Origin of the sequence: Paenibacillus humicus NBRC 102415, assembly GCF_004000905.1 — a bacterium.
Lineage (GTDB): Bacteria > Bacillota > Bacilli > Paenibacillales > Paenibacillaceae > Paenibacillus_O > Paenibacillus_O humicus.
The window spans coordinates 1-113,384 of sequence record NZ_BIMD01000005.1; the positions used below are offsets into that span (position 1 = coordinate 1).

The window sequence follows — 113,384 nt, forward strand, 5'->3', positions numbered from 1 at the left end:
CAGGCGGCGAGCGCTTCGGCCGCCTCGACGGCGGCGCGGCGCAGCCTGCCCTTGATTTCCGCGGCCGCTTCGCGCGTATAAACCAGCGTATACTCGCCGCCGAATACGGCTCCCGTATTCACGCGCCCGGCCAGCCAATCGATGTCCGGCCGCCAGCTGAGCCCTTCCTCGAGCGCATGCTCCCATGCTTCGCGCTCCGTCCCTGCAAGGCCGGCTTCGTCGGCTGCCTTGCGGAGCAAATCCCCCAGATGCCATACGGCAGCCGCCTGGATCTGGCGGTTCAGGTCATCGCGGAACGCTTCTGCGCGCCGCTGCTGCTCCGCAGCCGTCTTGGCGCCCGCGAACAGCAAGCCGGTCTTGAAGCCCGGCTTGCGGCTGTCCAGAAACTCGGCCGCGAGATCGCGCGTGGCGGCCGGCGTCAGGCTGGCGTTGTCCAGCAGCTTGACGATATCGGCCTTCAAGGAGGCTTCCAGGGCAGCCGGCCTGTTGTCCGCTTCCTCCGCCTCGGCCTCGAGGCTCGCGATCCTCTCCGCAAGCACGGCCCTTTCCTCCTCGCTGCCGGCTTCATCCTGAAGCTTCTGCCGCAGCGCCTCCTCCTCTTCGGCGGCCGAGCGCAGCGAAGCCCGGACCAAATGGCGCAGCGAGGCGTCCACGCTCCATTGCGACAGCTCCTCGCGCTCCTCCGCCAATTCCTTCAGCAGCCCTTCGAGGGAAGCGAACTCGCTGCCGGGATGCTCAGGCTCCCTCAGAGACAAGTAAAGTATGCCGGCCGGCTCCAGATGCCAGCTGCGGAAAGCCTCCTCGACGCTGTTCCGGTACTCCTCGAACGGCAGCTCCTCTTCGCGGTGCTTGTCGATCTGGTTGACGATCAGATAGAGCGGCTTGCCCCAATCCTTCAATCCCTTGGCGAACTCGAAGTTGATTTCCGACTGGACATGGTTGTAGTCCATGACGTAGAACACCGCATCGGCCAAATGCAAGGCCGACTCCGTCGCCATCCGGTGCGCATCGTCCGTCGAGTCGATGCCCGGCGTATCCAGAAGAACGGTCGAAGAGCCCAGACGGGGAATCGGATAAACGATATCGACGGAGATGAACTCCTCGCCGTTTTTGCAGTAGTCGTCCAGACGCAGCGGATCCGCCTCGAAGGTCGTCTCCTTGCCGTCTGCAAGCGCCCGGATGATCGCGCGTGCCGGCTTGCCGCTGCGGATGGACACGACATTGGCGCTCGTCGGGATCGGACTGGACGGCAGCAGCTGCTTCCCGCACAGCGCATTCACAAGCGTCGATTTTCCCGCGGAGAAGTGGCCGCAAAAAGCGACCGTAAGCAGCCCGCTCTCCAGCTTGGCGGACAGCTGCTCCGCCCGCTGCGCGTTGCCATCGTCTCCTGCGGAGTCGAATCCGGCCTGCAGGCTGGCCGCAGCCCGGGCCAATGCCGCCTCGCGGTCCGCCGCCGCGGTCCTGTTGCTCTCTTGTAGTCCGTTCATGCTTCTCTCTCCCTGTCTTCCTCTGATCGGAGCGGCCCAAGCTTCGGGCGATCTCCCTATTCGCTATCCGTTGCACAGCCGCGAAGGCAGCTCTTCTGCCCTCATAATGGAGACGAGCACCTCTGCGAGCCTAGGCCGGATACGTCAAACAGCCGCCCTTGAACGCAAGGACGGCTGCTTGTTCACTTGATTCGGAGCATCTCCCTGCTTATACCGCCGGAGCCTCGTCGTCCTCATCCGTCGGAATGCAGATTTCGAACACGTTGCCGTGCTGAAGGATCGTAATGTTGCGCTGCTTCTCGCGCATCACGACAACTTCAGGCTTCTGGCGCATGCGCTCCAGGTATTGGGCAGGCAGATCGCCGGAGCCGCTCACCGTTACGCCTTCGATGACGAGATCCTCGTTCTCTCCCGGAGGAGATTCCATGACCTGCTCGTAAATATCGGAGAACAGGCCAAAATCATTCGTGAATACGCTGATGCATTTCATCGTTTCATCATCCTTTGCTCAGGGGGTTGGAAGCGGCGGCTCGCTTGTTCGAAGCCGCTGCGGATTTCGTTGTCGTGCACGCAGCTTTCATTCGGCGCTGGCCTTCCTTGCACATGTCGAGCAGCGGGCAGATGTCGCATTTCGGCTGCTGCGCCTTGCAGTGGTACCGGCCGAAGAAGATGAACCGATGATGCGTTAGCGTCCATTCCTCCCGGGGAACTTTGCGCATCAGCTTCTTCTCGACTTCAAGGACGCTATCCTCTTGCTTGGCCAAGCCGAGACGCTTTGATACCCGTTCGACATGAGTATCGACCGCGATGGCGGGAACGCCGAATGCATTGGAGACGACGACATTGGCCGTCTTCCTCCCGACGCCGGGAAGCTCGGTCAGCTGGTCATGCTGCTCGGGGATTTCCCCTCCGTAGCGCTCCAGCACGATCCGGCACAGCTTCTGGATGTTGGCCGCCTTGTTGCGGAACAGTCCGATGCGCCGGATATCCTGCTGCAGCTCCTCCAGATCGACGGCCAGGTAATCCTCGGGCGTGCGGTATTTCTGGAACAAGTCTGCCGTCACCCGGTTCACGGTCTCGTCCGTGCACTGGGCCGACAGCAGGACGGCAATCGTCAACTCGAACGGATTGGCATGGTTCAACTCGCAATGGGCATCCGGGAACATCTCGGCCATCGTGTCCAGAATGCGCCGCATCTTATCCGAAGCCTTCATGGTCATTAACTCTCCCTAGTTGCACTATCGTTCAAAGTTTAGCGAATATCCACGCTCCATGCAACCGGAAATCACCCCTATGGACGAAAAAAAGACCCCGCGAGGGGTCTTTTTTTCAATAATTCATCAAACCGCCATGAGCGTCATGCCTTGGCAGCCTCGAGCAGCTTGCCTTCGAACAGATACAGAACGATGCTGTCCCCGTCCTTGAGCGACTCGGCTGCAACCGGCTGGCCGCCCGCCGTAATCAGCGTGGACGACGTATATGCAAAGCGGTAATCGTTGTCGTTGACGCCCGATTTCCTCATCAGAAGCTGGCCGGCTGCGGCATCCACCTTCCAGAATGTTTTGGCCACTCCGGCATTGACCGTGACGACGACCGCACCGTCGGCATTTTTCTTCACTTCAACGCGGTCTCCTGCAGCCAGAGCCGCAGCGCTCGATCCCGCGCTTCCTCCTTTGACGATGGAGAAGCCGCTTCCGAGCGGAAGCGTCTGGCTTGAGCCGCCGTATTCCTGCAGCGTGATGGAGTCGGCAGAGGCCGCAGCGATTTTGCCGTACGTCACTTTGACGAGCGAGATGGCTGTCGGCGTGCTGCCTGCATAAGTCACGTTGACCGTCTGTCCCGCCGCGAAGCCTGTGAATGCCAGAGCGCTTCCGTCCGTTCCTTTGAGGACAAGGCTGCCGGCAGCGACCGTCGTCCGGCTTCCGTCGGCTGCTTGCAGCGAGAGCGCTTTGGCTGCCGGGTCGACCGTCGTGATCTTATACTGGACATTCTGGTTGACGCGCAGCGCAGCCGCCTTGGTCTGGCTGGCGTCGAGGAGCGCCGTCACCCGCATGCCGTTCTTGATGTCGGCTATGCCGGTTCCGCTGCGGCCGTACCACTCCACTCCGAGAGAATCGAATGGAAGCGTCACCGACGAGCCGTCATCCAGCGACAAGGCAAGCGTCTTGGTGGCCGTATTCAACAGAACGACGGAGCCGGTATATTGGTAGACGACCCGCACGAGCATCGCATCGCTGCCGGAATAACCGACCGTAACCCGTTGTCCTTGACGGAGCAGAGGCGCGGCCGAGGCCAGATTGAGCGTCGTTCCGTTCATTTCGAACTTGGTCTTGTCCGACAACTGCAAGGCGGCCAGCTTGCCGTTCGTTCCCTTGACCGTCAATGCCTTCTGATCGCTGCTGTAGCTGAGGATCTCCGCTCCCGTCAGCGTGCTGAGCGAGCGGTTCGTCACCTTGATGCTCGTCACCTTGCCTCCGGCATCGAGGGCAAGCTCAAGCTGGTCGTCCTTGTACAGATCGCCCAGCACCGGCTGCTCCACACCCGGAATGACCAGAGTGACCGATTCGGACAAATAGTTGGACTGCAGCGAATTGCCTGCCAGCACCGTCAGGATGCCGTCGCTGATGTTGCTGAACTTTCCTTGGACGGATGCGCTTCCTGCCGTCGTCACCTTGACGGATACGAGCACGCTGTCCTTCACTGTATAGGTGACGGCATCGCCCGCCTTCAATCCGGAGAGGCCCCCTTCGAGCACTCTGCCGTCCCAGCCGATGACGGCAAGGCTGGAAGAAGCCGTCCATGTCTCGTCGGCTCCGGCGGCCGTCTTGAGGCTCAGCGCGCCGTTGCCGGCCGCAGCCACGGTTCCGGAGCCGTCCTTCGATACCGGCGCCGACTTCACGATGACTTCAAGCGCCAGCGGCTTGTCCCGGAAGGCATCCTCCTTCACCTGAACCTGGCTGTCCACCGTCAGATCGGCCAGTCCCAGCTTCGTTCCGTCCATTTTTTTGACGACCAGAGAAGAATCGTACTGGACTTCGACCGGATTGTCGCCGACCCACAGCCAGATCTTGTTCTGCGCCGCCACGACTCTCGACACGGCGCCTTCGATCGTCTTGACCTGCTGGTCCGGATCGGTCTGTTCAACGTAGAGCGCATCCATCCCTCCGCCCAAAATGCGGACATGCGTATACAGCGTCAGCTCCGAGGACGATTTGAGCGAAGCATCCGAATCGAAGCGGTAGAAGCGGGAATCCGCCGCCAGATTGAACGTTTGTAATCCTTGATCGGTATACACCGATACGCTGGCCCCGTTGATCGCCGTGAGGATGCCGCCGGTTTCGCCCGGGTAAGCGACAGGAGCGACCTGCTGCGACCTGCTGAACAGCGTGGCCGCCTGCGCCCGGTTGACGGCTGCCGCCGGCTGGAACTGCGTCGGCGTGACGCCCGTGACCATGCCGAGCGAGCCTGCTGCATTGATGTATCCGACATAACCGGCGCCGATCGAAGCTCCGTCCTGGAAAGCGGATGCTCGGGAAGCAAGCTCCTGCGCCAGGCTTGTCTTGCCTGCGGCCCTCACGATGAGCTTCGTCAGCCACTCGCGCGATGCGGGAGAGCTTCCCCATTCGCCTTTGGCGGATTCCGCCGTTTTGAACTCCGCCGTTTCCTCGAGCAGGCCAAGCTTGATGGCCAGCGCTATGTAAGGCTTATAGTAATTGTTCACCTTGAACGATTCCGGGAAGATGACCGCCTGCTGCAGGTCGGCTTCCTTTTCCTTGCCCATGAACCGCAGAGCCATCACGACCGCTTCTTGGCGGCTTACGTTGGCTGCAGGTCTGAAATTGCCGTTTTCTCCCACGATGATTCCCTGCAGGGCAAGCTTGACGATGCTCTTTTCCGCCCAATGGCCTGGTTTGACATCGGCAAAAAACGATGATTGCGCGGTTGCAGATACTGCCGTCCCCCCTGAAGCAGAAGAAGCCGCTGCAGCTGCAGCGGCCGGTCCTCCTGCTAGGAGGGAGAGGGCGATCATGCCCGTAGCGATATGATAGGATGGCGAACGATGCATTTCCCGTCTCTCCCTTAGCATCAAGTATGGATGATCGATTATGGATTGCTTTTCTTCATCGGATGTTCAAGCTCCATATGCCCCATGAGCGTTTCGGCAGCCTTGCCGTCCACCAGAAGATCGAAGGTTTGAACCTCATCGAACTGGAATACGGTTTTGCGGATCGCCTCAAGCGCGAATTCCTCGCCGGCTCCTCCGAGACGCGACTCGTCCGGAATGTGGATATCGGCGGTTGCCGCACCTTCTTTGAGCGTCACCTTTTTGAACTGAACTCCCTTCCACAGGGAGATCGTTCCTTCGCGGTCGTCTCCGGCCAGCGCTTCCAGAGCGGCTTCAAGCTTCTCCTCGGCGCTGCCGTAGCTGATCTCGGCCTTGACGGCCTTCAGCTCCAGCAGCTGATCGTCGGTCTGATAGACCGAGATTTCCTTCTTCACCTTGTCGGACTCCTTGACGGAACCCTTGCCGCCTGCTGCGCTCGAGCCCACGCCGCTGCCCTCGGCAGCTGCCGGCGATGGAGCAGGGGCTGCGGATGGCGATGGAGAGACCACAGCCGGCTCGGATGCTCCCGCATTGCCGGAAGCTCCAGCGGCCGGGCCGGCCGTTTCCCTTGCTCCGCAAGCCGACAGGCTCAGAGCGATCGCGGCGGCGGTCAAGAGCACCGCTGTCTTGTTCATGCGTCGATTCATAGGCGCTCAAGCCTCCTCAGCTCAATTTCAAATATTCCTTGATGCCGTCTACCAAAGCTTGTGCAATCTCGTTCTGCTTCTGCTCGTTGAACAGAATCGCTTCATCCTTCGAATTCGTCAGGAATCCGGATTCCGTCAGGATGGCGGGCATGGTCGTCTTCTTGATGACGACGAATCCGGCTGTCTGGACCTTGCGGTCCGGCAGTCCCGTAGCCGCCAGAAGATGTTTATGGACGATGTCGGCGAACGTCTTGCTGTCCGCCCGGTTGTAGTAGGTTTCGGTGCCGGAGGCTGAAGACCCCGGCAGGGCATTCGCGTGAATGGAGATGAACAGGTCGGCGTTCAGCCTGTTGGCGATTGCGGCCCTCTCGTCCAGCGCGATGAACGTATCGTCCGAGCGGGTCAGGATCGGCTGGATGCGAGGCTCGGCCTTCAGCAGGGCATTCACTTTGAGAGCGATGGCCAGGTTGAAGGATTTCTCGGTCTTCTTGCTGATTCCGATCGCTCCCGGATCATGGGCTCCGTGGCCCGCGTCGACGACAACTTTGAAAATCTTGTCCCCCGAAGGAGTCGTCGGCGTCGTCGGCACAGGTTCAAGCGCGCCGAGCAGGCTCAGCTGAATCGTGCCCTCGCCTTTGGTTACCGCATACTCGGCAGCAGCCTGAAGATCCCAGACCACCCGCACAGTGGAAGGCTTGTCCGAGTAATAGGAATAGCGGACCTTCGTCAGCAGCTGGCTGTCGACGACCACTTCCCCCATTTTGGCGCTCGTCGCCGTGAAGCCGTTGGCGAAGTCGGCCGCGAACGACGCTGCCGGAATATCCATGACGATCCGGTCCGGTCCCGTCATGAGGAACGGCTGCGCATCGCCGACCGTTCCTGTGTAGGCGATCGTCGTCGTTCCGATTCCGTCGTACTTGATCGACGTGACCAGTCCCGTTGCGTCGGCCGGCGCGGTAGAGCCGCCGCTGCCCGGCGTCGGAGTCGGTGTCGGAGTCTCGCTTCCCGTCCCTCCGCTGCCTGGCGTCGACGTTGGGGTCGGCGTCGGGGTAGGCGTTGGAGCCGGGGATGGCGTTGCGCCGCCCGATCCATTGCCCGAGGAAGCATCGTTCTGATACAGATACACGGACTTGGACGGAGAGTCGTAGTAGACCTCGAGCCCCATGTTCTCGCTGATGAAACGAAGCGGAACCATCGTCGTGCTTGTCGAGCCAGCACCCATAATCTTGGCAGGAGTCGGCAATGCGACCGAAAGGCCGTTTACCGTAGCAATCTTTTTGTTGATGGTCAACTCAATCATGCTTTTGCCGTTATGTATGCTTACCTGCTTTGCCGCCTTGTCCCAATTGACGTCAAAACCCATCCCCTCGGCTACCGTCCGAATCGGAATATACGTCGTATCCTTCTCGATGCGGGGCGCCGATGCCGACTGAAGCTCCTGGCCGTTCAAATACAGCTTGGGAGTCTTCGAGGCGGCGGATGCGGATCCTGCGAACGCGGTTACGAACAGAGCCAAAAACACCAGCATCATTGCAGCTTTCTTCATCATTCACCTCTAGAACCTGGATTGACCCTTCCTTCACGCAGCCGGCGGCTCCGCTGTCATGAAGTCAGGCAGAAAATTAGACGCCGTTCGCCAAGCAAAGTTGCGAAAAAAAGGGAACCTTGCCACCTTTTTTTTCGTCAAAAAGGGTTGACTTTTGAAGGTCCCCTATGATTCATTCCGCGAACCAAACAGGCCGTCCCCTGCCTGGGGACGGCCTGTCGCCGCCTTGAAGCCATGCATGCAGACACCGATGGCGAACCGGCTCCGCTCCAACTATCAATACAATCCCAGGTACTCCTTGATTCCGTCCGCCAGCGCCTGGGCGATCCGGTTCTGGCTCTGCTCGTCGAACAGAACGGCCTCGTCCCTCAGGTTGGTCAGGAATCCCGATTCCGTAAGCACGGCCGGCATCGCCGTTTCCTTGATGACGACATAGGCGGCCGTCTTCACCTTCCGGTCGGGCAAGCCGGTTGCGGCGATGAGATGCTTGTGCACGATATCCGCCAGCGCTTTGCTGTCAGGCCGGTAATAATAGGTTTCCGTTCCCGTAGCGGTGTTCGGTACTTCCAGGGAATTCGCGTGGATCGACAGGAAGAGGTCGGCGCCGAGCCGGTTGGCGAATTCCGCTCGCGGCTTCAAATCGATGGTTGCGTCGTCCGTACGCGTCATGATCGGCTGAATGCGCGGCTCGGCGGCGAGCAGAGCGTTCAGCTTGAGAGCAACCGTCAGATTGAACGTCTTCTCCAGCTTGCCGGATAGGCTTATCGCCCCGGGCGCGCTTCCTCCATGGCCCGCATCGATGACGACCTTATAGATGCGGTCGCCGGAAGGAGTCGCGGGAGCGGAGGGAACTGTCTCCCCCGCCCCCAGCAGGCTCAGCTGGATCAAGCCTTCGGATTTGAGGAGGGTATAAGTGACCGCTGGCGCGACATCCCATACCACCCTGACCGTCGTCGGCTGATCCGTCAAATAGGCATATCTGATTTTGTTCAAGAGAGGTCCGTCCACCGTCAGTTCGCCGGATTGGCTGGAGCCGGCCTGGATGCCGAACGAGTCCGCGAACGAGGAAGCCGGCATATCCAGGACGATCCGGTCCGGACCCGTCATGAGGAACGGTTCCGCTGCCGCAACGGTGCCCTGGTAAGCTATCGTTGTCGTGCCGATTCCGTCATAGAGGATCGAGGTGACGGAGCCTGCGGCAGTCGCGGTCGATCCGGAGCCGCCTCCAGCCTGGCCTGAAGACCCGCTTCCTCCCGGCTGCGAGGAGCCCGGACCGGAAGCCGCCCCGCCTTGAGGAGTGCCGTTCTGGCTGTCCGCCGGAGCCTGCTCTCCCTTTTCAGCCGCATAGGACTGGTATAAGTACACGGATTTGGCTGGAGCGTCGTAATAAACCGTGAGGCCCATATTCTCGCTGACGAAACGGAGCGGCACCATCGTCGACGCGCTTGCCGGCGTCCCCATGATCCGCGCCGGAACCGGAAGCGCAGCCTCCTGGCCGTTCACCAGCGCCGTCTTTTTGTCGATCGTGAGCTCTATGGCGCTCATGCCGTTATGGATGCCGACTTTTTTGGAAGACTTGTCCCAATCGACGTCAAAGCCCATTCCTTCGGCGACCGTCCGGATGGGAATATAGGTCGTATCCTTTTCTATCCTGGGACCGGCCGATTTCAGCTCCGTTCCGTCCAAATAGAGCTTGGGAGCTTTCGCCGCAGCGGAGGAATGTCCCGGAACCGATGCCAGGAGCATGGCTGCCAGCGCCAGCAGCGTTGCTGTTTTCTTCATCTTCCACCTCATGTATCTGGATTGTCCTTCAAGCCTGCTGCTTCTATGTCTCGGGCTTGAATGCCGAACAGAGAAGTAGACGCATTCCATCGGATAATGTTGCAAATTCTGGGTCCATTCGCCAATTTTTTATTTCTTCTCTTTCCAGGCAGAGGCTTTCTCTTTTCGACGGGGGTCAGAAATGGAGAACAGCGTCCATAATGAGGGGCAAATGGTCGGAAGCCTCCCTTTCCGTCCAGGCCTGCACCGATGTCTCTCCCCATCGGGCCGAATGGTTGAGGAGCAAGTAATCAATTTGGCAGAGCGGCTTGGTTGAAGGATAAGTCGGAATTCCCAGTCCTCCCGGAGCGGCCCTCCATTCGCCGTTCTGCAGCTCCTGCAGCACGCTGCTGCCTGGCATGGCGTTGAAGTCTCCCCCCAGCACAGCGGGAGCTCCGTGCCACAGCTTGGAGACTTGCCGTATTGACAGCGCGGAATCCAGCTGGCAGCGCTCGCTGCCGTAATCCAAATGGGTTGCGATCAAATGAAGCTCTTGCCGGGCCTCCGGGTCGGATGAAAGCTCCGCCCTGCACACCAGCGCGGAGCGGGGCTCCTCCCCGGGCAGCTCCAGCAGCGCCAGCCGCCGAAGCGGATAGCGCGACAGGATTCCGTTCCCGTATTCGCCGCCATCCAGATCGATGGACCGGCCGAATTCTGCATGAGGGAGACCCGTCAGCTCTGCCAGTCGCTTGATCTGGTCGGCTCCGCCGCTCCTGGACACGAATCGGTCCACTTCTTGAAGAAAAACGACATCCGGGCCGGCATCGGCAATGACGGCTGCCGTCCGCTCGATGTCTATCGATGCGTCCATTCCCATTCCATGCTGGATATTGTAGGTCATGAAGCGGATGGCGAGGCTCTCGGCTGCTGTCTCCGGCAAGATGACGATCCCTCCTTAGTTGAGTTTTATGTTTGTTCTACTGGCCACGCTTCCCGGTATTTATAGTAGAATAAGTTGAATCAGACAAGGAGAAAGGAAATGGAAATGAAATCATTTTACGAAAAGCTGTTTCAGAACTACTGGAATCCCTATCTCGTCATGGCGCTGGCCGGCGTTCTCAGCGCGCTGTATTTTGGAATCACGCATACGGTGTGGGCGGTCACGGGCGAGTTCACGCGGCTCGCAGGGCATGTGATGGCGCTGTTCGGGGCCGATGTCTCGAACTGGGCCTACTTCAACCTTATCGGCATGAAAGGGACAACCTTTACCCGCACCGACGGCTGGATCGTATGGGGGATGTTCGCCGGCGCCCTCATTATGGTGCTTCTGAACAGCAACTTCAAAATTACCGTGCCTCGGCAAAAACGCCGCTGGCTGCAGGCGTTTGCCGGCGGCATCGTAGCCGGATTCGGAGCCCGGCTGGCGCTCGGCTGCAACCTGGCCGCCTTTTTCACCGGCGTGCCCCAATTCTCGCTCCATGCCTGGATGTTCATGATCGCCACGGCTGGCGGCACCTTCCTGGGAGCCAAGCTGGTGGGCATGTCCTGGTGGAAGGGCAAGCCGGTCGTAACGAAAGGCGCGATCGCCCGGAAGGCCGCGAAGCCTTCGGCCGTTCAGCCGATTCTAGGAGGCGCCGCAGCAGCAGGCTATGCGGGCTTGGTCGTTTATTTCTTTGCCAGCGGACATAAGATGCTTGGCGTCGCCGCGCTGTTCGGCGCCCTGTTCGGCATCCTGATCGAACGCGCCCAGATCTGCTTCACCTCGGCGTTCCGCGACTTGTGGATCAGCGGGCGCGCCACGATGACCAAAGCCATCATCGTGGGCATGGCCGTCAGCTCCGTTGCAACGCTCGCCATCATTCTGCTGAACGGCATGGAGCCCATTACGAAGGTAGCCGGGCTGAGCACCCTTGTCGGCGGGATGCTGTTCGGCCTCGGCATCGTCATGGCCGGCGGCTGCGAGACGGGCATGATGTATCGGCTCATGGAAGGCCAGATCGTCTTCCTGCCCGTGTTCATAGGCAACGTCATCGGCGCCGGCGCACTCGCATACGCGTGGGACCATCTCGGCGTCTACAACGCGCTTGTGAAGAGCGGCTCCAAGATCAGCCTCATCGATGCCATGGGGCCGGGAGCGGCGCTTGCAGCAACCTTGATCGTCCTCGCGGCCGCGTTCATCGTCGCCGTGTATTGGCAGAAGCATTACCGGTTCAAAAACGGTTTCAAGAAAGGAGCGGCCGCCCATGTCGCAAAAACAACCGCCAACCGTTGACTATACCCTTGATGTCCGAGGGGAATCCTGTCCTTATCCGGTCATCTATACGCTGGAAACGCTGACCCGGCTCCAGAAGGGCCAGCTGCTGCAGGTGGTAGCCGATTGTCCCGCCTCGTTCCGGAACGTTCCTGAAGAAGTCGTCAAGCATGGCTACAAGATGGAAATGGAGCCGGAAAAAAACGGCCGCGAGCTTGTGTTCTATATCAGGGCTTGACGAGGTCTGCTGCCAGGCTTGTCCGACAGCTTCATCGGTGATTCACAGTAGCTGGAATGGATAGGAAACCGTCTCTCTGGAATGGCAGGCCGCGCAGCCATTCCCATTAGAGCCGGTTTCTTTGCGTCTGCCGAAACAAAAAAAGGACTGTCCCTAGTCATGATATGACGGATGGGACAGCCTCTATGGTCCATAGTCCACGCTTATGCAGGACATTGGTTCCGGTGTCTGCTGGGAATCGCCGAAAGGGTTGTAGTCAATAAGAACGGGCCGTTCATTGACAGACACGGCCTGGCCATTCGGACGCCTCCGGACCGGCTTTAAGCGAATGCGCCTTGGCGTCGCTCCTCGTAAGCGGTGATTTCATCCGCATGCTTGAGTGTCAGGCCGATGTCGTCCAGTCCTTGCAGCAGGAACTGGCGTCTGTGCTCGTCGAGCTCGAACGGAATGCGGAGCCCTTGATTGTCCGCGATCGTCTTGTTCTCCAGATCCACAGTCAGCTCGTAGCCTTCGGTCGCAGCGGTGCGCTTGAACAGCTCCTCGACCTGCTCCTCGCTCAGCTTGATCGGAAGAATGCCGTTCTTGAAGCAGTTGTTGTAGAAGATATCGGCGTAGGAAGGCGCAATGACTACCTTGTAGCCGTAATCCTGGATCGCCCAGGGAGCATGCTCGCGGGAGGAGCCGCAGCCGAAGTTGGCGCGGGAAATCAGCACGGAAGCGCCCTTGTAGCGCGGCTTGTTCGGCTCGAAGTTCGGGTTCACGTTGCCCTCTTCGTCGAATCTCCACTCATAGAACAAATACTGGCCGAAGCCGCTGCGCTCAATGCGCTTCAGGAACTGCTTCGGGATGATGGCGTCGGTATCCACGTTGACGCGGTCGACGGGGGCTACGATGCCCGTAAAGGTCTCAAATGCTTGCATGTTCGGTACTCCCCTTTTCTAGGCAGGCGCCTGACTTCTAGTTCGCCACTTCCTGATTGATCTTCCAGTCGCGCACGTCCGTGAAGCGGCCCTTGATCGCAGCCGCGGCCGCCATGGCAGGGGATACGAGATGCGTGCGTCCGCCGCGTCCCTGACGGCCTTCGAAATTGCGGTTCGACGTCGAGGCGCAGCGCTGTCCCGGCTGCAGCACGTCCGGGTTCATCGCGAGGCACATCGAGCATCCCGCCTCGCGCCACTCGAAGCCGGCTTCCGTAAAGATGGCATCCAGCCCTTCCTTCTCCGCCTGCATCTTGACGCGGCCGGAGCCCGGCACGACGATCGCGGTCACGCGGTCGCTGACCTTGTAGCCCTTGGCGATCTCGGCCGCGGCGCGCAGATCCTCGATGCGGCCGTTCGTGCAGGAGCCGATGAACACATAGTCGATCGGAATCTCCGCCATCGGCGTGCCCGGCTTCAGATCCATGTATTCCAGCGCCTTCTCGGCCGCTTTGCGCTCGTTCTCCGTCGGGAGCTCCGCCGGATTCGGAACGGCAGCCGTAATGTCGGTGCCCATGCCCGGGCTCGTGCCCCAGGTTACTTGCGGTATGAGGGCGTCGACGTCGAACTCGAGCACCGTGTCGTACTCGGCGCCTTCATCGGAAGCCAGGTCGCTCCAGGCGATGACCGCTTTGTCGAAATCCGCCCCTTGAGGCGCGTATTCCCGGCCCCGCAAGTAGTCGAACGTCGTCTGGTCGGGAGCGATCAGTCCGGCGCGGGCGCCTGCCTCGATGCTCATGTTGCAGACGGTCATGCGCTCTTCCATGCTCAGGCTGCGGATGGATTCGCCGGTATACTCCAAAACGTAACCGGTCGCGAAGTCCGTGCCGTACTTGGCGATGAGGCCGAGAATCATATCCTTCGCGGTGACGCCGGGACGGCGGCTTCCGACGAAGCGGATTTCCATCGTCTTGGCCTTGGATTGCTGAAGGCACTGGGTCGCCAGCACATGCTCGACCTCGCTCGTGCCGATGCCGAACGCGAGAGCTCCGAATGCGCCGTGCGTCGACGTATGGCTGTCGCCGCATACGATCGTTTTGCCCGGCCAGGTCAGGCCGATCTCCGGTCCCATGACGTGCACGACGCCTTGGTCGATGTTGTTCAGGTCGAACAGCTTGACGCCGAAATCCTCGCAGTTTTTCGTGAGCGTGTCCACCTGCTGCTTGGAGATCGGATCCTTGATGTTGAAGCGGTCCTTCGTCGGCACGTTGTGGTCCATCGTCGCGAACGTCCGGTCCGGACGGCGCACCTGGCGTCCCGAGAGGCGCAGGCCTTCGAACGCTTGCGGGGAAGTGACCTCATGCACGAGATGCAGATCGATATAGATGATGCTCGGGCTTCCTTCTTCCGAATGGATGACGTGATTGTCCCAGATCTTTTCAAACATTGTACGCTTCGCCATGCGAATCACCCCGTATAAGTTCAGTAGACTGCCATTTCACTGCCGTTAATGATTGAATCCAGCATACCTGCTTTTCCTTGATTGTTCCAAGATATAATATCTATAATAGTTATAGGTATAGATAATAATCAAAGGGGGATGGCAGCAAATGGAGCTCCGCCAGCTGCAATACGTCATTCAAATCGCAAAAGAACTCAATTTTTCCCGGGCCGCCGAAAAGCTCCATATCGCCCAGCCTTCGCTGAGCCAGCAGCTGTCCAAGCTGGAGAAGGAGATCGGCGTCCTGCTCGTCCGCCGCACGACGAACTCCGTCGAGCTTACCCATGCCGGCGAAGTGTTCGTCGACAAAGCCCAATCCATCCTGGGCAGCATTGAGCAGCTGCGGACGGAGATGGAGGATATGGCTCATATGAAACGAGGCCGGCTCGTCATCGGCAGCCTTCCGATCACCGGCTCCCATATCCTCCCTATCGTGCTGCCGGAATTCGGAGCCGCCTATCCGGAGATCGAAATCGTCCTCGTCGAGGACACGACGGCCAAGCTGGAGCAGCTGGCCGCCAGCGGACAGACGGATATCAGCCTCCTGTCGCTGCCTCTGATCGATTCCACGCTCGTCTATCAGCCGCTCATCCGGGAAGAAATCTCCCTTGCCGTTCCGCCCAGCCACCGCCTTGCCGGCGAGAAGGCTCCCGTAAGCCTCGAGACGCTGTCGGAGGAGCCCTTCATCGTGTTGAAAAAAGGCCAGGGCTTCCGCCAGATCGCGCTCGATCTGTGCGCCGGCGCCGGCTTCCAGCCGCGCATCGTCTTTGAAAGCAGCAATATCGAGACCGTGCAATCCCTCGTGGCGGCCGGTATGGGGCTTGCGTTCATCCCGGACATGATCGCCCGCGGAGCGCGCAGCGAATTCATGCCGAGCTATTGCGCCATTCAAGGAAGCCCTTCGAGAACGCTCGTCATCGCCAGCCGGAAGGGACGTTACTTGTCGAAAGCGGCGGAAGCCTTCATCGATACGATGAAGGCTGCGGTGAGCAAGCATTACAAGGAAGGATTCCGTCAGTAGAGGGAAGGCCTGCGGTCTTCGAATACGGGTATCCGAGTGCGCACCTCGTCCACGAGGCCGAGGTCGATGTCGGCCACGAGGAGGGCCTCCTCCTCCCCGCCTTCCACAAGAATCTCACCCCATGGATCGATCACCATCGAATGGCCGAAGAAGACGTCTTTGCCGCTCGCTCCTGTCCGGTTGCAGGCGACCACATACATCTGGTTCTCGATCGCGCGTGCCGTCAGAAGCGTTCTCCAGTGATGCAGGCGCGGATGCGGCCATTCGGCCGGCACGAACAACACCTTGGCGCCCGACAAGGCAAGCTTGCGCGCCAGCTCGGGGAAGCGGATATCGTAGCAGATCATCATGCCGGCCTGCTCATCCTGGAGAGGGAACAGTCCCGGCTCGCTTCCTGCGGACAAATGCTTTTCTTCCTCCATCAGGCGGAAAAGATGGATTTTCGAATAGGAGCCGGTCTCTTGGCCGTCGCGGCCGAACGCGTAGACCGTGTTGTAGACTTCTTCGCCTCGCTTCTCGGCGACCGAGCCGGCGACGACATGGATGCCCGTGCTTCGGCTGAAATCCGAGATCAGCTTGCGTGTCCGGGCTCCGCCTGGATCGGCCAGTTCCTGAATTTGCTGAAGGGCGTAGCCTGTATTCCACATTTCCGGCAGCACGAGCACATCAGGCTTCGGACTCAGCTCCGAAGCCTCGCGCAGTCGCTGTTCGACGAGACGGTAATTGGCTTCGGGATCACCGGCATGCACGGGAATTTGCAGAAGGGCGATGCGAAGTTTGGCAGAAGATTTCTCCATGGGCTGGTACCTCCGGACGCGGCAGGGCCGCCTCAAATTGTCTTTTCTATGATACTTCCTCATGGAAGTCTGTCAAGTTGGACAGCTTAAAGGCATCCCCTTCAACTGGAAGAGACCAATGGAGGTATCCCATGTTCCGACCGTCAAGCCTCGCCGCAATCGCTCTGCTCGCCGTGATGGCCTTTTTTGGCGGGACCGCCTTGGCGGCGGCGCCAGCATCGTCTCTGGAAGCTTCAAAACCGCTTCCTCCCCTATCTTCGGGAGGAGCGCGCCCGGTTCAGATTTTTGATGTAGCGGCCGGCCAGGTCGTCCGAACGCTGGCCAATTCGGCCGAATTCCAGGCCGTTGCCCGGCAATGGCTTCACGATGTCCAAGGAATGTCGCCGAACTTCACGCCGGACGACCGCTGCGGCTACGTGTTCCGGATCCCGCTCAAGGAAGTGCGTAAGGTGCAGCTCGAGAAGGCCGGCTTCGAGGTCCAGGAAGTGTTTCTGTTCTACTGCCGCGGCAAAGAGCCGGAAATGCTGGCCTTCGATTTGAAGAACAAGCCCTATTTGCTTCGCGTCAATACCGATTTGCGGCCTTTCCTAGCCTTGGCGGGCTTCGAGCCCAAGTCCTGATCGAGATATCCGGTTATTCCGGGAAGGATTTCTCGACATGCCGCAGCCTCTCTGATACCATGGCTTCATACAAGCGGCGGCTGCGGCTATGCCGGACCGTCCCGAAGCATATTGAATTGGAGTGACCGCACATGACCAACCCCATCGGCAGCCGCGCGCTGATCGATATTCAGCCTGCCGAGCGGCTGCAAGGGCTGCCTGAACAATTTTTCGCCAAGCTGGTCGGCAAGGCGAACGCCCAGGCGGCCAAAGGCCGCGACGTCATCAACCTGGGCCAAGGCAATCCCGATACGCCGACCCCCTCCCATATCGTGGAAGCGATGCAGAAGGCGTCCGCCGATCCCAAGTATCACAAGTATCCTCCCTTCCGCGGCTTTCCTTTCCTGAAGGAAGCGGTCGCGAAGCGCTATAAGGAGGATTATGGAGTCGAGCTTGATCCCGAAACGGAAGTCGCCATCCTGTTCGGCGGCAAGACCGGGCTCATCGAGATCAGCCAGTGCCTGCTCAATCCCGGCGATCTGTGCCTTGTGCCGGATCCGGGCTACCCCGACTATTGGTCCGGCGTTTCGCTCGCCGGCGCGAGGATGTCGTTCATGCCGCTGCTGGAGAGTCACGCATTCCTACCGGATTACAGCCAGGTATCCGAAGAAGACCGCCGCGACGCCAAGCTCATGTTCATCAACTACCCGAACAATCCGACCGGAGCGGTGGCGACGCCGGAATTCTACAAGCAGACGGTTGAATTCGCCGCCGCGAACGGCATCGTCGTTTCCAGCGACTTCGCTTACGGCGCTCTCGGCTTCGACGGCAAGCGGCCGGTAAGCTTCCTGCAGACTCCCGGCGCCAAAGAGGTCGGAGTCGAATTCTACACCCTCTCCAAAACGTATAACATGGCCGGCTGGCGGGTCGGCTTCGCGCTTGGCAACGCTGCCGTCATTGAGCTGATCAATACGATTCAGGACCACTACTATTGCAGCCTGTTCGGCGGCATCCAGGAAGCCGCTTCCGCCGCCCTGACAGGATCGCAGCAGTCGGTGGCGGAGCTCAACGCCCTCTATCAATCCCGCCGCGAGGCCGTCTTCTCCGCGTTGGACGAAATCGGCTGGAAGGCTGCGCGTCCGGGCGGCTCCTTCTTCTGCTGGCTGCCCGTCCCGGACGGCCATACTTCGGAATCGTTCGCGGACTTGCTTCTGGAGCAGGCCGACGTCGTCGTCGCTCCCGGCATCGGCTTCGGCACGCATGGCGAAGGCTACGTGCGGCTCGGGCTGCTGAGCAGCGAAGAACGGCTGAAGGAAGCGATCCTCCGGATCGGCAAGCTGGGCTTGTTCTCTTAGGGAGGACGGTCCGCCGCTTTACAGCAGCAAAGAGGCATGGTATTCTAAGTGCAACTGAAAACCGACATTCGCAATGAAGGGAACCGCCAGGCGTCACAGCGGCGCGCCAGAGAGTAGCCTCCATCGGCTGGGAGAGGCTATCGTGCCGTATCGCCTGCACCCATCCCGGAGCGGCCGGCGACGAGCCGGACAGCGCCCTCTGTTACAAGGGTCCGGAGTGGGACGGCATTCATGCCGCCCAAGCGAAGGTGGTACCGCGGAAGCATAGGCTTTCGTCCTTTTTGAGGACGGAAGCCTATTTGTTTTTCGCCCAGCTTCAGGTTGATTCACAAGAACTGCACGGATAGACAGGAGGTTCGGGGGATGCCGAAGGAAAGAATCATCGTCAAGATCGGTAGCAGCTCGCTGACGAGCCCCGAGGGCGGACTCAATAAAGAAAACATGGTTTTTTACGCCGGAGAGCTGGGCAAGCTTCATGCTCAGGGCCACGAGGTGCTGCTGGTCACTTCCGGCGCTGTCGCAGCCGGCTTCAGCGTCATCGGGTACAAGTCGCGTCCCAGGCTGCTCCATGAAAAACAGGCGGCCGCAGCCGTCGGCCAGGCGCTGCTCATGCAGGCCTATCAGGAAGCCTTTGCGACCGGAGGCGTCACCTGCGCGCAAGTGCTGCTTACCCGCCACGATTTCAGCAGCCGCGACCGGGGACGCAACGCCATGATGACGATCGAGGAGCTGCTGCGCCAGCGGGCCGTTCCCGTCATCAACGAGAACGACACCGTTTCGACCGACGAGCTGAAGTTCGGGGACAACGACATGCTGTCGGCGCTCGTCGCGAATCTCGTAAAGGCTCGCAAGCTGATCATTGTCACGGACACGGACGGCCTCTATACCGCCGATCCCCGCCATAATCCGGACGCCCGCAAGATCGAGCGCGTCGAGGAAATCACCGGCGAGCTCATGAGCCTGGCCGGAGGCGCCGGCTCCGCCGTCGGCACGGGAGGCATGCGCTCCAAGATCGAGGCGGCCCGCATCGCGATGCGCGGCGGAGTGCCGGCATTCGTCGGACGGGTATCGGAGCCGGGAGATCTGGTGCTCGCGGCCGAGGGACGCGGCAAAGGCACCTATTTCACCTCCCGCGAGCATAGTCTTCCCGTAAAGAAGCAATGGCTCGGGTTCCACTCCATGCCCTCCGGCAGCATCAAGGTCGACGAAGGCGCTTGTAGCGCTCTTGTAGCGGGCGGCAAAAGCCTCCTTCCTGCCGGCGTGACGAATGTCACCGGCGACTTCCACCCCGGCGATGTCATCGAGGTGCAGGACCGGGACGGCTCGCTGGTCGGCCGCGGCATCGTCAATTATGCCGCCTGGCAGCTTCGCGCCGTCGCCGGCCTCGGCTCGGAGGAAGCTAAGCGGCGCATCGACGTGCAGCGGATCGAGGTTATTCATCGCGATGAGTGGATTACGCTGAAATGAACCGTGCCAAATTCGGAACGCTGCGCGGAGCCATCCTCTTGAACGCTGCGCGGGCCGGCCATCCTCCGATCGCTGTTGCTGATGTATTCTCTGAATTTTTTGGGTCAGCGGTCAGAATACATCAGCAAAGGCGAACGCTGGCGCTTCTATGGATTGGCCGACTCGCTACGCTGGGATTATCCGATGGAGGAACCGCTTCGCGGAGACTCAGACGGCCTCTGTCCGCTAGGCTGTCGCGAATTCGACGCCGCTTGACGCGTGTATAACGCTGTTTTGACAAAAGTAACGCAGCATAGCGAAAAAATAACGAAGCTTAACGTGAGTCAACGCGAACTGACTCGCAAGTAACGCCGCTTTACCCGCTGCATGGCCAGCGGAACACTTCAAGCCGACTGTATGCCGCAGCTTCGCACTTCAAGCTGACTGCAAGCGAAGGCAGCATATCTTGGCTGCGCAGCGAGCATAGCGCCACGGCCCGCGCAGTGTGCCAGCCGGATCTGGAGAAGCGACAGCGGTCGCCTTTTCCGGAGGATTCCTTCCCTTGAGCATGAGAATCAGGGAGTTCGACGGGAACAGCGATCGGAAGATCGGCTACACGCGGAGCGGCGCACTTTAAGCCAACTCTACGCGCAGCGGCGCACTTCAAGCGGACTGCAAGCGATGCAGCAAGCAAATCTTGCCTGCGCAGCGAGCATAACACCATGGCCCGCGCAGCGTGCCAGCCGGATCTGGAGAAGCGACAGCGGTCGCCTTTTCCGGAGGATTCCTTCCCTTGACCATGAGAATCAGGGAATCCGACGGGAACAGCGATCGGAAGATCGGCTGCACGCGCAGCGGCGCTCTTCAAGCCGACTGCAAGCGAAGCGGCAGGCGCATCTTGCCCTGCGAAGCGGCAAGCCAATGCAATCCCGAGCTGCAGCCCTAAACTCGAAAGGAGAATGAAACATGACGATAGAGCAAAAAAACGCCGCATCCGAAGCGGCCGTCAAAGCCTCGCTCGCAAAGCAAGCCGCCCGAAAACTGGGCAGCCTGGCCACGGCCGAGAAAAACCGGGCATTGGAGGCGATGGCTGCCTCGCTGATCGCGGAAACGGACAGCATTCTGGAGGCCAATGCCCTGGATCTGGAGCGCGGACGCGAAGCCGGCACCGCCCCTTCCCTGCTCGACCGGCTCGCTCTGAATGCCGAGCGGATCGCAGCGATCGCCCAAGGAGTCCGGGAGGTCATCGCCCTTGGAGACCCCGTCGGACGGACCGTGCAGACGATACAACGCCCGAACGGGCTCCACATCGAGCAGGTGTCCGTGCCGCTCGGCGTCATCGGCATGATCTATGAAGCCCGTCCCAACGTCACGGTGGACGCCGCGGCCCTTTGCCTGAAAACCGGCAACAGCGTCGTTCTTCGCGGAGGAAGCGCCGCCCTCCATACGAACCGGCGCGTCGTGGAAGTGCTCCGCGGAGCGCTGCAAGCGACAGCCGTGCCGCCGGAAGCGCTCCAGCTGATCGAGGACCCGAGCCGCGCATCCGCGGACGCCATGCTCAAGCTGAACGGCCTGCTCGACGTCATCATTCCTCGCGGCGGCGCGGCTCTGATCCGCAATGTCATCGAGAACGCCACCGTGCCCGTCATTGAGACGGGGGCAGGAATCTGCCATACTTATGTCGATGCGGAAGCCGATCAAGCCATGGCGGCCTCCATTGCCGTCAATGCCAAAGCCCAGCGTCCATCCGTCTGCAACTCCATGGAGACGCTGCTCGTCCACGCCCGCTATGCCGAGCACGGCCTGGCTCCTCTGGCTGCGGCGCTTGTCGAAGCCGGAGTCGAGCTGAGAGGCTGCGACGAGGCTCGCCGCTTAGCCGGGAGCACGGTCGAGATGGCGTCGGCCGGAGAAGCCGACTATGCGACGGAGTATAACGACTACATCCTCAACATTCGCGTCGTGGACAGCTTGGACGAGGCGCTGGACCATATTTCGCGGTACGGCACCCGCCATTCCGAGTGCATCGTGACGCCCGATGCCGATGCCGCAGGACGATTTCTGAATGAAGTGGACGCCGCGGCCGTCTATCACAACGCCTCCACCCGTTTCACGGACGGCTTCGAATTCGGCTATGGAGCCGAGATCGGAATCAGTACGCAAAAGCTTCATGTACGGGGACCGATGGGTCTGCCGGCGCTTACATCGACGAAATACCGCATCCAGGGCACCGGCCAGATCAGAGGCTGACAGCCGTCAAGGACCGTTAAGGAGGACGACTAGTTTGAATTCACCATTCCCAACCTCGGCGGGAGCTCCCGCCGCATTCGCCCAGCCGGAAACGCTTAGCTACTGCTTCTTCGGAGCCGGCTCCATGGCCGAAGCCGTCGCCCGCGGCATGATATCCCGCGGACTGTGCGGAGCCTCGCGCATCGGCATGTTCAACCGCAGCGGCGGCTCCAGGCTGACCGAGCTCCGCTCGGCTTACGGCGTTCTGACCGCCGAGACTCCGGAGGAGAAAGAGGCGATGCTGGCCGGCGCAGACGTCATCGTGCTCAGCATGAAACCCAAGGATGCCGAGGAAGCTCTGCGCTCCATCTCCCATCTCATCGACGGCAGCAAGCTGATCGTCTCCCTCATCGCAGGCTTGTCGATCCGCACGATCCAGGCTCTTCTCGGGACGAAAGCCGCCGTCGCCCGAACGATGCCCAACACGTCCAGCACGATCGGCCTCGGCGCGACGGCGCTGAGCTATTCGCCCGAGACGGACACAGAGCAGCGGGCGGCCGTGGAGCAGCTGTTCCGCTCGATCGGCCTCATCACGGTCGTGGAGGAGCGGCTGCTGGAAGCCGTCACCGGCTTGTCAGGTAGCGGACCAGCCTATTTGTATTATATTATGGAAGCCATGATCGAAGCCGGGATGGAAATGGGACTCGACAGCGATTCCTCGCGCGAGCTTACCGTGCAGACCGTGCTCGGCGCCGCCGAAATGATGCGGGCGACCGGCGAGCGGCCGGCCGAGCTGAGGCGCAAGGTGACCAGCCCGAACGGCACGACTCAAGCGGCGATCCAGCTGATGCAGGAGCATCGCGTCGCCGAATTTTTCAAGGCCGGAATGAAAAAGTCCGCGCAGCGTGCGGATGAGATCGGCCGCGAGATCGAAAGGAGCGTTCTTGGTGAACGAGAGCAAACGTAACATCGCCATTCCAGGCATGTGCACCGCCCTTTACCGTGTCCATGACGACAAGGCGGATTTCAGCAAAAAAGCGGACTCCATCGCCGTAGGCTTGACGGTCGGCAGCTGGACCGAGCTTCCCGACGCACGGAAGGCCGAAATGGAAAAGCATCTGGGACGCACGGTCTCCATCGACGTCCATGAGGGCGACGGCACGCCGGGATCGCGCTATGCCGATATCCGGATCGCCTATCCCGACATCAACTTCAGCCGGGACATTCCCGCCCTGCTCGTCACCGTGTTCGGCAAGCTGTCGATGGACGGCCGCGTGCGGCTGCTCGATCTCGATGTGTCCGAGAGCTTCCGAAGCGCCTTCCCCGGACCGAAGTTCGGCATCGAAGGCGTGCGGGAGCTGCTCGGCGTCCATGACCGGCCGCTGCTGATGAGCATTTTCAAGTCGGTCATCGGCCATGACCTGAAAGGACTGGAGGAGCAGTTCTACCAGCAGGCGCTCGGCGGAGTGGATCTCATCAAGGATGATGAAATCCTGTTCGAGAACGAGGAAATCGGCATCCGCCGCCGTGTTGCCGTCTGCATGGAAGCCGCTCGCAGAGCGTCGGAGCATACCGGACAGAAGCTGCTGTATGCCGTCAATCTGACCGGACCGACCTCCAAGCTCGCCGAGCAGGCGCGCACCGCAATCTCGGAAGGCGCCAACGCCCTGCTGTTCAACGTTCTTTCCTACGGCTACGACGTTCTTCACGAGCTGAGCAGCGATCCGGACATCAACGTGCCGATCGCGGCGCATCCCGCGCTGGCGGGCGCTTTCTATCCGTCCCCGCACTATGGAATCTCCGCTTCGCTGCTTCTCGGCAAGCTCATGCGGCTGGCAGGCGCGGACCTGGTTCTCTTCCCGTCACCGTACGGCTCCGTCGTCATGCCGAAGCAGGAGAACATGGCGATCAAGGAAGCGCTGCTTGATCCTGCTCCTCCGGCAAGGACAAGCTTCCCCGTGCCGTCTGCCGGCATCCATCCGGGACTCGTGCCGCTGATTCTGAGAGACTTCGGAAGCGAAGTCGTCGTGAACGCAGGCGGCGGCGTCCATGGCCATCCGATGGGAGCGGCGGCCGGCGGCCGCGCATTCCGCCAGGCGATCGACGCGTCGCTGGAGGGAGTGTCTCTCCAGGAAGCGGCCTCCGCTTCCGGACGAGAAGAGCTTGCCGCTGCCATCAAGGCCTGGGGCGTTCGCGAAGGCTGACTTTCCGTTCCGCCGAAATGGCCGCCCCTTCAAGAGGCGGCCATTTCGGCGTAGAGAAGAAGACAAGCATGTGGTATGCTTTCTTCTTGTACAGGCTTGAAAGGCTTTGCCGTATTTGCCGTGCGAAGCCCATTGCCTGGAGTCGAAAGCAGAGGGCTGCCCGAGGCATCCTTCTCTTCGAGAACAATCCCGCATGAAAGAAGGCTTGTCTTCATGACCTCATCCTTAATCGAATCCGGCTTCCCTGTCTCCTCGAGCGCCGAGGCGGCCCGCAGGCCGGTTATTTTCTGCGACTTCGACGGCACGATAACGGAGAACGACAACATCATCGCCATCATCCGCCGCTTCAATCCCGAAGGCTGGGAACAGATCGCCCAGGATACCATCGACCAGCGCAAGTCGATCAAGCAGGGCGTCGGCGAGATGTTTCGCCTCCTGCCTGCCGCGCTCAAGGACGAGGTGATCGACTACTCGATCTCCAATGCCGTCATTCGCGCCGGCTTCCAGGAACTGCTCGACTACTGCAAGGCGGAGAATATCGAGTTTTTCGTCACGAGCGGAGGCATCGACTTTTTCGTCTATCCGCTGCTGTCCCGCTTCGGCATTCCGGAAGACCACATCTACTGCAACAGCAGCGACTTCAGCGGAGAGAACATCGAGATTGTCTGGCCGCACAGCTGCGATGAGGAATGTCCGAACGGACAGTGCGGCATGTGCAAAACAGCCGTCATCCGCCGCTTCGCGGCCGACAAGCACGACCGGATTCTGATCGGGGACAGCGTGACCGATTTTGAAGGCGCCAAGCTGGCCGATCTCGTCTTCTCCCGCTCCCATCTCACGACCAAATGCCGAGAGCTTGGTCTTCCGCATGTGGAATTCACGACTTTCCACGACGTGGTCGCCAGTCTCAAAGAGCGGCAGCAACTTCAGAAAGCAGGTGAACGGCCATGACCGATTACATGGATTCCCCGATTACACTCGAAGAGAAGCAGAGAGCTTTCGCCGAGCTCTCCGAAGTGAAGGAGCTGTTCGCCGGACGGGGCTGGTTCCCCGGTACGAGCGGCAATCTGTCCGTCCGCGTAGGCGAATTCAATCCGGGGCGCTTCCAGTTCGCCGTCACGGCGAGCGGCAAGGACAAGTCCAAGTCCACGCCGGAAGACTTCCTGCTCGTGGACCAAAACGGAAAGGCCAGCGAAGCGACCTCGCTCAAGCCTTCGGCGGAGACGCTGATCCACTGCGAGATTTACCGTCTCACCGGCTGCGGCGCGATTTTCCATATCCATTCCGTCTACAGCAATCTCGTCTCGGAATATTTCTGGGAGCGCCGGAGCGTTCCGGTTACCGGCGTCGAGCTTATCAAAGGGCTCGGCATTTGGGAGGAAGAGGCGCATATCGACATTCCCATCGTGCCTAACTACGCCGATATTCCCCGCATCGTGCCCGAAGTAACGGATCACTTGAATCCGCGCCTGCCGGGCATCCTGCTGCGCAAGCACGGCATCTACGCCTGGGGAGCAAACGCATTCGAGGCCAAGCGCCATCTGGAGTCGTTCGAGTTTCTGTTCGAATACGTCTACCGCTGGGAACTGCTGAACAAAGGGCGTTCCTAAACCCAAGCCGCATCCGATGAAAATGAAAAAACGGCCGTCCAGCGAGCGAAGCTCGGTTTGGACGGCCGTTTTTTCGATGGATGGCGCCGGTCATAGCGGCTGGATATGTCCGGGGGCAAGCACCATCCGGAGCAAATGATCGGGATTCAGCAGCGGGATATTCTGCTCGTCGCTCGCGTGCAGGATCATGGATCCGCTCATCGCCGTCAGCAGCCCCGAGATAAGCAGGTCCGCGTCATCGCCGGCGATTTCGCCGGTTCGCTGGCCTTCGAGAAACAGCGGCCTGAGCCTTTCGACAAACCAGAGGATGGAGTAATCCCCGATGATCATCCGCGCCTCCTCGGGGACCCCTTCCGAAGCCCGCGTCTGATGAATCAACAGGAAGGACAGCCGCGCCTCCTCCGTCATCGCATCCTGAAGAAAATGCCTCAGCTTGCCGGTCACGGTCCCGGGATGGTCCAGCATGTCCCCGACTCCTTGGCTCGCTCCTTCCATCGCCCTGCGCACCAGCTCGGTGAACAGCTCATCCTTGGACTTGAAATAGTGGTACAGCAGGCCGTGGCTGATGCCTGCTGCTGCCGCAATCATGCTCATCTTGGTCAGCGCAGGACCGCGACGGGCGAATACGCCCAGGGCGGCCGCGAGAATCTGCTCCCTGCGCTCGTCGCGAATCTGGTTAAGCTGGTCTTCGTTGTAAGGAGCCATGCGTCTTCGACCTCAATCCGACTAATGCCTGTTTTTCCTAACCTTACCCTAATCCTTCATGAGGAGCAATCATCTGTTTGCTTCCGCATGGCTTCCCGGGTGGAACACGGGAAAGCTCCGCTCCAGGAAACATCCCAATGTCTCTCCATCGTCCAGCTGCTTCTCCAGCCAGGCCTCCTGCTTGCAGCGGCTTACAACCATTCGGACCGCCTCCTCTCCGAATAAAGCCGAAGGCGGCAGATCCAGGCCCTGAACGCCCATCATCAGGCCGAACAGCTCCATGTCCCCGCCCTGCAGCGCCTGCCGGCGCACAATGTCGAGGTATTCCTGGCAAAAACGTATGCCCCGTCCGGAGAGGGAGCCTTCATAGGTCACGCCCGGCCATCTCAAGTCCGCGACGACAATCGTCCACCAAGCCGGAAGAATGATTTTGGCCGAAACGCTGCTGAAGATGAAGCTCCCATCTCGGATCGCTCTCCCTGCCTGCTTCCTGCAAGGCTTTCCCCATCTCCATCGCCTCCGCAGCCGCAACGGAAATTCCTTGGCCGTAAATAGGATCGAAGCTGCAGATCGAATCCCCGATCGCGAGCAGCCCGGACGGCCACTCCGGCGTAGCCCCGTACTGATTCAGCCGGCATTCCGGCACGCGGAACCCTCTCGGATTGCCGACCGGCTCGAGCTGGGCGAGAATTTCCGCGAGCATCGGATGAATCAGCTTGGCCGCAGCCGGTTCGTACCTTGCCGGATCCACCGGCGGGTAATGCCCTCCGGCGCCGTAAATCGTCGTCTCCGCCAAGCCGCCCTCGATCGGGCTGAAGACGCCCGAGCCTTCGGCAAGCGACGGATCGCCTTCGATAAGAACGGTACTGTAGCGGTCTTTCAAAGACTCCGGGATGCGGTAGTGCCTGGTGCTGTAGGCAAGCCGCGTGTGCAGGATTTCCGTATCCGGTTTTCCGCAGCCGAGCTCTTCCAGCCATGCAGGCAGACGTGAATAACGTCCGGAGGCATCGACAACGAGAGCCGCTTCGAGGTCCCGGCTGTCGCTGCACCGCTTTTCCTTTACCTTGGCTCCCGTAACCGCAAGCTTATTCCCCTTCTTCCGTGTCAGCAGGGAAACCGCTTCATGGCCTTGAAGCACCTGAATTCGCGGCTCAGCCGCCACTCTGCGCCGGATGACCCATTCCAGCAGAGGACGGGAACAGCCTTCATCCTTCTCGTATGGAAACTGCAGCGACGCAAGCGGGGAAATCAGATGCATCTCTTTCCCTTCGCGTTCATAGGCTCCTTGGGCAAGCAGATCCTCCCTCCAGCCGGGAAATAGAGTTTCCAAAACGCCTTTGCCGAGATGCTGCAGCCGATGCGGATGATGATCCTGAGGCACTCCGGGCCGATTCGCCGGGCGGTCCTGGAGCTCATCCCGCTCAATGACGATGATTTCCCCGTAATGGCCGGAAAGCACCTTCGCCGCCAGCAAGCCGGCCATGCTTCCTCCGATGACTATCGCTCTTGAACCGGCTTTGACATTCGATTCCGTCAGCCGATCTTCCGGTTCCCCGGGCAAGCTCATTTCCTTCATTTTCTCCACTCCTTGGTTTTGATTGATTAATTCAGTCAATTTTAATTCAAAAAAATAGGAGCGCTTTGCTTGCCCATCCCGGTTTGAAAATGGGGAACTTTATAGTTGATTGACTCATTCCGTCAACAAAAATATAACGATTCTTTCTTTGTCCTGTCAACCCGTTTTTTCCTCTTGCTTGAAGCCGCGGCGCTGCTCCATTCCTGTCCGCGGATTCAAGCCGTTCCATTCAGGTTTTACGCTTCCACACTCGCAGAGGGCCAAGCTCCTGCCAACCGGATTGCCGAGCGGCTCTCAAATTGCCGTCTCGTTCATATCCGACCAGGTCGACGCCAGGATAAGCTCGGGAAACGATTGGCGCAAAGTCCGGCCATGCGGAACGCCCTGTCTCCCACACATTGGATATTCCCACCACATCTGCTGCGCATGTTGCAATGAACCCAGCGCTTGTCCCATCTTCATCATGCATGAACAGCTTCACTTCCTGACGCTCCATCGCTTCTGGATGAAGCACCGATGCTAAGCCTGCCGCCTCGACCCAGAGCTCAAAATCCGCAGCAGAGGACACTACCCGCCAGCCGGCGGCAATCGGTGCAGACTTCGAAGCCGCCGGATGATAGATCCAGCTTGCGTCAAACAGGATTTCGTACCCGCAAGAAAAAAGGTCAAGAGAAGCGAAGCTGTCCTTGATGAAAGTTCTTTTCCGGTCTTCGGCATGCAGTTGTGCTGCCGAAGGGTCTATATGGCTGGCCAACGTTATCATGTCCGGGTAAAAAGCCGGTGCTGGAGTACTTGTCCGCCACACATCCCCTGTGCAGCCATGCTCGATGCCGTGGGCATCGCATACGATTCCGCACCAGACCGCATTGTTCCGAACGGCTTGCCTCCATCTCTCCATTCGAGCAGCCTCCCGCATGTTTTTCCCTTCCATGTGCGCCTCAGGCAAACCGGGTCCATGAACGCAGCGTCTTCGCTACATCCGCTCCGTCGACAATCATTGACTCCATGTCCTCGTTGATCAGCTGACGGGAAGAGTTCCACTTTTCATTCAAATAAAAGCCGCTCGGCTGCGCATGCTGAAGCTCCTCCAGATAGCGGGACCAGATTCTGTGCTCGTGCAAGCCTCTCTCTTCCGCCTGGCTTCGGGAAATCGGCAGCGGCCACGAATGGCTGTCGACGAGATAATGCCGGAGGAAATCCCATGCCAAGCCAGGATGCTGGGATTTGCCCGTTATGCCGGCTCCGCCCATATAGATCATATTGCCGTTTCTTCCTTCCGCCAATCGCGGCAGCCTTGCCACCCCGAATCGATCGTCGATGCCGTGGTGAATCAGATCCCCGGCAAACCACATGAAGCCGAAAATCATGGCAAAGCCTTCATGAAGCTGCCCGGCAGCGGATGGCTCCTTCGGCTTGCGGATAATGCCATGCACCCGGTAGGCGTCGATTATATTTTGCATGGCCCCGATGGTTTCGGGGCTGTCCACATACCCGCGTGCTGTCCGGCCATCCGGAGACAAATACGTTCCGCCATTTCGGAAAACAAACGGCTCATACCATTCGATGTCCACGCCGATGCCGAAGCCGAACTGGACCGCCACACCGTCATCGCCGCGGATCGTCAGCTTTTTGGCCGCTTCAACGAATTGTTCCCAGGTCCAGTCATCCTCCGGGTAAGGCAGGCCCGCCTTGTCGAACATCTCCTTGTTGAACACGAGCAGCGGAACGCTCATGTCGACGGGAAGTCCGGGCAGCGTGCCGTTATGACGGGCAATCGCCAGCGGCCCCGAATAAAGATCCGCCTCCATCCCCGACTGCTCGACATATGGATTCAAGTCGACGAACATCCCCTCGCGGTTGAACAGCGCCCAGCCTCCCGATTCGATGATGTCGGGCGCTTCGTCCGACCGGTAAGCGCGGAGCGACTCGAAATGATCGGCCGACTGCTCGATGACGACCTCAACCTCCGGATAAAGCTGTTCGAACGATTCCTTGGCTGCCGCAAGCCGCTTCAAATTCGTAAATTCGGTCATGAATCTAAGCTTCCTCATCTTCTCCATCCCTCTCCTCGATCCGTCGCTTCCATGCTTGTTCCATATAGCCCACGGCGGCGCTTTCGAACCGCTTCGCTTTCCTCAACAGGGAGATGCAGCCCTCCCGTAAGCCGGGCGGCATCACTTCCGCCGTTTTGACGAAAGGAACCTGGAGGCTCAGTTCTTCCAGCGCCAACGCCGCCTGCTCATAAGCCTCCGATGCCAGCAGGGCCATCCTCATGGCCTCCCCGCGCAGAGGAGCCGCTCGCAAGTACTCCCCCGCATACCGCTTCGCCTCGGCATAGGCCGCGGCAAGCTGGCCCATGCCGTACCGGTTCGGCGCCGTGTCGGGATCGGCCAGATGGCGGATCCAGGCACCGTAGGCGGCCAGCCCCGTTGCATAGCTCAAATACGACGTTCGAGGACGATAGCGCGATCCTTCGTTGGCAAAAGAAATCCCATAGCGGACAGCATGCGCAAACCGGCGTTCCGCCTCGCTATCCGCCGCCGGCCTGCTGACCGGGCTGCGGTTTCCTTTCCGTGAAAAAGCAGCCAGAAACCGGATCGGGTTGTCAGCCACATCTTCGTACGCAAGCATTTTTCCCGTCGACTGTACGGGGTCGGTCACATGCACGATTCGGCGCTTATCGTCGTAACCGTAGATGACCGACCATTCATGGATGAATGGCCGGGAAGCCAGCGTGTCGAAATAGAGCACAGGCAATCCCGCGTCGATTCGGCTGCGGATGAACGGCAGAACCGCCTCCTCGATCGGCAGGACGACCGGGAAGCTCTCCACGGCCCCCAGCAGCGGTACCGGGGAATCGGCCAGCTGCCCGCAGCAAAATGCCGTCTCGTACCCGTATCCTGCCATCAGCTCTTGTATCGACGACCGCCAATCGAAGATGTAAAGCCCGTCCGAGAATGTCGTCTTCTCCGAAATGCTCATGCGGAAAGCCAGCCCGGAAGTTCCCATCAGTTCCGCGCCGCTCCTCGGCTCTCCATTAGTCCTGAGGATTCGCCCTAGACTGCTTGCAAGCGTGAACAGCTTGGGCTGGTCTCCTTCCCCTGCCGCAAGCTCAAGCAGCTTGCCGTTCTCCATTCCAGCACCTCTCTTCGCATCCGGCATCAGGCCGAGAGAAGCCCGGATATGCTCCTGGCGCAGCTTTTGCCTGGAACGGTGAATGTACGTATAGATGGATCCGGTCGTCATCCCGTACATCCCGGCGATTTCTTCCGGACGGAGCTGCCGGAAAAAATAAGCGGTGAAGATTCCTCTTTCCTTGCCGCTCAGGCAGTGGAGCAGCGCATGGATCGTTTCGTATGTTTCCTTGCGGAGCAGCAGCGCGGCCGGATCCTGGCTGGAAGCCGCTTCCTGGCTAGCCCGACCGGCCAAGCGGGACAGAATGCTGTCGAGATCATCCCAGTCAGCGGCAGCAGCGTCCCTGCCGCCGGGAGCTGCAAGAGAGTTGAACGGCCTTTCCTTGCGATACGGCCCTCCCCGGCGCAGCTTCATGTTGGCCTGGTTGCGGACGATCCGGAAAAACCACGGCAGCAGCCGGCTCGTATCGGCAAGCGTCCCAAGATGAAGGAAGGCGCGGATGAGCGCATCCTGCACGACATCATCGGCCATATGCGCGTCACCCGTGAGCCGCTCCGCCAACCCCCGCGCCTTGTGCCGGTGCCGCTCGAACAGCTCGCCGAAAGCTTCGGCATCTCCCGCGCCAGCCCGCTCCGCGAGCTCCAGTTCCTCTCTCGCGGCACGTCTCGGCTCTGCAGCCCGTACTGTCATTGCAACTCCCATCCGCTCTTCTTCGGCAATGTGCCCCATGCTGATCTCCTCGCTTCTCTTCGGCCTAATCAGAGAGATGCCATTCCTGCCGCGAATTTGAACAACATCCGCAAAAAAATCAGCTCCGCAGCTCTTCAGCCGCCTCGATCAGCTGCTCGACGGCCTCTGCGATCCGCTTTTCGCTCAAAAAAGAATAGCTGAGCCGGATTCTGGCGTTCATCTTCCCCAGCGGATCGCAGATGCTGCCGGGCACAAAGGAGACCGATCGCGCCACGCATCGCTCGAGCAGCAGATCGGCCGGGATTCCGTCCGGCAGCGAAATCCACAGGTTAAGCCCTCCGTCAGGGCTGTCCCAGCTCCACCCTGTCCGGGCAAGCGCTTTTTCCATGACATCCTTGCGCATGCGGACTGCGGTTCTCAGCTTCTGGACATGCTCCTGCATGCGGCTCGAGAAAAAGTAATGCTGGAATATTTTTTGGTTCAGCAGCGGAGATCCGCTGTCGGACAACGCCTTCAGCGGCCGGATTCCCTCCATGACCGAAGGACGCGCGGCAAGCACGGAAATCCTCAGGCCGGGAGCGATATATTTGCTGAAGCTGCGGATATAGACGACATAACCTTCCGTATCGTAATAGAACAAAGGCGGAGGCGGGGGCTGGTCGAAGTAGATATCATGATAGACATCATCCTCCACCAGGATGCAGTCATGGCGCTCCGCCAGCTCCACCAGCAGCTTGCGCTGCTCCGCAGGCACCGTATAGCCCGTCGGATTGTGGAAGGTCGGGTTCATATAGAACAGGCGGGGCTGCTCCTTCTCCATCAGCGCTTCGACAGCGTCCAGGTCATATCCTTCCGCCGTCAGCTCGACAGGCAGCAGAATGATGTTCTGCTGCTGGAAGACGTCGATCGCCGGACTATATGTAGGCCGTTCGATCAAGACTCTGTCGCCGGGCTTGACCAGCGAGCGGGACACGAGATCGATCGCTTGCTGCGACCCCGACGTGATGAGCAGCTCTCCGGCATCGACATCGATTCCATGGGCTTCGGCAAAAAAAGCGGATAAAGCCTCCCTCAGCTCCGGGTCCCCGAGAACGGTGGAATACGTGCTCAGAACCATCGGATGAAGATCCAGCACCTGCTTCACATGATTCGATAAAAAGCGGTTCGGAAGCAGAGCAGGGTCGATCAATGCCTCCGACATCGGATGGCTGACCTTCATGCTGTGGATATCCGAAAGGCGGCTGCGGTTGACATAACCCGGCGCGGCGGCGTAAGCCCATCCCGAGGCCGCATCTCCATCCGGAGTGTCAGGCTTGGCTTCCACCTGCGCACGCACGTAATAGCCGTTTTTGTACCGGGAGTAAAGCAGGCCTTCCTCTTCAAGCAGCCGATAGGCTTTCAGCACGGTCAGCCGGTGCACCCCGAGCCGCTCCGCCATCGACCTCACTGATGGAAGCTTCTCCCCGGCCTTCCACTCTCCCCGATCCATGCCGCTTCTCACCTCGTCTTGTATCAGCGCCAGCTTGGTGACGGCGTTGTTGCCCCGATCCGGGGCAGCGATGTTGTTCTCCACTTCCGATTCCTCCCGATTCGAGCCTATCTGTTCTAATCCTATCCAATCTGTTCTATTCGTCAACCACTATAGTAAATAAAAAGAGGAGGCCCGCTGATGGTTGCATTCAATTACTTGCTCATGTGCGCGATTTTCGGCACGACGTTTCTCGTCATCAAAGTCGGCGTGGCTGCCGGCCTGCCCCCGTTCCTGTCGGCAGGAATCCGCTTCACCGCCGCCGGGCTGCTGCTGTTCGGCTGGATGCTCGCCCGCCGCAAGGTCCGTTTCTCGATGCTGTTCCGCAAGGAATTCGCCTTCATCGGTGCCGGCAGCACATTCGCTACATTTGCCGTCTTATACTGGGCCGAGCAGCATATCGATTCCGGCATGGCCGCCATCCTGTCGGCTACAGGCCCGATGGCCATCCTGCTGATGCAATCGGTGGCTCTCCGGCAGCGCTCCAGCATCCTGGAGAGGGCAGGCTGCATCATCGGCCTGCTGGGCGTCATCACGCTCATGCTGCCGGAGCTTCATGCTCAGGCGAATGTGATTTGGCTTGTCAGCTGCCTGCTCGTCCTGCTCGGAGAGTTCGGTTATGCGGCAGGCAGCCTCTTGACCCGGCGGACGCTGCTTCGCAATCCGGAGCTGCCGCCGGTTGCCTTGAACGCCGCTCAGATGATTTATGGGGGCATCGGGCTGCTGATTCTCTCCGCTTTCGCCGAGAGATCTTGGTCACAGCCAATCGACTTCTTGCCGGCTGCCGGGTCGCTGATCTACCTGACCGTGGCCGGCTCCATGCTCGGGCACAGCCTCTATGCCTGGCTGATCAAGGCGACCAACGCCTTCTTCCCCTCCACGTGGCTGTACATTTCGCCCGTCATCGCGCTCGGTCTCGGCGCGCTTCTGCAGGGTGAGCGGCTTTCTCTGCTTACGCTGGCCGGAAGCCTGCTGGTGCTGGCCGGCATCGTCATTCCGCGTTGGCCCGACCTGAAGGAATATGCAGCCTCCCGCAGCAGACGCCGGGCAGTTGAACCGGCTGACCGCAACATTCGGGAGTCTGAGTCTGTCTGATGGACGAAAAAAGAAGCGAAGGATCCTCTCCGTTGCCGGAATGGATTCTTCGCTTTCTTTTGTGGCTTTGCTTTCTGTTCATGCTGCACTTTCTCTTTGCATGCTGCACCTGCTGAGGTTACTCTGATTGCTCTGATTGCTTCTTGCTCTGCTCCCTCAGCTGTTTCGGCTTGTTCCCATCGAACCTTCGAGCAGACAGCAAACGGCATCGGCTATTCGGCCGCATGACGCCTCCCGAATCAGGCTTACTTGAAGCTTTTCAGGAACCGGACCGCTTCGGCGATATCCTGTTCCGGCTGTGTGCCGACTTCCCTCTCGATCGTCAGGTAACCGGAATATCCGATGTCCTGAAGCGCCTGGAGGTAATTCGGCCAGTCGACGCCGCCTTGGCCAAGCGGAACTTCACGGAAGTCCTCTCCGGACTCGGCCGATGCCGCCAGCGCCTCATGGCTCATCGCCTCGTAGCCGAGCATGCCGTATACTTTGCGCGGGTCGACTTCCCGCAGCCGGATGCCGTCCTTGGCATGCGTATGGACGATGTAATCCTTCAGCGTATAGACGCCTTGGACCGGATCGTCTCCGGTCACCATCACCATATTGGCCGGATCGAAGTTGACGGACAAGCCGTTCGTGCTGAGCGTATCGAGGAACTTCCTCAGATGGGCGGAGCGCTCCGGACCGGTCTCGATCGCGAAGTAAGCGTTGATGCTGCTGGCATAGCTGCTCAGCTCCTCGCAGGCGCTTTGCATCGTGTGGTAGATCTCGCCGTTCTCGTCATCCGGCACGATGCCGATGTGGGTCGTGACGATCGGGCAGCCGAGATCCATCGCCAGATCGAGAATCCGCTTGGACTTCTCGATCTTCCAGCGGTTCTCCCTGGCGTCCTGGAAGCCGTGTCCGGCCAAGTCGCCCACAAGGGCGGAAATCTGCAAGCCGAGGGAAGCGACGTATTCCTTGAGCTCCCTGCGGCGGGCGGCATCCATGACATCGGGATCCATTTCGCCCTTGACCGCATAGATCTGCACGCCGTCCGCTCCGACTTCCTTGGCCTTCAGCAGCCCTTGACGAACGCCGAGCTGGAAGCTGTCCACGATGACGCCGATAGGATTATTGATTTTAGTCATGCACATACCGCCTTTTAGGAAGGTTATCGTTCTGCTTTCATTGTACCTGCCCGGAGATATCCCCTCTAGAACTCCGGTGCCGACCATTTGGATTTTTGTGCTTAAGGAACGCTTGACCTTCTCGCCGCGTCAAGGTGTAAGATGGAGCCAACCGCATGGACGGAAGGATTGAAAATCCGGGTATTTCGGCTCTAGGTGCTTGCGATAAATATCTTCGATGAAGTGTTGTATCTGATGTCTCTGGTAATCTTAGCGATAGATGCGATATCTTTGCCTGGATGTCTGTTATTGATCTTTAAGGTAGTAGATGTCTGCGATTGATCTTTGAGATAATGTTTGCGATTGAAATTCATCGAGCGATGTCAATCTGTGACTTAATGACAGCGATAGAATTGAACTCCGACATTCAAATCGAAATTCCGGTTATGCCGGAAAGGAGAACGTACTCATGCATATCCGTCAGGCAGCCGCCATGACCGGCCTTACTCCCCGGGCCATCCGTTATTACGAACAGACCGGCTTGCTGCCGGCCAGCGCCCGCACCGAAGGCGGATACCGCTTCTATAGCGGCGATGACATCGATCGCTTGAGATGGATAGCGGCTCTGCGTGAATGGGGAATCCCGCTCTCCTCTATTGCCGGCATGCTGGACAGTCTTGGAGACCGGGAAGCTTTCCTGCTGGCGGCTGGAGCAGCGAGGCAATCGCTGTACGAGCAATGGCTGGACGCCTCGGCCGCCTTGAAGTCGCTGGACCAGGGAATGGCCGCCTGGCAGAGCCGATCCGGACTCCCTTCGCTGGATGAATTGAAAGAGTCCTCCCGGGAGCTCCAGCAACAACGAAAAACCCGCGGCAGCTGGTCCGACGGGATCGGTTGGGATGGAATGGCGGCTGCTGCCGGAGAGGAAGCGCCGGTCCGATCGCTTCCTGCCGGGTACTCGTTAGAGCGGTATGTAGCAACGCTTGCAGAGCTGGCTGATTGGCTCGACCCGTTGCCAGGAGAAACCGGCGCCGATCTCGGCTGCGGAACCGGCAATCTGACGAGGCTTCTGGCCGCAGGCGGAGCCCGCTTGATTGCTGTCGACGTCTCCTCGTCCATGCTTGCCCTGCTGGCCCGCTCACTTCCTCAGACCGAGACGCGCCAAGGCAACCTGCTTGCTCTGCCTCTTCCTGACCGAAGCTGCCACTTCGCGGCGAGCAGCTTCGTGCTGCAGCATCTGGATCATAATGAACGCCTCCTCGCACTGCAAGAAATGCGACGTGTGCTCCTGCCCGGCGGCAGGCTGGCGATCGCGGCGCCGTTGAGCGACAGGGAGCTCGGCGAGCTCCGGCGCCCTTTGGCAGCTGAAAGTTGCGAACTTTTTCGCTGTGAGGACGGGATGCTGCTGGCAGTTGTTTCCTGATGCAAGCGATGGCCCCGTCCTCCCTATGACGAACTCTCCACCCACTATAACAATCCGAAGCAAAGCTCAAAACCCGTTTTAAAACCAAAAGGCCGCCCTAGAAGGGCAGCCTCATGATTCCCTAGCGGAGCTTCCGCCCTGCTCTTATCTAACCGCCGCACCAGCCAGGCTCACCCACTCGCCCCGCTTGTCGGCGGAAGCCAGCTCCGCCTCCACGATGGCGATCGTCGACATCGTACTGACCGGATGGGCTTCCTCGATCGGCTCTCCGGCCAGCAGCTTCTCCACGAAGTATTTCAGCTCGTAGTAATAGCCCTGATCGTCCGGCAGATCCGCTTCGAAGCCCGGCGCGTCATTCGGGTTCACCTTCACGGCGCCGCCGCTGAACTGGACATTGCCCCGCTCGAAGTTGACCCGGAAGCCCATCTCGAAGCCGAAATCGCCGTTCAGAGTCCAGTCGACCTGGGAATGGACGACCTCGCCGCCGCCATAGCGGTAATGGGTGGACACGATGTCGTAGCCGCTTCCCGGAATCACGTTGGCGGCTTGCGTCGAGACGGCTTCCGGCATGCCGAACAGCCAGTTGACGACATCCGTGTCATGCACATGCATGTCGAGCAGGGCGCCGCCTCCCTTATCCTTCTGCAGCACCCATGGACCCCAGTCCGGCGTGCCGCCGCCGCGGTAGAAGTACGCATACGTAGGCTTGCCGTATGTTCCTTCGGCGATCAGATCCCGAAGATACACATATGCGGGCCAGAAGCGCAGGCATTGCCCGATCATGAGCGATTTTCCGGTTCTCTCGGAAGCCTGGAGCATCTCCAGGCATTCCGCCACGTTCGATGCCATCGGCTTCTCGCACAGCACATGCAGGCCCGCTTCCAGGCACATGACCGTCACGCTGCGATGCAGATGCGTCGGCAGCGCAATATCGACGGCGTCCAGCTGCTCCTTGTCCAGCATCTCCTGCAGCGACGTATACAGGGAGAAAGAGGACAGGTCGAGCTGTGAAGTGTCCGCATCCAGATTTCCTCCGCCGCCTTCGCCGCGAAGCTTGGCGGGATCCGCGTCGCAAATGGCCGCCACCTGCACGGCGACGCCTTCCTTGGCCAGCCTGATGTAGTTTTCCAGATGGGCCCTTCCCATGAATCCAAGTCCGATGATTCCGATTCTGATCATGCGCGGCCGCTCCTTCCGAGAATGGCGTCCATAGCCGCCGAAGTATTGAAGATGATTTGGCTCCCGTGATGGGTGTAAGGAGGAATCATTTCCGCCGTTACAAAGCTGTCGTAGCCGATGGCGCGCAGCGCGCCGACGACGGCCGGGTAGTCGACGTCGCCGGCCAGCAGGTCGACGAAGCCGTGCAGGCCGCCGGCCTGCCTGCGATAATCCTTGAAGTGGACCTTCTTGATCCGGCTGCCGAGAATCGGGATCCAATGCTCCGGGTAGCCGGAGTGCACGACGTTGCCGACGTCGAAATAGGAGCCGACATAATCGGAGCCGATCTCGTCGATGAACCCTCTCAGCTCCAGCGGAGACAGCAGGAACTTGTTCCAGACGTTCTCGATGCCGATCGCCACCTTGGCTGCCTCGGCGTCCTTGGCGAGCCGCGAAAGTCCCTCCAGCGCGCGCTCGTAGGCCTTGTCGTAGGGAACGGCCTCTGCGTCGGGAATGAAGTCGACTCCGACCGCGCCGGGCACGACGAGAATCGTGTCCACGCCGAGCAGCGCAGCGCATTCCAGCTGCCGCTTGACGATGTCCGCCGACTTCGTGCGGACGGCTGCGTCCGAGCTTGTGATCGGATAACTCCAGTACAAGCCGCTCGCGAGGCTCGCCAGCTCGATGCCTTTATCCTCCGCCAGCTTGCGGATCCCGATGATATCGCGGTTCGTGCTTTCCAGGCTCAGCGGCCCGTTCTCCTCCAGCGCAAGCTCGATGCCGTCGAAGCCGGCGGCAAGCGCCAGGTCCATGCTTTCCTCAATGCCCGTACCCGCCGGGAACGACCAGGCGTTGATTCCTTTTTTCATGTCATGCAGCTCCTTTCGGATTTCTGTATCCGCTTCCTTGCTGCGATTATATCAATCTCCCTTCCGATTGGATTTGTCGCATCAGCCGTTAAATTTGCACTCCAACATGGTAAAATGGAAACCGATCCTATCCCTAGACCGCGAGGAGATGCCCGCATGCCGTTCAGCCGCTTGATTCTGGAGACGCCCGTACAGGTGGAGAGCCTGATCTCCTTTCATTATTTCGAATATCCGACGGGCTTCCTGTTCGAAGGGGAATCGCATGACTTCTGGGAGCTTCTCTATGTAGACAAGGGAGAGGTGGAGGTTCGCGCAGACGACCGGCTGCTGACGCTGAAGCAGGGTCAGCTGATTTTCCATAAGCCGGGAGAGTTCCACACCGTGCGCGTGGATGCCGGTCATCGGCCCCCCAATCTCATCGTCATCGCTTTCGGCTGTACGAGCCCGCTCATGCAAGAGCTCGAGAACCGGGTGTCGTATCCCGGCGAACGCGAAAGAAGCTGGCTCGCCCTGCTGCTGCAGGAAGGATTCGCCAGCTTCCTTCCGCCCTACCATACTCCCGGCAGCCATGAGCTGAGCCGCAACCCCCAGGCGCCGGCGGCCAGTCAGCAGTCGTTCCGCCTGCTGCTGGAGCTGCTGCTGATCGGACAGATCCGCAGCGCCCGCTCGGAAGCTCTGGGCGAGCAGGCCGAACAGCGCCGCAGCGTCCCGGCGAAGGCCGCCCGGCTGGAGCAGGATACGGTGCGCCGGGTGCGCGAGATCATGAGGCAGCGGCTGTCCGAGCCGCTGGCGCTCGACGATCTATGCCGGGCAGTCCACTTGGGACGGAGCAGGCTCAAGGAAATCTTTTTGTCCCAGACCGGCATGGGCGTCATGGATGCGTTCAAGGAGATGAAGATCGAGGAAGCCAAGACGCTCATCCGGGAGCGGCGCCATACGTATACGGAAATCGCCGACCGTCTAGGCTATTCCAGCCTTCATTACTTTTCCAGGGATTTCAAGAAAGCGACCGGAATGCCGCCGTCGGAGTATTCGCGAACCGTAACGGCGGCCGCTTCCCTGCCTTCCGATTCCCGCCGCTAACCCAATAAGGAGGTGCCGAACATTGAAGAAGTGGAGCTTGATCGGAATTTGGATGGTGCCGCTGTTCATCGTTTCCATGCTTGCCAGCAGCTTCCCGACAGCCTCCTTCTCGGAGGATGCGAAGGTTCGGATCGTTTTCGAGTGGGCGACAACCCATATGTCTCCTTGGATCATCGTCATTCTGCTTGCCGCCATTCTTCTGAAGCTCCCGCCCCGCAGGTGAACAATCAGTTCGACGTACGGGCCGCCTTCTGGATTGCATTCATGCCAAGGATGACGCACACCCATTCCATTTCGCCGACAGAGCTTGTATAGGTTTCCAGCCGGTAGGCGGACGGAAGCACCCAGCCGCTTACTTTCCGGAATCCGGCCGCCATGTTTCCCGCTTCGTCCGTGATTTCGTACAAGTCGGAAAAGGCGGGAGAGGCAATTTCAAAAACGCCCCTTCCAAAGCTGTCGTACTCGAATCTTTTGGACAGGAATGCCAGCCGCTGCCTGAGCTCCCCCGCTTCCCTCTCGCCCTGTCCAAGCACAGACCATCTTCGGGAGAAGAGGGGGAACTTCCCCTGGAACAAGGTCGCTCCATCTCGGTCGAATACTTCCAGCGAGGCTCCGAACATGCTGCGGAGATCGACATGGCCGATGACAGTTCCATCCTCGTCCATGATTTCCGTCGGTCCCGAATTGAAAAAGTTGTCTTTGAAATAAATCGGCATCCCTTTCTCTCCTTTCCTAAATGAGACTTATACGTCCACAATTCTGCATCAGTTTCCTCCTTCCTTCCACTGGAAAATCAAGCCGGGACCAAGAAGGTCCCGGCTTGATTTGCTTGTTTATCCATTCACCGGTCCAGCCGTCGAGAACGAAATCCCGCTCCTTCGAAGGAGAGCGCGGGGCTTGGCTGCATAAAAAAGGGAAACGGGGATGAGAAACAAAAAAACACCCCCTTCGCAATCAGTGGAACGACACGGTTCCACTGACGCGAAAAGAGGTGTCCGCTAAAGCGATTCTACTCGGCTGGAGGCGTGAAGGATCTGCCGGCAAACTCCGCATCGAGCATATAGAAGGCGTTGCTGTCGCTCTCGATGCGCTTCAGCTTCTGGATGATGCCGTCGAAAAGGGCTTCTTCCTCCACCTGCTCGTCGATGAACCATTTGAGGAAGTAGATCGTCGCATGCTCTCTGGAATCAAGCGCGAGATCGGCGAGCTGGTAGAAGTTTTTCGTATTCTGCTGCTCGTGGCGGTAGCCATGCTCGAATACGTCCAGCATGGAATCGTATTCGTTCTTCGGCTCCGGCAGCGCCTTCAGCGTCGCGCGGCGTCCGCGGTCGTTGAGGAACCGGTAAATCTTCATCGCGTGGAACCTCTCCTCCTCCGCCTGGACGAGGAAGAAGTTGGAGAAGCCTTCGAGGCTGTCCCCGGAGCAATAGGCCGCCATGGCCAGATAGACATGCGCGGAATAGAATTCGAAATTCATCTGCTCGTTAAGAGCGGTTGCCAATTGATCGTTCACCCTGAATCCCCCTGTCGTCATGGAGACCGCTGAAAAGCTGCCGCTGCGTTCGGGAATCCTTGTTCCGACGTTTCTCCAGAACGATCCGCGCCTATCGCTTGTTTTTCAGCGGCCTCATCGTCATTCGGTCATCGCTTATTCAACCGCTTCTTGATTTTGCGCCGCAGCTTGGCGGGGCCGGACGCCGATAAGGTCTTCCCCTTGACGACGGCGAAGCAGGCTTCCCTGCACAGCCTGCAGCTGCCGAGGCAGTCTTCCTTGACCAGCTTGACTCCCGCCTCCGACTTGAGCTTGCGGTAGGCAGGCTTCGCCCCGTTCTTCAGGTTGCGCCGGCAAAAACGGATTTTCATCCGGCCTTCCTCCCCGCCTCGTCCCGTCAGTTTTTCGACGTCCCGCGGAACTTGCGGGAATGCACCTTCGCTTCCTCCGGCGTCGATACCCGGTTGCGGGACCATTCCAAAAGGATGCGGTCGATATACGTAAAGTGAAGCTTGCCTGCAAATACCGCTTCCCTGAGCGCGAAGCGGATAAGCTCGTCGCTGTACTGGTCAAGGTCGAGCCAGCTGCTGATCCGCTCGCATTCCATCGGAGACAGCAGCCTTCCGAACTCCTGCTCGAACACCGAGAACAAGTTGAGCTCCATCGCAGCCGTCTGGCGGGCGGCCGGTTCCGGCGAAGCGGGCTCCGGACGTTCGGAAGCCGCCCAAGCCGCCGCCCGCTCCAGCCAGCCCTGCCAGTCGTACCGCTCGTAGCGGATGCCGCTGGCGGCGTCGACGGCGTCGTTGATCGTCAGGAAGCCTTCCTTGATCAGCCGGCCAAGCTGCTGCTGGACCGACTTGGCGGTCGTGCCGGTCAGCCGGCCGAGCTCGTCCGGCGTCGGGAAATCCTGGCGCAGCGAATCGCGGAACATCATCAGCTGCAGAAGCAGCATCATGTCGCTGTCGCTGAGGCCCAGCTCCCGATAGCTGCGAAGAAGGAGCGCGGGAAGGAAAATTCCCCGTTCTCCCATCAGGGAAGCCAATGCTCTCGTATATTCATGCTGGCTGTTCTCGTTCAAGCGGCTCACCTTCCTCCTGATCGCTGCAACTTGGGTCATGCCGCCGGACCCTCCGGCGGCGATGGCGGTCATGCTGTCTTACGGGTACAGACGGTAAAGCGTGCGCGGGAATGCGATCGTCTCGCGCACATGCTCGAGGCCGCAGATCCAGGCGACGGTGCGCTCCAGACCGAGGCCGAAGCCGGAGTGCGGCACGGTGCCGTACTTGCGCAGGTCCATGTACCACTGATAGGCGTCCAGAGGAAGGTTATGCTCCTCGAAGCGCTGCGCCATCAGCTCCGGATCGTCGATCCGCTGCGAGCCGCCGATGATCTCGCCGTATCCTTCAGGCGCGATCATGTCCGCGCACAGAACGACTTCCGGACGATTCGGATCCGGCTTCATGTAGAACGACTTGATGGAAGCCGGGTAATGGGTGATGAATACCGGACGGTCGTACTCTTGAGCTATGGCGGTCTCGTGCGGAGCACCGAAATCTTCGCCCCAAGGCACTTCGAAGCCGTTTTTGTTCAGGAAGTCGATCGCCTCGTCATACGTAATGCGCGGGAACGGAGCCTGAATCGCCTCCAGCTTGGAAATGTCGCGTCCAAGCGTCTCGAGCTCCGGACGGCAGTTGCTGACGACGCTCTGCACGACGTGACTGACGAAAGCTTCCTGGATGCGGAGGCTCTGCTCCAGATCGACGAACGCCATTTCCGGCTCGATCATCCAGAACTCGATCAGATGGCGGCGGGTTTTCGATTTCTCCGCACGGAACGTAGGGCCGAAGCTGTATACTTTGCCGAGAGCCATCGCAGCCGCTTCCATGTACAGCTGTCCGCTCTGGGTCAGATAGGCGTCCTCGTCGAAGTATTTCGTATGGAACAGGTTGGTCGTTCCTTCGGCGGAAGTGGGCGTCAGGATCGGAGGATCGACCTGGGTGAAGCCGTTCGTATCGAAGTACTCGTTGACGGCGCGCTTGATCTCGGCGCGGATCGTCAGAATGGCGCGCTGCTTCGGCGCGCGCAGCCACAGATGGCGGTGGTCCATCAGGAAGTCGACGCCATGCTCCTTGGGCGTGATCGGATATTCCTGGGTAGCCTGGATGATCTCGATGCCGTCCACGAGCAGCTCGTAGCCGGAAGCGCTGCGCGGCTCTTCCTTGACCGTGCCGGATACATACAGCGAGCTCTCCTGCGTCAGCTTGCCTGCCGCCTCCCATGTTTCCTCGGAGACGTCGTTCTTGGCGACTACGCCCTGGATATAACCGCTTCCGTCGCGAAGCTGGAGGAAGGCGATCTTGCCGCTGGAGCGCTTGCCGTGCACCCAGGCTCCGATGGTGACGCGTGCGCCCGTATGGGCGGATACTTGCTTGATGGTAACGAGATTTTCAATCATGCTTCGGTTTCTCCCTTCGATTGCTCTGCGGCCAGCTTGAACGTATCGCGCGCGATCAGCAGCTCTTCGTTCGTCGGCACGACCATCACCTTCACGCGGGATTTCGGCGTGGAGATGACTCGGGCTTCCTTGCTTCGCTGGGCGTTGAGCTCGCGGTCGAGCTCGATGCCGAGGAACGTCAGCCCCTCGCATACCCGCTCCCGCAGCACGACGGAGTTTTCCCCGACTCCGGCGGTGAACAGAAGCACGTCGATGCCGTTCATGGCGGCCGCGTAAGCGCCGATGTATTTGCGTACGCGGTAAGTATACATTTCAAAAGCGAGACGGGCGTTCTTGTCGCCTTCCGACATCGCTTCCGTAATCTCCCTCATGTCGCTGCTGATTCCGGAAATGGCCAGCAGCCCGCTGTGCTTGTTCAGCATGGAGTTGACCTCCGTCAGCGTGAGGTCTTCCTTGTTCATCGTGTAAGGCACGATCGCAGGATCGAGATCGCCGCTGCGGGTGCCCATCATGAGCCCTTCGAGCGGAGTCATGCCCATGCTCGTGTCGAACGACTTGCCGTTCAGGATGGCGGTCGCGCTCGCGCCGTTGCCGATATGGCAGCTGACGAGCTTGAGCTCCTCCAGCGGACGGCCAAGCACCTCGGCCGCGCGCTCGCTGACATAGGCATGGCTCGTCCCATGGAAGCCGTAGCGGCGGATGCCGTGGCGGCGGTAGAGCACCATCGGAACCGGGTACAGGTACGATTCCTGCGGCATCGTCTGATGGAAGGCCGTGTCGAACACGACGACCTGCGGAACGCCGGGCAGCACCGCTTCGACGGCGAGGATGCCCATCATATGCGCCGGATTGTGCAGCGGGGCAAGATCGAACAGCTTGCGGATCTCCAGCTTCGTCTCGTTCGTCACGATAGCGGACTCCTTGAACGACTCCCCTCCGTGCACGACACGGTGCCCGACCGCATGGATCTCCGATACGGAGCCGAGCACTCCATGCTCCGGATGGACGAGCATGTCCAAGACGCGCTTGATCGCGCTCGTATGCTCCAGAATCTCGTCGACGATGCGCACTTCCGGCTTGTCCGCCGGCTCATGCGTCAAAATCGCGGAATCCATCCCGATCCGCTCCACGCGGCCGCTGGCAAGGACGGATTCGTCCTTCATGTCGTAGAGCTGGTATTTCAGCGAGGAGCTGCCGGCATTGATGACGAGAATGTTCATACGCGGTCACCGTCCTTGTCGTAGCTGAAAAATCCCGTACCGCTCTTGACGCCGAGCTGGCCGGCGCGCACCATTTTCTTGAGGATGAAGGACGGCCGGTATTTCAGCTCTCCGTATTCCCGGAACATCGACGAAAGCGCGGCATGGACGGAATCCAGCCCGAACCGGTCGGCCATCTCGAACGGACCGTGCTGGAACGAGTAGCCGATGCGCATCGCGCTGTCGATGTCCTCCGCGGAAGCGGTGCCTTCCTCCAGAATGTGCAGAGCCTCGTTGATGAAGAGGCAGATGAGGCGCGTCGTGACGAATCCCGGGGATTCGAACACCATGACGCCTTTCTTCTCGATCACCTGCTCCACGAAATCCTTCGTGCCCTTGAACGTCTCGTCCGAAGTGCGGAGTCCGCGAACGATCTCGACGAGATCCACCTTGAACACCGGGTAGACGAAGTGCATGCCGATGACCCGCTCCGGATGCGCGGTGACGCTGGCCAGCTCCGTCAGCGAGAGCGTCGACGTGTTGCTTGCCAGAATGACCGATGGCGGACAAGCCTTGTCTACGGCTCGGAATACTTCCTTCTTCGCGTCGAGATCCTCGGTGATCGTCTCGATGATGAGCTCGCATTGGGACAGGTCTTCAATCGCCGATACGCCATGGATCCGTCCCAGGATCAGCTTTTTCTCCGCCTGGGTCAGCGCCCACTTCTCGATCTGCTTGTCGAGGCTGACCCCGATATTGTCCAGGCCGGACTTCAGCCTTTCCTCCGACAGCTCCAGCAGATAGACGTCCAACCCTTTGTAGGACAGCATCTCGGCGATGCTCTGTCCCATCGTGCCGGCGCCGATCACGCCGATCTTTCTGTAATTCACAGTATGGTCTCTCCTATTCCCTGTATCTCTAAAGTACCCTTTATTATAACGTTCCGACGGCTGCCGACACAACTTGACACCGTTCTTTTCCGCTATAAAAATCCGGGCCGTTCCAGCTTCATTCAACCGTTCGTTCCCATCTTGTCACCGAATCGATGCAAATGAAAAAAGAGACGGCATATTCCGTCTCTTTTTGAATGCATGCCAGCCGCTCCAGCTTAAGCGCTGAGGCTCTCCTCCGATGCGATGAGCTTGCGGAACTGCTCGCCGCCAAGCGTCTCGCGGTCGATCAGGATGTTCAGGCAATGCGTGAACAGCTGCCGTCTTGCGGCCAGCATTTCCTTGACCCGGCTCATGAGGCCGTCCAGCACGCTGCCGGATATTTGGGCCCAGCGGTCCGGCGTCATCATCCTGTCCTCAATGATGCCCACTTCGGTCAGGCCGCATTCCACCATCGTCCGGACGATATTGAGCGACTGCTCGAAGTCGTTGCGGGAGCCGGTGCTGCGGCCGCCGTAGAACATCTCCTCCGCGGCTGCGCCGGCAAGAGCAATCATGATCTGGGCTTCCAGATAGTCCTTCGTGTACAGATAATGGTCGTCGCTCGGGTTGTGGCGCACGTACCCGAGCGCTCCGCCGCGCGGCGCGAGCGCGACCTGGGATACGCTGCCCGGTCGAAGCAGCTCCGCCGCGATCGCATGGCCAAGCTCGTGGATCGCCACCCGCTCCCGTTCTTCCTTGGTGGACTCGCGGTCGGTCTTCTCGCCCATCATGACCTTGTCGATCGCCATCGTCAAATGATGCTGCTCGACAAGCGGCAATCCTTCGCGCATCGCATAGATGGCGCCCTCGTTCAGGACGCTTTCGAGCTGGGCGCCGGAAAATCCGAACGACTCTTCGGCGATTTTTTCCATGTTCACTTCGTCATGAAGCGGTTTGTTTTTGGAATGGATGTTTAAGATATGAAGACGGCCCTTCTTGTCGGGAAGATCAACGCCGATATGGCGGTCGAACCGGCCAGGGCGCAGCAGCGCCGAATCCAGCATCTCCTTGCGGTTCGTCGCCGCGATGAGGAGAATGCGAGGCGCCTCGTTCGTATGGATGCCGTCCATCTCCGTCAGCAGCTGGTTGAGCGTCTGGTCATACTCCCGATGCTGGCCGCCGTCGCGCTTGCCGCCGATGACGTCGATCTCATCAATGAAGATGACCGCGTTCTTCTTCCCTTCCTTGCCGGCCTTCTTGCGGGCTTCCTTGAACAGATCGCGTATCCGGCCTGCTCCGACACCGACATACATCTCTACGAATTCGCTGCCCGATGCGGCCAGATAGACGGAATCCGTATAATGGGCGGCTGCCTTGGCCATGAGCGTCTTGCCTGTTCCGGGAGGACCGGTAAGCAGGATGCCCTTCATGGGGCGGATGCCGAGCTTGCTGATCTCTTCATGCTTGACCAGGAAATCAAGCGCCTCGACCAGCTCCCCTTTGGCACGATCCTGTCCTCCGATATCGTCGAAGGAAAACGGCGTCGAGCCTTTTACCCGGGCCTCTCTGCGGCCTCCTGCCGCTGCCAGCTGCCCCTTGGACTTGAGCGCGAACAGCAGCACGCCCATAAGCGCAAGCGCCAGCAGAAGAGGAATGATATTCACGCCGCGGAACAACAGAAACGCAAACAGCGAGACCAGAACTCCCCCGCCTATCTCGATGCTGTACTTAGGCATTACTCCAAACCCCCATTCGCTCGCCGGTTCTAGGCAGAATGATATATTTCGTATCGCTGCCGAGCTCCAGCGTCACATATACGTTGCTGTCGTCGATCGAGGTGGCCGTCTTGAGGCCCGGCGTCGCGCGTTCGATTTCCTTCAAGGCATCCGGTATTTCGGAATAGCGGCGGTTCTCCATCGCTTCTGCGACGGTGAACAGCTGGCTTGTCCAGATGGAGTCCAGCTTGGGCTGCGAGCTCTGATCGACCGTAATGACGAGCTTGCGTCCTTCAAGCCATTTGGCGCTGCGATCGGCAATCTGGTCGTGGATGCCCCGCAGATCGGCTCCGGCGCCCAGCTTCAGGCGAACGGTCAGAGAGTCTTTGGAAAGGGTCGGGACGGCAGAGACGACACCCGGCAGCGAATCCACCGCAGATTGCAGCGGACGCTCCACGACGGCCTGGTCATAGGCGTACCAGCCGCCGAAAAGCAAGGCTGCGGTAACGGCGATCGTCGTCAAAAAAGGCACAAGCCTTACTTTGATCAAAGCAAAAGCCCCCTTTATGAAAATCGAAGCGACGGCTCAAAGGCCTGCCTCTTCGTCTACTTGAATTCATGCGTATACGGATTAGTATATCACATTTGCTATACGAAGAGTATATCACAACGATATTCATAGAGGAGGCGGCAATCGTTACAACTTTAGGAAGCTTTTTTAGTCGTCAGCGAATATGTGGTGATATACTCGCCGCTCTGATACTGATAAAAGTCATAGTAATAGCGGGTCTGCCCCTGCTTGCGGGTGTAGAACACTTCCCAAACCGGCTGTCCGCCAATCATGCCTGCCCGGACATGACGAATGCCGGCGTCGGGAACTCGCTGCTTGAAAATGCTGCGGATATCGCCTTCCTTGCGGCTTGACGCCATATCCAGCAGCAGCGGCTCCCCCTTTTCGGGAAGCCAGGCAATCACTTCCTGTCCTTCGGCATTTTTGCCGCGGACGACCCATACCGGCGCATCCCATACATATTTTTCTGCCGAGGAGGTTTCCTTGAGGCCCGCCTTCTGCTGGGCGAGCTTCTCGGCCTGAAGCTCGGCAGCCCATATCGGGCGCTGGAAGCTCCGGTACTCGGCATGCACATACACGAGCAGCAGCACAACGAGCGCGGAGATCCACAGCGTCCAGCCGCGCCTGCTCATGAGGCCGCGCCGCCGGCGCGCCATCAGTTCCCCGTCAGCCTGCCGTAGCAGGCTTGGGCTTCATGCTTGATCCGCTCTTCGTCCAGCAGCGTGCTGGCGCCGTCCTTGACGACCTGGATGCCGTCCACCCATACGTGGACGACATCGCGGCCGGAGCCGCTGTAAGCCAGATGGGAGACCAGATCGGACTGAGGATAGAAATGCGGCTGATCCGTATCGATCGCGATGAAATCGGCTTTCATCCCTGCTTGCAGCGAGCCAAGCATCGGCTGGCGGATCGTAGCCGCTCCGCCGAGGGTAGCCAGCTTCAGCGCTTCGGCCGCCGGCACGACAGTGGGATCGCCGGATACTCCCTTGTGGATCAGAGCCGCAAGCCGGATCTCGTCGAAGAGGTCGAGATTGTTGTTGCTGGCAGCGCTGTCGGTGCCGAGCGAGACGGTGACGCCGGCCCGGAGCAGATCCGGCACGCGCGCGACGCCGCTGGCAAGCTTGAGATTGCTGGCGGGGTTGTGCGACACGGCCGCGCCTCTGGCGGCAAGCAGCTCGATCTCCGCATCGTTGAGATGGACGGCATGGGCGACAAAGGCGGGACGCGAGAAGAAGCCGAGCTTGTCCAGATGCTCGACCGGCCGCAGGCCGTACTCGCGGACGTTCTGCTCCACCTCGGCTGCGGTCTCCGACATATGCGTGTGTATCGGCAGGTCGAGATCATGGGCGGCCTGAACGAACTTCTCGATGAATGCCGGCGGACAAGTGTACGGAGCATGCGGGCTCATCATCGTCATGATGCGGCCGTTCGCTTGGCCGTTCCAGTCCTTGGCGAACCGGACCGCTTCATCCAGCTTCTGGAGCTGCACGTCTTCCGGGCACAGCCCGATGGCTCCGCGCATTAGAACGCCTCTCATGCCGGACTGCTCGACGACTTTGGCGACCTCATCCATCCGGTCGTACATATCGACGAACGTCGTCGTTCCCGACTTGAGCATTTCGAGCACGGCCAGCGAAGATCCCCACCGGACATCCTCATCCCGGAACTTCGCTTCCATCGGCCACATATAATCCTGCAGCCAGGTCTGCAGCACCTCGTCGTCGGAATAACCGCGAAGCAGCGACATCGCCGCATGGCCGTGCGTATTGATCAGCCCCGGCATGAACGCGAGGCGGCTGCCGTCGATCCTGACTGGCATTGCGTCAGCATCGGCCGGGCGCTCTTCCCCTATGTAGGCAATCAGGCCGTCCTCGATTACCATATGCCCCTTTAGTACGGGACGCCTTTCGTCCATCGTGACGAAGGTTCCGTTTTCAATCCACCATTTGCTCATGTTCGGTTCCTTCCTTATCCATGTAATAGGCGAGGCTCAGCAGCTGGGTCGTAAAATCGGCATAATGAATTCTAACCTTCTCCGGAGCCTTCAGCACGACCGGGGCAAAATTGAGAATCCCTTTGACGCCGGCCGCGATGAACCGGTCCGCGACGTTCTGAGCCTCCGCGGCCGGCACCGTAATAATGCCGATCTGAATGTCCTGCTCCTGCACGGCCTGCTGCAGCCGATCGATCGGCTGCACCTCGAGCGAGTTGATTCGGGTGCCGATCTTGGCCGGATTGGCGTCGAACACCGCAGTGATTTTCATATTGTCCTTCAAATAAGTGCTGTAGTTGCATAAGGCATGCCCCAGATTGCCGGCCCCTACGAGCGCAACGAGCATCACCTGGTCCAGCTTGAGGATGCCTCTGATCTTCTCGATCAGGTAGTTGACGTCATACCCGACGCCCTTGCGCCCGAATTCCCCGAAATAGGCCAGGTCCTTGCGGATCTGAGCCGGATTGAGCTCGAGCTTGAGGCCAAGCTCCTGCGAGCTGACGGTCTGCACATCGCGCACATGAAGCTCGCCCAGCACTTGCAAATAAACGGGCAGCCGGCGGACGACCGCCTCCGATATCGCTTTTCCCTGCTTGCTCATTGCCGGACCGCCTCCTTGGAGTCTTCGGACAGCCATTCCCTCATTCTCGGAACGAACTGATCCGCATGCATATGTTCAATTTTAGGTCCAGGCAGCGAATAAAGGAAGTGTTTCCCATAAAACGTCTCGATCACTCTCGTATCGTAAATGAGGACAATTCCCTTGTCCCGGGAAGTTCGGATCAGCCGTCCGAACCCTTGCTTGAAGCGGATGACCGCCTGCGGCACGGACAGCTTCATGAACGGATTCTGCCCGGATTCCTGAAGCATCTCCGCCTTCGCTTCCTGAAGCGGATGGTTCGGCGGCTGGAACGGCAGGCGGACGATCGCCAGGCAGATGAGCGCATCGCCGGGAATGTCGACCCCTTCCCAGAAGCTGCTCGTCCCGAGCAGCACGGATTCGGGCTGCTGCCGGAAGCGGCGGGTAAGCTTGCTGCGGTTGCTGCTGTCGAGCCCTTGCCCCAGCACTTGAATGCCGGAGCCCTGAAGGGCTTCCTTCAGCGGATCGTATACCTGCTTCAGCATCCGGTAGCTGGTGAAAAGGACGAGCATCCGCCCTCCGGTCTCACGGGCCGCTTCCGACAAGGAGGCGACCAGCGCGCTTAGATAGGCCGGATCGGCCGCGGCTCCCTTGACCGCCGGGAAGTTACGCGGAATCATGACAAGCGCCTGGGAGCGGTAATGGAATGGCGAAGGCAGAAGCACGGTGCGCGAGCGGCGCTCGTCCGCCATGTTCAGTCCCAGCTGTTCGGCGGCGTAGTGGAACGACTTTTGCACGCTCAGCGTAGCGGAAGTAATGACGACGCTCTTCTTGCTGTCGAAGAAATATTCCCGGATCTGCCCGCTGACATCCGCCGGAACCGTATTGAGCTGGATGCTCTTCGTCCGCGCGGAAGGATTGGACTCGATCCAGTACACCATCTCCGGCTTGTCCGCCCGCACGAACACTCGCAGCTCGTCCCGGATGCGTCCGGCATCCTTCACCGCGCCGGCCAGATCCGTCAGCATGCCTTGAAGCACCGTATCGTCCAGCTTGTCCTTCATGTCCGAGAGCATCTTGTCGAGCACCTTGATCGTCCGGTTCATTTCCTTGAAATAGATGCCTTCCTCGTTCTGGATCGGCTCCCATTGGCTCGGCAGGCTGCCCGGCTTGAGGCGCAGGACGCTCTGCCCCGTCTCGGTCTGGCCTCCTCCGGAAGAGGCGGCCGCCAGCGACTGGAGCTGCTCGAATACCGTCTCCCAGCTGTCCTTGAGAGAGCCGAAGCGCGGAATGATCTCGTCCAGCTGCTCCGTCCACTTGGGCACTTCGTCCTCGCTCTCTCCCTGGATGTGGGAGCGGAGCTGCGGCAGCAGGCCGCTGCGCGAATCCTTGGCGAGCCGGTTCGCCAGGTTCAGGAACGAGTAGAAGCTGAGCTGCTGTCCAAGATGCTTGCCCGCCACTTCCTCCACCTGATGCCCCTCGTCGATGACGAGATACTCATAAGACGGAAGAAGGCGGTGATCGGCTCTAATATCGGTAAATAAAAGCGAATGGTTGGTAATGACGACGTCGGCGAGATTCGCCTCCTGCTTGGCCCGGTGATAGAAGCAGCGCTTGAACCACGGACAGGCCCGGTTCAAGCAGGAATCGGCGTCGCTCGATACGGTATTCCAGAATTCCCCTCCGCGATTGCCGAAGTTGATCTCTTCCTGGTCTCCGGTCTCCGTCTCGCCCAGCCAGACGACCATCTGGGACGCCGTCTGCCGCTCTTCGGCCGTTGCGGCGAAGTCCAGCGACTGAATTTTCGTTTCGAATTTGCGGAGGCAGATATAGTTGCCTCTTCCCTTGAACACGCTGGCGCGGAAGTCGAAAGGAAGCACCTGCTTGAGCAGCGGCAAATCCCTCTGCCTGAGCTGCTCCTGCAAATTGATCGTATGAGTGCTGACGACAATCTTCCGTTCGTTCTTGACGCCGAAATAAAGGGAAGGAATAAGGTAGCCGAGCGATTTCCCCGTGCCGGTCCCGGCTTCAATCAGCAGATGCCGGTTGTTCTCGAAGGCGTCGTTCACCTCGCGGAACATCGTCTGCTGGGCTTCGCGCTCCTCATAGTCCGGGAACAAGGCGGTAAAGCCTTCCCGCACCTGCTCCAGATAGTCCTCGAAGCTGACGCTTTCGAGCGGGTTGTCGTTTCCTTCGTCGCGGGGAGGCTCCTCTTCCGTCCACTCTCCGGCTTTCATGGCGAACTGGCGGAAATAGCGGTGGCTGTCCGTATCCAGAGCGGTGGACGCTTCCCGGAGAGCCAGCTCCTCGCGCAGCATCCATCCGAGATCGTTGTCGGCGCTCAGCATGACGAACCGCTGCAGCGTCAGCAGCGGCAGGCTGCGCAGCTTCTTCACGCATTCGGCGAACAGGATCGCCGTGGCCATCGCATCGCTGTCCGCGCGATGATGCTGATCGTGGCGGATGCCGAACTGCTCGGACACAGCCCCGAGCTGATAGGAGCTCAGGGAAGGATAAAGCATGCGGAGCAGCTCGACCGTATCGAGCTTTCTGCCGTCGAACGGCGAATAGCCTGCCCTGTCGAGAGCCATATTAAGGAAACCAGCATCGAAGGATACATTATGGCCGATCAGCACGGCATCCTGCAGCAGCGGAATCATTTCCAGCAGGAGATCGTCGGGCTCGGGAGCATCCGCCACCATGGCGTCGTCAATGCCGGTAAGCTGGGTGATGAAGGCTGGGATCGGTCCGCTAGGGCGCACAAAGGAGTTCAGTGTCTGGAAGACATTGAACTCCTCGTCCATCAGCACAAGGCCGACTTGTATGATTTCATCCTCGCTGCTTGTTCCGGTCGTTTCTAAATCCAGTACGGCATAGATCATTCGAAGCAAAACTTCCTCTCACAGGCAAGTCAGCTCCGCACTCCCGAAATAAAGGGATAAGGGCCCGGGAGTCTGCCGGCATGACTTGAGATTGGTTATTGGATCCTCAAAAGCCGGATCGATTTTGTGCGCCTGCCGGAACAGCCTCTCCGCATGGTCCATGTTGAGGCGCACCGCCTGTATGCAGCCGAGCGCATTGAAGCCGATCGCCTGCCAGCGGGGGTGGTCCGTGAGGCTGACGAGCAGCTTGAAATGAAGCTCGGCATCGCTCCATTGCTGCAGATGCATCAGCGTCATGGCCAAATACATGCGGGCCAGATCGCATTCCGGCGAGCATTCCACCGCTTCCTGGAAATGCCGGGCCGCCTGCGGAAACATGAAAAGCTTGAAATATCCTTGGCCCTTGGCAATCCTCTCCACATTGTCGCCCGACACATCCATGGCGAACGATCCCTGATGGGGCTTGGAAGCCATGTCCATCCCATTGGCGATCGCCGGACCGCAGGGTGCTTCCTTCATAGCCGCGGTGACCATGCCGGTGCCTGCGATCCGGCTGTCGGAAGCTCCTGTGGCGGCAGCGGACTGCGCACCTCCAGCTACCGCGATTTCAGGCAAGGGGAAGGATGTGCCGGCCGTGATGCCTGCGGATGCCGCCGCTGCCGGGAATTCCTCGCGGAAATCCGCCATTTTCTCTTCCAGGCGAAGCCATTCCTCAATGAACTGGTCGCTGATTCCTCGCAGCTGGGCGAGCTGCTCCAGCATCTCTTTGCGTTCTTCGGAGCTGCAATGCGGGTAACGCAGCATGATGTCGTCCAGCAGATCGTTCATAACGGCAAACAGCTGTTGAAACATCCCGGACACCCGCCTTCCACAGGGAATAAAGGCTATGCAAATGACAGCAATGACCGGTCAAGCTCTCTCCGGTACCCTCATTCTGTGTTTTGGCGCCCTTTTGTATACCCTGCGGAGCAGTTCCCTCAGACGTAAGGATAAGGATTAAAGGATGACGGCATGAACTTCTTCATCCATAACCTGGACCGGCTGGTTGCCGTCGTCCAGAATGACAACCTTCGGCTTGTAGGCGCGGGCTTCCTCTTCGGACATGGCCGCATAGGAAATAATGATGACCTTGTCGCCCGGCTGCACGAGACGGGCTGCCGCTCCGTTGAGACAGATGACGCCCGAATGCCGCGGACCTGGAATGATATACGTCTCCAGCCGGGCCCCGTTGTTGTTGTTGACGATCTGGACTTTCTCGTTCGCCCAGAGATCCGCCTTTTCCATCAGAGCTTCATCTATAGTAATGCTTCCTACATAGTTCAGGTTCGCTTCCGTCACCGTCGCGCGGTGCAGCTTGGATTTCATCATGGTACGGAACATTAGTCCTGACCTCCTGTCAGTGGAGTATCGCGTTGTCGATCAGTCTCGTCGAGCCGAACTTCACCGCAAGGGCGAGCAGCATCGGTTGTCCGAAGCCGCTCAGCTTGACGCCGGGAAGCAAGGCCTCCAATGAAGGATAGCTTCTCAGCTCCGCATAGTCAATGGCGGCAAGCGGCGCTTCGGTTATGGCCGACCTCACCCGGGCTTCCAGAGCGCCCGCTGTCATGCCGGGCTCCTTGGCCCAGTCCGCAGCGGTCCGCAGCGTCCGGGAAAGGACGAGCGCCTGCTGCCGCTGCTCCGGCGTCAGGTAGACATTGCGCGAGCTGAGCGCCAATCCATCCTGTTCCCTCACCGTCGGGCAGGGAACGATCTCGACGTCGAAATTGAGATCGTCGACCATTTGCTGCACGACCGCCACCTGCTGGGCGTCCTTCAACCCGAAGTAAGCTTTCTGAGGCTTCACCAGATTGAGCAGCTTGCTTACGACCGTGCCGACACCGTCGAAATGGCCGGGGCGGGAAGCGCCGCAAAGAGCTTCGGTCACTTCGGAGACCAGCACTCTCGTCAGCGGCTTGCGCGGATACATCTCCTCGACGCTCGGCATGAAGACGATATCGGCGCCTTGCTGGCGCGCGAGGCGCAGGTCTCGTTCCTCGTCGCGCGGATAGCGGTCGAGATCCTCGTTCGGCCCGAACTGCAGCGGATTGACGAAGATGCTCAGAACGGTCAAGCCGTTTTCCGCCGCGGAACGGCGGATCAGGCTGCCGTGCCCGTCATGGAGATAGCCCATCGTCGGCACGAGGCCGATCTGGAGCTGCGGCATGGCCGCCCGCCGAGCGGACAGCTCCTCCCGAAGGGAGGATAGGGTCCTCAGCACGAGCGGTTCCGTTTTGACAGCTGCTGCGTTCATTTCCGTTCGCCTCCGTACAGAGCGCCGACCGGCGCGGCAGCGGCAGCTCCGAAAGTGTGCTCGGCCGCCGGGAAGCTGCGGCCCTTGACTTCGCTGACATACTGGCCGAGCGCCTCGCGGATCGTCGATCCGACATCGGCGTAGGTTTTCACGAATTTCTTCGCGCGGTATGGAGATGCGTACTGGATCAGATCGTGGTAGACGAGCACTTGCCCGTCGCAGCCGGGACCGGCTCCGATGCCGATCGTCGGAATCGTGAGCTTGCCGGAGATGGCCGTCGCAATCGGTTCCGTGACAAGCTCAAGGACGACCGCGTAAGCGCCTGCCTGCTGCAGGGCGAGCGCGTCGGCTTCGAGGCGAGCCGCCTCTGCTTCCAGCTTGCCTTGGATCTTGTATCCGCCCAGCTGGTGTACGGACTGAGGCGTCAGGCCGATATGGCCGATGACGGGAATGCCGGCCTGCACGCAAGCGGCGACATGCTCCGCGATCTCCTCGCCGCCCTCGATCTTGACGGAATGGGCGTGGCCTTCCTGCATGAGGCGTCCCGCCCCCCGAAGAGTCTCCTCCCGGCTGATGCGCGCCGTCATGAACGGCATGTCGACGATGCGGAACGTGTTCTGTGCTCCGCGCGCGACCGACCGCGCGTGATATATCATATCGTCCAGCGTTACCGGTACGGTCGTGTCATACCCGAGCACGACATTTCCGAGCGAATCGCCGACGAGAATAGTGTCGATTCCCGCTTCTTCTGCCAGTCTGGCCGACGGGTAATCGTATGCCGTCACCATCGTGATCGGCTCTCCCTCTGCCTTCATTTTTTGCAGTTTCGTAATCGTGAGCGCTTGTTTCATTTCGCGTTGTTCCCCTTTCGGTACCCATCCAGGTTAGTTTGAACACAAAAAAACCTTTTAGCCGCCGCTAAAAGATCCAGCCCGAAAAAGGATGTCAAAAACGCCTGCGGGCTTTCCTCTTGTCTCGGTCCTGAAGCGGCTCAGAGCAAAAGTCAACGCACTGCTGGTCATGCAACATTCCTTCTGTGAAACGGCAGATGAACTGAGCTTCTGCCCGGCTGTGCCAGTGCGGTTCGGATTTTGTCGATACCGCCCGGTCACCTCCAGTATAACAGATCCATTCATCTCCGTAAACGAAGCCAAAAGCCGGCCCTTTTACAGGACCGGCTTGAAAAATCAGGATCGGACGGGCTCGCCCATTTCGGCCGAGAACAACGCCGTGATCGTGCCGTCCTCGAGCTCGACCTGAAGCGCTCCGCTCTCATGAAGCCCGATAGGCGTTCCCTGGATAACTCCCTGAGGAGTCGAGATGGCGATCTTGCGGTGCAGAGACACCGACAAGGCTTCCCACAGAAGCTTGACCGGAGCGAATCCTTCCGCCAGATAAACCTTGTACAGCGACTCCCATTCGTTCAGGAAGGCGGCCGCGATTAGCGCCCGGTCGAAGGTGCGGCCTGCCGCGATGCGCAGCGATGCCGCACGCTCCAGCAGCTCATCCGGATAGTCGCCCTCAGCCAGATTTACACTGATGCCGACGCCGGCCACGATATGGCGGATCCGCTCGTCCTCGGCTGCCGATTCCAGCAGGATGCCGCTCAGCTTCTTGCCTTCATGAAGCAGATCGTTGGGCCATTTGATGCCGATATCCAGCCCGGTCTGCAGCCTCAGCGCCCGGCATAGGGCGACCGCCGTAAGCAGGGTCAGCTGCGGTGCGCTGCTGACCGGCAGCGGCGGACGGAGCACCAGGCTCATCCAGAGCCCCTTGCCGTACGGCGACACCCAGCCGCGGCCCATCCGGCCGCGGCCGCTCAGCTGCTGCTCCGCCAGCACGAGCGTCCCTTCCTCTGTTCCTTGTTCGGCGAGCTGGGCTGCAATGTTCTGGGTTGAATCCACCTTGTCCATCAGCAGCAGCCTGCGGCCGAATTCCCGGGTCTGCAGATGGGCCGCTATCGACTCCTCCGTCAACAGGTCCGGCTTGGATATCAGCCTGTATCCCCGCTTACGGGAGGCCTCGAAGACGAATCCCGCCTCCTCCAGCTTGCGGATCTGCTTCCAGACTGCCGTCCGGCTCACTTCAAGCTCCCTGCTGACCGCTTCCCCCGAGAGGAATTCGTCGCCGCTTTCTTCGAAAAGTCGAAGCAATTCTTCCGTATTCATGACGGCGCCATGCCTCCTTGCTCCTGATCATACAGCTCTGCCGCTCGTTCCAGCAGAGGCTGGCGTTCATTGGGTATCGATTGTCCGGCAGCCTCCAGGGCCAGCCGTTCCAGCAGCCTCCCCATCCAAGGTCCCGGCCGGGCGCCGATCCGCTGCTGGATATCCTTGCCGTCCACCGCCAGGCCGCCGATGCCGCGTACCGGCATCCGCTCCATCCAGGTCCGGATCTCCGCGGCGGAAGATTCGCAGCCGGGAGGCAGCGCTTCGAAGTCTAGTCCAAGTCCCGCCGAAGCCGCCTCCTCCATCAAGCGCAGCCAGCTCTCGGCGGCCTCCGCGCCGATGCCGAGCACAGCGGCATGCCATTCCGAAGAGACGGGCTTGTCACCACAGCCGGTCATCCGGCGATGGATCGAGAGCACGGATTCCAGCTTCTCCTTGCGGGCCCGCGAATACCGCAGCCGCCGGAACCATTCCCCGGCCATGTCCTTGTCCATCCCGAGCACGATGAACAGCCCTTGCCAGCGCTGCTCCCCATCGGTGAGCTTGTCCAGGGCGGCGAGCCTGCCGGACAGGCTGTCGGCTGCCTCATTTTTTCTGTGCAGCATCTTATGCTTATGGGCGGGACCGGGGTGCGGCAGCAGCCCGCCCGGCAGCAGCAGAGGCTCCTTGAAGCATTCCGCAAGCCCGCTTGCATACAGCCAGGAAACACCGGATGAGATGCTCCCTTTTGCAGCGATGCGGTCAAGCTCCAAGCCTATTCTTTCCATTGAGACATGCTTCAGGCTGCCGCGATGGCCGAGCAATGCCCGCCAGGTCGAATGGGACAGCCGGAAGCCGTAGACAGACGCGAACCGAACGGCCCGCAGCATCCGCAGCGCGTCCTCGCCGAAGCGGGCTTCGGGATTCCCTACGGCGCGGATAAGCCCGCGCCGCAGGTCCGACATGCCGCCGAACGGATCCACCAGAGCTCCGTCCGGATGCAGAGCCATCGCATTGATCGTGAAGTCGCGCCTCTGCAGGTCGCCTGCAAGCTCCCGGATGAACGATACCTCGGACGGACGCCGGTGATCGGCGTACTCCCCTTCCGTGCGGAAGGTCGTCACCTCGTACAGCTCTCCCCCATGCCGTACGGTTACGGTTCCGTGCTGAAGGCCGGTCGGAATGCTGTTCGGGTACAGCTCCATCACTTCTTCCGGAGAAGCGGAGCTCGCAATGTCGACATCCTTGAGCGGCAGCCCAAGCAGCATGTCGCGAACGCAGCCGCCTACGAATACGGCGGTATGGCCCGCCTCCTGCAGCCTCGTCAGCACAGGAGCCGCATCCCGCATCTCTTGAGGAAGCGGCTTGATGGGCTCCCCGTTCATCCCTCGCAAGCCGGCACGGGCAGCTCCGCCTCCATGCCGAGCACCCGGTAATAGATCTTCTCGTATTCGCGCGTGATCCGTTCATTGCAGAATTCTCCGTAAGCGCGCTTGATGCACGCGCTGCGGAACTGATTGTACATGGACGGATTCGTCAGCAGCCTCGCCGCATTGCGCGCCATATCGGCCGTGTCGCCGATCGGCGACAGGAAGCCGGTCTCTCCATGCGAGACGAGCTCGGGAATGCCGCCTGCCGTGGACCCGATCGTCGGAACTCCGCAGCCCATCGCTTCAAGCGCGACTAGCCCGAAGCTTTCCTTCTCGGATGGAAGCAGCATGAGGTCCGCCAGGGAAATGACTTCGGCCACGTCCTCCTGCTTGCCGAGGAAATGCACCCGGTTTTCCAAGCCCATTTCGCGGATTTGGCACTGGATGCGCGACAGCTCGGGTCCTTCTCCAACGAGCAGCAGCTTGGAAGGGACATGCTCCGATACCCGGCGGAAGATGTCGATGACATCGCCGACCCGCTTGACCGGACGGAAGTTGGAAATATGCATCAGGATTTTCTCGTCCGGCGCGGCGTAATCCCCTCTCCGGCTGGATGTATCCCGAGGATAATAGACTCTTTTGTCCACGAAATTGTAGGTCAAGTCGATTGGAGTCGTAATATCCAGAAGCTCCCTCGTCTCGCGGATCAGATCCTGGGAGACGGCCGTCACCGCGTCGCTCTCGTGAATGGCGAGACGGATCAGGTCCTTCAGCGACTCGTCCTGCGCCAGCACTGTAATGTCGGTGCCATGGAGCGTCGTCACCGTTTTCAGGCCTTTGCCGTGAATCTGCTTGGCCAGAAACGCGCATACGGCATGTGGAATCGCATAGTGGACATGCAGGATGTCGAGCTTCTGCATCTCCGCGACCTGAGCCATCTTGCTGGCGAGGCTGAGATCGTAGGGAGGATAGCGGAAGACGTAATAGTTGTTGACCTCGACCTCGTGAAAGAAAATATTTTTGTGGAATTGGCCCAGCCGGAAAGGAATGCTGTGCGTGATGAAATGGATTTCATGTCCGTTCTCGGCCAGCAGCTTGCCGAGCTCGGTCGCGACTACGCCCGATCCGCCTAGGGTCGGGTAGCAGGTAATCCCGATTTTCAGTTTTCTGGTCATGTGGGTTCCTCCCGCTCGTGGCGCTCTGCTTCCATATGTATTCCCCTTGACGGGGCTTTAGGCATCAGCCGATAAAATACGACACCGGATGAGGCTTCTTGAGCGCAAAGCCTTCCGCATGGGAAAAGCCCGCAGCTTGTCCGGTCAAGTAGTCGCGATATTCGACCCGCTTGACATAGCCTTGAGTCAATGGCGTGTCCACCCTGCCGTCGCCTGCTGCTGCCGGGGCGAACTGCGATTCGTACGCCGACAGCGCTTCGAGCTTGCGGCCGATGAAGCTGCTGATGTCCACGGTCAAGGCGATGTCGCGCTGGTCGTTGATGTAATAAAAAACAAGCTGCTCCACGTTGACCGGCTCCAGGTCCGAATCCGGCAAATAACGTCTCAGCTTGGCGTTGAATACCGCTTCTTCGACCATGGCGCTGGCCGCGTTGTGATCCGGATGGCGGTCCTGCCAATAGGGAGCGAACACGATTCTGGGCTTGCGCAGCCTGATTTCCTTGGTGATGGCAGCCAGCTGGGATGCATCCCCCGTCAGGCCGCGGTCGGGAAGGCCCAGGCAGCTGCGGACGGTCAGGCCGAGTATTCCGGCGGCAGTCTCGGCTTCCTGCTTGCGCAGCTCGACGTTTCCGTTGGAGCTCATCTCCGATTCCGTCAAATCGCAGATTCCGACCGTCATTCCGGCATCGGTATGCTTCAGGATCGTGCCGCCCATGCCGATCTCCGCATCGTCCGCATGGGCGCCGAAGACGAGGATGTCTGTCTGCTGTCTCATCCTCTTACTCCGGCTTGTATTTGTGGACCAGCTCGCGCCAAGCGAAGTCCCCCCGCTGCATCGCCTTGACGAGCAGCTCCGCGGTCGCGATATTGGTCGCTACCGGTATGCCCTGGACATCGCAGAGGCGCAGCAGGGCGATGATATCCGGTTCATGCGGCTGGGCCATGAGCGGATCCCGCAGGAAAATGATGAGATCGAGCTCGTCCTGGGCGACGAGCGCTCCGATCTGCTGGTCGCCGCCGAGCGGACCGGACATATAGCGGTGGATGTTGAGGGATGTCTTCTCCATAATGCGCGAGCCTGTCGTGCCGGTCGAATACAGCTTGCTGCCGGCGAAAGCTTCCTCGTAAGCGGTGACGAAGTTGACCATCTCGTCTTTTTTGCGGTCATGCGCGATAAATGCAATGCTAAGCATCGCTCTCACTCCTTCATGTATCGATGCGTTTGTTGTGCGGCTGTCATGGCTCCATGATATGTTCGAAACCATAGATGAGGCCTTCATATGTCATCACTTTCTTGATCGCATGGGCGACGCCAGGCATATAGCCGGCTCTGTCATAGGAATCATGGCGGATCTTGAGCGTCTGTCCGAACGCTCCGAAGACGACCTCCTGCTGGGCGAACACGCCGGGCAGCCTCACGCTGTGGATTCTGAAGCCGTCGTAGTAGCCGCCGCGGGCGCCCTCGATCGTCTCTTCCTCGCGAGGATTGCCTTGCTTCAGCTCGCGCCGCGCCTCGGAGATAAGCTCGGCCGTCTTGATGGAAGTGCCGGAGGGGGCGTCCAGCTTCTGGTCCCCATGGTATTCGATGATTTCAAGATGGGGAAAATGTTTGGAAGCTTCCGCGGCGAATTTCATCATCAGAATCGCCCCGATGGAGAAATTCGGCGCGATCAGCCCGCCGATTCCCTGCTGCTTGCACAGCTCGTCCAGCTCGGCGATCTGCTGCGGGGTAAAGCCTGTCACGCCGGCGACGGGCCGGATTCCGCGCGTTACGGCTTCCAGAGTGTTGGAGTAAGCGGACTGCGGCACGGTGAAATCGACGAGAACGTCGATTTCACCGCTGTCCAGCATCGCCTCCAGCGATGGAGACACCGTCACGCCGCATGGCTCGAGACCGACAAGGCGGCCCGCGTCGACAGCCCCGGCCGACGGGGACATGGCGCCTGTCAGCCGAAAGCTTTCATCCTGCAGCGCCAGCTTGACGACCTCTCTGCCCATTCTTCCGGAAGCGCCGGCTACCGCGACTTTGATAGGAGTATTCATGATATCGATCCCCTCGAGTTAAATAGTCGGATTGCTCCATACCGTTCAGCGCGGCTTGTTCGTCGGCTTGATCGCCCGGTTCAGCTTGCGCAGAAGAATGCGGGCTTCCTCAGAGGAAGGATCCAGCCTGCATGCTTCCATTACGCAATCTTTTGCATCCTGGAGCCGATTGAGCACGTAATAGCATTGTCCCGCCGCGAGGCTGGCCTCGGCGTTGAGCGGATCCAGCAGCCGGGCCTCCTGGGCGAATAGAAGAGCCTCGGAGGCATTGGCAGGGCCGGCCGCCAGCAGCAGCTTGGCATCCGAGACGAGCCTGCGGGAGTCCACGACATCCAGATGGAATCGGTACTCCGCATGGCCCGGATCCAGCTCGCTGGCAAGCTTGGCATGATGAAGGGCGAGCTCCCATCTGCCGCTGCGCGTGCAGGAGACGGAGCATTTATAATGAAAAGACGCATTGTCAGGCTCCAGGTCGATTGCTTGCCGGAACCATCCGATCGCGCCGTCGAAGTCGCCGCCGAGTATGGATTCGTATGCTTTCTTGATGCAGCTTTCCCCGTCCATCCGCCCACCTTCCTTCTCAGAGGATGATGGTACAGCATATGCCCGGAGCTTTATTGCGGTTCGCCGTTTTTGCGGGTCCAGCGGTCCGCGTCCCTCGTATTGAACTTGTGCATGACGGCATCATGCGCCTTCGTCAGATCGATGTTCAGCGAATTGGCGAAGCAATTGAGGATGAAAAGGATGTCCCCCAGCTCCATCTCGACGGAATTGTCCGCCTCGTCCGGCTTCTTGGGCTTCTCTCCGTACGTATGGTTGATTTCTCTCGCCAGCTCGCCGCATTCTTCCGTGAGTCTGGCCATGAGGGACAAGGGGCTGAAGTAGCCTTCCTTGAACTGGCTTATGTAATCGTCGACTTCCCGCTGGATGGCGGCAAGAGATTTTTCGCTCATGGACAAGTTCCCTTCTTTGCAAGGTATCTTTACCTATGTTATCCTAAAGCAGTTTTGAACACAATATTTAAGCCCCTGCCCATTAACGGCTCGCGCCCATGGCAGGCAAGCCAAGCGATTTTCAAGGAGAAACCGTCTATGTCCAAATTGTCCAAGATTCAATGGAACTACATTTATCGCACGATCTTCCCGATCATGCTGGGAACTGCCATTTACGCCTTCGGCCTGCAATACTTCGTCCTCCCGAACCAGCTCATGGAAGGCGGCGTCACCGGCATCGGCATCCTCCTCAACTATGCGCTCGGATGGAAGCTGTCCATCACGACGCTTGTCCTGAACATTCCGTTGTTCCTGGTCGGCCTCCGCATTCTCGGCAAGCTGTCCATGGTCATGACGATCATCGGGACGGTCAGCCTGTCCGTATTTCTGGCTATCTTTGAAAAAGCGATTTCGGCCGGATGGATGGTGCCTTTCTACGCCGAGCATGATTTCATTCTGGCCGCCCTTTACGCCGGCGTCACGCTCGGCATGGGCCTCGGCATCGTCTTCCGCTTCGGCGGCACGACAGGCGGCGTCGATATCGCCGCGCGCATCCTCACCCGCTCCAAAGGATGGAGCATGGGCCAGATCATTCTGGCGTCGGATGCCATCATCATAGGCCTGTCGCTCATCTACATTCCGAAGGAGAAGGTGCTCTACACGCTCGTCGCCGTGTTCATCGCCTCCAAGCTGATCGACTTCATTCAGGAAGGCGCGTATGCGGCCAAGGCGTTCTCCATCATCAGCGAGCACGGCGAGGCCATCGCCGACAAGATCACCGTGGAAATGGAGCGAGGCGTCACGCTTATTCCCGCCGTCGGAGCCTACTCCAAAACGGACAAGCAAGTCGTTTACTGCGTCGTGTCGCGTCAGGAAATCCGCACTCTTCGCATGATCGTCCGCAGCATCGACCCCCGCGCATTCATCGTGATCAACGACGTCCATGACGTGCTTGGAGAAGGATTCAAAGAAGAAGCCTGACCGGTTGCCGGCCAGGCTTCTTCTTTTTATTTGCGGGCGACTCCGTTATGGCTTGGCGGCTCGCCTTTGGCCGGATGCACCCGGACGCCGTGCTGGCCGCCTCGGTAATTGCTCCAGCCGGCATAGCCCAGCACAGTGGCAATGAGCGGCACAAGCGCATAAAGCATCCAGCCTCCCGGCATGTTCGGACTCGCCGGCGGCGCGACGGCAGGCTCCGTCGCATCGTTGCCTTCGGACCCTGCGGCGCGGAAAAGCGTGTCCGCCGTCTCCGAAACGGAACGGAACGATTGAATGATCCAAGCCGATTGAGGGTCGCCGCTCGCCTTCAGCAGCTTTCCGCTGTAGGCCACAGCCTCCCTCATCGCCTCGGCCTGGAGCGGATCGCGGCTCAGCAGCACGGCCGGCTCGATGACCTCCCAGTGCCGCTCGAGGGTGGCAAGCCTCGCCGCTGCCGCAGACTTGGCCAAGCTGCCGCTGGTCGTCCAGGCGATCGCGACCTGCCGGGCATCCTCCTTGAGCAGAGGCTCGTACTGCAGCCATAACGCCTCTCCGCCTCCCGCCAGGCTGTCCGCTGCCAGCCTCAGCCTCGACGCAGCCTCCAGAAGCTTGTCCGCTTCTGTCCCTGCGGACAGCGCTGCCTTGGCATCGGACAGGCTCTTGTCAACCGCCGCCCAGCCGGCACTATATCCATGAGAGCGCAGGCCGCGGTCTCCGGCCAGCTTCGCAAGCTTGACAAGCTCGTAATAGGAGCCGCTGCGGTCCCCGTTCACGACGGCCGAATACAGGTTGTTCGCGGTGCTCCGGAATCTTTGCGCGGGCTCGGCAGCCGAGCCGGTCTCCGAATTGCCGATGTATGCGCCGCCCGATGCGAACACCGCTCCATGCAGCAGCAGCAGGGCAGCCGCCCCTGCCAATAAGCCGATCCACACTCCAGTCCATTTGCCGGACATGCCTATCCCTCCTGTCTATCCTACTACTATGCTTGCGGATAGGGAGATATGTACGGCTTGTACGCTTGGGATAGAAGCTTGCGATAGAAGCTTGACATGGGAGCGGGCATGCACGGCCCTCGGCATTGCTGCAAGCGGTCAACTCGCAATCCCGTTTCAGGCAAGCGGTTAGCCGGCGTTCACAGCGCATGCATGGAGACATCGGGCTCATTCAGGGCTCGGATTCGTTGTGGCAAGCAGTCAGCGCTGCTGCCTTCTGCGTCCAAGCGTCTGCGCCAGCCAGACGGCCAGCAGGCTGAATATCGACAAGCCGATCGTGAAAGTACGCACGGCGGGCACATCGTTCTCCAGCGCGTTGGGAAGATAAGGGTAAATGCCGTAGTGGTAATCGCAATAATCGTTGAGCAGCAGCCAGCCGAACGCGGCGAGCGCGGCGAGCTTGCCGAAGGCCATGAATCGGACATAGAGCAGAGCTTCCAGCGCCATGCCCAGATGAGAAGCCATCAGCATGAAATGGGCGGGCTCCAGCATCTCGCCGCGGGCTGCGCCGGCAAGGATGATCGTCGTTGCCCAGATGCCGTATTTCACGGACGTAACGGTCCCCAGCCCTTCAATGGCGACACGGACCGTCCTGCCGAGCCGTCCCTGATTTCCAGGCGGAAAGAGCAGATAAAGCAGGCTCAAGGTGAAGAAAAGGCTGGCTGTCGGGCTGTCCGGAACAAAAACAAGCTGCCAGAGCGGATTGCCGGCGTCGACGGTCGCTTCCAGCTGTCCTTTGTACCAATAGTATCCGTACACGGTGCCGAGCGCGTTGACGACGAGCAGCAGCCACAGGAATCGGCGATTCAACAAAGCGTAGCGGCTGAACAAATTCGAAAACAAGACGATGAGCCTCCTTGGTTAGCGTGCGTGTCGCCCTTTAAATAATGATAAGCGTCGGTTGACGAAAAAGCCTGATCGTCCGGGAACGATCAGGCTGGTTGTCTTATTGAGCCGCTTTTTGCTTGGCGAGCCAAGTGGTGAGCGTATCGATCTCTTCCGCGGAAAGAGTGTCCTTGAAGGCCGGCATGCCGCCCTTGCCGTTGGTGACGATTTCCGTCAGCTGCGCTTTGTCCAGCAGATCGCCGACGCCGTGCAGGGATGGAATCTTCGCTCCGGCTTGGCCCTTGAGGTCCGTGCCGTGGCAAGTCATGCATTTGGCCTTTTCCATGATCGTCTTCACGCCGGCGTTGTCGGCATCGACGAGAGCGACGTCCTCCTTCGGCTTCGTTGCCGAAGGCGGTTCTTCGCCGGAAGCGGCCGCTTCGCGGGCTTTTTCCTCACGCTCGATATGCTCCGGCACCGTATTGGTGATCTCGAGCTCATGCTGATAGTGATCCCAGCTGACCTTGGTCAGATAGTAGCACGACACCAGCGACAAGAGCATGAGAGTCGTTGCGATCGGACGGCGGTAGAAGCGGCGCTCCTTGCCCGTATCCAGGAACGGGGCGAGCAGCAGCGAGCCGAAAGCGACGCCCGGTACGCCCATAACGCCTAGCGGTACGTACGATCCCGATACCCAAGGATACTTGAGCAGCTGGTACAGGAACAGGAAGTACCAGTCCGGCATCGGAATGAACGCCGAGTTGGTCGGGTCCGCCGGATATCCGAGCGGTGGCGGCTCTGCGATCGTAAGCACGAGGAATCCGACGAGCACGACGCAGCCGACCATCCATTCCTTCAGCAGGAAGTTCGGTATGAAGGCTTCCGAACGTCCCGGGAAGGAAGTGTAGTCCGGCGGGATGCTGTTGACGGTTTCGCGCTTGCGAACACGGGAGTCGCCGACATAAACGACTTTTTCGTTTGAATTGTTGCCGTGCGCCATGTGAGTCCCTCCTCTACCGTTATAGAGGACCCGCGATGCCTTGCTTGCGGATCATCAAGAAGTGCGCAGCCAGCAGAGCCAGCAGGGCGCCTGGAAGGAAGAACACGTGAATCGCGAAGAACCTGGTCAGCGTAGTCGCTCCGACGATGTCTCCTCCCTGCAGGAAGACTTTGATGTACTCCCCGATATAAGGCACCGAATCGGCGATCTGAATGCCGACCTTGGTTGCGAAGTACGCTTTGTTATCCCAAGGAAGCAGGTAACCGGTGAAGCCGAGTCCAAGCATGATGAAGAAGATCAGCATGCCGACAACCCAGTTCATCTCGCGCGGAGCCTTGTAGGATCCGGTGAAGAAGACGCGAAGCGTATGTAGGAACATCATGACAATAACGAGACTGGCTCCCCAGTGGTGCATGCCGCGCACGATCGAGCCGAACGGCACCTTGTGCTGAAGATAGTCCACGCTCGCGTAAGCGTTGATAATATCCGGTACGTAGTACATGGTGAGGAACATGCCGGACAGTATCTGGATAACGGTAATGAAGAACGTCAATCCTCCGAAACAATAAACGAAGGCTGAAAAGTGATGCGCGGGATTGACATGCTCCGGCACCTCATGGTCCGCAACATCCCTCCACAGGGGCGTCACGTCAAGACGTTCGTCGATCCAGTTGTATACGCTTTTAAACATCTGAATTAACGCCTCCTAAACCCTTGTGTTCGGAACGATATCGCCCAGGTAAACAAAGCCGTTCTCGATCTTGATCTGATACTCGTCAAGAGGAGCCGGCGCTACAGACAGGTTTTTGCCGTCTACGGTGTAGTGGGCGCCGTGGCAAGGGCACACATATTCGTTGTTTTTCTCGGTGTTCCAGCCGATCGTGCAGCCCAAGTGCTTGCAGATCGGAGAAAGCGCGAAAATCTTGCCGTTGTCGTCCTTCATAATCCATGCGGCCTGCTCGGGATCGCTTACATACCACCCGTCGACTTGATGGATTTTGAACTTGAACTCCGTCGGCTCGCCGACCTTCACTTTGCTCTCTTCCACAACCTTGACGAAGCTGCCTGCGGAGCGTTTCTCCAGCAGCGGATCAACGGCGAACCGGATCATGGGCAGGACGGCTCCGCCGGCCATGAATGCGCTGGCTCCTCCGAGGGTGTAAGCCAAAAACTGCCTTCTCGACATTTCCTTGCGCTTCACGGGAGCGTGTGCGGATTCTTGATTTTCGTGAGTACTCATCTGTTCAACCCCCTTTGCAACCATATCGGATGCCTTGTCCGCCAGACATTCCGTGTCGAACCAAGCAATTCCTATCATACTTTAGACGTTTGGGAGCGTCAAGAATTTGGAAGTTCATTGTTCAAAAATCGCTCCCATCTTTGTTGCTAATTTGTCACATTTGAGGGCGATCGCACGGGGCGAGTTTACAATCATTCCCTGACAAATGGTTTCCCCTTCGCGGAAAGAAATTATGCATCCCATTCGTCGCGGAAGCTTCATTCCGCATCCTCAGGCTTTCCATAATTCCCGGATCCGCAAGGAGATGTCGGAAGGCCCCGGCAGCGCTCCGCTGTCATCCGGTCCAAGCGCCAGATCCGCCTCCTCCAGCCCCGACAGGTCGACCGCGGCCGATGCGGCGATGACATAGCGGAAGCCTCCGCTTTTGACTTTCCTGATCAGCTCGTCCAATTCGGACAGTTCATGGCCGAAGCGGTACTGCACCGCCGGATAAGAAATGATTCTGCCCTTGAACGGAATTTCCGCCGCGTCAAGCAGATCGCGCAGCTTCTCGAGCGCCTCGGCCGCCTGCCAAGGAGATTCCGTGCCGGATAGGCCGGTTACCGGAAGCAGGCAAGTATCCATGTACGGCTGCAGCTCGGGCCAGCGCTGACGTTCAATTTCGCTGAATTTCATGCTGTTCCACTTCCTTTGTTATTTTCGCCTTCCTTATGTTACCTTGAAGGGACTCTTTTGCCAACATCCTCAGCCTGCCGGATTCTTACGCTGCGCCTTCATGGTTCCATTCCCCGGCAGCAGCCGGCATGCGGGTCGAGGCCCGTCCGTCGCGGCAAAAAAAGACAGCCTCCGGCCAGCCGCGGAAGCGGCCGGACCGAAGGCCGACATGAAGCGGGACAACTCAGCGGCGGAGAGCGTTCCACTCTTCGGACAGCTTCTGGAAGCGATCCCTGTCTCCGGTTTCGAGCGCATCGTTTATGGCTGCATAGATTTTGGCTCTGCGAAATTTAAGCAAGGCTTCATCCAGGATCATTTCAGCTGTCAGACCCAGCATGACTTCATAGTTCGCTTTCAATTTGTCCATCATAGGATACACCTCCGTATCGAATCATCCGTGCACCTATACAAGCTCTCTCCCAGATCTTCATGATGCCCGCTGCTAGTTTCCTTTCAGGTAGAGCGTACAGATGTAGAGACTGCCCGCAGCCATTCTTCTGCTATCATTCTATTCCGCCTTACTTCGGCAGGAAGATTACAGAAGCCCGGCCCCAATCAAATGTGCGGCAGCCCGAGTGCGACTTGCTAGAGTATGGTGCCGCCGCCCGCTTCGACATGCAGCACGTCCTGATGCTCCACATGGACGCCGGCCACGACCGCGCTTCCCAGCTTGGTCATCCTCACGACGGTGCCCAGCTTCTCGTCCTCCCCGATCCGCAGCATGCCCAGATGCAGAAGCATCATGAGAATCCGCTTGTCCATCACGGAATCGGCCGTATCGTAGTAATAAGGCTTGATGAAGGGAAGCAGGACGGCGCGGAGCGAATCCGCCGTCACCCAGCGGTCCGCCAAATCGTCGATCCAATGGGCGAGGGACAGAAGATTCGGGACTGCGCCCTTATACAGCCGGAGCCAGAAGCGATAGAGCTGTTCGGCAGTCGCCGCGCGCCTGTCCAGCAGCGCCTCGGTTCCCCTCTCCGACAAGACGAGCACATCCTCATCTTCCACGAGCCACTTATTATAGAAGCAATAGTCATAGACCAGCGAGAATCGTTCGGGATATTCCCGGAACCGGCGCCCGTATCCGAAGCGGAAAGCCGCTTTGGCCGGGGGCTCCTCCTGCACGCCGAAGCTCTCCATGATCTGCATGACTGTGCGCCTGTGCATATATCCGTCTCTCGTCAGCGGCACTTCGTGATGGCGGACATAAGAGAGCAAGGCATGCACATCCTCGCCGAGCAGCTCTTGTTCATCCCGGTACACGGAAGGCTCGCCCGCATAGACGAGGCTCTCGCGGAAGCGACGTCTCAGCGTATCGCGGAACTTCACCTTCAGATCTTTCGGAATTTGAAACAGATAACGCTCCGGGCCGCTGATTCCGTTGAACAGCCAGCCTTGCTGCTTGAAGCGGGAGATGATTTCCCTTGGACCCGATTCAGGCACGGGCTGAGCCTTGCCCTTGCGGCGGTTTTTCGGGACGCTGTCCGCATGCGGACGCTTCGTTTCCGCTATCCGCGACACGGCAGCCGCCTCATCGTCTTGAAGCTTGCTCGATTGCACCCGCGCGATCAACTCTTCCAGGCTGAACAATTCCCTTTTGTCGAATAGCAGAGAGTTGATGAAGCGCAAATCTTCCAAACGCATGCTGCCCACCTGAGCCTCGAAAACTTCCCTTGATCCCACCTTGGAAAGGATCGACTGAATCAGCTCGTTTTTGGAATGTCCGTTGCACTCGCATTGGTATACGTCCGCTATCCGGCTGAGCTGGGCGATATCGGCGTAACCCAGCATATCCGCGAAGTTCATTCTCTCTTCCCTCCTGCCATTTGCTAGTACCATTATGGGAAGATCCTCGACGTTTAAGACATGGCGGGAACGAAAAAAAACCTTCGCCGAAAGGCGAAGGTGACGTATAACCGGACTCGACTCGGCTCAGCTCTCGAGGTGGAGGGTGCAATTATGAAGCAGCGGCGTCCACTTGCTGCCGTCGAACTCAAGAATGGAATAGGACATGTTGTTGAGATAGGTTTGGCTGAGTCCGTCGCAGAGAACTTCCAGCAGTTGGGCCAGGTAGCTTCCGTGCGTAACGACGAGCAGCCTGGAATCAGGGTACTGCTCCTCCATGCGGGCGACGAAGGCTTGGCCACGCTCCTGCACGCGTTCATCCGACTCGATGCCCGCATCTGGATGGGTCCGCCACATCGCTCCCCAACGCTCGATTCTTTCCGCTTCCTTTGTCCCCTCTACAAGACCGAAGCTGCGCTCCGTCAGAAGCGGTTCCGGCTCGAGCAGCGGAATGTCCAGCTTCTCGGCGATGACTACCCCGGTTTCCCGCGCACGGACCAAAGGACTGGTCACGACTCCATCCCATATGTCGCCGTCCCTGAGCAGCCTGTCCGCAAGCCTTCCGGCCTGATCCCGCCCTTCCCCGTTCAGCGGTATGTCCGTAATGCCTTGAATTCGTCCCTCTGCATTCCAATCCGTCTTCCCATGACGGATCAGCCCCAGCTTCATCATCTTGTCCATTCTCTCCTTCGTTCTGAACCTAAAAATCCGGCCGCAAATGCAGCCGGAAACGGTCTTACCCTTATTTGCGAATTCGCGAAAGCCAATTCAGCATGAACAAAATCAGTACCAGCCCCAGCATGGACAAGATGATCCAATATTGCGGCGTTGTCGGCACGATATTGAGTATGAACGGATCGCTGACCTGGGCTACGGGAGTGTCGGCAGAAAAGCTCGCCTTGAACATCGTGCCCGATGAGGCGCTTGCGGTCTCCATCAATCCGGTCTGGGTAGCCGTTTCCGAATCCGCGTCGCCGCGGCTTAACAGCACGTATAACAAGCTGGTCGTAAACATCGCCAGGCAAGCTGCCACAGCAGCCGAAACCCGGTTGTTCAAATGCCTGCCCAGCGGATGAAACAGTCGCGGCTTGGGATTGTACCCGTCTTCCGCATAAATTCGATCCATAACCTGTCGGTTGACTGACTCAGCGGATTCCCAGGAAGCAGCTTCGTCTTCCTCCGCGAGCTGCCTGATCAGCAGCTCGCTTTCCTCCCACAAGCGGAAATCTTCCTTGCAAGCTATGCAATGCTTCAAATGCAGGTCGACGGACAGCTTTAAAGGGTCGCCTTCGGGGAGATCCCAGTAAAGGCCGAGCGCCTCCTGCACTTCATCGCATTTCATCGCAGCTTCATCCCTTCGAAATCTTCGCTCGCAACCTCTTCGAAGTAAGGCTCCAGCTGCATCTTCACGCTGCTTCTGGCGCGGAAGAGCAAGGATTTGACCGAGCTGACCGTGCCTCCAAGAATATCAGCGATTTCCTGATAATCCAATCCATCATATTCTCTCAGCACAAGCGCGGAACGCTGCTTCTCGGGCAAGGTGCGGATCGCATCTCTCACGAGCGACATGCGCTCCCCCTGAAGGATCTGCTGCTCTGGAGCGGCTTCCTCCGGCGCTGCCGGCATCAGCCCGCTCTCTTCGAGAGGGATATGTATGCTGCGCTGCTTGCGCAGCTCGCTGAGCACCGTATTGCGCGCGATGGTGTACAGCCAGGTGGAAAATTGGGCATCCACCTCACGGAAGGAGCTCAGGCTTCGATAGGCCTTGTAGAAGGTTTCGGAGCACAGGTCCTCCGCGGCAAGCTCCATCTTGGAGCTTCGCAGCATATGAAGGATGAAAGACATGATCTTGCGCTGGTAACGCCTCATTAATTCGGAGTAGAGCTCAATATTTCCGTCTTTGATTTGCCGGATAAGTTCGGAATCAAGCATGACAGGCGGTAGTACCTCCTCACCTGCAAATATTCCGTTCCGGTTAAACAATTGTACCGGAGCGGCTGCAGAAAGTTGCGCTGTCTGAAGAAAAAAAGTTCGAAGCCTCTTATGAGTATTTCGGAACGGCGGATCTCATTCTGTATAGATTCCAATTCGATAAGGAATTTCATAATCCTGCCGCCTTCGACAAGAATCATTACCCAATAATTGGATGGCCCAAAACTCACTGTATTGTAGCATGGGCTCGGAGGTAATATCGGAAAATGAGGAAAGTTTAAGAAAAACAAAAAGCCGCCTTATAAAAGGCGGCCCGCACAAGACGTGCGATGGAGTTGGATAGGAGTGGAGAGAAACCATACTGTAGTGCTAGTATAATGTATCCGTTTTCAATTTGTCAATAAGCGTTTTCATTTTTTTATTATGGAGGCTATGTTCATTAACATAGTTGATTTTCAGCCAAAATATTGCCTTAATAAACCGCCCTTTACAGGGTCTATCGCACCAATAGTTCAGCGCCGTCCATGCTTGTTATAACGTTACGTCTACCCACCTTCTGACCACTTCTTTTAGGAGCTCTCTTTTAACTTCGACATCTTTTATATCGGTAAACCTTATTGTGGCTCTGTCATTTGTTACCCATTCCATTAGTCCTTGCACATCTTCGAAGTAACGCTTCACGTTTATGCTTTCTTTTGCTTTGGCTCCTCGGTGAAGCACAAGTCTAAAAAAGCCATTTCCATGAAGGTTGAAGGTTATTCTATCATCATCATGAAAACAGAAACTCGGTGCATTCCATTTCACATGTTCGGAAAGCTCCCTATCCGTACCTAAGACGATCCTACGGACCTCTTCAATTTCCCTTTTCAATGGATGTACAAGATTCTGTAAATATTCTTCGACTTGTCGTTCGCCTGGAAGCTTCGCCATTTTGATCACTCCTATGCACATTTAATTGCTCAGTACTAATTTTGGACTTTGAACCATTTTCAACCTACGATATGGTCAATTTAATTTCGATTCCAAATGCTCCAGGTACTTTGTTGCCACTCCGTTGTATCTTTTACAGAAAACAGGCATGAGGACACCAACAGGTTTTTCTTAGTTCGACGCTGTGTTCTCATACTCCTTGCTGTCGAGATGGCGAACGGCCACGGGCAACGAGAACCCATGCTTGGTCATTATTAATCCCACGATATTTGGCTTTCCCACCACGTTTACGTGGCTGGCGTTCTGCAATATTCCGCTTGCCCTTTTCCGAATACAGAAATTTCAACGATACCTTGAAATACTTCGGTCGGAATCTGCTTCAGAGCCGCGAGAATCTTATGCCGCCAGTAAACCAAGGTGACATGCGCGACTTCACCGTTCAATTGTTCTGCACATTTTCTCAGAGAAAATCCCTCAATCATACATTCAATCAAACGAACCCAAATATGAGGTCTCCTTGTTCGTTGAAGTGGGGTACGTGATATTACCCTCATTTCAGAACATTGGTTCGCATCTATCCAATATCAACAACAAAGATTAACATAGCCATTTTGGAAGAGAAAAATAGACTTTTTGAAGATTGATCCTTTGGATAGGAAGGCTGACGGCTAGCCCTGCAACATACAAAAAAAAAGATCCCGGGAGCCGGGATCTTCCATTCAATCAGAACTTGACGGTATATTCGAATTGCTCCAGCACGTCGACGGCTTGATCCAGATCGCCCTGCGTGCGGAAGCTGAGCCTGAGCACGCCCGGCACATCCTCGCGGCTTTCGATGATCTGCAGGTTGCTGAGGTTGATCCTGCGGTTGCCAAGCTCCGTGGCGATCTTGCCGATGATGCCGGGATGATCCGGCACGTCCATGTAGCATTCATAGACGGATTGCAGCACGCCTCGGCGCCTCTCCGGCAGCGAATCGCGGAACTCGCCCGCGCTTCGGAACGCTTCGCTGACAGCCTCCCCGTCCCCTTCCCTCAGAATATCGGCGAAACGGCTCATCTCGCCTTTCCATTCGTCGAGCAGGTCGAGCACGACATCGCGATTGTCCAGCAGAATATCTCTCCATACGGTCGGATCGCTCGATGCAATCCGCGTAATGTCCCGGAATCCTCCTGCCGCCAGCATGGCGTACATGCCGGAATCCTCGTTCCGCTTCTGCACCTGGTTGACCAGGGCGACTGCGATCAGATGCGGCAGATGGCTGATCGCTCCGACGATGCGGTCATGCTGGACGGGGTCCATCGACACGACTCGCGCGTTCGTCAAGGCAAGCAGGCTGCCGAGCCTCGCGACAGCTTCCTCCGGCACGGCAGGATGAGGAGTGAGGATATAAAAGGCATTTTCGAACAAATGCCTTGAAGCGGCCTCGACTCCCGCTCTCTCGGAGCCCGCCATCGGATGGCCGCCGATGAACAAGGCGCGTCCCAGATCGCATTGCGACGCCGCATCCATGATGCCGGCCTTCGTGCTCCCCACATCGGTGATGATGCAGCCCGGCTTGAGCGGCAGCCTGCCGAGCTGGGCGAGATAGCCGCCGATCAAGCCCACCGGCACGCACAGAAAGATGAAGTCGGCTCCCTGGACGGCCGTCTCCAGCGAAGTCGTCGCTTCATCCACGACATGAAGCTTCAAGTATTTGTCTGCGGATTCCTGCCTGTAGGAATATCCTGTGACATGGAATCCTTCCATTCCTTTGAAGCAAAGGGCAAGAGAGCCGCCGATGAGGCCGGCTCCGATAACTGCGATTCTAGTATCCAACTTACCCGAGCACCGCCGCTTCTCTCAGAACCTGTTCCAGAGCCGCGATCAGCTTGCGGTTGTCCTCCGCCTTGCCGATGGAAATCCGCAGCCAGTTCGGCGACTTCGGCCAGTTGGCCCTAGTAATGAAGCCTTTGCGGAGCAGGGCGTCGAAAGCATCCTTGGAAGGAATCCGCACATCGACGAAGATAAAGTTCGCCTGAGTCGGGAAATACTTCAGTCCAAGACGGTCGAATTCCCCTTGCAGGTAATCGCGCTCGCGGATGTTTTTCTCGCGGCAGCCGTCGACGAAGGCCTGGTCGGCAAGCGCCGCCCTCGCTGCAGCCTGGGCGACACGGGCCGTATTGAACGGCTCCCGCACCAGGTTGATGCTGTTGATGACCGAAGGATGGGCGATTCCGTACCCGATCCTCAGCGCCGCGAGTCCATAGATTTTGGAGAAGGTGCGGAGCGAGATCAGGTTGTCGAAGCGCTTCAGCAGCTCGAGGCTGTCGTGGTAGTCCACATCGTCGACGAAATGGCAGTATGCTTCGTCCAGCACGACAAGCACGTCGCTGCGGATGCTGTTCATGAAGGAGGACAGCTCCTCCTGCGTCACGATCGCGCCCGTCGGATTGTTCGGCGAGCAGATCCAGACCACCTTCGTCTTGTCCGTTACGGCTGCCAGCATCGCGGGAAGATCATGCCTGCCATCGACGAGCGGAATCTCGATGATGACGGCATTCTCCACGACGGCGTTATGGCGGTATTGGGAGAACGTCTCGCTGGCCATGATCGTCTCGTCTCCCGGCTCCAGGAAGGAGCGCGCGATCATAAGAATGATCTCGTCCGCTCCATTGCCCCAGATCAGCTGCTCTGGCTGCACGCCAAGATTGGCGGCCATGGCCGCCGTCAGCTCGATGCTGGCTCCGTCGGGATAGATGCTGTTGTTCTCGATCTCGGCGATGATGGCCTGACGGGCCAGCGGCGAGCTGCCGTACGGGTTCTCGTTGGAGGCGAGCTTGATGACTTCATCCAGTCCAAGCTCCCTCTTGACGTCCTCCACCGGCTTGCCGGGCTGGTAGACGGGCAGATGTAAGATGTTGCGCTTTGCTTGCATAGGATCGTCACCTCAATGATTGATTTCCGCCTGGGTGTTGCGTTATGGCATCTATTGTCTCACAGATGGCGGAAAGATGGAAGCACTTTAAAGCGTTGCACTATCAGAAAGAGCATCGGCCTCCCGAAGGAAGCCGATGCTCACGGCGAAGCAAGTCAGGCATGGCTGCCGAGCAGGCTACACCCGCAATCCGGCGACAAAGCGGCCGATCTGCTCGATGCCTTGCCGGTACGTCGTTTCATCGGAGAGCAGCGGCAGCGCCTCCTCCACCTGGCGGACGATCGCGCTGCCGACAATGACTCCGTCCGCGCTGGCGCTCATCCGCTCCACCTGCTCCCGGCTGCTGATGCCGAATCCGACGGCGATCGGCAGCGGCGTCGCCTCGCGCACCGATTCCAGGAAGCCTTCGAGGCCGGCATGGAACTCGCTGCGCATGCCCGTCACGCCGAGCGAGCTCACGCAGTAGACGAAGCCCTGGGCCTCGGCGGCAATCCGCTGGACGCGCGCCTTGGAGGTCGGCGCCACGAGCGGCACGAGATGGACGCCCGCTTCCGCCGCCATCTCGCGCACCTCGCCATCCTCCTCGATCGGGAGGTCCGGGATGATCAGGCCGCTGATGCCCTGCTCGTGGAGCAGGGTGAAAAATCGCTCGAGGCCGTACTGAAGCACCGGATTGTAGTAAGTAAAAAGGATGAAGGGCATCTTGACGCCTGCCTCCCGGGCTTTGGCCGCGACATCGACGCATGCTTCCAGCGTAATCGGATTGCGCAGAGCTCTCTCGGAAGCCTTTTGAATGACAGGGCCGTCGGCAAGCGGATCGGAATACGGCACGCCGAGCTCGATCATGTCGGCTCCGGCCTTCTCCAGCTCGACGACGATATCGACCGTCGTGCGCAGATCGGGGTCACCGGTCGTGATGAATGGAATGAGCGCCGTCCGCTTCTCTGCTTGGAGCCGTTCGAAGACGAGGTCAATTGGATTCATGCTTCAGCCCTCCGAGATATCCCATAATCGTTTCCACATCCTTGTCTCCCCGGCCCGAGAGGCTGACGACGATCGTCTGGCCGGCGGGCAGGGACGGCGCCAGCTTCATCACATGCGCGATCGCATGGGCCGACTCCAGGGCGGGAATGATGCCTTCCGTCCGCGACAGCAGCTGGAGAGCCTCAAGCGCCTCGGCGTCGGTGACAGGGAAGTATTCCGCCCGGCCGACATCCTTGAGATAGGCATGCTCGGGGCCGATTCCCGGATAGTCGAGTCCGGCGGAAATGGAATGCGCCGGCTGCACCTGGCCGGTCTCATCCTGCAGGACGTAGCTGAGAGAGCCTTGGAAGACGCCGTGCCGGCCCTTGGTCATCGTGGCGGCATGCTCCTCCGTATCCACGCCGCGTCCGGCCGCTTCGACGCCGATCAGACGGACGGATTCGTCTCCTACGAACGGGTAGAAAATGCCCATGGCGTTGCTGCCGCCGCCGACGGCGGCCACGATGTAATCCGGAAGCCGTCCCTCATCCTTCAGAATCTGCTCGCGAGCCTCGTCTCCGATGATGCGCTGGAAATCCCTTACAATCATCGGATATGGATGAGGGCCCGTAACCGAACCGAGAATGTAATACGTATCGTCCACATTGCTGACCCAGTAGCGCAGCGTTTCGTTGCAGGCATCCTTGAGCGTGCGCGTGCCGGAGAGCACCGGCACCACTTCCGCCCCAAGCAGCTGCATCCGGAACACGTTGAGCTGCTGGCGCTTCATGTCTTCCTCGCCCATGAAGACCTTGCATTCAAGTCCGAGCAGGGCCGCGATCGTGGCGGAAGCGACGCCATGCTGGCCGGCGCCGGTTTCGGCGATGATTTTCTTCTTGCCCATCCGCTTGGCGAGTACGCCCTGTCCGATCGTATTGTTGATTTTATGGGCGCCAGTATGGTTGAGATCTTCGCGCTTGAGATAGATCTTCGCTCCGCCCAGATGCCGAGTCAGCCGCTCGGCGAAATACAAGGATGTCGGCCTGCCGGAATAGGTATGGAGAAGCTCGTTCACTTCAGCCTGGAAGTCAGGGTCCTGGGAATAATGCTTGTACGCCTCCTCAAGCTCGAGGAGCGCGTTCATCAGCGTCTCCGGTACGTAACGGCCGCCGAACTTGCCGAATCGTCCGCTTGCGTCTGGTACTTGAATCATGCTGGCTTCACCCTTTCCGTAAATGCCCGGATCAGCTCCGGGTCCTTGACGCCGGCGGCTTCAACGCCGCTCGAGACGTCGATGCCGTCTGGCGAAAATTGCTCGATCAAACTCGATACGTTGCCGGCATGAAGCCCTCCGGCGATGAAAAGCTTCTTCCCGACGCTGCGCGCTGCTGCCTGATAGGCCGGTATGAGGCTCCAATCAAATGTCTTGCCGGTGCCGCCGCCTGCCGTATCGAGCAGGAAAGCTTCCGCTCCCGCCTCCGCAAATTCCCCTAGCTTGCGGCTGATGCCGGCCGGAGTTCCGTCCGGATCCGCATGCAGAGCCTTCCAGACCGGAACGCCGAAGCCGGCGGCGATTCGGCACAGCTCCGGCTCTTCGTTCCCGTGCAGCTGCAGCGCCTGGAGCGGAGCATGCCTGAGCGCCGCTTCCAGCTCTTGCGGAGATGCATCCACGAATACGCCCACCGCTAGCGGCGAAGGGGAATCCCCGCGGGCCGGGCCGGCGCCCGCACGCAGCGCTGCAATCAATGCTCCCGCCTGCTCCGGCGATACCTGCCTGCGGCTGCGGGCGAAAATAAACCCCGCGTAATCCACCGGAAGCCCGCCGATGAGACTTGCCGCCGCTTCGTCCCTGATGCCGCATAGTTTGAGCAGAGGAATCGCGTGCCGATGCCCTGTCGGTCGTTCAGCGCCCGTCATCTGGCTGCTGCCGCTCCCATCAGCTCCAGGACAGCCTGCCCGGGATCCGGCTGGCGCATGAAATGCTCTCCGACCAGAACGCCGCAAGCTCCGGCAGAGGCGACGTACTCGACGTCCTCCGGCTTGGAGATCGCGCTTTCGCTGATCAGGGACACTCCCGGCGGCGCCATCGCCGCCAGTCTTGCCGTCGTGCCGAGATCCGTCTCGAATGTATGCAGGTTGCGGTTGTTGATTCCGACCAGCCTGGCCAGGCCGAGATCAAGCACCATGTCCATTTCCCGCTCGTCATGAACTTCCGTGAGAACGTCGAGCCCGATCGACTCGGCGATCCCATGCAGCTCCTTCAGCTCGTTCCGCTTCAGGATGGCGGCGATCAGCAGAACGGCGTCGGATCCGATCAGCCTGGCCTCGTAGACTTGGCGGAAGTCGATGAGGAAGTCCTTGCGCAGCAGCGGCAGCTTCACCGCGCTGGAGACGGCCGTCAAATACTCGTTCGCCCCCTGGAAATAGTCCTTGTCGGTCAGCACCGAAAGACAGTCCGCTCCGGCGCTCTCATACGACCGGGCCAGCTTCTCCGGCTGGAAATCCGGCCGGATCAGCCCTTTGGACGGAGACGCCTTCTTCACTTCCGCGATCAGCCCGACGGAACGCTTCCGTCCTGCGGTGACGGCATGGATGAATCCCCTCGCAGGCTCCATCCGCGAAATCTCCTTCTCGGCTTCTCCCAGCTTGAATCGGGAAGCAAGCTCAGCGACTTCTTCTTTTTTGGTATGGACGATCTTATCCAGAAACATGGCTGTATTCTCCCGTCTTGCGGATCAGCTGCTGCAGCTTCGCTGCGGCGGCTCCTCCGTCGATGATGCGGCGCGCAAGCTCCACGCCTTCCTCCAGCGATTGTGCCTTGTCTCCGACATAGATGCAAGCCCCCGCGTTCAAAAGAACGATATCCCGGTATGCGCCTGTCTCCTCGCCATCGAAGATCGCGCGGATGATCTCCGCGTTGTCCGCCGGGCTGCCCCCGGATATCGCCTCCAGCGGCCAGCGGCGCAGCCCCAGCGATTCCGGCGTCAAATCGTAGGTCCGGATTGTTCCGTCCTCAGCCAATTCCGACACCTGAGTCGCGGCGGAGATGCTGATCTCATCCAGTCCGTCGTAGCTGGAGACGACCATCGCCCGCTTCAGGCCGAGTCCGCCGAGGACGCGGGCGACGGATTCCGTGCGGGAGCGGTCGTACAGCCCGAGCAGCTGGCGGTCGGCTCCTGCCGGGTTGGTGAGCGGTCCAAGCATGTTGAAGATCGTGCGCACGCCGAGCTCGCGGCGCGGAACCGCCGCATGCCGCAGAGAGGGATGATAGAGCTGCGCGAACATGAAGCAGATGCCGATCTCCTCGAGGCATTCGGCCGCCTGCACCGCCGTCAGGCTGATGTTGACTCCGAGCGCCTCCAGCACATCCGCGCTGCCGGCCTTGCCCGACATCGCGCGGTTGCCATGCTTGGCGACCCGTACTCCGGCAGCCGCCGCGATGATGGAAGAGGATGTGGAGATATTGAATTTATGGATGCCCGAGCCGCCTGTGCCGCAAGTATCGAGCAGGCCGTCGCGGGTCGTGCTGACACGGTCGGAGTAGCTGCGCATGACCTCGGCGAATCCGCTGATTTCGTCCACAGTCTCTCCTTTCATGCGGAGGGCGGTGACGATGGCGCCGATCTGGGCGGAGGTCGCCTCTCCCTCCATGATGAGACGCATGACGCTTCCGGCTTCCTCGCGGCTCAAGCTGCCGCCGCCGATCAGGCGGCCAAGAGCTTCGGCGGCCGTCACTCCTTGCATGGCTTCCATCATGTCCGCGCCTCCTTCATCGTATCGGCGTAATAGTCGCTGTTGACGAGCTGCAGCTCGGGAACGGTCTTCGCAGCCGGCGGAAAAGCCGCTTCGGCGATGCGGATCGCCTTGAGCATGCCCTTGGCCTTGTTCACCGTCTCCTCGTATTCCTTGACCGGCACCGAATCCCAGACGATTCCCGCTCCGGCCTGGACATAGGCTTTGCCGTTCTTGAAGATGATCGTCCGGATCGTAATGCATGTATCCATGCTTTTGCCGCTGAAGCCGAAGTAGCCGATCGCCCCGGCATAAGCTCCGCGCGCCTCGTTCTCGAGCTCGGCGATGATTTCCATCGCTCTCAGCTTGGGCGCTCCCGAGACCGTTCCGGCCGGCAGGCAGCTGATGAAGGCGTCGAAGAAATCACGGTCGCCGCGCATTTTGCCCGTCACGTTGGACACGATATGCATGACATGGGAATACCGCTCGATCTGCATGAAGGAATCGCATTTTACCGTGCCGAACTCCGCCACGCGGCCGATGTCGTTGCGGCCGAGATCGACGAGCATCAAATGCTCCGCCCGCTCCTTGTCGTCGGCGAGCAGCTCCTCCTCGAGAGCGAGGTCCTCCTCGGCGGTTTTGCCCCGCGGCCTCGTGCCCGCGATCGGCCTCGTCTCCACCTTACCCTCGGACACCTTCACCAGCGCTTCGGGGGATGTTCCGACGATGACCTCCTCATCCATTTTGAGATAATACATGTACGGAGAAGGATTCAGCGTGCGAAGCACCCGGTATACATGGAGCGGATCCACTTCCGTCTCGACATGGAACCGCTGGGACAGAACAACCTGGAAGATGTCTCCCGCGCGGATGTACTCTTTGGCCGTGTCCACGTTCGCGAGAAACTGCTCCTTCGTCACATTGGATCGGATATCGCCGAGATCGGGATCCTCCGGAAGAGCTCCGCCTGATGTAAGCGGAAGCGGCACCGGCTGCCGGATCCGGTCAAGCACGGTGTCGATCCTGCCCACCGCAGCGTTGTACATGCGCTCGATATCGCTGTCCGTGGCGGCTTCCGGAATATGCACATTGCCGATGACTTGAATCTGCTGCTTGAAGTGGTCGAACACGATCATCGTATCGCAAAACATGAACTGAAGATCGTTCATTTGCAGGTCGTCCTGCCTGTGCCGCGGCAGATTCTCGTAGTAGTGGAGCAGATCGTACCCGAAAAACCCGACCGCCCCGCCTGTAAAGGAAGGAAGTCCCGCAAGCTCGGGGCTTCGATATGCCCTCAATCTTGCTTTAAGAGCTTCCAGCGGCTTGCCCTCAAGCTGGATGCGCTCACCGTTCGTTTCCATCATCATGGAGCCGTTCTTGCCGCTGATCATCATGAACGGGTCCATGCCGATAAAGGAATGCCGCGCCCACTTCGCTCCGCCTTCTACGCTTTCAAGCAGGAACGCGCGCTTCTCGCCGGCAAAATGCTGGAACAGCCGGATCGGCGTCTCCGTATCGGCCAGCAGCTGCCTTACGACCGGAATAAGGTTGTAGCGTCCTGCCATCGACTTGATCGTCTCAAGCTCTTGATTCATCGCTTATCGTCTCCTTCTGGAAATCCAGGATGCAGAAAAGCAAAAAACGCTCCCGCAAGGCGCGGGAGCGTTCCAATAGATAAGACAAAAAAGACGACGGCAGGCAAGGAATCATGCACGAACCCCATCTCCATGCGGAAAAGATCGGCGATCGCGAATGAAGCAGCCGCATCGGGCTGTCCTCCATGCTTCAGCTCAAACTCAACTCGTCTAGTCTCATCTAAGGCTCCCCGCCACTCTCGGCCCTCTTGCCGCCGGACATGTGCGAAGACTACCTTGGAAAGTCCCACTCGGACTTTGCTTAACTGCCTCAACTATACAGGACGTTCCTTGCAGGCGTCAAGAAGAAAGGATTGGCCTGCAAGCGCCGAATGACCGAAAAACGGGCTGGAAAGCTTGTTCAAGCTCCCTCGGGCCGCGGCGGACTAGGGAGCCGAAGTGCCGCTCAGATCCGGTCTCAGCGCCCTTGCGCCTTTCATGTACACATGGCGGATTTCCCGCTGCGTCCGGTCGGTGTTGACCATAAGCATCAAGCGGATGCAGCGCTCCAGGCTGCCCTTTACCGGAACCTCGACCGAACACATGAGAGGCACCAGCTCCCAGCCGTCCATTTCCCGGATCGCCTTCGCCGGGAATGCGGCGTCGAGATCGGCCGTTACCGTAATCATGACGCTGCATATGTCTTCCGGATCGATACCGTTGTCGGCTACGATCCCCTGGAGAACCTCCAGCGTCGCATCCAGAATGGGACGCTCCTCGTTGGAGTCCGCCGTTATCGCTCCCCGAATTCCCCTTACGCTCATGTCCATCTCTCCTCCCGCTTCAACCTCTCGACGATGGCTCTCACCATGCCAGCCTCGATGCCGTTTCGAATCTCGACCGTGCCGACGGCCGTCGGCACGATGAAGGTCATCCGGCCTTCGCCGAACTTCTTGTCATGCATCATCGCTTCCATGACGGCATCCGTATCGTAATGCTCCGGCAGGGCGACCGGAAGCCCTACCGATTCCAGCGCTCGCTTCGTCGTCTCGTAGACTTCCAGCGGCGCTCCAAGCTCGACGCCGAGCATGGCGGAGCCGATCATGCCGATCGAAATCGCTTCTCCGTGGCGCAGCTCGTCATAACCGGCGACCGCCTCCAGCGCATGTCCGATCGTATGCCCCAGATTGAGAATGGCCCTCAGGCCGTTCTCCCGCTCGTCCCGGGAGACGACTTCCGCCTTGACCGAGCAGCCCTTGTACAGGGCATGTCCGAGGACGTCAGGCTCCAGCGCCAGCAGCTGTCCTGCATGGCCGACGATCCATTCGACGAATCCGGCATCCCGAATCAGGCCGTGCTTGACGACTTCGGCCAGGCCGCTGCTCACCTCGCGCGGAGGCAGCGTAAGCAGCGTATCCAGATCGTACAGCACGAGCTCCGGCTGATGGAAAGCGCCGATGATGTTTTTGGCGAGCGGGTGATTGACCGCCACCTTGCCGCCGACGCTGCTGTCATGCGCCAGAATCGTCGTCGGCACTTGGACGAATCGGATGCCGCGCATATAGGATGCGGCGGCATAACCCGCCAGATCCCCGACAACGCCGCCGCCGAGCGCCACGATGGCGGACTTGCGGTCCAGGCCGGCTTCGAGGCAAGCCGTGATGACGTTCTGGAACATGTCCAGAGACTTCGACTTTTCCCCGGCTGGAACGATGAACCGCGCCGCGGCATAGCCCGAAGCTTCGAGCGCCGCAGCGAGCGGCTCCAGCCATCTGTCCGCGACATTCTCGTCGGTGACGATCAGCAGCGGAGACTTGCGGCTGATCGCCTTCTCCGCGAACAGCTCGCCGGCTCGCCGAATCAGCCCTTGGCCGATGCAGATGGGATACGATCTGTCCCCGAGATTGACCGTGAGCTCGCGCATGCTAGTATTCCCCTACTTGCCTGAGGTAGGCGTCGTAGTTGGCGCGGATTTCCTCCATGGAATCGCCGCCGAACTTCTCGAGGAACGCCCGCGCCACTTCCCAGGCGACGACATGCTCCATGACGACGCTCGCCGCCGGAACCGCGCAGCTGTCGGAGCGCTCCACCTGGGCGGTGAACGGCTCTCTCGTGTCGATATCTACGCTTGCGAGCGGCTTGTAGAGAGTCGGGATCGGCTTCATGACGCCGCGCACGACGATCGGCTCTCCGGTCGTCATGCCGCCTTCAAAGCCGCCTGCGCGGTTGGAGGCGCGATGGTAGCCGCGTTCCTCGCTGTAGAGGATCGGATCATGCACCTGCGAGCCGCGCAGCACACCGGCCTCGAATCCGATGCCGATCTCGCAGCCCTTGAACGCGTTGATGCTGACGACGGCGCCTGCAATGCGCGAATCCAGCTTGCGGTCCCACTGCACATGCGAGCCGAGTCCGACAGGAGCTCCTTCGATGATGCACTCCACGACGCCTCCGATAGAGTCTCCTTCGGCCTTGATCTGATCGATGTAAGCCGTCATCCTGGCCTCCGTCGCCTTGTCGACGACCCGGACGGAAGATTGCTCCGTCAGCTCGCGAAGCTCGTCGGCGGACAGATCGTTCGGCGGCGCCTCGATCTCGCCGATCCGGATGACCTGGCCGGCCACCTTGATGCCGAATGCCGCCAGCAGCTGGCGGGCGACGGCGCCGACCGCCACGCGGGCAGCCGTCTCGCGCGCGCTGGAGCGCTCCAGCACGTTGCGCAGGTCCTTCAGGTTGTATTTCAAGCCTCCGTTGAGATCCGCATGGCCCGGACGCGGACGGTGGACCCGGCGCTTGGCCTCGTCGCCGCCTTCGATCGGCTCGATGTTCATGACGGAAGTCCAATGCTTCCAGTCATTGTTCGCGACGACCAGCGCTACGGGGGCGCCGGTCGTGCGGCCATGACGTACGCCTCCGACGATATCGGCCGTATCCTTCTCGATCTGCATCCGCCTGCCGCGGCCGTAACCGAGCTGCCTGCGGTGGAGCTGGAGGTTCAGCTCCTCGAAATCAAGCTGGAGATTGCTCGGCAACCCTTCGATAATGGCCGTCAGCTGGGGGCCGTGTGTTTCTCCCGCTGTCAGGTAACGTAGACTCAAGACTAACTCCCCCTCATCATGGTAAGCGCCGGCTTCGCCGGGCTCGCTTTAATACGACAACGCTTTTAAGAATGCAAGTGCCATACTGCGACAAGACGGACTGGGCGCAGCCGGAAGGAATGACCTGTCCGGGCAGCGCTCAGCCCTTTGCAATTCTTCGCCGTTCGTCCAAGTTTCTTTGCCCATTATAGTATAGCCCATCCACTTTGACAAGAAAGAGCAGAGCGGTGCCCGCCTCTATGAAACGGACGCCTGCGCTTGGATTGAGGCCGGGGCACGCCGCCTGGACGCAAAAAAAACCGGCTCCCGGGGAGCCGGCGGAATCAAGCGTAGCTGCGGCGGTAGAAAAACGTATCCGCCGATTCGAGGCCGTAGTCGCCGGGAGAAAAGATCTGCTCCGTGCTGCCCACGAACAGAATGCCTCCCGGCCTCAAGGCTTCGGCAAACCGGCGGTACAGCCCCGACTTGGCCTCCTCGGTAAAATAGATCATCACATTGCGGCAGATGATCAGATCGTACGGACCTCCAAAAGCATCATCGAGCAGATTATGCTGCCGGAAGGAAATCTTCTCGCGGATATCCTTGCGAATCGCATAGCTGTCTCTGTCTCCCGAGCCTTCGAAATAGCTGTCCAGCATCTTCTTCGGCACATCCTTGACGGAACGGGCCGGATAAGTGCCTTGGGCGGCCTTGGCAAGCACGGTCCGGTCCAGATCCGTCGCATCGATCTGGCTGCGGGACAGCGCGCCGGCTTCGTTGAGAAGTACGGCCAGCGTGTACGGCTCTTCTCCGGTGGAGCATGCGGCGCTCCAGCAGCGAAGCCTCGGCGATTCGGCGAGCAGCTCGGGAAGGAACCGGCTCGCCAGCACATCCCAGCGGCTCGGGTTGCGCCAGAACTCGCTTACGTTGATGGTCATCCGGTCCAGGAATTCGTCCATCAAGGCGCCGCTGCCGGACAGTGCTTTCCAATAAGCCTCGAAAGTGGCGTAGCCATGCTTGTGGCGCAAAGTGGTCAGCCGTCTCCGCATTTGGGCTTCCTTGTACTGGGACAGGTCGATACGGGTCGATGAGCGGATCAGTCCGACAAAACGAAGGAAATCCTCATCCTCCGCCGTCGTCTGATCAGATCCAGCGGGCAATGGTCCGGTCATAGTCGATAAGCTCCTCCGGGCTGAAGAACAGGCCGATTTCCCGCTTGGCGTTATCCGGGGAATCGGAACCGTGGATCAGGTTCAGGTTCGTATGTACGGCATAATCGGAGCGGATGGTGCCCGGCGCAGCCTCGGCAGCGTCCGTCTTGCCGATGAGGGCGCGGGTAAGGGCGATGACGTTGTCCCCTTCCCATACCATGGCGAAGACCGGTCCCGCGGTTATGAAAGCAAGCAGCGGCTCGTAAAAGGGCTTGCCCTTATGCTCGTAGTAATGCTGCTCGGCGAGCTCCTTGCTCACGCGCATGAATTTCGCTCCGGCCAGCTGCAGTCCCTTTTTCTCGAATCGGGCGACGATTTCGCCGATCAGGCCCCGCTGCACTCCGTCGGGCTTGACCATCAAGAACGTTCTTTCCATGCGAATTCCCTCCTGATTGCAGTCGTATGCCGGCCAATTGCCGTTAATAGCTGCGTTTGTTGATGAAGCGGGCAATGTCGGTCAAGTTCTTTTTCGCCGGCAAGTCCGGAAGTCCTTCCAGAGCCTGCAAAGCTTTTGCCATAAATCGCTCCGCCATCTGCTCCGCGATGCCTACGCCGACGCTCGAGCGCACGAGCTGGATGGCGCTTCGCGTATCCGAATGGCCTTCGTTCTCGCGGATGACGGCGATCTCGCGCAGCAGCGGCTCGCGCAGCCCAACCTCCTGCAGAGCCAGCAGCACCGGAAGCGTCATGTTGCCTTGACGGATATCCGAGCCGGGCGGCTTGCCGATCTGCTTCTCCGTGCCGAGCAGATCGAGAAGATCGTCCCGAATCTGGAACGTCATGCCGATGTTGTACCCGAACCGGTACAGCTGTCCGCTTGTCCGGCGGTCCGCGCCAGCGGCGACGGCGCCGAGCTGGCAGCTGATCGCGATGAGCAGAGCGGTCTTGCGGCGGATCCGCTTCAGATAGTTGCGGACCGTCTGCTCCGTGTTGAAGAAGTCGCGCACCTGCTCCATTTCACCAATGCACATCTCGACCATCGCCTTGGCCAGAATCTGATGCAGCTCCGGATTGGAGAACGAAGTGATCAGCTCCAGCGCCTTGGCGTAAATATAGTCCCCGGTGTACATGGCGATGCGGTTGTCCCACTTGGAGCCGACGGTCGGCTGGCCGCGGCGCGTCCTCGCATTGTCGATGACGTCGTCATGGACGAGGCTGGCGCTGTGAATCAGCTCGAGCGTGACGGCGACCCGCTGCAGCTCCTCCAGCCGGTAATCTCCGAACCGCCCGGCGAGCAGCACGAATACAGGACGGATCCGCTTGCCTCCAGCCTGGAGCAAGTGCAGAGAGGTTTCGCCGAGAAGGCTCGTGTCCTCCGCGACGGCCTGTTCCAACTGCCGCTCGATTCCATTTAGGTCGCCCTTCATTTTGGCGTACAAATCAAGAAGTTTCATGGATTCACCTGCCCGAGAATGATTGCGAGTTCCAAAATTCCAGCGCCACTTCCCGATCAATAAGCCCCATCGTGTGCGCGTGCTTGTAGTACAGCTCCAGTCCCGCCTGCAGCTCCGGACCGAAATCATAGCGCAGCCCCTCGAAATAAGCGGTCCAGTAGGCCGACGTGCCGCCGACGGATGCCATCGCCCGCTCCACGAGAGGCGTCAGATCCCGCAGGCTGCGCCGCCTGCTCTCCAGCATGTCGCGGTGCAGCTTGGCCAGACTGTCCGGGTGTTTGTCCACTGCGCCTCGGTCCGCCGCAACGACGGCGTAGGTCATGCCGAGTCCGGTCCAGCGATGCCATTCCTCGCCGAGATCCATCACTTCGAGCCCGTGGCCGAGCCACGACGCCTTGATCGCGCTGTCCCCGATCAGCAGGGCGGCGTCATGCTCAGCCAGCATGGCATGCAGGTCCGGTTCCATGATCGAATACTCCGGATTGCCGTCGTAACGCAAGGTCAAAATCATTTTGAGCAGATTGATGGAAGTCGCGGATGTGCGGGTCAAGGCGATCCGGCCGCGGAGCACTTCCTTCAGAGGTTTTTTCATGAACAGCAGGATCGATTGGACCGGTCCCACCGTGCCGACGGACAAGTCCGGCAGAAGCAGGTAGCGCTGCGGATCCATTCCGTAGATGAAGGACGATACGGCAGACGCCTCGAGCTCTCCGGCCTGCAGCATCCGGTTCAGATCGGACGGCACCTTCTTGACGATCGTATACGCTTCGTCGGCATCCGGTACGTAATGAAACATCGGCCATGCATTGGTGTAATCGATTCTCCCGACGTTAATCGGTCCGCTGTGAGCCATTGTCATCATCTCCCCATCTCCGGAACAAGTCGTGTTCCAGTCCCATCACGTCCATCAGCTTGCCGACCAGAAAGTCGACCAGGTCCTCCATCGTCCGGGGACCGTAATAGAAAGCCGGCATGGCCGGCACGATGGACACTCCCATGCGGGAAAGCTTCAGCATATTCTCCAAATGAACCGCATGCATAGGGGTTTCCCTCGGCATGAGGATGAGCTTGCGACCTTCCTTCATCATCACATCCGCTGCGCGGGTCATGAGATTGTCGGAAGAGCCGTGCGCGACAGCGGACAGCGTTCCCATCGAGCAGGGCACGATCGCCATGCCTTGCACCCGGTATGAGCCGCTGGCGATATTGGCCCCGATGTCGCCATTGGGATAGAGCCGGAGCCGGCCTTCGGACAGCGCATCGCCGAACGCCAGCTCAAGGGCTTCCGTCCGCTTGGAGGCGTTCCAGCCCAGCTCTTCCTTCAGAACCCGCCAGCCCGAATCCGTGACGACCAGCTGCACCTGCACGCGCGCGCGGAGCAGCTCCTCCACAAGACGGACTCCATAGACAGCCCCGCTCGCTCCCGTTATGCCGACGACCCAGCGCATAGGAGCTGCAGCATGCTTTCCTCCGGTATCTAGCTCCATGCCCGAATCACCGCCAGATCAAGGATGGTGAAGGCCAGCATCGTTATGGCCAGCGCACCGTTCATCGTGAAGAACGCCGTCTGCAGGCGGCTCATGTCCGTCGGCTTCAGAATGAGATGCTCATAGAAAAGGATGCCTAGGGAAATGACGGCGCCGGCCAGGTACAGCCAGCTGAGATCCGTAATGACGAACAGCAGCAGGAAGCAGGCTGCCGTAATGACGTGGAACAGCTTCGCGATCGTCAGCGAGCGGTTGATCCCGAACCGCGCGGGAATGGAGTAGACCTTTTCCTTCCGGTCGAAATCAATGTCCTGAAGCGCATAGATCGTATCGAAGCCGGCCAGCCAGAACACGATCGCGACGTAGAGCACCCAGGCTCCGGGATGGAAGGAGCCGGTGACGGCTACCCAGCCGCCGAGCGGCGCCAGTCCGATCGTAAGCCCCAGAATGACGTGGCAGAGCCAGGTGAACCGCTTGGCGTACGAATAAATGACAAGGAAAAAGATGGCGATCGGCATCAGCTTCAGGCAGATCGGATTCAGCTGCGAGGCCGCGATGAAAAAGAGGACGAAGGAAAGGATGACGAAGAGCACAACCTCTCCTGTCTTCAACAGACCGGCAGGAAGTGCCCTCTTTTCCGTTCTCGGATTTCGCAGGTCGATCGCCTTGTCGATGAGGCGGTTCAGCCCCATCGCGGTGCTGCGCGCTCCGATCATCGCCAGCGTGACCCAGCCCGCCTCCGCCCAGGAGGGCAGATGCCCTTCCATGGTGACGGAGCCGAGCAGCATGCCCATATAAGCGAATGGAAGCGCGAAAATCGTATGTTCAACCTTGATCATTTCTAGAAAAATGCGGAGTTTGCGAATCATTTTCCTTCCGTCCCCTTCGTTCCGATATGCAGCGCTGCAATGCCCCCGGTGAGCGCATCCGCGCTCACCGACTCCAGCCCTGTCTTGCGGAACAACTCCGTCAATCCATGCCTGTCTGGAAACTGCTTGAGAGAATCCGGGAGCCACTTGTACTGCTCGTACGACTTGGCGAACAGCTTGCCAAGCTGCGGCAGCAATTGCTGAAAATAGAAATAATAAATGCCCTTGAACGGCTGCCAGGTAGGTTTCGACAGCTCCAGGCAGACCACTTTGCCGCCCGGCTTCACCACCCGCTTCATCTCCCGCAGCACCTGCTCGAAGTCCGGAACGTTGCGCAGGCCGAAGCCGATCGTCGCGAAATCGAAGGAATCGTCGGGAAACGGCAGCTCCATCGCATTGCCGCGGACCAGCTCGATCTGATGTCCCCGCCCAGCCTCGACAACCTTGCGCTTGCCGACATCGAGCATCGCCTGGCTGAAATCCAGCCCGACGACACGGCCGGTCGCGCTCGCCTCGGCAATCGAAAGCGTCCAGTCGCAAGTGCCGCAGCAGAGGTCGATCGCGGTCTGGCCGGATTTCATATTCATTTTGCGCATGGTGAATTTCCGCCAGGCCTTATGCCGGCGGAAGCTCAGCACATCGTTCATCAGATCGTACTTGGGAGCGATCTTCTCGAAGACGCCGTGAACGTGTTTGGCTTTTTCATTCTGTTCCATTCTCGTTGTCACCTCATCTCGCCGGTCATTGGGGAAGTCGGTACGGCAGCCGCCATCAGCCGGTCGCCGATCAGCAGCACTTCTTGCGCCAGGCGATCCGACTCGATGCGCCCAGCCAGCGTCCTGAACTTGTCTGCGCAAGCGGCAAGCTTGTCCGCCAGCAGCGTTTGGATCCGATAGCGCTCCATGAGGTCCCTGGCTGCGGCGGAATCCGGAGCGGACGGCTGCAGAAGCAGCTCCCGGTCCTCCGCGGCACCAGCCTCGAGCACATGCCAGTAGCCCCAGCTTCCCGCGAGAGCATGCTCTTGAAGCGAACGAGACCATTCCTCCTGCAGGACTTCCATTCGCGTCAGCGTAAGCAGCAGCTCGTTCCAAAGGGGACGAATCTTTTCCTCCAACAAAATCGTAAAGCTGTCAAAGAGGATGCTGCGGATGCCGGCGTGCCGATCCAAATATTCCTCCGCTGTCAGGGAATGGTCCTTGGCCTGCACGTACAGGCCGGTCTTGAGCCTGTTCGCCTCGCAGATCGAGCCGCTGAGGCGGCGGATCATATCGATCTGGCCCGCACCGGCCAGCAGCTGGTAGAAGCGGCTGCTGAAATAATCGCCGGCCAGCACGCGAAGCTGGCGCTCGCGCATATCCTTGATGCCGCGATCCCCGGCTTCGGTATCGACGCGGTCATGGGTGTCAAGCCCGAGCTGCACGAGAGAAACCGCAAGCGAATACAGCTCGCTTGCGGCAGCCGCAAACCTGTGCTGGCTGAGGAATCCGAACAGCAGGCGGATCCGGCTGTCGGGAAAATCCGGCAAGGCCGCGTGGCGCCTGATCATCTCATGGTCGATGTATTTGCTGGCAAGTTCAGGAATTCGGTATCGTGTCATCGGGTAAGCCTCCGAACATAACGGCCGATAGTTGACCGTTCAATAATCTAAACTATTATACCACAATCGAATTGTTTAAGCACAGGCATCGCCGTCAAGACGGATTCACTGCCTGCCGCCGGATTCGGCGGCCCATTCCGAATGGTAGGTAAGGCGAAGCCTCGACGCCCAAAGCTTGTTTTGGGACGGATTGATATCGCTCCAGTCCTTGAGCTGGTCCGCATTCATCCATGGATCCGCACGCCTCATATCCGCCGCTGCGAGCAGCGTGCCCCCGCTGTCCTCGACGCGCACCAGCAGGCGGCTGACATTGGCAGCCTGCACGAAGCTCAGGCCGGCCAGCTGGCGGATGTCGTCGAGCCAGTCGCTTCCTCCCGGAGCCGCTCCTCGCCCGTCAAGATCGATCTTGAGCACCGACCCGGTCCATTCCACCCTTGTAATCCGCCTCTTCAGGCTCATCGCGCTGAGCCGGTCCACCAGGCTGCCTTGATCCAGCAGAGCGGGCTGCTGGACGCGGAACACGGCTTTTTCCTTATCCGCGGCAACCCCGCCGGGCGAAGGGAAGATGGACAGCAACAGAACGGCCCCCAAAGCTGCGCAGCCGGCCGCAGCCAGCCGAATCCCGATTCCCGCACGCATAAGCGCGCACCTCCTGCCCTATCGGCCTGAAGCGACTGACGCTCCAAGCGCTTATGAGATCAGTATACGGGCAGCGGGCGCAAATCATGTCCAAGCTTCGGCTGCAATCGGCCTCTCCGGGCCATCAATGCCTATTCCTGCCGGGTTTCATCGACGCTTAAGAGAATCCTCGTCTCCACATGGCAAAAAAAAACAGGCTCCCGCCTGTCCTTCATTCTCCGGCTTCGACCGTGCCGTACCGCGTCATGATCGTCGCGCGTCCGCGGATCTTGATCGCGGATGTATGATCCGTGAACTGGGCGATGAGGACTTCTCCCTTGTCCAGCTTCTCGGAGTGATGAAACTTCGTATCCGTTCCGCGAGTGAGACCGATGACGGTTACGCCTTGATCCTTCGCCTTGATGACAATGTAATCTCCTTCGAGAGCTTCCATGTCCATGCCTCCTTCACTGTTCATTTCAGAAGCTTCTATCAAAAACTGCTCTCCCGGATACTCCAGGAAAGCAGCTCGCGATACATATGTATGGTCGGAGTAACAGGATTTGAACCTGCGACCTCACCCACCCCAAGGGTGCGCGCTACCAGGCTGCGCCATACCCCGACAACATCGGTCTGCCTTGCGTCGGCTGCATTCGCGCTGCGGACATGCAATCCGCAAGAAGAAAAAGAATGAGTCCGGCTATCCTTCGCTTCGGCACAGGAACGATTATAGCATCCTCATGCAGGGGCTTGCAACCGTTCTTGGGATCGTTCAGGGACTCTCTCTTGAACTCCTGTCCGGCCTTGAATCCGTCTCTGATCCGGAAAAAAATAAAACGTCCGAACGGAAGCATTCGGACGGCTCCCTGCAAGGAGGGATTAGCTGGATACGAGGTCTTTCAAGGACTTGCCCGGCTTGAAGGCAGGCGTCTTGCTCGCAGGGATTTCGATTTCTTCCCCCGTCTGCGGATTGCGTCCTTTGCGTGCCTGGCGTTCGCGAACTTCAAAGTTGCCGAAGCCGACAAGCTGGACTTTGTCTCCTGCCTGAAGGGCGTCGGAGATGGCGTCGAACACCGCGTCAACCGCTTTCGTCGCGTCCTTTTTGGACAGCTCGGTCAGCTCGGATACTTTGGCAATCAGATCGGTCTTGTTCAATGATCTCACCTCCCAATGGTACTAACCCTATCACTTGTTTTGCCGTTTCCTGCAAAAATATACCTTTTGTAGCGGAACAAACTTATACTATACCAGCAACAAGAGGAATACAAGATTATTTTTGGCCGGACAAAGCCCTTGGATAGCGGCTTAAAAACCGGTTTCAAAGAAGCGGAATCAAGCCCTTTTGCGGTTCAGGTGAATGAATGTGATCGCCAGCGCGAGCACCAGCACGGCGCCCTTGATGAAGTCGTTGGAATAGTACGGAACGTTCATCATCGTCAGTCCGTTCAGCAGCACGCCGATCAGAACGGCCCCGAAAAAGGTGCCGACAATGTTAGGCCGCCCTTTGCCCAACACCGAATAACCGACGAAGACGGCCGCTACCGCTTCCATGAGGATCGGAGCGCCGGCGCCGGACTGGCCGCTGCCGGTACGGGCTGCGAAGAGCAGACCGCCGATGGCCGCGAACAACCCCGACAGCACATAAGCCGCGGTGCGGATGCGCTTCACCCTTACGCCGGATAGACGGGCCGCTTCCTCGTTGCCTCCGGTCATTTCCATCTGGCGTCCGATCCGCGTGTATTTGAAAAAGATGAAAACGGCGACGAAGGCGACGGCCATCAGCACGACCGGAACCGGGATGCCGAGCAGCTCGCCCTGCCCCAGCCACAGGAAGGACGAAGGAATCGTACCCGGAGCGGTCGAGCCGTCCGGCATGATCATGTTGCTGTAGATGGAATTGCCTTTGGTGAATATTTGCTGGATGCCCGAGACGATATACATCATTGCGAGCGTGGCGAGCAGATCCGGAATCCGCACCCTTACGATCAGGAGCGAATTGACCAGCCCTACCGCCGCTCCGAGCAGGAGCGAGCCGATGATGACGACTGCGAGCGGCATCTGATACCAGACCATGAGCGCTGTCGAAAAAGCGATGACGATCGATACGGTCGAGCCGACCGACAGGTCGAAGCCGTCCACGGACAGTGAGAACGTGACGCCGATCGCCACGAACGCCGTAATCGAAATCGCCCTCAAAATCGAGGCCAGGTTGTCGTACGTAAAGAAATGCTTGTCCCAAATGGAAAAGAAAATAATGACAATGCCGATGACCAAAAGCGATCCATATTTGAAAATGAAATCGGCCGATCTGGAATTCATGCTGTTCCTCCTCTTCCTCCGCTGGCTTCAATGAGCAGCTCCTCCAGAGAGGCTTGCCCTCTCGGGAACTCCTTCACGATCGCCCCGTCATACATGACCAGAATCCGGTCGGCGATGCCGACGGCTTCCTGGAATTCGCAAGTCAGGTACAGGATCGCCTTGCCCTGCGCGGCCAGATTGCCGATGACGCGGAAGATATCGCTTTTGGCGCCGATGTCCACTCCCTTGGTCGGCTCGTCGAACAGATATACCGACGCTTCCGTCGGAATCCATTTGCCGATGCTGACCTTCTGCTGGTTGCCTCCGCTCAGCGTGGCGATGATCTGCTGGAAGCCCGCCGTCTTGATTCCCAGGGAAGAGATCAGGCCCGAGGCCGACTCCTCCTCCTTGCGCCCAGTCAAAAACCCGAGCCGCGTCCAGCGCTTCAAGGAAGGGAGGCTGAGATTGCGCAGGACGGAATCCGACGCGACAATGCCCTGCCGCCTTCTCTCCTCGGGCACGAGGGCGATTCCCGCCGCTACGGCGTCGGCCGGCTGATTCAGCCTGAGAGGTCTACCGCCGGCGCGGATCGTTCCGCCGTCGACGGAATCCGCGCCGAAGAGAGCTCGGGACAGCTCGGTCTTGCCTGCTCCGACAAGCCCTACGACCGCGACGATTTCGCCGCTCCGCACCTTCAGGCTGACATCCTTCACCCGGCTCCCGCTCCGCAGTCCGTTGACATCGAGAACGACTTCGCCGATGTCCGCCTCCAGCTTCGGATACTCTTCCTCGAATTTGCGTCCGAGCATCGCTTCCACTACGCCTTCGGGAGTAAGATCCCTCTTGTCTGCGGTAAGGACCCGCATGCCGTCGCGCATGACGGTGATGCGGTCGCTCACCCGGAACACCTCCGGCAGCCGGTGGGTGATGAAGATGATGCCGATTCCGCTTGCCTTGAGCCCTTCGATGACACGGAAGAGCCGCTCAGCCTCCTCCAGGCTGAGCGGCGCCGTAGGCTCGTCCAGAATGACGAATCGTGCGCGTTCCGTTAACAGGCGGGCAATGAGCACCAGCTGCTTCTCCGCAAGGGACAGCTCCCCGGCCGGCTTATGGAGCGGAAGCTCCACGCCGAGCCGCTGCAGCGCGGCACCGGCTTCTTCGGCCATCGCTTTCCAGTTCACCCATCGTCCCGCGCCGTTTGCCGCATGGCGGTCGAGGAGGATGTTCTCCGCCGTGCTGAGTGCCGGCACGATCGCCGTGTCCACTTCCTGGTAGACGCAGTGGATGCCCAGCGCCTTCGCCTCGGCCGGACCGCCGAGAACGACCGGTCCCCCGTCGATCTCCACGCTGCCCGAGTCGGCTCCGTACGCGCCGGAAAGTATTTTGATCAGGGTGCTTTTGCCTGCCCCGTTGGCGCCGAGAAGAGCATGGACCTCTCCTCCAGCCACCTCAAGGCCGGCGTCCTTCAATGCCGGAACTCCGGAAAAGGACTTGCATATCCCAGACATGCACAGCATGCTTGGCTGGCTCAAGCTTCATCCCTCCCGTTCATCGATCTGGTTGCAATCTTCCTTGCTTGTACCCTTTCTTGCTTGTCTGTTCTATGTTTGTTTGTTGCTTGCTTGTTCGTTGCTTGCTTATCCCTTAATTGCCCGTCTTGCCCATCCAATCGGCGATTCCCTGCTCGCTCTTGCCCCATCCCTCGACATACTCGCTCAGCTCGGTCGTGTTGATCTTCTTGTCCTTCGGCAATGCGTCGCGGGTGACGGCAACCGCATCAAGGACGACCTTGTCTTCGGTTTTGTCGCCATGCAGCTTCTGGTACAGGTACCGCGCCTGCACGCGGCCGATATCCTTCGGATCCACGGCAACCGAGGCGATCCACGGCGAGTTCGGATCCTGGATCATCTGGAGGTCCTCGTCGCTCATGTCGATGCCGTAGACTTTGATTTCATTGCGGCCCGCTTGCTGGATGGCGCGGACGGCTCCTTTGGCGAATTCATCCCACGATGCCCATACAGCGGCAATGTCCCCTTTGTTCGGATATTGCTTGAGGATGGCTTCCATCTGGTTCTGCGTATCCAGCGCCGGCTTGTCCGCCGTGCCGAAATGCGCGATCTCCTTGATATCCGGGTTCGCATCCATGAACTTCTTGTACGAAATCTGGCGTCTTTCCATCGGCGCAAAGCCTGCAACCCACACCTTGACGATGTTCCCTTTGCCGCCGATATCCGTTTTCAGCTTCTCCAGCGACTTTTCCGCCATATCCTGGTCGTTCTGCTGCAGCACGGTGACTCCCGGCACCGTAATGTCGGCATCGAACGCTACGACCGGAATTCCCTTGCCGACCGCTTTCTCTACGCCGGACTTCAGCGCTTCCGCCGTTCCGTGGTCGGTAAGGATGCCGTCTACGCCGCCGTTGACCGCAGCCTCAAGCTTGGAAGACATCTCGGCCAGATTGTTGCCCGAGGCCTGCACCTGCACCGTGCCTCCGAAGCTCTCGACCTGCTCCTTCACGCCGGCAACGTATTGGGCGGAAAACGCCCCTTCGTTGAACTGCATGATGAGCGCGATCTTTTTGCCCTTCAGCGAATCGTTGCCTTCGCCGAGCGTAGCGAGAATTCCGTTCGATTTGCCGGCTGCCGCGCTTCCGCCCGCTCCGTCCGCCTCGGAATTATTGCCTTTCTGCCCGCATGCGGCCGTACCCAATAAAGCTGCCGCTGCGAGAACGACCAGTGATTTTTTGCCCCAGTTCATCTCTGTATTTCCTCCCCCGTCATGTCAAGCTTCCTGAATGTGCTTGTTAAGCAACATCATAGCATTTTATCCAAGCATGTCAATCGGATTTAAGTGATTTGACGTCGAAATTGCTCGAATATTTTGGATAGGGATAATTATAGAACTTCACGAATAATATTCAAGCTTTTTTTGTTTAAAGCGCTGTCGCCCCAAAATATTCCAGAAAAATAGTCCAACCGCTCTCTTCCCGCGCACGCAAAAAACCGGAGGGCGATAAGCCCCCCGGCGTTCAACAACAATTCATTAGAGAATGATCGCGATAAGGCCTCCGGAGCCTTCGTTGATGATCCTTCCCAGCGTTTCCTGCAGCTTGTAGCGGGCATTGTCGGGCATCATCGCAATCTTGCCCTGGATGCCTTCCCTCACGATGGAATGCAGCGAACGGCCGAACATGTCTGAATCCCATACCTTGATCGGATCGTTCTCGAAGTCCTGCATGAGGTATCTCACGAGCTCCTCGCTTTGCTTCTCCGTCCCGATGATCGGAGCGAACTCCGATTCCACGTCCACTCGAATCATATGGATGGAAGGCGCCGTCGCCTTCAGCCTGACCCCGAAGCGGGAGCCTTGACGGATCAGCTCCGGCTCGTCAAGCTGCATCTCGGCAAGGGTCGGAGCCGCGATGCCGTAGCCGGTCGTCTTGACCATCTCCAGCGCTTCCGCGAAGCGGTCGTATTCCCGCTTGGCATGAGTGAAATCCTGCATGAGCTGCAGCAGATGGTCCTTGCCTCGGATTTCGACGCCGACCACTTCCATCAGAATCTGGTCGTACAGCTCATCCGGGGCGTACAGGTCGATCTCCGCTACGCCCTGCCCCATATTCATGTCGCTGAGGCCGGCTCTGGAGATGAAGTCGTATTCCATGAATTGGGCGACGACACGATCCACATCGCGCAGCCTGCGGATGTCCTGGACCGTATCGCGGACCGAATTTTCGAAGTTGCTTCTCAGCCAATGGCTTTCGTTCAGCACCATGACCCAGCTGGGCAGGTTGACGTTGACCTCATGCACAGGGAACTCGTAGAGCACCTCGCGGAGGACGGAGGTCACTTCCTCCTCGCCCATGGTTGCCGCGCTCAGCGTCATGACCGGAATGTCGTATTTGGCTTGAAGCTCGCCGCGAAGCTGCAGGGCTTCATCGCTTTTCGGACGGGTGGAGTTGATGATGAGCACGAACGGCTTGCCGACTTCCTTCAGCTCGGCGATGACCCGTTCTTCGGATTCGACATACGAGCTGCGGGGAATTTCGGCAATCGTGCCGTCCGTCGTAACGACCACGCCGAGAGTGGAATGCTCCTGGATGACCTTGCGGGTTCCGATTTCCGCCGCTTCCTGGAACGGAATCGGCTCCTCGAACCAAGGCGTCGTGATCATCCGGGGGCCGTTCTCGTCCTCGTAGCCTTTGGCGCCATCCACAGCGTATCCGACGCAATCGACGAGGCGGACGTTGACTTCCAGGCCTTCGGCGACATGAATGCGGACAGCCTGGTTCGGAACGAACTTAGGCTCCGTCGTCATGATCGTCTTGCCTGCCGCGCTTTGCGGAAGCTCATCCACCGCACGGACGCGGTCCACCTCGCTCGTAATGTTGGGAAGTACGGTCGTTTCCATGAATCGCTTGATGAACGTCGACTTGCCTGTTCGGACCGCACCGACGACGCCGAGGTAGATGTCTCCGCCGGTACGCTCCGCGATGTCCTTGAAAATATCCACTTTTTCCACTTTCAGATCCCCTCCCAATCGAATATCCGGTTCGTCGCCTTCCACCGGTCAAGAGGGTAGGCAAGCGACGCAACTCGTACATGCTGTGGACTAGTAATAGCTTATTGTCCATCCTTCCGGATTATGACGGTTGCGTCCAACATTCTTGCATCCCGGTCCGGATATCCATAGCCCTTTCAAGATAGATTGATATGCCCCCGGTTAACAGAAAAGAACCTTCCGTCCCTCTCGCGCTTGGCGAAAAAGGGACAAGAAGGTTCTCGTCCTATACCTGCTATTCGGGCTGGGCCGCAGGTTCCCCATTGACAAGCTTGTACGGCGGCGATTTGACCGGCACGAAGTCGGTGTCCTCCGCCAGCAGCTGCCGCAGGTCGAGATCCGCTCCCACCTTGTCGAGGCCGCGCTTCTGAACGAAGCGCATCATGTCGCTTCCGTAATCGGCGTAGACCCGTCCCTTGTCGCTCAACATGAACGTCAAGGCGCCGCCGGAATACAGGCTGCGGACGGAAGGCTCCTTCTGGCCCAGCTTTTTGAAGTCGATCCTGCTGTAGCCTGGATAAGCTTCGCCGGCCGCCGGGAGCTCGCCTCCATGGCTGCGGCCGTACTGGTCGACCCAGCCCTGCACGTCGTTCACCGCCTGGAAGATCGTCAGCGGCATCAGCTTCACGGTCGGGTCCTTCTCCTCGTTCTGGATCAGGAAGTAATAGCTGCCGCCCTTCTCGAACGACGCCGCCGGCAGATCCGACATGAAGTTCTCCCGCTGCAGCTTGGGAAAGTCGATGACGAACTTCTCGTAGACCGGCGTTTCCTGCGTGGCGTTCTTGATCGGCAGAAGACCTTTCTTCTGCTGATAAAGATCGACCACCGCCTGCACCCCGGCAACGACGTCCATCGATGGAGCCTGGCTCTCGGCCATGCGCTCTCGCGGATACATGCAGCCGGACAAGCTTGCCGCCAGCATCACGGCGGCAGCGGCTCCCGCGATGCCTCGCCATTTGCGCCCCTCCGCCCGGCGGCCGAGGGTTCCTTCATTCACCATCATGCGATCCTCCTGCTTCGGATTAGCTTCGAAATCCCCGCAGCCAATCATCATCGTCTTCAGCGGCCTGACGCTCCAATTGACGTCTTACAGCTGCTTTCAGCGGACTTTCGGGTATGCTGACATGGCAATTGCCCGTTACCCTGCTCTGGCAGCCGAGCCGCTGATGTCCGTCGGTTCCAAGCTTGCGGCGCTCCACCTCGCTCAGGCGGGAAAGTCCCTGATCCCCGTGGTCGGGAAGCAGCGACATCTTGCACATGAGGCAGGCGGCTTTGCCGTCGCATCGGACGGGAACGCTGAGGCCCGCCTGCCTGGCAGCGCTCAGAAGCGTCGTGCCCGGCCTGACCTTGACGGTCTTCCCGGATGGCCAAAAGGTCGCCTCTGCCATGATCGCGCCGCCTCCTGTATGTAGGCTTTCTCGTTAGAAATAAGGCTTGTGCCGGACGACGATGACCGCATCGTCGCTGTTCACGACCGCCTGGCAGGACAATCGGAAGCCCTGATCCAGCTCTTCCGGCTCCAGACGATCCCATTCGGCGTCGGTGACGCCTTCCAGATGCTCCATGCCTTGATCGACATGGCAGCGGCAGCGGGCGCATGTTCCACGGCTGCAGTTGTAGCCCCATTCCGCCTTGGTCTCCACCGCATGCTGAAGCAGCGTGCGGCCTTTCACGGCATCCGCGTCCGTAGAGCGCGTGCGGCCGATGAGAGTAATCATCGTTGCATTCCCTCCGGTCAGACGATAATCGAAAACACGCCAAGAATAAAGCCGAACACCAGCATGGCGAATGCGGCCAGCGACAGAACGCCCCGCAGAATCCCCTTCGTTTTCATGCGGGCGAACGTAATCACCAATGCGGATATGACCATCAGGCCGATTCCGGCCAGCGAGATCCACATTACGGTCATCGGACTCGGTTGCATTTGTTCTGCCTCTCCATTCCTCCGGACCTTTTCCGAGCGATGCCGCCGTCCTGCAAAAGGCTTGTCCCCGGCCGCTCCGGAACGACGGACCGGGCAAGCCGAAGCTCAGCCGGTCCGAGGCCGTTCCAGGAACGCTGCGTCCTTATTTCTTGATCATCATTTTCATCAGGGCTTCCAGGTTGCCCATATTCATGCCGCTCGCCTTGACGGCTTTGACGATGTCGTTCATCGTCTGCTCCGATACCGGAACCTTCGCCATGGAGGCAACCTGCTTAACCAGCTTGCGAAGCTCTTCCTCACTCTGGATCGTCTCCGGAGTGACTCCGCTGGCGATTTTTTTAACCTGATTCTCTGTAATGTTTTTGCCGGTTTTCTTGTTGACTGCTCCAAGAATATCCTTCGGCGAATGTTTGCTCACCATTGTCGCCTCCCCAGTAATGATGGGGCTAGCGCCGGCCGAAGCCGGCGGCATAACCGCTCTAGCATCATCCTATGAGGAGAAGCCGCTGGGGGTGAGGGCGGATGCCGGGTAAGGACTACAGTTCGCCGGTGCGGTCCCGCAGCATGAGCATCTCCACCGCTTCGCGGGGATCCTTGCCCTCGAAGAGCACCTCGTAGAGCTGGTCCGTTATCGGCATCTCGACGCCGTAGCGCGCCGCGAGCGTCCGGGCGAAGCGGGTCGTTCGCACGCCTTCCACGACCATGCCGACCTTCTCCAGCACTTCGTCCAGAGACAGGCCGCTGGCGAGCAGCGAGCCCGCTCTCCAGTTGCGGCTATGCGGGCTCGTGCAGGTCGCGATGAGGTCGCCGACTCCGGCAAGCCCGGCGAACGTCATCATCGTCGCCCCCATCGCGGAGCCGAGCCGGCCGATTTCAGCCAAGCCGCGGGTCAGCAGCGCCGCCTTGGCGTTGTCGCCAAAGCCGAGTCCGTCGGAGAGGCCGGCTCCCAGCGCGATGATGTTCTTGATGGCGCCGGCGACCTCGACTCCGATGACATCGGGGTTGGTGTAGACCCGGAAGCAGGAATTGATGAAGGCGTCCTGCGCCCGTTTGGCCGGTCCAGGGAAGATCGAGGCGACGACAACCGTCGTCGGCAGCTTGCGCACGACCTCCTCCGCGTGGCTCGGTCCGGAGAGCACGACGATTTCGCGCTCATCCCTTCCAAGCTCGCCCGCAAGCACCTGGGACATGCGCTCCAGCGTCTCCGCTTCAAATCCTTTGGTGGCATGGACGATGACGGCGTCCGGGCCGATCGACCCCGCCGCGGCGGCTGCTACTTCCCGCATTGCCGAGGAAGGGGCTGCGAACAGCACCAGCTCGGCTTCGCGAAGAGCTTCCTTCATGTCCGTCGTCGCGCGGAGCGCAGCCGCCAGCGGAATATCGGGCAAATAACGGGAGTTGGTGCGGCGCTGGCTGATCTCCTCCGCCTGTCCGGCGCTGCGGGTCCATATGGTCACCTCATGACCGTTGTCCGCAAGCACCGAAGACAGCGCCGTTCCCCAGCTGCCTGCGACAAGTACCGCTACGCGGAGGCGCCGCCGACCGTTGGTTTCCGCATTTGTCGGCATTGTGCTGCTCACCCTTTCTTCGTTCCGAGCTTGTTTTCCTGGCCGCGCACCAGCTTGACGATATTGGTCCGATGGCGGACAAAAGCGAATAAGCATAACAGCATCGCTGCCCATAACGCCGGCTCGGCGCCTTCGAGGAAGAAAATGAATAATGGCGTCAACAAAGCGAAGACGAGCGAGCCGAGCGAAACGTAGCGGGTCAGAGCGATGACCGCGATCGCAATGATGCCGGCGATCAGGCAGGGAAGGAACGACAGAACGACGAGTGCTCCTACTGTCGTGGCGATTCCTTTGCCTCCCTTGAAGCGGAAATAAAGCGGCCAGTTATGGCCCATGATCGCGGCCAGTCCGCAAATGGCGGGCACCCAGTCCGAGTCCGGGACGAGCAGCTGCCCCAGCAGGACGGCGCAGACGCCTTTGGCGATGTCCAGCAGGAAGACGGCGATGCCGGGGCCTTTGCCGAGCACGCGGAGCGTATTGGTCGCTCCCGCGTTGCCGCTTCCATGCTGGCGGATATCAATGCCCTTCACATACCGTCCAATCAGTATGCTGAAGGAAACCGAGCCGAGCAGGTAGCTCGCTGCAATCGCAAGGATGGATATGAGCAACGTTCTTCTCCCCTAGTCCTCATCCGACTTCCGACGCGTGAACAGACGGATCGGCGTGCCCTCGAAGTCGAACGCGGCGCGTATTTTGTTCTCCAGGTAGCGTTCGTAGGAGAAGTGCATGATCTCCGGCGCATTGACGAAGATGACGATCGTCGGCGGCCTTACGGCTACTTGCGTGACGTAGTTGATGCGCAGACGGCGGCCCTTGTCCGTAGGAGGAGGGTTGATCGCGACCGCATCGGAAATGACGTCATTGAGAAGATGGGTCTGTATGCGCAGGGAATGCTGCTCGGATACATGGTTGATGATCGGAAGCAGCTTGTGCAGGCGCGACTTCGTAAGAGCGGACAGGAAAGCGATCGGCGCATACGACATGAACAGGAAGTGATCCCGGATGTTCTGCGTGAAATGCTGCATCGACTTGTCGTCCTTGTCCACCGCGTCCCACTTGTTGACGACGAAAATGGAAGCCTTGCCGGCTTCATGGGAATAACCGGCTATATGCTTGTCCTGCTCGATGATGCCTTCCTCGGCATTGATCAGGATCAGAACGACATCCGCCCGCTCGATCGCCTTGAGCGATCTCATGACGCTGTATTTCTCCGTCGTTTCGTACACTTTGCCGCGCTTGCGCATGCCGGCCGTATCGATAAGAACATAACGCTGGCCGTCCTTCTCAAACGGGGTGTCGATCGCGTCGCGGGTCGTTCCCGCCACATCGCTGACGATAACGCGCTCTTCGCCGAGCAGCGCGTTGACGAGCGAGGACTTGCCGACATTCGGCCTGCCGATCAAGGCGACCTTGATGACATCCTCGTCGTAATGATCTTCTTCCAGTTCGGGAAGCTTCGATACGGCTTCGTCCAGAAGGTCGCCGATGCCGGTGCCATGGGAACCGGAAATGGCGATCGGGCTTCCGAAGCCGAGTCCGAAGAACTCATAAATGTCTTCCATCCGGCCCTGATTGTCCACCTTGTTGACGGCTACGACAACCGGCTTGCGCGAACGGAACAGCATTTGAGCCACTTCTTCATCCGCAAGGGTAAGTCCGGTTTTGGCGTCGACCATGAAGATGATGACATCCGCTTCCTCGACAGCCAGTTCAGCCTGCATCCGGACTGATTTCATGATTTCGTCTTCGCCGTCGATCTCGATGCCGCCTGTATCGACGATGCTGAACGATCTTCCATTCCATTCACCGGTTCCATAGATCCGGTCACGCGTGACGCCAGGTTTATCCTCAACGATAGCCAGGCGGTCGCCTATGACCCGGTTGAAGATCGTGGATTTCCCCACATTAGGCCTGCCCACGATGGCTATAACGGGTCTTGCCATAGTATACACCCTCTCAAAAATACTCACGCCATCCATCATAGCAAAAAACAGCCTGGTTGGCTAACTTTTCAATGGTTTCCTATGGAAACGCAGGGTTCGCCTACCGGCTTCTGTCCACCAGGATGAACGATCCGTTTTTCAGATCATGCGCGGTCGCGTCCATGATCTTCTCCAGGAAAAATGCCGTTTCCTGGGCTTTTTCAGCATCTTTCTCAATAAAGATCGGAGCTCCGCCAGCCACGGATTCATGGCTGGTGCTGACAATGGCGACAATGCTAGCCATTCGATCCGCCCTCCCCCTGGTTGACTCCCGCTTTGGACGGCATTCGGACCGCCATCTCCAGCAGCGGGACACGCCCGGCGATTTCGCACGCCTTGGACAGGTCGCGCTCATGCGGAATGATGAAGACGCCGAGGCAGCCGCTGTCCAAATCCAGCTTGGCCAGAGGCACCAGGGCCGGCTCCCCTGTGTCGCTATGGAGGCCGAGAATCGTGGACAGATCGTAGAGAATCGCCTGCCTCTGTCCAAGATTCGACAAGGTGACCCGGCCGTTGGCGCTGCGGGGCTTGACGATGAGACCAAGGCCATGCTTCGCGATGATGTCCCGATTGCTCTGCAGCCCGACATTCATGATATAGATGTTGTCGACATAGAGATCCGGACCTTCGATCCTGACCTTGCCGGGAATAATATCCGCAATGGCAGAGATCGATTTTCCGGACTTCAATTTCCAAACGATAATTAAGGACAGCAATCCTCCTGCGATCCCGATCCAGAGATTGAAAGCGACGGCGAACAGGCTGGCGGCCATGGCGGCCATGATGACCAGATAATTGCGGCCTTCGAAAACCATAGCGATCCCCTCGATGTACGAAGTCCCTCTGGAGACGATTTCCATGGAATCCATCTTGCTCAGCGTCTCCCTTTCCATATTGCGCACCTCGCGGAATTGCTGGGCGGCAACCGTCAGAAAGGTGAGGGCCGTCAGGTTTTTCTGGTAAAGAGCCGGAACCGCCACCGCTCCAAGCGCAGAGGCGATCACTCCGAGCGAGATATGGATGATCTGGCCGTGCGGGTAAGTGGGATACTGCCTGTAATCCGTGCGCAGCAGCAGGATCCGGGCAAGCAAGCCGAAGGCGATGCCGGCCATCACGCCGACGACCATTCGATGCTCATGCAAGTAATTCGACAAGTCGTCCATCCTCATATATCCCCTTCCCTGTTATCCATCCGCTGAACGAACAAGCGCGAGAATCCGGACGCTGCCGCGGAAATGACAACGGTCAGAAGACGGCATGACGCTGCGGCTGCGGCAAAGCCGTCCCACCAGCTGGCCTTGCCGATGACGGACGCGGCACCAATCGTTGAGGGAAGCCATGCGGGAAAAACCGAGGCGATCCAGTAGCCCACGGCGATAATGACCAATTGATTGGCCGCCCGCAGAGAGAGCAGGGCAGCGAGCATGCCGCATAAGATCGGAATGTCCCAGCCCGCCCTCACGACGGTCAGCAGCGGGCTTGAAGCATACATTGTGTTCATCCATGCCATAAGCAGCCCCAGAAGCAGGGCGCAGCCCGCCGTATAGAAGCGGTCTCCGCGCGGAACTCCGAGCCGCCAGACCGCCAGGCAGGCCAGCAGCAGGGCAGCGGCCGACGCGCTTGCCCTCAAGCCCCATGGCAGATCAACCTCGATCCGGGACAGCATGATCATGCCGGCGATGCCTGCCGCCGCCATCCTCCAGCCCAGTCCTCCAGCCGCTTCCTTGTTCCAGCCGGTCGCAAGCAGGATGAGCCAGACGGCTGCGAGCTCCAATGCCAGAAATCCTTCTTCCATTCCACTCATTGCCTGCACCTCCTACGCGTATTATGCGCGAAGTGCCGAGGTTTGAATCGCGGAGCGGAAGCAAATAAAAAAGCCTTTCCGACCTGAATCGGAAAGGCTTTCGAGCCGATGCGGCCCTAGCGCACGAGAAGCGCGGGGCTGCATCGCCTGGATCACTTGAATTTGCTCAGCTTGTCGCCGAAGCGCTCGCCAAGGTTGAAGCTCATGCTTTGGTTGCTCAGGGAGACGTTCGGGTTGTCGATCTTCTCCTTGAATCCGCCGCGGTCGGAACGCTCGCGCTGAGGACGCTCGGCGCGCGGAGCTTGCTCCGGAGCTTCTTCCGTTTCTTTGATGCTCAGGCTTACGCGCTTCTCGGACGGGTTGAAGTCAAGGATTTTGGCTTGAACTTCTTGGCCTTCCTTGAGCACTTCCTGAGGAGTCGCCACGTGGCGGTGAGCGATTTGGGAAATATGAACGAGGCCTTCCACTCCAGGAGCGATCTCAACGAAAGCTCCGAAGGTTACGAGGCGGCGAACGGTACCCGTTACGATGTCGCCCGTTTTGAATTGGCCGCTTACGGATTCCCAAGGTCCCGGTTGGGCAGCTTTGATGCTGAGGCTGATTTTGCCGGCGTTAGGGTCCAGCTTGAGGACTTTGACGCGGACGGATTGGCCTTCCGTTACGACATCCTTCGGATGCGCAACATGCTGCCAGGACATTTCGGAAACGTGAACAAGACCGTCAACGCCGCCGATATCGACGAACGCGCCGAACGGAGTCAGGCGTTGAACCGTTCCGTCAAGCTCTTGGCCGACTTCAAGGCCGGAAATGACGTTTTGCTTGTTTTTCTCGAATTCCTGCTCCAAGACATCTTTGGCGGAGAGGATGATTTTGTTGTTTTCGCGGTCGATTTCCTTGATCTTGACGTTCAGGGTACGGCCCTTGTAGTCTTTGAAGTCCTCGACGAAATGACGCTCCACCATGGAAGCCGGAATGAAGCCGCGCACGCCTACGTCGACGACGAGACCGCCCTTGACGACGTCAGCCACGGTAACTTCAAGAACTTCGCCAGCTTCGAATTGGGCTTGCAGGGAATCCCAAGCCTTTTCGCCGTCGACGGCTTTCTTGGAGAGAACGAGCTTCTCCTTCTCGTCGTCGATCGTGATGACCTTCAGCGTGATTTCCTCGCCGAGCTTCACCGCGTCATTGGCGCTGTCCAGCTGTACGGAGCTGAGCTCGCGCAGCGGAACGACACCGTCATATTTATAACCTAGGCTTACGGTTGCCTGGTTGTCTTCAACTTTCACAATCGTGCCGGTCACGATGTCGCCCTTTTTGAGGGAGACGATGTTCTCAAGCTCATCTTGGCTAAGACCTTGCTGAGATTCTTGGACAGAGTCCTGGATCTTTGTTTCTTCTGACATTGAAATAACCTCCTCAGTTCATACCCCAACTTTATTTAAACCCATATTGCACCATTGAAACGGAAGGGCGGGAACTTGGGCTCCCGATGGATCCCTACCCTGACAGGAACAAGGGAATAAAACATGCTTACGCTTGCTTGCGCAGTTCTTCGATTCGCATCATGATGGCTCTGGTCACCTGTTCCAGCGCATCTCCGGATGAATTCATGAATTCGGATAAGTCCACGGGCTTGCCGTAGGAGACGACCGTCTTGCGGAACAGCTTGTAAGACCCCGAGATGGCGACCGGTATGACGACCGCTCCGCTGCGCATGGCGATCATGGCCGCGCCTTTCTTGGCCGCGTCGCCTCCGCTGTTGCGGCTTCCTTCGGGGAAGATGCCCATGACGCTGCCTTCCTTGAGAAGCGCGATCGCCGTCTTGATGGAGTCCTTGCTCACTCCGCCGCGCTTGACGGGGAATGCGCCCAGAGCCCTGATCAAGGGGCCGAACAGCGGCACGTCGAACAGCTCGGCCTTAGCCATATAGTGGACCTTGCGGCTGAGCTTGATGCCGACAGTCGGCGGATCGAAATTGCTGATGTGGTTGGAGCAGAGAATGACAGGCCCATCGGCCGGTATGTTCTCCAGTCCCCTGGCTTCGAGACGGAACAGCAGGGCGTAGGCGCCTCTCAGGACAGCGCGGCAAAAGGTATAGATCATGGCAAGTTCGCCTCCGCCAGTTTTTTGCGGCTGAGCGATGCGATCGTGTCGATGACCCCGCTGGCAGAAATGCCGGTCGTATCCACCAGAATATGATCCGGCGTGCGGATCAGAGGCGAAACGGCGCGCTGCATGTCCTTGCGGTCCCTCTCCTCGATCTCCTTCTCCAGCTGCTGAAGCGTCAGCCCCGAAGCGGGATCCGTCTCTCGGAACCTTCTGAGCGCCCTTTCCTCGACGCTGGCCGTCAGATAGATCTTGAGCTCGGCATCCGGCAGCACATGCGAGCCGATGTCCCGGCCGTCCATGACGACGCCCTTGCCGTCCGCGAGCTTGCGCTGCTTGTCCGCCAGCAGCATCCGGACCCGATCGTTGGCCGCGACTTGGGAAACATTCAGATTGATGTCCCTCGAGCGGATCAAGGCCGTGATATCCTCTCCGTTCAGCAAGACGATCTGGCCGTCGGGTCCCGGAGCCAAGGAAATGTCCAGCCCCTCCGCATGTTCCGCCAGCGCGCCGTCGTCGCCGATGTCGATGCCGGCGTTACGCGCGCTCCATGTAACTGCGCGGTACATGGCGCCAGTATCGATATAAATATAGCCTAATGCCTCGGCAACGCTCCGGGCAACGGTGCTCTTGCCGGCACCGGCGGGTCCGTCGATCGCGATGTTGATGCGCTCGCCTCCCCCGTCGTGATGGGTACTCAAAGGGCGTTCCTCCAAGCGATGTCCATGAGAATTTCTCGTTCAAAATCAGTAAAAAAGCAGGCTGTGCCTGCCAAATAATTATATCACAGTCGACTGTTGGATGCAAAACAGTAACCGTCTATCGGAATTCCTCCCCCTCCTGGCTGCGGCGGCTGACGATATCCCCCCGGTCGGGAAGCAGGCATGCGGCAGCCTGGACGGCCAGCAAAGCGGCGAACAGAAGAAGAGCGCATGCGGCAAGTCCCCAAGTGACCTTGTCCTCCATCCTCCTCATCGGCCCATCCCTTCCAATCGTAGGAATATAGGCCTATGTTGCCCATTAAAAACTCCGTTATGTATGCCCGGGAACGAGATTACTTCCGGAATTCCAATTGCCGTTCGAAGCAGAAACGGATGATCCTTTGCCGGTCCGGCTCCGAGATCGTCGTGAATTTGATCATCGCCTGCTTCTTGCCCGTCTCCGTCATGTCGACACGGACAATTTCGCCCTTGAAGAAGGCATGCTCAAGCGTCCCGTTCTTGTAGGGCACGAGCAGCCAGCACTCCAGCTCCATTCCCTGCTCGACCGGCTTGGCCTTGTCGCAGAGGAACGAGATGCCGCCGCCGCCGATATCGTCCGTCATCGCCACGAACCGGATGCGGCCGCGGATGGACACCGCAAGCTCCAGATCGGCCGGCACCCGCAGGAAGCTGCGCCTCTGGATTTTCGTCATGCTGTCGGGATCGGCCTTGCGGATTCGAACGAGGCGGATGACGTCTTCCCGGAAGCCGAGAACATGGGAGTTGAAATAATGCTTGATGCCTTCCGAGCTGATGACATGGGCCGAAAGCTCGTCCCCGATATAAAGCTTTTTCAGCTTGCGGCTGGGCTCATGAAGCGGAACCTCGATGTATATGGCCTCGGCATCCTCGTCCGCGATCCGGGACTTGAAGACCATCTGAGCTTCTTCTTCGTCGGAAGAAGCCACTTGAATATATAGATTTTCGTTAACCCTAGGCAGCAAAATAGGCTCCCCCTCCCGTAATGCCATGATTATAGCATGTCGGATGATGGGGAGCCATATCGAAAAATGGGCTTTTTTGCCTGGAAGGCGGTCTAGGAGCGGCTCTCTCCCGGCAGTTCCTCCACCGCTTCCTCGAGCCCGCTGTCCGCATTCAGGTAGATGCGGTATTTGGTGCCGTTGCTCTCGCCTTTGAATTCGTAGCAGAGCACTTCCTGATTGTCGTCGTTCTTGATCAGGGCCAGCTTGGCCGGCGACTTTTTCATCGCCTCGCTCAGGCCGCCGCGCACCTTGGCCTCCGTCATCGCCGGCTTGCCGAGCTTGCGCTCCTTGTGCGAGAAGACATAGTCGCTAGCCTGCAGGCCGATCACATCGCCTTTGTCCAACGCGACCTTCACGCTGAGCTTGTCCGGATAGATCAGCACGCCGTTGTCGTTACCTACATAAGTGAATACCGCTTCCTTGCCGTATTCGTCGTAGGTGACGGGCGTCATTTTCTTGTAGCCGTGCTTGTCCAGGAATTCATCGGCTTTGTCGCGGGCTTCCTTCATGCCGATCTTCTTGTCGGCCACATCGCGGGGATGGACGAACCAGATCAGATCGCCTCCGCGGGAAGTAAAGTCCATCGCGATGTTTTTGCCTGTCCCCTTTTCCTTGACGACGGCGGAGAAGGATTTATAGTTGGTGTCCTTGCCGTTCTCGACGACCCGGATGCCTTCCGTCGAAGGCATGTCGAGGAACCTGGCCGCCTTGGTTTTGATCTCCTCGGCGGTAACGGGCCTGCCGCTCAGCATGCTCACGGATCTCTTCTCATACAAGCCGCTTACCGTCGGTCCCCAATCGACCGAAGCCATTTTGTCCATCCGGGAATCGACGTCCTTGAATCCGTCGACGATGACGTTGCCGGATTTCTGCTTGTCGGCGGCCATCGCCAATTCGACATCCATCCAACGGAGCTTGTCCTGGAGCACTTTATCCTGCACTTTTCCGAGCTCGTGGGCGATCTCGGCCGATTTTGCATACAAGGTTTTCATCGTGCTCATCTCGCCGTCGCTCAGCGGCTGCTTCGTCAAATCCCGCATGGATGCCTTGTAGGCGAAATTCGAAATATGCGACAGGAAGTCCTCGGTTTTATTGAAAGGAATCATCCTGACCGGCAGCTGGTTGATCTCGCTCTGCGCCTGGCTGGTCAGTCTCCACACATTGACGAGGCTTTTGCGCTGGTAGCCCTGGGAGGCGGCATTGACGGCCAGCGTGCTGCCGAGCTGGTGATGGAGCTGGTCCACATGATAGCTCAATTCATGGAATGCTTTCTGATACTGGTTTTCCGCCTTGACCAAGACCGAATTCTTCTCTTGATGCTCCTGGTAGCCCCAATAGATCGCGCCGACAAAAAGCAGCGTCATAACGGGAAAAAGCACACGGCTTAAACGTTGGTACATACGGCAAAAGCTCCTTTCTTATGCCAAACCTGGTGTTAGTTTGGTTGAAGGAAAGGAGCTTTATGCATGGGGCTATGACTTTATACCGGCAGCTCTTCGATTTCGAAATCATCGGTATTGCTGCACAGGCATTGCTTGAAGCCGGTATCGACTCTTCCCTGGTCCCTGCGGCCGCGAAGAACGAACTTCTCTCCGCAGAGCCGGCAGCGAATGCTGATCTTCACTCTTGCCTCATCCATATGCTTGCGTCCTCC

Annotated in this window: 119 protein-coding genes, 1 tRNA gene and 1 pseudogene; 17 read left to right on the top strand and 104 right to left on the bottom strand. The window is 59.1% G+C overall.

Features of this window, described 5'->3' with window-relative positions; genetic code table 11:
- The 8 genes from PHU01S_RS04890 to PHU01S_RS04925 all read right to left on the bottom strand — a co-directional run.
- Positions 1–1,487 (bottom strand): dynamin family protein (locus PHU01S_RS04890; RefSeq protein ID WP_174806337.1); only part of this gene is annotated, 1,487 nt, incomplete at its 3' end.
- Between the two features lie 208 nt (positions 1,488–1,695).
- On the bottom strand, positions 1,696–1,977 hold the full coding sequence (locus PHU01S_RS04895) for a hypothetical protein (RefSeq protein ID WP_021879354.1): 282 nt from the start codon (positions 1,975–1,977) through the stop codon (positions 1,696–1,698).
- 7 nt (positions 1,978–1,984) lie between these two features.
- Positions 1,985–2,701, bottom strand: coding sequence for an endonuclease III (gene nth, locus PHU01S_RS04900; protein WP_048749349.1), 717 nt, complete (start codon positions 2,699–2,701; stop codon positions 1,985–1,987).
- Between the two features lie 143 nt (positions 2,702–2,844).
- The gene (locus PHU01S_RS04905; RefSeq protein WP_164762984.1) at positions 2,845–5,553 is read right to left on the bottom strand and encodes an S-layer homology domain-containing protein; all 2,709 of its coding nucleotides are present in this window, start codon (positions 5,551–5,553) and stop codon (positions 2,845–2,847) included.
- A gap of 38 nt (positions 5,554–5,591) precedes the next feature.
- Positions 5,592–6,239, bottom strand: a complete 648-nt coding sequence (locus PHU01S_RS04910; RefSeq protein WP_021879358.1) for a GerMN domain-containing protein — start codon at positions 6,237–6,239, stop codon at positions 5,592–5,594.
- 16 nt (positions 6,240–6,255) lie between these two features.
- Positions 6,256–7,755, bottom strand: a complete 1,500-nt coding sequence (locus tag PHU01S_RS04915) for an N-acetylmuramoyl-L-alanine amidase (protein WP_218032414.1) — start codon at positions 7,753–7,755, stop codon at positions 6,256–6,258.
- Between the two features lie 306 nt (positions 7,756–8,061).
- Positions 8,062–9,567: an N-acetylmuramoyl-L-alanine amidase gene (locus PHU01S_RS04920; RefSeq protein ID WP_164762985.1), complete on the bottom strand. Its 1,506-nt coding sequence runs from the start codon at positions 9,565–9,567 to the stop codon at positions 8,062–8,064.
- 175 nt (positions 9,568–9,742) lie between these two features.
- Positions 9,743–10,486, bottom strand: coding sequence for an endonuclease/exonuclease/phosphatase family protein (locus tag PHU01S_RS04925; protein WP_127506484.1), 744 nt, complete (start codon positions 10,484–10,486; stop codon positions 9,743–9,745).
- A gap of 105 nt (positions 10,487–10,591) precedes the next feature.
- Between PHU01S_RS04925 and yedE the strand changes: the two genes are divergently transcribed.
- Together yedE and yedF are read left to right on the top strand one after the other, a co-directional pair.
- Complete coding sequence (yedE, locus tag PHU01S_RS04930; RefSeq protein ID WP_127506631.1) at positions 10,592–11,818, top strand: selenium metabolism membrane protein YedE/FdhT; 1,227 nt, start codon at positions 10,592–10,594, stop codon at positions 11,816–11,818.
- Complete coding sequence (yedF, locus tag PHU01S_RS04935; RefSeq protein ID WP_021879363.1) at positions 11,790–12,035, top strand: sulfurtransferase-like selenium metabolism protein YedF; 246 nt, start codon at positions 11,790–11,792, stop codon at positions 12,033–12,035. Before yedE ends, yedF begins: the two co-directional genes overlap by 29 nt.
- Positions 12,036–12,355: 320 nt before the next feature.
- Here the strand turns inward: yedF and leuD are convergent, their stop codons facing one another.
- Both leuD and leuC read right to left on the bottom strand, forming a co-directional pair.
- Positions 12,356–12,955 (bottom strand): 3-isopropylmalate dehydratase small subunit, encoded by a 600-nt coding sequence (gene leuD, locus PHU01S_RS04940; RefSeq protein WP_021879364.1) that lies wholly within the window; start codon positions 12,953–12,955, stop codon positions 12,356–12,358.
- A 37-nt stretch (positions 12,956–12,992) separates the two neighbouring features.
- Positions 12,993–14,414, bottom strand: a complete 1,422-nt coding sequence (leuC, locus tag PHU01S_RS04945; protein WP_049867259.1) for a 3-isopropylmalate dehydratase large subunit — start codon at positions 14,412–14,414, stop codon at positions 12,993–12,995.
- Positions 14,415–14,562: 148 nt separating this feature from the next.
- Between leuC and PHU01S_RS04950 the strand changes: the two genes are divergently transcribed.
- Positions 14,563–15,474, top strand: a complete 912-nt coding sequence (locus tag PHU01S_RS04950; RefSeq protein WP_127506486.1) for a LysR family transcriptional regulator — start codon at positions 14,563–14,565, stop codon at positions 15,472–15,474.
- Here PHU01S_RS04950 and PHU01S_RS04955 read toward each other — a convergent pair.
- Positions 15,468–16,271, bottom strand: a complete 804-nt coding sequence (locus PHU01S_RS04955; protein WP_048749252.1) for a carbon-nitrogen family hydrolase — start codon at positions 16,269–16,271, stop codon at positions 15,468–15,470. The two genes, PHU01S_RS04950 and PHU01S_RS04955, sit on opposite strands and share 7 nt — an antisense overlap.
- Positions 16,272–16,402: 131 nt before the next feature.
- On the opposite strand from PHU01S_RS04955, the gene PHU01S_RS04960 reads away from it, so the two are divergent.
- From PHU01S_RS04960 to mtnB, 9 genes are all read left to right on the top strand, one after another.
- Positions 16,403–16,891 (top strand): hypothetical protein, encoded by a 489-nt coding sequence (locus PHU01S_RS04960; protein WP_127506488.1) that lies wholly within the window; start codon positions 16,403–16,405, stop codon positions 16,889–16,891.
- A gap of 131 nt (positions 16,892–17,022) precedes the next feature.
- A complete protein-coding gene (locus PHU01S_RS04965) occupies positions 17,023–18,225 on the top strand; it encodes a pyridoxal phosphate-dependent aminotransferase (protein ID WP_049867257.1) in 1,203 nt (400 codons plus the stop codon).
- 363 nt (positions 18,226–18,588) lie between these two features.
- Entirely contained in the window at positions 18,589–19,692 is a 1,104-nt protein-coding gene (proB, locus tag PHU01S_RS04970; protein WP_048749251.1) for a glutamate 5-kinase, read from the top strand.
- Between the two features lie 778 nt (positions 19,693–20,470).
- The gene (locus PHU01S_RS25615; protein WP_218032415.1) at positions 20,471–20,617 is read left to right on the top strand and encodes a hypothetical protein; all 147 of its coding nucleotides are present in this window, start codon (positions 20,471–20,473) and stop codon (positions 20,615–20,617) included.
- Positions 20,618–20,637: 20 nt separating this feature from the next.
- Positions 20,638–21,918: a glutamate-5-semialdehyde dehydrogenase gene (locus tag PHU01S_RS04975; protein ID WP_127506490.1), complete on the top strand. Its 1,281-nt coding sequence runs from the start codon at positions 20,638–20,640 to the stop codon at positions 21,916–21,918.
- Between the two features lie 34 nt (positions 21,919–21,952).
- The gene (gene proC / locus PHU01S_RS04980; protein ID WP_246029150.1) at positions 21,953–22,864 is read left to right on the top strand and encodes a pyrroline-5-carboxylate reductase; all 912 of its coding nucleotides are present in this window, start codon (positions 21,953–21,955) and stop codon (positions 22,862–22,864) included.
- Positions 22,865–22,871: 7 nt separating this feature from the next.
- On the top strand, positions 22,872–24,101 hold the full coding sequence (locus PHU01S_RS04985) for a 2,3-diketo-5-methylthiopentyl-1-phosphate enolase (RefSeq protein WP_127506633.1): 1,230 nt from the start codon (positions 22,872–22,874) through the stop codon (positions 24,099–24,101).
- A 213-nt stretch (positions 24,102–24,314) separates the two neighbouring features.
- Complete coding sequence (locus PHU01S_RS04995) at positions 24,315–25,052, top strand: 2-hydroxy-3-keto-5-methylthiopentenyl-1-phosphate phosphatase (RefSeq protein ID WP_127506496.1); 738 nt, start codon at positions 24,315–24,317, stop codon at positions 25,050–25,052.
- Positions 25,049–25,711, top strand: a complete 663-nt coding sequence (mtnB, locus tag PHU01S_RS05000; protein WP_246029151.1) for a methylthioribulose 1-phosphate dehydratase — start codon at positions 25,049–25,051, stop codon at positions 25,709–25,711. The genes PHU01S_RS04995 and mtnB overlap by 4 nt, the downstream gene beginning before the upstream one ends.
- A gap of 90 nt (positions 25,712–25,801) precedes the next feature.
- Here mtnB and PHU01S_RS05005 read toward each other — a convergent pair whose 3' ends face one another.
- The 7 genes from PHU01S_RS05005 to PHU01S_RS05035 all read right to left on the bottom strand — a co-directional run bounded on the left by PHU01S_RS05005 (position 25,802) and on the right by PHU01S_RS05035 (position 33,390).
- Complete coding sequence (locus PHU01S_RS05005) at positions 25,802–26,416, bottom strand: TetR/AcrR family transcriptional regulator (RefSeq protein WP_021880708.1); 615 nt, start codon at positions 26,414–26,416, stop codon at positions 25,802–25,804.
- A 69-nt stretch (positions 26,417–26,485) separates the two neighbouring features.
- On the bottom strand, positions 26,486–26,806 hold the full coding sequence (locus PHU01S_RS05010; RefSeq protein ID WP_218032416.1) for a hypothetical protein: 321 nt from the start codon (positions 26,804–26,806) through the stop codon (positions 26,486–26,488).
- Positions 26,781–27,992 carry an NAD(P)/FAD-dependent oxidoreductase gene (locus PHU01S_RS05015; protein ID WP_127506500.1) on the bottom strand — a complete coding sequence of 404 codons (1,212 nt, stop codon included), beginning with the start codon at positions 27,990–27,992 and terminating at the stop codon, positions 26,781–26,783. The genes PHU01S_RS05010 and PHU01S_RS05015 overlap by 26 nt, the downstream gene beginning before the upstream one ends.
- A gap of 229 nt (positions 27,993–28,221) precedes the next feature.
- The gene (locus PHU01S_RS05020) at positions 28,222–28,755 is read right to left on the bottom strand and encodes a hypothetical protein (protein ID WP_218032417.1); all 534 of its coding nucleotides are present in this window, start codon (positions 28,753–28,755) and stop codon (positions 28,222–28,224) included.
- A gap of 175 nt (positions 28,756–28,930) precedes the next feature.
- Positions 28,931–30,025 (bottom strand): extracellular solute-binding protein, encoded by a 1,095-nt coding sequence (locus PHU01S_RS05025; protein ID WP_164762987.1) that lies wholly within the window; start codon positions 30,023–30,025, stop codon positions 28,931–28,933.
- Between the two features lie 4 nt (positions 30,026–30,029).
- The gene (locus tag PHU01S_RS05030) at positions 30,030–31,856 is read right to left on the bottom strand and encodes an RNA polymerase sigma factor (protein ID WP_127506506.1); all 1,827 of its coding nucleotides are present in this window, start codon (positions 31,854–31,856) and stop codon (positions 30,030–30,032) included.
- A gap of 79 nt (positions 31,857–31,935) precedes the next feature.
- Entirely contained in the window at positions 31,936–33,390 is a 1,455-nt protein-coding gene (locus tag PHU01S_RS05035; protein ID WP_246029152.1) for an aminotransferase-like domain-containing protein, read from the bottom strand.
- A gap of 96 nt (positions 33,391–33,486) precedes the next feature.
- Here PHU01S_RS05035 and PHU01S_RS05040 point away from each other — a divergent pair, with 96 nt between their 5' ends.
- Positions 33,487–34,440 (top strand): DMT family transporter, encoded by a 954-nt coding sequence (locus tag PHU01S_RS05040; RefSeq protein WP_127506508.1) that lies wholly within the window; start codon positions 33,487–33,489, stop codon positions 34,438–34,440.
- 245 nt (positions 34,441–34,685) lie between these two features.
- Here the strand turns inward: PHU01S_RS05040 and PHU01S_RS05045 are convergent, their stop codons facing one another.
- Complete coding sequence (locus tag PHU01S_RS05045; protein WP_127506510.1) at positions 34,686–35,570, bottom strand: sugar phosphate isomerase/epimerase family protein; 885 nt, start codon at positions 35,568–35,570, stop codon at positions 34,686–34,688.
- 442 nt (positions 35,571–36,012) lie between these two features.
- On the opposite strand from PHU01S_RS05045, the gene PHU01S_RS05050 reads away from it, so the two are divergent.
- Positions 36,013–36,966: a methyltransferase domain-containing protein gene (locus tag PHU01S_RS05050; RefSeq protein ID WP_127506512.1), complete on the top strand. Its 954-nt coding sequence runs from the start codon at positions 36,013–36,015 to the stop codon at positions 36,964–36,966.
- 144 nt (positions 36,967–37,110) lie between these two features.
- Here the strand turns inward: PHU01S_RS05050 and PHU01S_RS05055 are convergent, their stop codons facing one another.
- Positions 37,111–38,145 carry a Gfo/Idh/MocA family protein gene (locus tag PHU01S_RS05055; RefSeq protein ID WP_127506514.1) on the bottom strand — a complete coding sequence of 345 codons (1,035 nt, stop codon included), beginning with the start codon at positions 38,143–38,145 and terminating at the stop codon, positions 37,111–37,113.
- Entirely contained in the window at positions 38,142–38,993 is an 852-nt protein-coding gene (locus PHU01S_RS05060; protein ID WP_127506516.1) for a sugar phosphate isomerase/epimerase family protein, read from the bottom strand. The genes PHU01S_RS05055 and PHU01S_RS05060 overlap by 4 nt, the downstream gene beginning before the upstream one ends.
- 156 nt (positions 38,994–39,149) lie before the next feature.
- Between PHU01S_RS05060 and PHU01S_RS05065 the strand changes: the two genes are divergently transcribed.
- Positions 39,150–40,076, top strand: coding sequence for an AraC family transcriptional regulator (locus tag PHU01S_RS05065; protein ID WP_164762988.1), 927 nt, complete (start codon positions 39,150–39,152; stop codon positions 40,074–40,076).
- Between the two features lie 22 nt (positions 40,077–40,098).
- Entirely contained in the window at positions 40,099–40,299 is a 201-nt protein-coding gene (locus PHU01S_RS05070; protein ID WP_127506520.1) for a hypothetical protein, read from the top strand.
- Positions 40,300–40,303: 4 nt separating this feature from the next.
- Here PHU01S_RS05070 and PHU01S_RS05075 read toward each other — a convergent pair whose 3' ends face one another.
- The 25 genes from PHU01S_RS05075 to PHU01S_RS05195 all read right to left on the bottom strand — a co-directional run bounded on the left by PHU01S_RS05075 (position 40,304) and on the right by PHU01S_RS05195 (position 63,813).
- Positions 40,304–40,792: an LURP-one-related/scramblase family protein gene (locus tag PHU01S_RS05075; RefSeq protein ID WP_021882282.1), complete on the bottom strand. Its 489-nt coding sequence runs from the start codon at positions 40,790–40,792 to the stop codon at positions 40,304–40,306.
- A 293-nt stretch (positions 40,793–41,085) separates the two neighbouring features.
- On the bottom strand, positions 41,086–41,589 hold the full coding sequence (locus tag PHU01S_RS05080; protein WP_127506522.1) for a ferritin: 504 nt from the start codon (positions 41,587–41,589) through the stop codon (positions 41,086–41,088).
- 128 nt (positions 41,590–41,717) lie between these two features.
- The gene (locus PHU01S_RS05085) at positions 41,718–41,939 is read right to left on the bottom strand and encodes a DUF1450 domain-containing protein (protein WP_021882280.1); all 222 of its coding nucleotides are present in this window, start codon (positions 41,937–41,939) and stop codon (positions 41,718–41,720) included.
- A gap of 26 nt (positions 41,940–41,965) precedes the next feature.
- Positions 41,966–42,685, bottom strand: a complete 720-nt coding sequence (locus tag PHU01S_RS05090; RefSeq protein WP_127506524.1) for a DnaD domain-containing protein — start codon at positions 42,683–42,685, stop codon at positions 41,966–41,968.
- Between the two features lie 39 nt (positions 42,686–42,724).
- On the bottom strand, positions 42,725–44,023 hold the full coding sequence (gene asnS / locus PHU01S_RS05095) for an asparagine--tRNA ligase (RefSeq protein WP_048749031.1): 1,299 nt from the start codon (positions 44,021–44,023) through the stop codon (positions 42,725–42,727).
- Complete coding sequence (locus PHU01S_RS05100; RefSeq protein ID WP_048749029.1) at positions 44,020–45,243, bottom strand: acetate/propionate family kinase; 1,224 nt, start codon at positions 45,241–45,243, stop codon at positions 44,020–44,022. Before PHU01S_RS05100 ends, asnS begins: the two co-directional genes overlap by 4 nt.
- Entirely contained in the window at positions 45,240–46,112 is an 873-nt protein-coding gene (locus PHU01S_RS05105) for a 3-hydroxyacyl-CoA dehydrogenase family protein (RefSeq protein ID WP_048749027.1), read from the bottom strand. Before PHU01S_RS05105 ends, PHU01S_RS05100 begins: the two co-directional genes overlap by 4 nt.
- A 218-nt stretch (positions 46,113–46,330) precedes the next feature.
- A complete protein-coding gene (locus PHU01S_RS05110) occupies positions 46,331–47,830 on the bottom strand; it encodes an AAA family ATPase (RefSeq protein ID WP_048749025.1) in 1,500 nt (499 codons plus the stop codon).
- On the bottom strand, positions 47,823–48,359 hold the full coding sequence (locus PHU01S_RS05115) for a hypothetical protein (RefSeq protein WP_048749024.1): 537 nt from the start codon (positions 48,357–48,359) through the stop codon (positions 47,823–47,825). The genes PHU01S_RS05110 and PHU01S_RS05115 overlap by 8 nt, the downstream gene beginning before the upstream one ends.
- Before the next feature lie 155 nt (positions 48,360–48,514).
- Positions 48,515–49,012 (bottom strand): cell wall elongation regulator TseB-like domain-containing protein, encoded by a 498-nt coding sequence (locus tag PHU01S_RS05120; RefSeq protein ID WP_127506526.1) that lies wholly within the window; start codon positions 49,010–49,012, stop codon positions 48,515–48,517.
- A gap of 23 nt (positions 49,013–49,035) precedes the next feature.
- Complete coding sequence (locus tag PHU01S_RS05125) at positions 49,036–50,334, bottom strand: amidohydrolase (protein ID WP_127506529.1); 1,299 nt, start codon at positions 50,332–50,334, stop codon at positions 49,036–49,038.
- Positions 50,315–50,974 carry a redox-sensing transcriptional repressor Rex gene (locus PHU01S_RS05130; RefSeq protein WP_048749019.1) on the bottom strand — a complete coding sequence of 220 codons (660 nt, stop codon included), beginning with the start codon at positions 50,972–50,974 and terminating at the stop codon, positions 50,315–50,317. Before PHU01S_RS05130 ends, PHU01S_RS05125 begins: the two co-directional genes overlap by 20 nt.
- Complete coding sequence (dinG, locus tag PHU01S_RS05135; RefSeq protein WP_048749018.1) at positions 50,971–53,835, bottom strand: ATP-dependent DNA helicase DinG; 2,865 nt, start codon at positions 53,833–53,835, stop codon at positions 50,971–50,973. Before dinG ends, PHU01S_RS05130 begins: the two co-directional genes overlap by 4 nt.
- A gap of 18 nt (positions 53,836–53,853) precedes the next feature.
- Positions 53,854–54,663: a hypothetical protein gene (locus PHU01S_RS05140; RefSeq protein WP_218032418.1), complete on the bottom strand. Its 810-nt coding sequence runs from the start codon at positions 54,661–54,663 to the stop codon at positions 53,854–53,856.
- A 168-nt stretch (positions 54,664–54,831) separates the two neighbouring features.
- Positions 54,832–55,215 (bottom strand): aspartate 1-decarboxylase, encoded by a 384-nt coding sequence (gene panD / locus PHU01S_RS05145; RefSeq protein ID WP_021877944.1) that lies wholly within the window; start codon positions 55,213–55,215, stop codon positions 54,832–54,834.
- Between the two features lie 16 nt (positions 55,216–55,231).
- On the bottom strand, positions 55,232–56,125 hold the full coding sequence (gene panC / locus PHU01S_RS05150) for a pantoate--beta-alanine ligase (protein ID WP_048749016.1): 894 nt from the start codon (positions 56,123–56,125) through the stop codon (positions 55,232–55,234).
- Entirely contained in the window at positions 56,122–56,976 is an 855-nt protein-coding gene (gene panB, locus PHU01S_RS05155) for a 3-methyl-2-oxobutanoate hydroxymethyltransferase (protein WP_048749013.1), read from the bottom strand. The genes panC and panB overlap by 4 nt, the downstream gene beginning before the upstream one ends.
- 336 nt (positions 56,977–57,312) lie before the next feature.
- The gene (locus tag PHU01S_RS05160; RefSeq protein ID WP_021877941.1) at positions 57,313–58,293 is read right to left on the bottom strand and encodes a biotin--[acetyl-CoA-carboxylase] ligase; all 981 of its coding nucleotides are present in this window, start codon (positions 58,291–58,293) and stop codon (positions 57,313–57,315) included.
- A complete protein-coding gene (locus PHU01S_RS05165) occupies positions 58,290–59,657 on the bottom strand; it encodes a CCA tRNA nucleotidyltransferase (RefSeq protein WP_127506534.1) in 1,368 nt (455 codons plus the stop codon). The genes PHU01S_RS05160 and PHU01S_RS05165 overlap by 4 nt, the downstream gene beginning before the upstream one ends.
- Positions 59,654–60,817 carry an N-acetyl-alpha-D-glucosaminyl L-malate synthase BshA gene (gene bshA / locus PHU01S_RS05170; RefSeq protein ID WP_127506536.1) on the bottom strand — a complete coding sequence of 388 codons (1,164 nt, stop codon included), beginning with the start codon at positions 60,815–60,817 and terminating at the stop codon, positions 59,654–59,656. Before bshA ends, PHU01S_RS05165 begins: the two co-directional genes overlap by 4 nt.
- Positions 60,818–60,881: 64 nt before the next feature.
- Complete coding sequence (bshB1, locus tag PHU01S_RS05175) at positions 60,882–61,592, bottom strand: bacillithiol biosynthesis deacetylase BshB1 (protein ID WP_049867237.1); 711 nt, start codon at positions 61,590–61,592, stop codon at positions 60,882–60,884.
- A gap of 4 nt (positions 61,593–61,596) precedes the next feature.
- On the bottom strand, positions 61,597–62,010 hold the full coding sequence (locus PHU01S_RS05180; protein ID WP_048749005.1) for a methylglyoxal synthase: 414 nt from the start codon (positions 62,008–62,010) through the stop codon (positions 61,597–61,599).
- A 43-nt stretch (positions 62,011–62,053) separates the two neighbouring features.
- On the bottom strand, positions 62,054–62,860 hold the full coding sequence (gene dapB, locus PHU01S_RS05185) for a 4-hydroxy-tetrahydrodipicolinate reductase (protein ID WP_048749002.1): 807 nt from the start codon (positions 62,858–62,860) through the stop codon (positions 62,054–62,056).
- 45 nt (positions 62,861–62,905) lie between these two features.
- A complete protein-coding gene (locus tag PHU01S_RS05190) occupies positions 62,906–63,424 on the bottom strand; it encodes a tetratricopeptide repeat protein (RefSeq protein WP_021877935.1) in 519 nt (172 codons plus the stop codon).
- Between the two features lie 50 nt (positions 63,425–63,474).
- A complete protein-coding gene (locus tag PHU01S_RS05195; RefSeq protein WP_049867236.1) occupies positions 63,475–63,813 on the bottom strand; it encodes a nucleotide pyrophosphohydrolase in 339 nt (112 codons plus the stop codon).
- Between the two features lie 138 nt (positions 63,814–63,951).
- Between PHU01S_RS05195 and PHU01S_RS05200 the strand changes: the two genes are divergently transcribed.
- A complete protein-coding gene (locus PHU01S_RS05200) occupies positions 63,952–64,833 on the top strand; it encodes a YitT family protein (protein WP_127506538.1) in 882 nt (293 codons plus the stop codon).
- Between the two features lie 26 nt (positions 64,834–64,859).
- Here the strand turns inward: PHU01S_RS05200 and PHU01S_RS05205 are convergent, their stop codons facing one another.
- From PHU01S_RS05205 to PHU01S_RS25625, 58 genes and pseudogenes are all read right to left on the bottom strand, one after another.
- Positions 64,860–65,783: a sporulation protein YpjB gene (locus PHU01S_RS05205; protein ID WP_127506540.1), complete on the bottom strand. Its 924-nt coding sequence runs from the start codon at positions 65,781–65,783 to the stop codon at positions 64,860–64,862.
- Positions 65,784–66,023: 240 nt separating this feature from the next.
- Entirely contained in the window at positions 66,024–66,665 is a 642-nt protein-coding gene (locus PHU01S_RS05210; RefSeq protein ID WP_049867234.1) for a DUF1405 domain-containing protein, read from the bottom strand.
- 103 nt (positions 66,666–66,768) lie between these two features.
- Entirely contained in the window at positions 66,769–67,647 is an 879-nt protein-coding gene (locus PHU01S_RS05215; protein WP_021877929.1) for a menaquinol-cytochrome c reductase cytochrome b/c subunit, read from the bottom strand.
- A 19-nt stretch (positions 67,648–67,666) separates the two neighbouring features.
- On the bottom strand, positions 67,667–68,338 hold the full coding sequence (qcrB, locus tag PHU01S_RS05220) for a menaquinol-cytochrome c reductase cytochrome b subunit (RefSeq protein ID WP_048746929.1): 672 nt from the start codon (positions 68,336–68,338) through the stop codon (positions 67,667–67,669).
- A 15-nt stretch (positions 68,339–68,353) separates the two neighbouring features.
- Positions 68,354–68,887 carry a ubiquinol-cytochrome c reductase iron-sulfur subunit gene (locus PHU01S_RS05225; protein WP_021877927.1) on the bottom strand — a complete coding sequence of 178 codons (534 nt, stop codon included), beginning with the start codon at positions 68,885–68,887 and terminating at the stop codon, positions 68,354–68,356.
- 270 nt (positions 68,888–69,157) lie between these two features.
- Positions 69,158–69,562, bottom strand: coding sequence for a DUF2487 family protein (locus PHU01S_RS05230; RefSeq protein WP_048746927.1), 405 nt, complete (start codon positions 69,560–69,562; stop codon positions 69,158–69,160).
- 223 nt (positions 69,563–69,785) lie between these two features.
- Positions 69,786–69,971, bottom strand: a complete 186-nt coding sequence (locus PHU01S_RS05235) for an IDEAL domain-containing protein (protein ID WP_021877924.1) — start codon at positions 69,969–69,971, stop codon at positions 69,786–69,788.
- A gap of 215 nt (positions 69,972–70,186) precedes the next feature.
- On the bottom strand, positions 70,187–71,407 hold the full coding sequence (locus tag PHU01S_RS05240) for a hypothetical protein (RefSeq protein WP_049867233.1): 1,221 nt from the start codon (positions 71,405–71,407) through the stop codon (positions 70,187–70,189).
- Between the two features lie 126 nt (positions 71,408–71,533).
- Positions 71,534–72,118 carry a histidine phosphatase family protein gene (locus PHU01S_RS05245; RefSeq protein WP_307721776.1) on the bottom strand — a complete coding sequence of 195 codons (585 nt, stop codon included), beginning with the start codon at positions 72,116–72,118 and terminating at the stop codon, positions 71,534–71,536.
- A gap of 70 nt (positions 72,119–72,188) precedes the next feature.
- Entirely contained in the window at positions 72,189–72,773 is a 585-nt protein-coding gene (locus PHU01S_RS05250; protein ID WP_127506542.1) for a hypothetical protein, read from the bottom strand.
- Between the two features lie 11 nt (positions 72,774–72,784).
- Positions 72,785–73,378 (bottom strand): RNA polymerase sigma factor, encoded by a 594-nt coding sequence (locus tag PHU01S_RS05255; RefSeq protein WP_048746923.1) that lies wholly within the window; start codon positions 73,376–73,378, stop codon positions 72,785–72,787.
- A 531-nt stretch (positions 73,379–73,909) separates the two neighbouring features.
- Positions 73,910–74,308, bottom strand: coding sequence for a DUF1801 domain-containing protein (locus PHU01S_RS05260; RefSeq protein WP_127506544.1), 399 nt, complete (start codon positions 74,306–74,308; stop codon positions 73,910–73,912).
- A gap of 217 nt (positions 74,309–74,525) precedes the next feature.
- Positions 74,526–74,853: pseudogene (locus PHU01S_RS05265) on the bottom strand (IS1595 family transposase); the annotation flags it as partial.
- A 178-nt stretch (positions 74,854–75,031) separates the two neighbouring features.
- Entirely contained in the window at positions 75,032–76,126 is a 1,095-nt protein-coding gene (locus PHU01S_RS05270) for a prephenate dehydrogenase (RefSeq protein WP_021877917.1), read from the bottom strand.
- A 1-nt stretch (position 76,127) separates the two neighbouring features.
- Positions 76,128–77,225: a histidinol-phosphate transaminase gene (gene hisC, locus PHU01S_RS05275; protein ID WP_127506546.1), complete on the bottom strand. Its 1,098-nt coding sequence runs from the start codon at positions 77,223–77,225 to the stop codon at positions 76,128–76,130.
- A 177-nt stretch (positions 77,226–77,402) separates the two neighbouring features.
- Positions 77,403–78,209, bottom strand: a complete 807-nt coding sequence (gene trpA, locus PHU01S_RS05280; protein ID WP_048746919.1) for a tryptophan synthase subunit alpha — start codon at positions 78,207–78,209, stop codon at positions 77,403–77,405.
- Positions 78,196–79,401, bottom strand: a complete 1,206-nt coding sequence (trpB, locus tag PHU01S_RS05285) for a tryptophan synthase subunit beta (protein WP_048746917.1) — start codon at positions 79,399–79,401, stop codon at positions 78,196–78,198. Before trpB ends, trpA begins: the two co-directional genes overlap by 14 nt.
- A complete protein-coding gene (locus PHU01S_RS05290; RefSeq protein WP_021881620.1) occupies positions 79,398–80,105 on the bottom strand; it encodes a phosphoribosylanthranilate isomerase in 708 nt (235 codons plus the stop codon). The genes trpB and PHU01S_RS05290 overlap by 4 nt, the downstream gene beginning before the upstream one ends.
- On the bottom strand, positions 80,102–80,899 hold the full coding sequence (gene trpC / locus PHU01S_RS05295; protein ID WP_127506548.1) for an indole-3-glycerol phosphate synthase TrpC: 798 nt from the start codon (positions 80,897–80,899) through the stop codon (positions 80,102–80,104). The genes PHU01S_RS05290 and trpC overlap by 4 nt, the downstream gene beginning before the upstream one ends.
- Positions 80,886–81,944: an anthranilate phosphoribosyltransferase gene (trpD, locus tag PHU01S_RS05300; RefSeq protein ID WP_084781238.1), complete on the bottom strand. Its 1,059-nt coding sequence runs from the start codon at positions 81,942–81,944 to the stop codon at positions 80,886–80,888. The genes trpC and trpD overlap by 14 nt, the downstream gene beginning before the upstream one ends.
- Positions 81,941–83,515 carry an anthranilate synthase component I gene (trpE, locus tag PHU01S_RS05305; RefSeq protein ID WP_127506550.1) on the bottom strand — a complete coding sequence of 525 codons (1,575 nt, stop codon included), beginning with the start codon at positions 83,513–83,515 and terminating at the stop codon, positions 81,941–81,943. Before trpE ends, trpD begins: the two co-directional genes overlap by 4 nt.
- Positions 83,516–83,940: 425 nt before the next feature.
- Complete coding sequence (aroH, locus tag PHU01S_RS05310) at positions 83,941–84,318, bottom strand: chorismate mutase (RefSeq protein ID WP_048746911.1); 378 nt, start codon at positions 84,316–84,318, stop codon at positions 83,941–83,943.
- Entirely contained in the window at positions 84,315–85,418 is a 1,104-nt protein-coding gene (gene aroB / locus PHU01S_RS05315) for a 3-dehydroquinate synthase (protein ID WP_127506552.1), read from the bottom strand. The genes aroH and aroB overlap by 4 nt, the downstream gene beginning before the upstream one ends.
- A 1-nt stretch (position 85,419) precedes the next feature.
- Complete coding sequence (gene aroC, locus PHU01S_RS05320) at positions 85,420–86,589, bottom strand: chorismate synthase (RefSeq protein ID WP_127506554.1); 1,170 nt, start codon at positions 86,587–86,589, stop codon at positions 85,420–85,422.
- Positions 86,590–86,912: 323 nt separating this feature from the next.
- Complete coding sequence (locus tag PHU01S_RS05325) at positions 86,913–87,740, bottom strand: CheR family methyltransferase (RefSeq protein ID WP_127506556.1); 828 nt, start codon at positions 87,738–87,740, stop codon at positions 86,913–86,915.
- Positions 87,712–88,155, bottom strand: coding sequence for a nucleoside-diphosphate kinase (gene ndk / locus PHU01S_RS05330; RefSeq protein ID WP_049867225.1), 444 nt, complete (start codon positions 88,153–88,155; stop codon positions 87,712–87,714). The genes PHU01S_RS05325 and ndk overlap by 29 nt, the downstream gene beginning before the upstream one ends.
- 43 nt (positions 88,156–88,198) lie before the next feature.
- Positions 88,199–89,173 carry a polyprenyl synthetase family protein gene (locus tag PHU01S_RS05335; RefSeq protein ID WP_048745545.1) on the bottom strand — a complete coding sequence of 325 codons (975 nt, stop codon included), beginning with the start codon at positions 89,171–89,173 and terminating at the stop codon, positions 88,199–88,201.
- A gap of 4 nt (positions 89,174–89,177) precedes the next feature.
- Positions 89,178–90,035, bottom strand: a complete 858-nt coding sequence (locus tag PHU01S_RS05340) for a menaquinone biosynthesis protein (protein ID WP_021879525.1) — start codon at positions 90,033–90,035, stop codon at positions 89,178–89,180.
- Positions 90,004–90,660: a UbiX family flavin prenyltransferase gene (locus PHU01S_RS05345; RefSeq protein ID WP_021879526.1), complete on the bottom strand. Its 657-nt coding sequence runs from the start codon at positions 90,658–90,660 to the stop codon at positions 90,004–90,006. The genes PHU01S_RS05340 and PHU01S_RS05345 overlap by 32 nt, the downstream gene beginning before the upstream one ends.
- On the bottom strand, positions 90,651–91,529 hold the full coding sequence (locus PHU01S_RS05350; RefSeq protein WP_021879527.1) for a UbiA-like polyprenyltransferase: 879 nt from the start codon (positions 91,527–91,529) through the stop codon (positions 90,651–90,653). The genes PHU01S_RS05345 and PHU01S_RS05350 overlap by 10 nt, the downstream gene beginning before the upstream one ends.
- Complete coding sequence (locus PHU01S_RS05355; protein ID WP_127506558.1) at positions 91,526–92,245, bottom strand: demethylmenaquinone methyltransferase; 720 nt, start codon at positions 92,243–92,245, stop codon at positions 91,526–91,528. The genes PHU01S_RS05350 and PHU01S_RS05355 overlap by 4 nt, the downstream gene beginning before the upstream one ends.
- 8 nt (positions 92,246–92,253) lie before the next feature.
- Positions 92,254–93,126 (bottom strand): heptaprenyl diphosphate synthase component 1, encoded by an 873-nt coding sequence (locus PHU01S_RS05360; protein WP_127506560.1) that lies wholly within the window; start codon positions 93,124–93,126, stop codon positions 92,254–92,256.
- Positions 93,127–93,231: 105 nt separating this feature from the next.
- Positions 93,232–93,765 carry a hypothetical protein gene (locus PHU01S_RS05365; protein WP_021879529.1) on the bottom strand — a complete coding sequence of 178 codons (534 nt, stop codon included), beginning with the start codon at positions 93,763–93,765 and terminating at the stop codon, positions 93,232–93,234.
- A 211-nt stretch (positions 93,766–93,976) separates the two neighbouring features.
- Positions 93,977–94,198, bottom strand: a complete 222-nt coding sequence (mtrB, locus tag PHU01S_RS05370; protein ID WP_076357080.1) for a trp RNA-binding attenuation protein MtrB — start codon at positions 94,196–94,198, stop codon at positions 93,977–93,979.
- 91 nt (positions 94,199–94,289) lie between these two features.
- Positions 94,290–94,366, bottom strand: a tRNA-Pro gene (locus tag PHU01S_RS05375).
- A 257-nt stretch (positions 94,367–94,623) separates the two neighbouring features.
- On the bottom strand, positions 94,624–94,899 hold the full coding sequence (hbs, locus tag PHU01S_RS05380) for a non-specific DNA-binding protein Hbs (RefSeq protein WP_048745535.1): 276 nt from the start codon (positions 94,897–94,899) through the stop codon (positions 94,624–94,626).
- 177 nt (positions 94,900–95,076) lie between these two features.
- Positions 95,077–96,063 (bottom strand): ABC transporter permease, encoded by a 987-nt coding sequence (locus PHU01S_RS05385; RefSeq protein ID WP_049867223.1) that lies wholly within the window; start codon positions 96,061–96,063, stop codon positions 95,077–95,079.
- Positions 96,060–97,550 (bottom strand): sugar ABC transporter ATP-binding protein, encoded by a 1,491-nt coding sequence (locus tag PHU01S_RS05390; protein ID WP_127506563.1) that lies wholly within the window; start codon positions 97,548–97,550, stop codon positions 96,060–96,062. Before PHU01S_RS05390 ends, PHU01S_RS05385 begins: the two co-directional genes overlap by 4 nt.
- 136 nt (positions 97,551–97,686) lie before the next feature.
- On the bottom strand, positions 97,687–98,799 hold the full coding sequence (locus PHU01S_RS05395; RefSeq protein WP_021879535.1) for a sugar ABC transporter substrate-binding protein: 1,113 nt from the start codon (positions 98,797–98,799) through the stop codon (positions 97,687–97,689).
- A gap of 285 nt (positions 98,800–99,084) precedes the next feature.
- Positions 99,085–100,563: a stage IV sporulation protein A gene (gene spoIVA, locus PHU01S_RS05400; protein WP_048745534.1), complete on the bottom strand. Its 1,479-nt coding sequence runs from the start codon at positions 100,561–100,563 to the stop codon at positions 99,085–99,087.
- A gap of 274 nt (positions 100,564–100,837) precedes the next feature.
- The gene (locus PHU01S_RS05405; protein WP_127506566.1) at positions 100,838–101,605 is read right to left on the bottom strand and encodes a YphF family lipoprotein; all 768 of its coding nucleotides are present in this window, start codon (positions 101,603–101,605) and stop codon (positions 100,838–100,840) included.
- A gap of 19 nt (positions 101,606–101,624) precedes the next feature.
- A complete protein-coding gene (locus PHU01S_RS05410) occupies positions 101,625–101,993 on the bottom strand; it encodes a 2Fe-2S iron-sulfur cluster-binding protein (RefSeq protein ID WP_127506568.1) in 369 nt (122 codons plus the stop codon).
- A 30-nt stretch (positions 101,994–102,023) separates the two neighbouring features.
- Positions 102,024–102,320 carry a 2Fe-2S iron-sulfur cluster-binding protein gene (locus tag PHU01S_RS05415; protein ID WP_048745532.1) on the bottom strand — a complete coding sequence of 99 codons (297 nt, stop codon included), beginning with the start codon at positions 102,318–102,320 and terminating at the stop codon, positions 102,024–102,026.
- 17 nt (positions 102,321–102,337) lie between these two features.
- Complete coding sequence (locus tag PHU01S_RS05420; protein WP_246029153.1) at positions 102,338–102,511, bottom strand: DUF2768 family protein; 174 nt, start codon at positions 102,509–102,511, stop codon at positions 102,338–102,340.
- A 157-nt stretch (positions 102,512–102,668) separates the two neighbouring features.
- Entirely contained in the window at positions 102,669–102,944 is a 276-nt protein-coding gene (locus PHU01S_RS05425) for a stage VI sporulation protein F (RefSeq protein ID WP_127506639.1), read from the bottom strand.
- A 118-nt stretch (positions 102,945–103,062) separates the two neighbouring features.
- Positions 103,063–104,094, bottom strand: coding sequence for an NAD(P)H-dependent glycerol-3-phosphate dehydrogenase (locus PHU01S_RS05430; RefSeq protein WP_048745531.1), 1,032 nt, complete (start codon positions 104,092–104,094; stop codon positions 103,063–103,065).
- A gap of 8 nt (positions 104,095–104,102) precedes the next feature.
- The gene (plsY, locus tag PHU01S_RS05435) at positions 104,103–104,702 is read right to left on the bottom strand and encodes a glycerol-3-phosphate 1-O-acyltransferase PlsY (protein ID WP_127506570.1); all 600 of its coding nucleotides are present in this window, start codon (positions 104,700–104,702) and stop codon (positions 104,103–104,105) included.
- 12 nt (positions 104,703–104,714) lie between these two features.
- Positions 104,715–106,037 carry a ribosome biogenesis GTPase Der gene (gene der, locus PHU01S_RS05440; protein ID WP_048745527.1) on the bottom strand — a complete coding sequence of 441 codons (1,323 nt, stop codon included), beginning with the start codon at positions 106,035–106,037 and terminating at the stop codon, positions 104,715–104,717.
- A gap of 100 nt (positions 106,038–106,137) precedes the next feature.
- On the bottom strand, positions 106,138–106,320 hold the full coding sequence (locus PHU01S_RS05445) for a capping complex subunit for YIEGIA (protein ID WP_048745525.1): 183 nt from the start codon (positions 106,318–106,320) through the stop codon (positions 106,138–106,140).
- Positions 106,313–107,239, bottom strand: a complete 927-nt coding sequence (locus PHU01S_RS05450; protein WP_048745523.1) for a YIEGIA family protein — start codon at positions 107,237–107,239, stop codon at positions 106,313–106,315. The genes PHU01S_RS05445 and PHU01S_RS05450 overlap by 8 nt, the downstream gene beginning before the upstream one ends.
- A 2-nt stretch (positions 107,240–107,241) precedes the next feature.
- Positions 107,242–107,880, bottom strand: coding sequence for a YphA family membrane protein (locus PHU01S_RS05455; protein WP_127506572.1), 639 nt, complete (start codon positions 107,878–107,880; stop codon positions 107,242–107,244).
- 152 nt (positions 107,881–108,032) lie between these two features.
- Complete coding sequence (rpsA, locus tag PHU01S_RS05460; RefSeq protein WP_048745518.1) at positions 108,033–109,283, bottom strand: 30S ribosomal protein S1; 1,251 nt, start codon at positions 109,281–109,283, stop codon at positions 108,033–108,035.
- Positions 109,284–109,410: 127 nt separating this feature from the next.
- Positions 109,411–109,983, bottom strand: a complete 573-nt coding sequence (locus PHU01S_RS05465) for a lysophospholipid acyltransferase family protein (protein ID WP_048745515.1) — start codon at positions 109,981–109,983, stop codon at positions 109,411–109,413.
- Positions 109,980–110,687 (bottom strand): (d)CMP kinase, encoded by a 708-nt coding sequence (gene cmk / locus PHU01S_RS05470; RefSeq protein ID WP_048745513.1) that lies wholly within the window; start codon positions 110,685–110,687, stop codon positions 109,980–109,982. The genes PHU01S_RS05465 and cmk overlap by 4 nt, the downstream gene beginning before the upstream one ends.
- Before the next feature lie 118 nt (positions 110,688–110,805).
- Positions 110,806–110,961 (bottom strand): hypothetical protein, encoded by a 156-nt coding sequence (locus tag PHU01S_RS25620; protein ID WP_157053894.1) that lies wholly within the window; start codon positions 110,959–110,961, stop codon positions 110,806–110,808.
- A gap of 79 nt (positions 110,962–111,040) precedes the next feature.
- Positions 111,041–111,691 (bottom strand): flagellar brake protein, encoded by a 651-nt coding sequence (locus tag PHU01S_RS05475; protein ID WP_174806338.1) that lies wholly within the window; start codon positions 111,689–111,691, stop codon positions 111,041–111,043.
- Positions 111,692–111,783: 92 nt separating this feature from the next.
- The gene (gene ypeB, locus PHU01S_RS05480) at positions 111,784–113,094 is read right to left on the bottom strand and encodes a germination protein YpeB (RefSeq protein ID WP_307721777.1); all 1,311 of its coding nucleotides are present in this window, start codon (positions 113,092–113,094) and stop codon (positions 111,784–111,786) included.
- Positions 113,095–113,210: 116 nt separating this feature from the next.
- Positions 113,211–113,369, bottom strand: a complete 159-nt coding sequence (locus PHU01S_RS25625) for a hypothetical protein (protein WP_021878400.1) — start codon at positions 113,367–113,369, stop codon at positions 113,211–113,213.
- Positions 113,370–113,384: the final 15 nt, after the last annotated feature.

Coding starts and splice junctions, on each gene's coding strand:
- trpC (WP_127506548.1), bottom strand. CDS start 80,899: ATGTTTCTGGATAAGATCGTCCATACCAAAAAAGAAGAAGTCGCTGAG.
- PHU01S_RS05360 (WP_127506560.1), bottom strand. CDS start 93,126: ATGACACGATACCGAATTCCTGAACTTGCCAGCAAATACATCGACCAT.
- nth (WP_048749349.1), bottom strand. CDS start 2,701: ATGAAGGCTTCGGATAAGATGCGGCGCATTCTGGACACGATGGCCGAG.
- PHU01S_RS05205 (WP_127506540.1), bottom strand. CDS start 65,783: ATGTCCGGCAAATGGACTGGAGTGTGGATCGGCTTATTGGCAGGGGCG.
- PHU01S_RS05160 (WP_021877941.1), bottom strand. CDS start 58,293: ATGAATACGGAAGAATTGCTTCGACTTTTCGAAGAAAGCGGCGACGAA.
- PHU01S_RS05340 (WP_021879525.1), bottom strand. CDS start 90,035: ATGATGACAATGGCTCACAGCGGACCGATTAACGTCGGGAGAATCGAT.
- PHU01S_RS05240 (WP_049867233.1), bottom strand. CDS start 71,407: ATGAACTTCGCGGATATGCTGGGTTACGCCGATATCGCCCAGCTCAGC.
- PHU01S_RS05455 (WP_127506572.1), bottom strand. CDS start 107,880: ATGAGTGGAATGGAAGAAGGATTTCTGGCATTGGAGCTCGCAGCCGTC.
- PHU01S_RS05130 (WP_048749019.1), bottom strand. CDS start 50,974: ATGAGCAAGCAGGGAAAAGCGATATCGGAGGCGGTCGTCCGCCGGCTG.
- asnS (WP_048749031.1), bottom strand. CDS start 44,023: ATGATTGAAAATCTCGTTACCATCAAGCAAGTATCCGCCCATACGGGC.
- PHU01S_RS05065 (WP_164762988.1), top strand. CDS start 39,150: ATGCCGTTCAGCCGCTTGATTCTGGAGACGCCCGTACAGGTGGAGAGC.
- PHU01S_RS25620 (WP_157053894.1), bottom strand. CDS start 110,961: ATGAGGAGGATGGAGGACAAGGTCACTTGGGGACTTGCCGCATGCGCT.
- PHU01S_RS05005 (WP_021880708.1), bottom strand. CDS start 26,416: ATGGCTCCTTACAACGAAGACCAGCTTAACCAGATTCGCGACGAGCGC.
- trpB (WP_048746917.1), bottom strand. CDS start 79,401: ATGATTCAAGTACCAGACGCAAGCGGACGATTCGGCAAGTTCGGCGGC.
- PHU01S_RS05165 (WP_127506534.1), bottom strand. CDS start 59,657: ATGAACGGGGAGCCCATCAAGCCGCTTCCTCAAGAGATGCGGGATGCG.
- PHU01S_RS05465 (WP_048745515.1), bottom strand. CDS start 109,983: ATGATCTATACCTTTTGCCGCGCTGTCCTGAGAGGCGCCTACGCCCTG.
- hisC (WP_127506546.1), bottom strand. CDS start 77,225: ATGCAAGCAAAGCGCAACATCTTACATCTGCCCGTCTACCAGCCCGGC.
- trpA (WP_048746919.1), bottom strand. CDS start 78,209: ATGAATCCAATTGACCTCGTCTTCGAACGGCTCCAAGCAGAGAAGCGG.
- yedE (WP_127506631.1), top strand. CDS start 10,592: ATGAAATCATTTTACGAAAAGCTGTTTCAGAACTACTGGAATCCCTAT.
- dapB (WP_048749002.1), bottom strand. CDS start 62,860: ATGAATACTCCTATCAAAGTCGCGGTAGCCGGCGCTTCCGGAAGAATG.
- PHU01S_RS05255 (WP_048746923.1), bottom strand. CDS start 73,378: ATGCTTGATTCCGAACTTATCCGGCAAATCAAAGACGGAAATATTGAG.
- PHU01S_RS05385 (WP_049867223.1), bottom strand. CDS start 96,063: ATGAATTCCAGATCGGCCGATTTCATTTTCAAATATGGATCGCTTTTG.
- PHU01S_RS04975 (WP_127506490.1), top strand. CDS start 20,638: ATGACGATAGAGCAAAAAAACGCCGCATCCGAAGCGGCCGTCAAAGCC.
- PHU01S_RS05290 (WP_021881620.1), bottom strand. CDS start 80,105: ATGACGGGCGCTGAACGACCGACAGGGCATCGGCACGCGATTCCTCTG.
- PHU01S_RS05180 (WP_048749005.1), bottom strand. CDS start 62,010: ATGCTTAGCATTGCATTTATCGCGCATGACCGCAAAAAAGACGAGATG.
- PHU01S_RS05030 (WP_127506506.1), bottom strand. CDS start 31,856: ATGGGGCACATTGCCGAAGAAGAGCGGATGGGAGTTGCAATGACAGTA.
- PHU01S_RS05015 (WP_127506500.1), bottom strand. CDS start 27,992: ATGAAGGAAATGAGCTTGCCCGGGGAACCGGAAGATCGGCTGACGGAA.
- PHU01S_RS05230 (WP_048746927.1), bottom strand. CDS start 69,562: ATGAAATTCAGCGAAATTGAACGTCAGCGCTGGCCCGAGCTGCAGCCG.
- PHU01S_RS05055 (WP_127506514.1), bottom strand. CDS start 38,145: ATGATCAGAATCGGAATCATCGGACTTGGATTCATGGGAAGGGCCCAT.
- PHU01S_RS05190 (WP_021877935.1), bottom strand. CDS start 63,424: ATGGACGGGGAAAGCTGCATCAAGAAAGCATACGAATCCATACTCGGC.
- PHU01S_RS05325 (WP_127506556.1), bottom strand. CDS start 87,740: ATGACCGGACCATTGCCCGCTGGATCTGATCAGACGACGGCGGAGGAT.
- leuD (WP_021879364.1), bottom strand. CDS start 12,955: ATGCAAGCATTTGAGACCTTTACGGGCATCGTAGCCCCCGTCGACCGC.
- PHU01S_RS05445 (WP_048745525.1), bottom strand. CDS start 106,320: ATGGCTAGCATTGTCGCCATTGTCAGCACCAGCCATGAATCCGTGGCT.
- PHU01S_RS25625 (WP_021878400.1), bottom strand. CDS start 113,369: ATGGATGAGGCAAGAGTGAAGATCAGCATTCGCTGCCGGCTCTGCGGA.
- PHU01S_RS04965 (WP_049867257.1), top strand. CDS start 17,023: ATGACCAACCCCATCGGCAGCCGCGCGCTGATCGATATTCAGCCTGCC.
- PHU01S_RS05430 (WP_048745531.1), bottom strand. CDS start 104,094: ATGCCGACAAATGCGGAAACCAACGGTCGGCGGCGCCTCCGCGTAGCG.
- PHU01S_RS05120 (WP_127506526.1), bottom strand. CDS start 49,012: ATGAGCAGGCGCGGCTGGACGCTGTGGATCTCCGCGCTCGTTGTGCTG.
- PHU01S_RS05195 (WP_049867236.1), bottom strand. CDS start 63,813: ATGAGCGAAAAATCTCTTGCCGCCATCCAGCGGGAAGTCGACGATTAC.
- PHU01S_RS04895 (WP_021879354.1), bottom strand. CDS start 1,977: ATGAAATGCATCAGCGTATTCACGAATGATTTTGGCCTGTTCTCCGAT.
- PHU01S_RS05420 (WP_246029153.1), bottom strand. CDS start 102,511: ATGACCGTAATGTGGATCTCGCTGGCCGGAATCGGCCTGATGGTCATA.
- PHU01S_RS04960 (WP_127506488.1), top strand. CDS start 16,403: ATGTTCCGACCGTCAAGCCTCGCCGCAATCGCTCTGCTCGCCGTGATG.
- PHU01S_RS05090 (WP_127506524.1), bottom strand. CDS start 42,685: ATGACCCAAGTTGCAGCGATCAGGAGGAAGGTGAGCCGCTTGAACGAG.
- PHU01S_RS05200 (WP_127506538.1), top strand. CDS start 63,952: ATGTCCAAATTGTCCAAGATTCAATGGAACTACATTTATCGCACGATC.
- PHU01S_RS05365 (WP_021879529.1), bottom strand. CDS start 93,765: ATGCGTGCGGGAATCGGGATTCGGCTGGCTGCGGCCGGCTGCGCAGCT.
- PHU01S_RS05405 (WP_127506566.1), bottom strand. CDS start 101,605: ATGATGGTGAATGAAGGAACCCTCGGCCGCCGGGCGGAGGGGCGCAAA.
- PHU01S_RS04920 (WP_164762985.1), bottom strand. CDS start 9,567: ATGAAGAAAACAGCAACGCTGCTGGCGCTGGCAGCCATGCTCCTGGCA.
- PHU01S_RS25615 (WP_218032415.1), top strand. CDS start 20,471: ATGAGAATCAGGGAATCCGACGGGAACAGCGATCGGAAGATCGGCTGC.
- PHU01S_RS05075 (WP_021882282.1), bottom strand. CDS start 40,792: ATGCCGATTTATTTCAAAGACAACTTTTTCAATTCGGGACCGACGGAA.
- PHU01S_RS05415 (WP_048745532.1), bottom strand. CDS start 102,320: ATGATTACTCTCATCGGCCGCACGCGCTCTACGGACGCGGATGCCGTG.
- PHU01S_RS05045 (WP_127506510.1), bottom strand. CDS start 35,570: ATGTGCATGACTAAAATCAATAATCCTATCGGCGTCATCGTGGACAGC.
- yedF (WP_021879363.1), top strand. CDS start 11,790: ATGTCGCAAAAACAACCGCCAACCGTTGACTATACCCTTGATGTCCGA.
- PHU01S_RS05260 (WP_127506544.1), bottom strand. CDS start 74,308: ATGGCGAAGCTTCCAGGCGAACGACAAGTCGAAGAATATTTACAGAAT.
- aroH (WP_048746911.1), bottom strand. CDS start 84,318: ATGAGCGTAAGGGGAATTCGGGGAGCGATAACGGCGGACTCCAACGAG.
- PHU01S_RS05060 (WP_127506516.1), bottom strand. CDS start 38,993: ATGAAAAAAGGAATCAACGCCTGGTCGTTCCCGGCGGGTACGGGCATT.
- PHU01S_RS05355 (WP_127506558.1), bottom strand. CDS start 92,245: ATGGAACAGAATGAAAAAGCCAAACACGTTCACGGCGTCTTCGAGAAG.
- PHU01S_RS05450 (WP_048745523.1), bottom strand. CDS start 107,239: ATGGACGACTTGTCGAATTACTTGCATGAGCATCGAATGGTCGTCGGC.
- ndk (WP_049867225.1), bottom strand. CDS start 88,155: ATGGAAAGAACGTTCTTGATGGTCAAGCCCGACGGAGTGCAGCGGGGC.
- PHU01S_RS05040 (WP_127506508.1), top strand. CDS start 33,487: ATGGTTGCATTCAATTACTTGCTCATGTGCGCGATTTTCGGCACGACG.
- panD (WP_021877944.1), bottom strand. CDS start 55,215: ATGTTCCGTACCATGATGAAATCCAAGCTGCACCGCGCGACGGTGACG.
- der (WP_048745527.1), bottom strand. CDS start 106,037: ATGGCAAGACCCGTTATAGCCATCGTGGGCAGGCCTAATGTGGGGAAA.
- panB (WP_048749013.1), bottom strand. CDS start 56,976: ATGAAACAAGCGCTCACGATTACGAAACTGCAAAAAATGAAGGCAGAG.
- panC (WP_048749016.1), bottom strand. CDS start 56,125: ATGAACGCAGCAGCTGTCAAAACGGAACCGCTCGTGCTGAGGACCCTA.
- PHU01S_RS05140 (WP_218032418.1), bottom strand. CDS start 54,663: ATGAACGATCTGCTGGACGACATCATGCTGCGTTACCCGCATTGCAGC.
- PHU01S_RS05025 (WP_164762987.1), bottom strand. CDS start 30,025: ATGACCGAATTTACGAATTTGAAGCGGCTTGCGGCAGCCAAGGAATCG.
- aroB (WP_127506552.1), bottom strand. CDS start 85,418: ATGCGCGAGCTCACGGTCAATCTCGGGGACAGATCGTATCCCATCTGC.
- PHU01S_RS05350 (WP_021879527.1), bottom strand. CDS start 91,529: ATGATTCGCAAACTCCGCATTTTTCTAGAAATGATCAAGGTTGAACAT.
- PHU01S_RS05110 (WP_048749025.1), bottom strand. CDS start 47,830: ATGCCTAAGTACAGCATCGAGATAGGCGGGGGAGTTCTGGTCTCGCTG.
- trpD (WP_084781238.1), bottom strand. CDS start 81,944: ATGATGGAAGCCATGCAAGGAGTGACGGCCGCCGAAGCTCTTGGCCGC.
- PHU01S_RS05390 (WP_127506563.1), bottom strand. CDS start 97,550: ATGTCTGGGATATGCAAGTCCTTTTCCGGAGTTCCGGCATTGAAGGAC.
- PHU01S_RS05085 (WP_021882280.1), bottom strand. CDS start 41,939: ATGAAAATCCGTTTTTGCCGGCGCAACCTGAAGAACGGGGCGAAGCCT.
- ypeB (WP_307721777.1), bottom strand. CDS start 113,094: ATGACGCTGCTTTTTGTCGGCGCGATCTATTGGGGCTACCAGGAGCAT.
- PHU01S_RS05335 (WP_048745545.1), bottom strand. CDS start 89,173: ATGAAACTTCTTGATTTGTACGCCAAAATGAAGGGCGACCTAAATGGA.
- PHU01S_RS05050 (WP_127506512.1), top strand. CDS start 36,013: ATGCATATCCGTCAGGCAGCCGCCATGACCGGCCTTACTCCCCGGGCC.
- bshB1 (WP_049867237.1), bottom strand. CDS start 61,592: ATGAGACAGCAGACAGACATCCTCGTCTTCGGCGCCCATGCGGACGAT.
- PHU01S_RS04950 (WP_127506486.1), top strand. CDS start 14,563: ATGGAGCTCCGCCAGCTGCAATACGTCATTCAAATCGCAAAAGAACTC.
- PHU01S_RS05125 (WP_127506529.1), bottom strand. CDS start 50,334: ATGAGCAAATGGTGGATTGAAAACGGAACCTTCGTCACGATGGACGAA.
- PHU01S_RS05100 (WP_048749029.1), bottom strand. CDS start 45,243: ATGAACATTCTCGTCATCAATGCCGGCAGCTCCTCGCTGAAATACCAG.
- PHU01S_RS05020 (WP_218032417.1), bottom strand. CDS start 28,755: ATGATAACGTTGGCCAGCCATATAGACCCTTCGGCAGCACAACTGCAT.
- qcrB (WP_048746929.1), bottom strand. CDS start 68,338: ATGTTTAAAAGCGTATACAACTGGATCGACGAACGTCTTGACGTGACG.
- PHU01S_RS05215 (WP_021877929.1), bottom strand. CDS start 67,647: ATGGCGCACGGCAACAATTCAAACGAAAAAGTCGTTTATGTCGGCGAC.
- mtrB (WP_076357080.1), bottom strand. CDS start 94,198: ATGGAAGCTCTCGAAGGAGATTACATTGTCATCAAGGCGAAGGATCAA.
- proB (WP_048749251.1), top strand. CDS start 18,589: ATGCCGAAGGAAAGAATCATCGTCAAGATCGGTAGCAGCTCGCTGACG.
- mtnB (WP_246029151.1), top strand. CDS start 25,049: ATGACCGATTACATGGATTCCCCGATTACACTCGAAGAGAAGCAGAGA.
- PHU01S_RS04905 (WP_164762984.1), bottom strand. CDS start 5,553: ATGCATCGTTCGCCATCCTATCATATCGCTACGGGCATGATCGCCCTC.
- dinG (WP_048749018.1), bottom strand. CDS start 53,835: ATGATCTATGCCGTACTGGATTTAGAAACGACCGGAACAAGCAGCGAG.
- PHU01S_RS04955 (WP_048749252.1), bottom strand. CDS start 16,271: ATGGAGAAATCTTCTGCCAAACTTCGCATCGCCCTTCTGCAAATTCCC.
- PHU01S_RS05345 (WP_021879526.1), bottom strand. CDS start 90,660: ATGGAGCTAGATACCGGAGGAAAGCATGCTGCAGCTCCTATGCGCTGG.
- PHU01S_RS04995 (WP_127506496.1), top strand. CDS start 24,315: ATGACCTCATCCTTAATCGAATCCGGCTTCCCTGTCTCCTCGAGCGCC.
- bshA (WP_127506536.1), bottom strand. CDS start 60,817: ATGACCAGAAAACTGAAAATCGGGATTACCTGCTACCCGACCCTAGGC.
- rpsA (WP_048745518.1), bottom strand. CDS start 109,283: ATGTCAGAAGAAACAAAGATCCAGGACTCTGTCCAAGAATCTCAGCAA.
- PHU01S_RS05225 (WP_021877927.1), bottom strand. CDS start 68,887: ATGAGTACTCACGAAAATCAAGAATCCGCACACGCTCCCGTGAAGCGC.
- trpE (WP_127506550.1), bottom strand. CDS start 83,515: ATGAATCAAGAGCTTGAGACGATCAAGTCGATGGCAGGACGCTACAAC.
- PHU01S_RS05235 (WP_021877924.1), bottom strand. CDS start 69,971: ATGATGGACAAATTGAAAGCGAACTATGAAGTCATGCTGGGTCTGACA.
- PHU01S_RS05395 (WP_021879535.1), bottom strand. CDS start 98,799: ATGAACTGGGGCAAAAAATCACTGGTCGTTCTCGCAGCGGCAGCTTTA.
- PHU01S_RS04910 (WP_021879358.1), bottom strand. CDS start 6,239: ATGAATCGACGCATGAACAAGACAGCGGTGCTCTTGACCGCCGCCGCG.
- leuC (WP_049867259.1), bottom strand. CDS start 14,414: ATGGCGAAGCGTACAATGTTTGAAAAGATCTGGGACAATCACGTCATC.
- PHU01S_RS05245 (WP_307721776.1), bottom strand. CDS start 72,118: ATGATGAAGCTGGGGCTGATCCGTCATGGGAAGACGGATTGGAATGCA.